General features: G+C 31.2%; 103 protein-coding genes and 6 tRNA genes (1 of these 109 running past the window's edge). 92 read left to right on the forward strand and 17 right to left on the reverse strand.

The features are described from left to right. The first annotated feature begins 161 nt into the window (after positions 1-161). From ACX6CF_RS02605 to ACX6CF_RS02670, 14 genes are all read left to right on the forward strand, one after another. Positions 162-243 (forward strand) — tRNA-Tyr (locus ACX6CF_RS02605). Positions 244-320: 77 nt separating this feature from the next. Then, positions 321-406: transfer RNA gene (locus ACX6CF_RS02610), tRNA-Leu, on the forward strand. Between the two features lie 61 nt (positions 407-467). Further along, positions 468-540, forward strand: a tRNA-Phe gene (locus ACX6CF_RS02615). Positions 541-571: 31 nt separating this feature from the next. Further along, positions 572-642: transfer RNA gene (locus ACX6CF_RS02620), tRNA-Gly, on the forward strand. Between the two features lie 5 nt (positions 643-647). Continuing rightward, positions 648-719, forward strand: a tRNA-Gly gene (locus tag ACX6CF_RS02625). A gap of 24 nt (positions 720-743) precedes the next feature. Then, positions 744-815 (forward strand) — tRNA-Gln (locus ACX6CF_RS02630). Between the two features lie 177 nt (positions 816-992). Continuing rightward, a complete protein-coding gene (locus tag ACX6CF_RS02635; protein ID WP_458783740.1) occupies positions 993-1,589 on the forward strand; it encodes a superoxide dismutase in 597 nt (198 codons plus the stop codon). Positions 1,590-1,703: 114 nt separating this feature from the next. After that, the gene (locus tag ACX6CF_RS02640) at positions 1,704-2,216 is read left to right on the forward strand and encodes a L,D-transpeptidase (RefSeq protein WP_458783741.1); all 513 of its coding nucleotides are present in this window, start codon (positions 1,704-1,706) and stop codon (positions 2,214-2,216) included. 189 nt (positions 2,217-2,405) lie between these two features. Beyond that, a complete protein-coding gene (locus ACX6CF_RS02645; RefSeq protein WP_458783742.1) occupies positions 2,406-5,009 on the forward strand; it encodes a DUF5050 domain-containing protein in 2,604 nt (867 codons plus the stop codon). 80 nt (positions 5,010-5,089) lie between these two features. Then, positions 5,090-6,835, forward strand: a complete 1,746-nt coding sequence (locus ACX6CF_RS02650; RefSeq protein ID WP_458783743.1) for a B12-binding domain-containing radical SAM protein — start codon at positions 5,090-5,092, stop codon at positions 6,833-6,835. Positions 6,836-6,900: 65 nt separating this feature from the next. Beyond that, positions 6,901-7,557: an endonuclease III gene (nth, locus tag ACX6CF_RS02655; protein ID WP_458783744.1), complete on the forward strand. Its 657-nt coding sequence runs from the start codon at positions 6,901-6,903 to the stop codon at positions 7,555-7,557. A gap of 178 nt (positions 7,558-7,735) precedes the next feature. After that, a complete protein-coding gene (udk, locus tag ACX6CF_RS02660) occupies positions 7,736-8,353 on the forward strand; it encodes a uridine kinase (protein ID WP_458783745.1) in 618 nt (205 codons plus the stop codon). Positions 8,354-8,383: 30 nt separating this feature from the next. Continuing rightward, positions 8,384-8,746: an Hpt domain-containing protein gene (locus ACX6CF_RS02665; protein ID WP_458783746.1), complete on the forward strand. Its 363-nt coding sequence runs from the start codon at positions 8,384-8,386 to the stop codon at positions 8,744-8,746. Between the two features lie 44 nt (positions 8,747-8,790). Next, positions 8,791-9,498, forward strand: coding sequence for a 3'-5' exonuclease (locus ACX6CF_RS02670; RefSeq protein ID WP_458783747.1), 708 nt, complete (start codon positions 8,791-8,793; stop codon positions 9,496-9,498). Positions 9,499-9,515: 17 nt separating this feature from the next. On the opposite strand, the gene ACX6CF_RS02675 is transcribed toward ACX6CF_RS02670, so the two are convergent. Continuing rightward, complete coding sequence (locus ACX6CF_RS02675; RefSeq protein ID WP_458783748.1) at positions 9,516-10,124, reverse strand: hypothetical protein; 609 nt, start codon at positions 10,122-10,124, stop codon at positions 9,516-9,518. Between the two features lie 368 nt (positions 10,125-10,492). Further along, a complete protein-coding gene (gene pheA, locus ACX6CF_RS02680; protein ID WP_458783749.1) occupies positions 10,493-11,314 on the reverse strand; it encodes a prephenate dehydratase in 822 nt (273 codons plus the stop codon). A gap of 212 nt (positions 11,315-11,526) precedes the next feature. On the opposite strand from pheA, the gene ACX6CF_RS02685 reads away from it, so the two are divergent. The 13 genes from ACX6CF_RS02685 (at position 11,527) to ACX6CF_RS02745 (ending at position 30,038) form a co-directional block, all read left to right on the forward strand. Further along, on the forward strand, positions 11,527-13,335 hold the full coding sequence (locus tag ACX6CF_RS02685; protein WP_458783750.1) for a sensor histidine kinase: 1,809 nt from the start codon (positions 11,527-11,529) through the stop codon (positions 13,333-13,335). 13 nt (positions 13,336-13,348) lie between these two features. Further along, positions 13,349-14,938: a response regulator gene (locus ACX6CF_RS02690; RefSeq protein ID WP_458783751.1), complete on the forward strand. Its 1,590-nt coding sequence runs from the start codon at positions 13,349-13,351 to the stop codon at positions 14,936-14,938. A 144-nt stretch (positions 14,939-15,082) separates the two neighbouring features. Further along, complete coding sequence (locus ACX6CF_RS02695; protein ID WP_458783752.1) at positions 15,083-18,046, forward strand: endo-beta-N-acetylglucosaminidase; 2,964 nt, start codon at positions 15,083-15,085, stop codon at positions 18,044-18,046. A gap of 87 nt (positions 18,047-18,133) precedes the next feature. Beyond that, entirely contained in the window at positions 18,134-19,090 is a 957-nt protein-coding gene (locus ACX6CF_RS02700; RefSeq protein ID WP_458783753.1) for an ABC transporter permease, read from the forward strand. 32 nt (positions 19,091-19,122) lie between these two features. Beyond that, positions 19,123-20,013, forward strand: a complete 891-nt coding sequence (locus tag ACX6CF_RS02705) for a carbohydrate ABC transporter permease (protein ID WP_458783754.1) — start codon at positions 19,123-19,125, stop codon at positions 20,011-20,013. A 117-nt stretch (positions 20,014-20,130) separates the two neighbouring features. After that, positions 20,131-21,834 (forward strand): extracellular solute-binding protein, encoded by a 1,704-nt coding sequence (locus ACX6CF_RS02710; RefSeq protein WP_458783755.1) that lies wholly within the window; start codon positions 20,131-20,133, stop codon positions 21,832-21,834. A 1,003-nt stretch (positions 21,835-22,837) separates the two neighbouring features. Further along, positions 22,838-23,827, forward strand: coding sequence for a 3-deoxy-7-phosphoheptulonate synthase (gene aroF / locus ACX6CF_RS02715; RefSeq protein WP_458783756.1), 990 nt, complete (start codon positions 22,838-22,840; stop codon positions 23,825-23,827). A 210-nt stretch (positions 23,828-24,037) separates the two neighbouring features. Next, on the forward strand, positions 24,038-24,604 hold the full coding sequence (locus tag ACX6CF_RS02720) for an S-layer homology domain-containing protein (protein ID WP_458783757.1): 567 nt from the start codon (positions 24,038-24,040) through the stop codon (positions 24,602-24,604). Between the two features lie 352 nt (positions 24,605-24,956). Further along, the gene (locus ACX6CF_RS02725; protein ID WP_458783758.1) at positions 24,957-25,460 is read left to right on the forward strand and encodes a flavodoxin domain-containing protein; all 504 of its coding nucleotides are present in this window, start codon (positions 24,957-24,959) and stop codon (positions 25,458-25,460) included. A 214-nt stretch (positions 25,461-25,674) separates the two neighbouring features. Further along, a complete protein-coding gene (locus ACX6CF_RS02730; RefSeq protein WP_458783759.1) occupies positions 25,675-27,399 on the forward strand; it encodes a VanW family protein in 1,725 nt (574 codons plus the stop codon). Then, positions 27,365-28,351 (forward strand): AIR synthase family protein, encoded by a 987-nt coding sequence (locus ACX6CF_RS02735; RefSeq protein WP_458783760.1) that lies wholly within the window; start codon positions 27,365-27,367, stop codon positions 28,349-28,351. The genes ACX6CF_RS02730 and ACX6CF_RS02735 overlap by 35 nt, the downstream gene beginning before the upstream one ends. Before the next feature lie 38 nt (positions 28,352-28,389). Further along, complete coding sequence (locus ACX6CF_RS02740; protein ID WP_458783761.1) at positions 28,390-28,872, forward strand: Lrp/AsnC family transcriptional regulator; 483 nt, start codon at positions 28,390-28,392, stop codon at positions 28,870-28,872. Then, complete coding sequence (locus ACX6CF_RS02745; RefSeq protein ID WP_458783762.1) at positions 28,872-30,038, forward strand: aminotransferase class I/II-fold pyridoxal phosphate-dependent enzyme; 1,167 nt, start codon at positions 28,872-28,874, stop codon at positions 30,036-30,038. Before ACX6CF_RS02740 ends, ACX6CF_RS02745 begins: the two co-directional genes overlap by 1 nt. 48 nt (positions 30,039-30,086) lie before the next feature. Here ACX6CF_RS02745 and perR read toward each other — a convergent pair whose 3' ends face one another. The 3 genes from perR to ACX6CF_RS02760 all read right to left on the reverse strand — a co-directional run bounded on the left by perR (position 30,087) and on the right by ACX6CF_RS02760 (position 32,672). Beyond that, on the reverse strand, positions 30,087-30,506 hold the full coding sequence (gene perR, locus ACX6CF_RS02750; protein ID WP_458783763.1) for a transcriptional regulator PerR: 420 nt from the start codon (positions 30,504-30,506) through the stop codon (positions 30,087-30,089). 100 nt (positions 30,507-30,606) lie between these two features. Next, a complete protein-coding gene (locus tag ACX6CF_RS02755) occupies positions 30,607-31,542 on the reverse strand; it encodes a helix-turn-helix domain-containing protein (RefSeq protein ID WP_458783764.1) in 936 nt (311 codons plus the stop codon). Positions 31,543-31,661: 119 nt separating this feature from the next. Further along, positions 31,662-32,672 carry a uroporphyrinogen decarboxylase family protein gene (locus ACX6CF_RS02760; RefSeq protein WP_458783765.1) on the reverse strand — a complete coding sequence of 337 codons (1,011 nt, stop codon included), beginning with the start codon at positions 32,670-32,672 and terminating at the stop codon, positions 31,662-31,664. A gap of 329 nt (positions 32,673-33,001) precedes the next feature. Here ACX6CF_RS02760 and ACX6CF_RS02765 point away from each other — a divergent pair, with 329 nt between their 5' ends. Beyond that, positions 33,002-33,478, forward strand: a complete 477-nt coding sequence (locus ACX6CF_RS02765; protein ID WP_458783766.1) for a chemotaxis protein CheX — start codon at positions 33,002-33,004, stop codon at positions 33,476-33,478. A 16-nt stretch (positions 33,479-33,494) separates the two neighbouring features. Continuing rightward, positions 33,495-33,983 (forward strand): tRNA (cytidine(34)-2'-O)-methyltransferase, encoded by a 489-nt coding sequence (locus tag ACX6CF_RS02770; protein ID WP_458783767.1) that lies wholly within the window; start codon positions 33,495-33,497, stop codon positions 33,981-33,983. 76 nt (positions 33,984-34,059) lie between these two features. On the opposite strand, the gene gdhA is transcribed toward ACX6CF_RS02770, so the two are convergent. From gdhA to ACX6CF_RS02785, 3 genes are all read right to left on the reverse strand, one after another. Next, positions 34,060-35,394 (reverse strand): NADP-specific glutamate dehydrogenase, encoded by a 1,335-nt coding sequence (gene gdhA, locus ACX6CF_RS02775; RefSeq protein WP_458783768.1) that lies wholly within the window; start codon positions 35,392-35,394, stop codon positions 34,060-34,062. 434 nt (positions 35,395-35,828) lie between these two features. After that, positions 35,829-36,863 carry a Gfo/Idh/MocA family protein gene (locus ACX6CF_RS02780; RefSeq protein ID WP_458783769.1) on the reverse strand — a complete coding sequence of 345 codons (1,035 nt, stop codon included), beginning with the start codon at positions 36,861-36,863 and terminating at the stop codon, positions 35,829-35,831. A 13-nt stretch (positions 36,864-36,876) separates the two neighbouring features. After that, the gene (locus ACX6CF_RS02785; protein ID WP_458783770.1) at positions 36,877-37,776 is read right to left on the reverse strand and encodes a sugar phosphate isomerase/epimerase family protein; all 900 of its coding nucleotides are present in this window, start codon (positions 37,774-37,776) and stop codon (positions 36,877-36,879) included. A 187-nt stretch (positions 37,777-37,963) separates the two neighbouring features. Between ACX6CF_RS02785 and ACX6CF_RS02790 the strand changes: the two genes are divergently transcribed. Continuing rightward, positions 37,964-38,839 carry an AraC family transcriptional regulator gene (locus ACX6CF_RS02790; RefSeq protein ID WP_458783771.1) on the forward strand — a complete coding sequence of 292 codons (876 nt, stop codon included), beginning with the start codon at positions 37,964-37,966 and terminating at the stop codon, positions 38,837-38,839. Here the strand turns inward: ACX6CF_RS02790 and ACX6CF_RS02795 are convergent. Continuing rightward, positions 38,836-40,569 (reverse strand): glycoside hydrolase family 2 protein, encoded by a 1,734-nt coding sequence (locus ACX6CF_RS02795; protein WP_458783772.1) that lies wholly within the window; start codon positions 40,567-40,569, stop codon positions 38,836-38,838. The genes ACX6CF_RS02790 and ACX6CF_RS02795 overlap by 4 nt on opposite strands. A 128-nt stretch (positions 40,570-40,697) precedes the next feature. Here ACX6CF_RS02795 and ACX6CF_RS02800 point away from each other — a divergent pair, with 128 nt between their 5' ends. Then, the gene (locus ACX6CF_RS02800; protein WP_458783773.1) at positions 40,698-41,480 is read left to right on the forward strand and encodes a helix-turn-helix domain-containing protein; all 783 of its coding nucleotides are present in this window, start codon (positions 40,698-40,700) and stop codon (positions 41,478-41,480) included. 114 nt (positions 41,481-41,594) lie between these two features. Here ACX6CF_RS02800 and ACX6CF_RS02805 read toward each other — a convergent pair whose 3' ends face one another. From ACX6CF_RS02805 to ACX6CF_RS02830, 6 genes are all read right to left on the reverse strand, one after another. Continuing rightward, positions 41,595-41,993 carry a hypothetical protein gene (locus tag ACX6CF_RS02805; RefSeq protein WP_458783774.1) on the reverse strand — a complete coding sequence of 133 codons (399 nt, stop codon included), beginning with the start codon at positions 41,991-41,993 and terminating at the stop codon, positions 41,595-41,597. A gap of 89 nt (positions 41,994-42,082) precedes the next feature. Continuing rightward, on the reverse strand, positions 42,083-42,526 hold the full coding sequence (locus tag ACX6CF_RS02810; protein ID WP_458783775.1) for a cell wall hydrolase: 444 nt from the start codon (positions 42,524-42,526) through the stop codon (positions 42,083-42,085). Between the two features lie 196 nt (positions 42,527-42,722). Next, entirely contained in the window at positions 42,723-44,147 is a 1,425-nt protein-coding gene (locus ACX6CF_RS02815; protein ID WP_458783776.1) for a HAMP domain-containing sensor histidine kinase, read from the reverse strand. After that, a complete protein-coding gene (locus tag ACX6CF_RS02820; RefSeq protein WP_458783777.1) occupies positions 44,147-44,830 on the reverse strand; it encodes a response regulator in 684 nt (227 codons plus the stop codon). Before ACX6CF_RS02820 ends, ACX6CF_RS02815 begins: the two co-directional genes overlap by 1 nt. A gap of 13 nt (positions 44,831-44,843) precedes the next feature. Further along, on the reverse strand, positions 44,844-47,228 hold the full coding sequence (locus ACX6CF_RS02825) for an endonuclease MutS2 (protein ID WP_458783778.1): 2,385 nt from the start codon (positions 47,226-47,228) through the stop codon (positions 44,844-44,846). 86 nt (positions 47,229-47,314) lie between these two features. After that, the gene (locus ACX6CF_RS02830) at positions 47,315-48,124 is read right to left on the reverse strand and encodes a helix-turn-helix transcriptional regulator (RefSeq protein WP_458783779.1); all 810 of its coding nucleotides are present in this window, start codon (positions 48,122-48,124) and stop codon (positions 47,315-47,317) included. A 143-nt stretch (positions 48,125-48,267) separates the two neighbouring features. Between ACX6CF_RS02830 and ACX6CF_RS02835 the strand changes: the two genes are divergently transcribed. The 19 genes from ACX6CF_RS02835 to ACX6CF_RS02925 all read left to right on the forward strand — a co-directional run bounded on the left by ACX6CF_RS02835 (position 48,268) and on the right by ACX6CF_RS02925 (position 70,123). Continuing rightward, a complete protein-coding gene (locus ACX6CF_RS02835; protein ID WP_458783780.1) occupies positions 48,268-49,740 on the forward strand; it encodes an alpha-N-arabinofuranosidase in 1,473 nt (490 codons plus the stop codon). A 6-nt stretch (positions 49,741-49,746) separates the two neighbouring features. Beyond that, positions 49,747-50,001 (forward strand): DUF6171 family protein, encoded by a 255-nt coding sequence (locus ACX6CF_RS02840; protein WP_458783781.1) that lies wholly within the window; start codon positions 49,747-49,749, stop codon positions 49,999-50,001. 166 nt (positions 50,002-50,167) lie between these two features. Further along, the gene (locus ACX6CF_RS02845; protein ID WP_458783782.1) at positions 50,168-51,283 is read left to right on the forward strand and encodes a peptidoglycan DD-metalloendopeptidase family protein; all 1,116 of its coding nucleotides are present in this window, start codon (positions 50,168-50,170) and stop codon (positions 51,281-51,283) included. A gap of 67 nt (positions 51,284-51,350) precedes the next feature. After that, the gene (locus ACX6CF_RS02850; RefSeq protein ID WP_458783783.1) at positions 51,351-51,767 is read left to right on the forward strand and encodes a bactofilin family protein; all 417 of its coding nucleotides are present in this window, start codon (positions 51,351-51,353) and stop codon (positions 51,765-51,767) included. A 259-nt stretch (positions 51,768-52,026) separates the two neighbouring features. Continuing rightward, positions 52,027-53,475: a S1C family serine protease gene (locus tag ACX6CF_RS02855; RefSeq protein WP_458783784.1), complete on the forward strand. Its 1,449-nt coding sequence runs from the start codon at positions 52,027-52,029 to the stop codon at positions 53,473-53,475. Between the two features lie 529 nt (positions 53,476-54,004). Beyond that, positions 54,005-54,859 (forward strand): class II fructose-bisphosphate aldolase, encoded by an 855-nt coding sequence (locus tag ACX6CF_RS02860; protein WP_458783785.1) that lies wholly within the window; start codon positions 54,005-54,007, stop codon positions 54,857-54,859. 170 nt (positions 54,860-55,029) lie between these two features. Then, entirely contained in the window at positions 55,030-56,526 is a 1,497-nt protein-coding gene (locus tag ACX6CF_RS02865; RefSeq protein WP_458783786.1) for a rhamnulokinase, read from the forward strand. Continuing rightward, the gene (locus ACX6CF_RS02870; RefSeq protein WP_458783787.1) at positions 56,523-57,188 is read left to right on the forward strand and encodes a class II aldolase/adducin family protein; all 666 of its coding nucleotides are present in this window, start codon (positions 56,523-56,525) and stop codon (positions 57,186-57,188) included. Before ACX6CF_RS02865 ends, ACX6CF_RS02870 begins: the two co-directional genes overlap by 4 nt. A 63-nt stretch (positions 57,189-57,251) precedes the next feature. Then, on the forward strand, positions 57,252-58,607 hold the full coding sequence (locus tag ACX6CF_RS02875; RefSeq protein ID WP_458783788.1) for an ABC transporter substrate-binding protein: 1,356 nt from the start codon (positions 57,252-57,254) through the stop codon (positions 58,605-58,607). Positions 58,608-58,741: 134 nt separating this feature from the next. Continuing rightward, positions 58,742-59,668, forward strand: a complete 927-nt coding sequence (locus tag ACX6CF_RS02880) for a carbohydrate ABC transporter permease (RefSeq protein WP_458783789.1) — start codon at positions 58,742-58,744, stop codon at positions 59,666-59,668. Then, a complete protein-coding gene (locus tag ACX6CF_RS02885) occupies positions 59,665-60,489 on the forward strand; it encodes a carbohydrate ABC transporter permease (RefSeq protein ID WP_458783790.1) in 825 nt (274 codons plus the stop codon). Before ACX6CF_RS02880 ends, ACX6CF_RS02885 begins: the two co-directional genes overlap by 4 nt. 14 nt (positions 60,490-60,503) lie before the next feature. After that, entirely contained in the window at positions 60,504-61,997 is a 1,494-nt protein-coding gene (locus ACX6CF_RS02890; RefSeq protein WP_458783791.1) for an FGGY-family carbohydrate kinase, read from the forward strand. A 19-nt stretch (positions 61,998-62,016) separates the two neighbouring features. Continuing rightward, on the forward strand, positions 62,017-63,237 hold the full coding sequence (locus tag ACX6CF_RS02895) for an ROK family transcriptional regulator (protein ID WP_458783792.1): 1,221 nt from the start codon (positions 62,017-62,019) through the stop codon (positions 63,235-63,237). Positions 63,238-63,320: 83 nt separating this feature from the next. Next, entirely contained in the window at positions 63,321-64,913 is a 1,593-nt protein-coding gene (locus ACX6CF_RS02900; RefSeq protein ID WP_458783793.1) for a xylulokinase, read from the forward strand. 457 nt (positions 64,914-65,370) lie between these two features. After that, positions 65,371-66,312: a 3'-5' exoribonuclease YhaM family protein gene (locus ACX6CF_RS02905; RefSeq protein ID WP_458783794.1), complete on the forward strand. Its 942-nt coding sequence runs from the start codon at positions 65,371-65,373 to the stop codon at positions 66,310-66,312. Between the two features lie 119 nt (positions 66,313-66,431). Continuing rightward, the gene (rlmD, locus tag ACX6CF_RS02910; protein WP_458783795.1) at positions 66,432-67,817 is read left to right on the forward strand and encodes a 23S rRNA (uracil(1939)-C(5))-methyltransferase RlmD; all 1,386 of its coding nucleotides are present in this window, start codon (positions 66,432-66,434) and stop codon (positions 67,815-67,817) included. A gap of 244 nt (positions 67,818-68,061) precedes the next feature. Beyond that, positions 68,062-68,244, forward strand: coding sequence for a TnpV protein (locus tag ACX6CF_RS02915; protein ID WP_458783796.1), 183 nt, complete (start codon positions 68,062-68,064; stop codon positions 68,242-68,244). A gap of 203 nt (positions 68,245-68,447) precedes the next feature. Next, positions 68,448-69,305: a SatD family protein gene (locus ACX6CF_RS02920; protein ID WP_458783797.1), complete on the forward strand. Its 858-nt coding sequence runs from the start codon at positions 68,448-68,450 to the stop codon at positions 69,303-69,305. Further along, complete coding sequence (locus tag ACX6CF_RS02925; RefSeq protein WP_458783798.1) at positions 69,305-70,123, forward strand: DUF3307 domain-containing protein; 819 nt, start codon at positions 69,305-69,307, stop codon at positions 70,121-70,123. The genes ACX6CF_RS02920 and ACX6CF_RS02925 overlap by 1 nt, the downstream gene beginning before the upstream one ends. A 37-nt stretch (positions 70,124-70,160) precedes the next feature. On the opposite strand, the gene ACX6CF_RS02930 is transcribed toward ACX6CF_RS02925, so the two are convergent. After that, complete coding sequence (locus ACX6CF_RS02930; protein WP_458783799.1) at positions 70,161-70,550, reverse strand: SatD family protein; 390 nt, start codon at positions 70,548-70,550, stop codon at positions 70,161-70,163. A gap of 140 nt (positions 70,551-70,690) precedes the next feature. On the opposite strand from ACX6CF_RS02930, the gene ACX6CF_RS02935 reads away from it, so the two are divergent. The 3 genes from ACX6CF_RS02935 to ACX6CF_RS02945 all read left to right on the forward strand — a co-directional run bounded on the left by ACX6CF_RS02935 (position 70,691) and on the right by ACX6CF_RS02945 (position 72,777). Continuing rightward, on the forward strand, positions 70,691-70,822 hold the full coding sequence (locus ACX6CF_RS02935) for a hypothetical protein (protein WP_458783800.1): 132 nt from the start codon (positions 70,691-70,693) through the stop codon (positions 70,820-70,822). 539 nt (positions 70,823-71,361) lie between these two features. Beyond that, positions 71,362-71,709 carry a TIGR04076 family protein gene (locus tag ACX6CF_RS02940; protein WP_458783801.1) on the forward strand — a complete coding sequence of 116 codons (348 nt, stop codon included), beginning with the start codon at positions 71,362-71,364 and terminating at the stop codon, positions 71,707-71,709. A 324-nt stretch (positions 71,710-72,033) separates the two neighbouring features. After that, entirely contained in the window at positions 72,034-72,777 is a 744-nt protein-coding gene (locus tag ACX6CF_RS02945) for a GNAT family N-acetyltransferase (protein WP_458783802.1), read from the forward strand. 776 nt (positions 72,778-73,553) lie between these two features. Here ACX6CF_RS02945 and ACX6CF_RS02950 read toward each other — a convergent pair. After that, a complete protein-coding gene (locus ACX6CF_RS02950; protein ID WP_458783803.1) occupies positions 73,554-73,919 on the reverse strand; it encodes a helix-turn-helix domain-containing protein in 366 nt (121 codons plus the stop codon). Between the two features lie 371 nt (positions 73,920-74,290). Between ACX6CF_RS02950 and loaP the strand changes: the two genes are divergently transcribed. From loaP to ACX6CF_RS03145, 39 genes are all read left to right on the forward strand, one after another. Next, a complete protein-coding gene (loaP, locus tag ACX6CF_RS02955) occupies positions 74,291-74,857 on the forward strand; it encodes an antiterminator LoaP (protein WP_458783804.1) in 567 nt (188 codons plus the stop codon). A gap of 150 nt (positions 74,858-75,007) precedes the next feature. Further along, positions 75,008-75,181 carry a hypothetical protein gene (locus ACX6CF_RS02960; protein ID WP_458783805.1) on the forward strand — a complete coding sequence of 58 codons (174 nt, stop codon included), beginning with the start codon at positions 75,008-75,010 and terminating at the stop codon, positions 75,179-75,181. A 50-nt stretch (positions 75,182-75,231) separates the two neighbouring features. Next, positions 75,232-76,203 carry a hypothetical protein gene (locus ACX6CF_RS02965; protein ID WP_458783806.1) on the forward strand — a complete coding sequence of 324 codons (972 nt, stop codon included), beginning with the start codon at positions 75,232-75,234 and terminating at the stop codon, positions 76,201-76,203. 12 nt (positions 76,204-76,215) lie between these two features. After that, positions 76,216-76,995 (forward strand): electron transfer flavoprotein subunit beta/FixA family protein, encoded by a 780-nt coding sequence (locus ACX6CF_RS02970; protein ID WP_458783807.1) that lies wholly within the window; start codon positions 76,216-76,218, stop codon positions 76,993-76,995. Further along, entirely contained in the window at positions 76,992-77,984 is a 993-nt protein-coding gene (locus ACX6CF_RS02975) for an electron transfer flavoprotein subunit alpha/FixB family protein (protein ID WP_458783808.1), read from the forward strand. Before ACX6CF_RS02970 ends, ACX6CF_RS02975 begins: the two co-directional genes overlap by 4 nt. After that, positions 77,975-78,667, forward strand: coding sequence for a hypothetical protein (locus tag ACX6CF_RS02980; RefSeq protein ID WP_458783809.1), 693 nt, complete (start codon positions 77,975-77,977; stop codon positions 78,665-78,667). The genes ACX6CF_RS02975 and ACX6CF_RS02980 overlap by 10 nt, the downstream gene beginning before the upstream one ends. Before the next feature lie 11 nt (positions 78,668-78,678). Further along, a complete protein-coding gene (locus tag ACX6CF_RS02985; protein ID WP_458783810.1) occupies positions 78,679-79,308 on the forward strand; it encodes a hypothetical protein in 630 nt (209 codons plus the stop codon). Between the two features lie 58 nt (positions 79,309-79,366). Continuing rightward, complete coding sequence (locus ACX6CF_RS02990; protein ID WP_458783811.1) at positions 79,367-80,782, forward strand: class I adenylate-forming enzyme family protein; 1,416 nt, start codon at positions 79,367-79,369, stop codon at positions 80,780-80,782. A gap of 15 nt (positions 80,783-80,797) precedes the next feature. Then, positions 80,798-81,673: an NAD-dependent epimerase/dehydratase family protein gene (locus ACX6CF_RS02995; protein WP_458783812.1), complete on the forward strand. Its 876-nt coding sequence runs from the start codon at positions 80,798-80,800 to the stop codon at positions 81,671-81,673. A 12-nt stretch (positions 81,674-81,685) separates the two neighbouring features. Further along, on the forward strand, positions 81,686-82,156 hold the full coding sequence (locus tag ACX6CF_RS03000; RefSeq protein WP_458783813.1) for an acyl carrier protein: 471 nt from the start codon (positions 81,686-81,688) through the stop codon (positions 82,154-82,156). Further along, positions 82,153-83,829 carry a hypothetical protein gene (locus ACX6CF_RS03005; RefSeq protein WP_458783814.1) on the forward strand — a complete coding sequence of 559 codons (1,677 nt, stop codon included), beginning with the start codon at positions 82,153-82,155 and terminating at the stop codon, positions 83,827-83,829. The genes ACX6CF_RS03000 and ACX6CF_RS03005 overlap by 4 nt, the downstream gene beginning before the upstream one ends. Positions 83,830-83,873: 44 nt before the next feature. Beyond that, complete coding sequence (locus ACX6CF_RS03010) at positions 83,874-84,131, forward strand: phosphopantetheine-binding protein (RefSeq protein WP_458783815.1); 258 nt, start codon at positions 83,874-83,876, stop codon at positions 84,129-84,131. After that, entirely contained in the window at positions 84,128-85,054 is a 927-nt protein-coding gene (locus ACX6CF_RS03015; RefSeq protein ID WP_458783816.1) for a hypothetical protein, read from the forward strand. The genes ACX6CF_RS03010 and ACX6CF_RS03015 overlap by 4 nt, the downstream gene beginning before the upstream one ends. A gap of 30 nt (positions 85,055-85,084) precedes the next feature. Next, complete coding sequence (locus ACX6CF_RS03020; protein WP_458783817.1) at positions 85,085-86,242, forward strand: NAD(P)/FAD-dependent oxidoreductase; 1,158 nt, start codon at positions 85,085-85,087, stop codon at positions 86,240-86,242. A gap of 15 nt (positions 86,243-86,257) precedes the next feature. Beyond that, complete coding sequence (locus ACX6CF_RS03025) at positions 86,258-86,944, forward strand: hypothetical protein (RefSeq protein ID WP_458783818.1); 687 nt, start codon at positions 86,258-86,260, stop codon at positions 86,942-86,944. 10 nt (positions 86,945-86,954) lie between these two features. Further along, positions 86,955-87,218 (forward strand): phosphopantetheine-binding protein, encoded by a 264-nt coding sequence (locus tag ACX6CF_RS03030; protein WP_458783819.1) that lies wholly within the window; start codon positions 86,955-86,957, stop codon positions 87,216-87,218. Then, a complete protein-coding gene (locus ACX6CF_RS03035; RefSeq protein WP_458783820.1) occupies positions 87,208-88,221 on the forward strand; it encodes a hypothetical protein in 1,014 nt (337 codons plus the stop codon). Before ACX6CF_RS03030 ends, ACX6CF_RS03035 begins: the two co-directional genes overlap by 11 nt. Before the next feature lie 26 nt (positions 88,222-88,247). Further along, the gene (locus ACX6CF_RS03040) at positions 88,248-89,858 is read left to right on the forward strand and encodes an amino acid adenylation domain-containing protein (RefSeq protein ID WP_458783821.1); all 1,611 of its coding nucleotides are present in this window, start codon (positions 88,248-88,250) and stop codon (positions 89,856-89,858) included. Between the two features lie 135 nt (positions 89,859-89,993). Continuing rightward, on the forward strand, positions 89,994-91,748 hold the full coding sequence (locus ACX6CF_RS03045) for a non-ribosomal peptide synthetase (RefSeq protein ID WP_458783822.1): 1,755 nt from the start codon (positions 89,994-89,996) through the stop codon (positions 91,746-91,748). Between the two features lie 35 nt (positions 91,749-91,783). Next, positions 91,784-92,806: a class I SAM-dependent methyltransferase gene (locus ACX6CF_RS03050; protein WP_458783823.1), complete on the forward strand. Its 1,023-nt coding sequence runs from the start codon at positions 91,784-91,786 to the stop codon at positions 92,804-92,806. 27 nt (positions 92,807-92,833) lie between these two features. Next, positions 92,834-93,640: a class I SAM-dependent methyltransferase gene (locus tag ACX6CF_RS03055; protein WP_458783824.1), complete on the forward strand. Its 807-nt coding sequence runs from the start codon at positions 92,834-92,836 to the stop codon at positions 93,638-93,640. A 39-nt stretch (positions 93,641-93,679) separates the two neighbouring features. Beyond that, complete coding sequence (locus ACX6CF_RS03060) at positions 93,680-93,946, forward strand: acyl carrier protein (protein ID WP_458783825.1); 267 nt, start codon at positions 93,680-93,682, stop codon at positions 93,944-93,946. A 4-nt stretch (positions 93,947-93,950) separates the two neighbouring features. After that, entirely contained in the window at positions 93,951-95,624 is a 1,674-nt protein-coding gene (locus tag ACX6CF_RS03065; RefSeq protein ID WP_458783826.1) for a B12-binding domain-containing radical SAM protein, read from the forward strand. 88 nt (positions 95,625-95,712) lie between these two features. Continuing rightward, a complete protein-coding gene (locus tag ACX6CF_RS03070) occupies positions 95,713-96,960 on the forward strand; it encodes a coproporphyrinogen-III oxidase family protein (RefSeq protein WP_458783827.1) in 1,248 nt (415 codons plus the stop codon). A gap of 42 nt (positions 96,961-97,002) precedes the next feature. After that, a complete protein-coding gene (locus ACX6CF_RS03075; protein ID WP_458783828.1) occupies positions 97,003-97,932 on the forward strand; it encodes a C39 family peptidase in 930 nt (309 codons plus the stop codon). A gap of 39 nt (positions 97,933-97,971) precedes the next feature. Beyond that, the gene (locus ACX6CF_RS03080; protein ID WP_458783829.1) at positions 97,972-99,852 is read left to right on the forward strand and encodes an ABC transporter ATP-binding protein; all 1,881 of its coding nucleotides are present in this window, start codon (positions 97,972-97,974) and stop codon (positions 99,850-99,852) included. Further along, on the forward strand, positions 99,845-101,713 hold the full coding sequence (locus ACX6CF_RS03085) for an ABC transporter ATP-binding protein (protein WP_458783830.1): 1,869 nt from the start codon (positions 99,845-99,847) through the stop codon (positions 101,711-101,713). Before ACX6CF_RS03080 ends, ACX6CF_RS03085 begins: the two co-directional genes overlap by 8 nt. Before the next feature lie 202 nt (positions 101,714-101,915). After that, a complete protein-coding gene (locus tag ACX6CF_RS03090) occupies positions 101,916-102,902 on the forward strand; it encodes a U32 family peptidase (RefSeq protein ID WP_458783831.1) in 987 nt (328 codons plus the stop codon). Positions 102,903-102,967: 65 nt separating this feature from the next. After that, positions 102,968-104,137 carry a hypothetical protein gene (locus ACX6CF_RS03095; protein ID WP_458783832.1) on the forward strand — a complete coding sequence of 390 codons (1,170 nt, stop codon included), beginning with the start codon at positions 102,968-102,970 and terminating at the stop codon, positions 104,135-104,137. A gap of 3 nt (positions 104,138-104,140) precedes the next feature. After that, on the forward strand, positions 104,141-105,103 hold the full coding sequence (gene sbnA, locus ACX6CF_RS03100; RefSeq protein ID WP_458783833.1) for a 2,3-diaminopropionate biosynthesis protein SbnA: 963 nt from the start codon (positions 104,141-104,143) through the stop codon (positions 105,101-105,103). Then, positions 105,100-105,807 carry a thioesterase II family protein gene (locus tag ACX6CF_RS03105; protein ID WP_458783834.1) on the forward strand — a complete coding sequence of 236 codons (708 nt, stop codon included), beginning with the start codon at positions 105,100-105,102 and terminating at the stop codon, positions 105,805-105,807. Before sbnA ends, ACX6CF_RS03105 begins: the two co-directional genes overlap by 4 nt. Positions 105,808-105,810: 3 nt before the next feature. Then, positions 105,811-106,776, forward strand: a complete 966-nt coding sequence (locus ACX6CF_RS03110; RefSeq protein WP_458783835.1) for a hypothetical protein — start codon at positions 105,811-105,813, stop codon at positions 106,774-106,776. 63 nt (positions 106,777-106,839) lie between these two features. Next, on the forward strand, positions 106,840-108,003 hold the full coding sequence (gene metK, locus ACX6CF_RS03115; RefSeq protein ID WP_458783836.1) for a methionine adenosyltransferase: 1,164 nt from the start codon (positions 106,840-106,842) through the stop codon (positions 108,001-108,003). A 710-nt stretch (positions 108,004-108,713) separates the two neighbouring features. Beyond that, positions 108,714-110,036: a DEAD/DEAH box helicase gene (locus ACX6CF_RS03120; protein WP_458783837.1), complete on the forward strand. Its 1,323-nt coding sequence runs from the start codon at positions 108,714-108,716 to the stop codon at positions 110,034-110,036. 25 nt (positions 110,037-110,061) lie between these two features. Further along, on the forward strand, positions 110,062-110,244 hold the full coding sequence (locus ACX6CF_RS03125; protein WP_458783838.1) for a DUF6472 family protein: 183 nt from the start codon (positions 110,062-110,064) through the stop codon (positions 110,242-110,244). A gap of 35 nt (positions 110,245-110,279) precedes the next feature. Beyond that, positions 110,280-111,809: a GTP pyrophosphokinase gene (locus tag ACX6CF_RS03130; protein ID WP_458783839.1), complete on the forward strand. Its 1,530-nt coding sequence runs from the start codon at positions 110,280-110,282 to the stop codon at positions 111,807-111,809. 93 nt (positions 111,810-111,902) lie between these two features. Next, a complete protein-coding gene (gene rsmH, locus ACX6CF_RS03135; RefSeq protein ID WP_458783840.1) occupies positions 111,903-112,952 on the forward strand; it encodes a 16S rRNA (cytosine(1402)-N(4))-methyltransferase RsmH in 1,050 nt (349 codons plus the stop codon). Positions 112,953-113,249: 297 nt separating this feature from the next. Continuing rightward, positions 113,250-113,861 (forward strand): TetR/AcrR family transcriptional regulator, encoded by a 612-nt coding sequence (locus ACX6CF_RS03140; RefSeq protein ID WP_458783841.1) that lies wholly within the window; start codon positions 113,250-113,252, stop codon positions 113,859-113,861. 34 nt (positions 113,862-113,895) lie between these two features. Continuing rightward, on the forward strand, positions 113,896-115,343 hold the 5' portion of the coding sequence (locus tag ACX6CF_RS03145) for a PEP/pyruvate-binding domain-containing protein (RefSeq protein WP_458783843.1). 1,117 nt of this gene lie beyond the right edge of the window; only the first 1,448 of its 2,565 coding nucleotides appear in the window; it begins with the start codon at positions 113,896-113,898; its stop codon lies beyond the right edge, outside the window.

A 115,343-nucleotide genomic window follows, 5' to 3' on the forward strand; every position in this document is an offset into this window, starting at 1 on the left:
CTCCTTTCTAAGGAAAATAAAGTGAAACTGAGGTTTCTACTTTATAAATATTTAAGGAATCTTGAGAATTTGTATAATATACTATTATTTTAAACTGCTGAAAAAATGTTGATAACTATTAACATTTAATAGAAATATGATATTATATATCATATTCTTTTGGAGGGGTTCCCGAGTGGCCAAAGGGGGCAGACTGTAAATCTGTTGGCTCCGCCTTCGAAGGTTCGAATCCTTCTCCCTCCATTTAAGAATTGTTTTTACTTAGCAGATGGATTTTTATAATTTGAATATTTATTGGCATAAGGAAATTGTTCTTTTATGCCGGAGTGGCGGAATTGGCAGACGCACAGGACTTAAAATCCTGCGGTCCTTAAAGACCGTACCGGTTCGATTCCGGTCTCCGGCATTTAATTAAAAAAGTATTTGACAAATGTATTAATAACTGGTAAAATTGTTTTGCTGATTCAGCCCAGATAGCTCAGTCGGTAGAGCAGAGGACTGAAAATCCTCGTGTCGGTGGTTCGATTCCGCCTCTGGGCATTAGTTGAACACCAATAATAAAATATAATATGCGGGTGTAGTTCAATGGTAGAACACCAGCCTTCCAAGCTGGATACGTGGGTTCGATTCCCATCACCCGCTTTCATGCGTGAGTGGCTCAGTGGTAGAGCATCGCCTTGCCAAGGCGAGGGTCGCGGGTTCGAATCCCGTCTCGCGCTTTTGTTTTATAAAATAATATATGATGGGTAGTCGCCAAGCGGTAAGGCACTAGACTTTGACTCTAGTATGCGTAGGTTCGAATCCTGCCTACCCAGTTAAAAGAGATACGATGGTATCTTTTTTTTTGAGGATGTTTATTAACACATATTTGATAATTGATACAATTATTACCTAATATTACAAATAGACATAGGTATTCATCTATTTTTTGGACTTACAATATTATTTCTATCTAGCATATAATAATTGTAATAAATTATTAGGGTGATATAATGTACCAACCTCAAAATTTTAATTTCAATACTGTCGATGGCATTACAAAAAAACAATTAGAAGAGCACTATGCTCTATATGTAGGATATATTAATAAATTTGGAGAGATTAATGACCTGTTAAAACAAAAAGACAGTTATGAAAATCCTAACTCCACATACAGTACATTAAGGAGTTTGAAAAAGGGCGAATCATACTCGTTGAATGGGATTATACTGCATCAACTATATTTTGGTAATATAACTGGTCGTAAGTCTAAAATAGATGGTAAAATACTAGATATGATAAATAGGGACTTCGGATCATATGATAATTTTGTAGAGATGTTCACTAATACAGGGCTGAGTATGAGGGGATGGGTAGTATTAATCCAAGGAGAGTACAATGGAAAACTTCGTATAATAGGTCAAGATAGTCATGATAATGGAACTGTATATAATGGTAAACCAATACTGGTTTTGGATGTATATGAACATGCTTATATGATTGATTTTGGTATTGATAGAAAAGAGTATATCAAGGTGTTTTTCGAAAATATCAATTGGGATGTTGTTAATAAAAGATTAGAGATGACCAATATAGTTGCGTATAGATAGATTTCTTGAAGTAACAAGCACTGATGGTTTATCCATTGGGTGTATAAGTTTTTGCATTCTATTATTAATATGCATGAATATAATTAGGTAACTATATATTTAGAGGTTGTATTTATGTTGAGAAAAGTTTTTTTAATCGTTGTCTTAACCATATTTGTATGTATAATAGGAGGATGTAAAAAAGAGGTAACACAAGAAGTAGAAGCTAATTTTGTAATTAATGACGAAGTCATAGAAGATATAGTAGAGGGGTTATGGGTAGAAGTATCTCTAAAAGATGAAGAACATAAAGTTATTGTTAGAGAAGATAATGAAATCATAAAAGAAATGATATGTTCTGGTGGAACCAAAGAAGAGCCTACTTTACTTGGAACCTTTAATTTAGAAAATAGAGGATTATGGTTTTACTCCGAGAGATTCAAAGAAGGAGCAAAATATTGGGTTAGAATTACAGAACAATATTTATTTCATGGTATCCCTAGAGATAAAGATTGGAATATTATAGAGGAAGAACAAGAAAAGCTAGGTAAACCAGCAAGTCATGGATGTATAAGACTTGGGGAAGATGAAGCTCAGTGGTTCTATGAAAATGTGCCAGATGGAACTACAGTAATTATTCACGAATAGATTTAAAAATTCCATGAAATATGTTAGTATTAATTAAAGTTATAGTTTAAGATTAGATAAAATTGATAAAGATTAAAATAATAATATAAAATTAACATTATTGTAAAATCTATATGATACAATAAAATAATATAAAAATAGTGCAAATGAACTAGTTGAAAGAACCTAATTATTTAGGGGGAAATAAAATTGAGAATAAAAAAATATATATTTATCCTAATGGTTTTTGTCTGCCTTATTCTAACAAGTTGTAACAATGACAAAAAATTAAAAGTAACCGTTGTGGATAATGAAACAACAAATACCAAATCTGCTGATTTAGAAAGTACAATTTCAGATATTAATTTTAATGAATGGTTATACTTTGGTAATCCTGATGACAATTACAAAATATATAGGATGAAAACAGATGGTACTGGGCTGACTAAAATAGCTGATGCTAGATTTGATGGAATAAGTAATCTAGAAAACTGGATTTATTTTATTGATACTAATGAAAAATATACTCCAGCAAAATTAGCACGTATTAATTGGGATGGTACAGGCAAAGAAATGCTTTCTGAAGAAGATGTAAATGCTTTTTGCACAAGTGAAGACAACATATTCTATATATTTGAAAATAACATTTACAGGATACAAAAAGATGGTTCACTAAAAACCAAAATAGTATCTACAGAAACTCCGATTTATTCTTTGAAATATTATGACGATACTGTTTTTTATAGTACTGAGCAAGGATTGTTCAGTATTGATAGTAATGGAAAAAATTCCAACTCAGTATTAGAAGGTAATTATTCAGACTTCAGTATCAACAATGATAGGATATATTATTATGATAATAAAATGTATAGTTGTGGGCTAGATGGTAGTGATGAAAGACAATTATTTGATTTAAATGTAAGGGATGTTTTTGTTGATAATGATGTAGTTTATTATAGCCAAGATGAATATCTCTATAAAATTAATAGTTACGATGGTAAAACTAACAGTATATTTTTAGAAGAATCCCTTAATAACTTTTACGAAAAAGATTGTTACTTATATTTTTATGGGCAAAACAGAATATGGAAAGTTAAATCTGATCTATCAGAGAAAAAGATTTTTATTGGAACAGGTGGAGAACAACACCATAAGATGTATATAAAAGTTGATAACAGGATATTCTCCAAAAACTATGAAAATATAGATAGTGCTAATGAATTATCATCTTACAAACTTTTCGAAGTAGTAGGTGATGAAGTGGGTAAAAAGATATCAGATATAGCTATCAACATGTTTGATACCAACAATGGGAAAGTTTATTATACTGATGCAGTAGATAAAAAATTATACTGTCTGGATATTAATTCCAATGATAAAAAATTAATAATAGATAAGATGGTAGGTTCATTCATCATATATAATAATTCCATTTATTACACGGATATGAGTGATAATTATAAATTATATTCTTTTAATATAATAAACAGTAAAATCACTAATATTACCAATATACCTGTAAGTAATATTAAGCGTTCAGGAAATACTATTTATTTCTTGGATAACAAAAAAAGAATCGGCATATATAATGCAGCTACAGGTAATGATAGCAGATATATTAATGTATTTACTACTATCTACGATATCGTAGGAAATATAATATATTATAAAAATGAAGATGATGATGGTAAACTATATAAAATAAAGACCGATGGAAGCGAAAATATCAAGATTACGGAAAACACAATAAAAGATATATATGCTAATGATGAAAATATTTATTATGTAGAAAAAAATGGAGCTAATCTATTATATAGAATCTCTAACGAACAAGCGGAAGGCGAATTCTTAGATATGATAAGTATGGCATATACAGATATGGAAATAATAGATGGTAAATTCTACATGAGTGTTGCATCCGAGGGCGGAAACTACTATACTGTAGAAAAATACCTACAAGACCTAAAATTCAACGTATCATTTGATATGGAAAAACAAATTGATGTAAAATGGAAATACTTTGTTTATAAAGTTGACGGTTATATGGGGTACCTCTATAAGTATAATGTTGATACTAATGAAATTAAGCTTATTGTTGATAAATGGGTTTCTGATTTTCAGATAGAAGGAAAATATATATATTACACTGGATTAGATGGAATAAATATCAATTTTTCTACTTATATAGATAGAATCAATCTAGATACAGATGAGATAGATAATATTATTACATTTAGTGATCCAAGGATATATAATATCTCTTTCAAAGTAATAAAAGATAATATTTACTATTCTCTAGATGATTCTACAGATGGTTTTATATGGAAAAAGAACCTAATAAATAATGAACAATCAGTAATAGTAGATGATAGTAGTAATTTAGAGGAAATAGTAGATGGGTGGATGTATTATCAAAACAATAATAAAAGGCTTGTACGGGTTAAATTAGATGGCTTAGAGAAACAGATTCTCACTAATACCTATAGTGAGTTCATATACGCTAATAAGAATGAGCTATACTATCTAAGTATAAGCGGGGAAGACAGCTTCAAAGGAATAATCATAAAAAGGAATATTGATAACAATTCTAAAGAAGTTGTTGTAAACAAGGAAATAGCCATAAGTGATTTGATTGTTGTAAACGATAAGTTATATTATAACTTTGATGGTATAAATAGGTATGACTTAAGAACAGGTAATACCACTAAGGTTTATGATAAAGAAGTTGACTATTTTTCCTTGGTGGGTGACGTATTGTATATATCCATACACGATGGAGAAAATTATAAAACAATAAAAATGCCTTTACAATAAATATTTGGGGCTGTCTCATAAAAGACAGCCCTATTACATTATGAATAAGATTAGAAATCAGTTTGGAAAGGACTTATTTTATGAACGTACTTTTAGTTGGAATAAATGCTAAGTTTATTCATTCTAACTTAGCAATAAGATACTTGGAGAAATATTGCAGTGACTATAAAGATAATATTGAAACAGCAGAATATACGATCAATAATCAATATGATTTTATTCTACAAGAAATATATAAGAAAAAACCTGATATATTAGCCATTTCTTGTTATATCTGGAATATAGAAATCGTTAAATCATTAGTAAAAGATTATAAGAAAATATCTCCTGAGACTACGATTATTCTTGGAGGTCCAGAAGTATCATATGATACAATCGAATTAATGGAAGAATATAAGGAAATAGATGTAGTATTAGTTGGAGAAGGTGAAGAAACCTTTAACGAACTTATGAAACACTATATTGATGGTAATAGTGCGATTAACATGGTAGATGGCATTATATATAGAGATGGTAATAAAATATATAGAAACACGCAACGAACACCTCTAGGATTAGATGATATACCTTTTGTCTATGACGAAGGATTTCAACAGTTCGAAAATAAGATCATCTATTATGAATCATCTAGAGGTTGCCCTTTTAATTGTCAGTACTGTTTATCCTCTATTGAAAAAGGGGTAAGGCTTAGAAGTCTACCGATAGTATTAAAAGAGCTACAATGCTTTCTTGATGCTAGAGTAGTACAAGTTAAATTTGTTGATAGAACATTTAATTGTAATAAAAAACATGCTCTAGGAATTTGGAAATATCTACATGAACATGATAATGGGTTCACTAATTTCCATTTTGAAATATCAGGAGATCTATTAGATGATGAAACTATAGATTTCTTGTCTGGAGTTAGACCAGGATTATTTCAACTTGAGGTTGGAGTACAATCAACTAATGAAGTGACCATAAGCAACATTAAAAGAAAAACTAATTTTGAAAGATTATCAAGTGTAGTCAGTAAAATCAATAAAGGAAATAATATACATCAACATCTAGATTTAATAGCAGGGCTCCCTGGGGAAGATTATGATTCCTTTGGGAGGTCATTCAATGATGTCTATAATTTGCAGCCCCAGCAGTTACAATTAGGGTTCCTGAAGATATTAAAAGGTTCAGGATTAAAGCAGGATGCAGAAAAATATGAGATTCTATATAAAGATAAAGCACCTTACGAGGTACTTAGAACTAAGGAATTGACGTATGATGATATTCTGAAGTTAAAGATGATTGAAGAAATGGTGGAAATATATTATAATAGCGGAAATTTCTATTTTGCTATAAAATATATAGAGAGGAGTTTTGAAACTCCATTTAGCCTATTTGAATCTTTGGCAGGTTATTGGCTGAAGAAGAATTATCATGAAGTTAATCACAATAAGATTAAGCTATACACAATTTTGTTAGAGTTCTATAATGATATTATAGAAAAAGACGATGATAACATTAAGCACATTCTTAGGTTTGATATGTACTTACAGGAAAAAGTTAAGAAGTTTCCATATTGGTTAGAACGTAATGATAGTCATAAAGGATCTATAATCGATTTCTATAAGAGTGAAGAAAACATTAGTAGGTTCCTTCCAAATTATAACGGTTATACATCAAAGCAGATAAGTAGAATGGCTCATTTAGAAATATTTCCTATTAATATCATAAAATGGGCGAATGACTTTAGGGAATCTATTGAACATAATGAAATAGCAGTATTATTTGATTATCATAATAGAGATATATTCAGAAATAATGCTAAATATGTTCAGGTAATAATTTAATTTACAATATTTCCCAGGAAATGGTAATATTTCCCAGGAAATGGAAAAGAAAGGAAGTGTTTTTTATGGCAAATAATAAGACGATAAAAAAAGTTCTTAACTTATTAGATGAGAATTATCCAAAAGACATAAAATGTTATTTAGACCATGAAAACCCTTGGCAACTGCTTATTGCTACTATATTAAGTGCTCAATGTACTGACGATAGAGTTAATATTGTAACGAAAGATTTATTCAGGAAATATACATCTGTTAAAGATTTTGCAGAAGCAGATATAGAAGAATTACAACAAGATATTCGCTCAACTGGTTTTTATAGAAATAAAGCTAAGAATATTAATGGGTGCTGTAGAGCATTATTGGAACAATATGATGGACAAGTACCAAAGGATATAGAGAAACTAGTTAAGCTCCAAGGAGTCGGAAGGAAAACAGCAAATGTCATTAGAGGGAATATATATAATATCCCAAGTATAGTTGTTGATACTCATGTTAAGCGAATATCAAAGAAATTAGGCTTCACTGAGAATACAGATCCTGTTAAGATAGAATTTGATTTAATGGAAATATTACCTAAGGAACATTGGATCAGATATAATACTCAAGTAATCGCACATGGACGAGCTATATGTACTGCGAGAAGCCCAAAATGTGAAAGATGCTTTTTACTACCTTATTGTAAAACAGGACTTGGAAATATGATTGATGTGATTGACCAATAAGTCAGACTATATACCCTAAGATATTGTAAAAAGATTCAAATCATGATACTATAATGTAGGTTATAAAAAGAATAATTAGCTAACTTAATATATGCATTTAATTTATGATGATATAGTATTTTAGCGTTATGACAAATAAAATAATTCATGCTAAAGTTTTAAGATAGGGAGGATGAACATGGAAAAACCAATAATAATTGGCATTGCTGGAGGTACTGGTTCAGGTAAGACAACTCTAGTAAATAAACTAAAAGATGTATTAGGTAATGAAGTAGTTGCTTTGACACATGATTATTATTACAAAGCGAATGCTCACCTTGAAATTGATAAGCGAAAGTTACTTAATTATGATCACCCTAATGCATTTGATACGGACATTTTAATAAGTGATTTGATTAAATTGAAGAACGGTGCATCTATACAACGTCCGATATATAGTTTTGTGAAACATACTAGAGAAAAAGAAACGGTAACAGTAGAGCCAAAAAAAGTAATTATTATTGAAGGCATCTTATTATTTGAAAACAAAGACGTAAGGGATTTGTTGGATATTAAGGTGTATGTGGATACAGATGCTGATGTACGTATTATCAGAAGAGTTCTTAGAGATGTAAAAGAAAGAGGAAGAAGCCTTGATTCTGTCATAAGCCAATATCTTAATACTGTAAAGATAATGCATGAGGAATTTGTGGAACCTAGTAAAAAACATGCGGATATCATTATACCAGAAGGTGGTTATAATGAAGTTGCATGTTCAATGCTCATTGATAAGATTAGAGCACTGCTCAATGAGTAAAACCTAATAAAAAGAGAGGTATTTTAAAAAGTGTGTATCATTAATGTAAACGCTGAAAATATTGATTATACAAGTGCTCTGGGTAAATTGGGGAATTCAATAAAATTATACAAAATAATTTTAGTAGGATTTAAAAATAAATATGCTGATGCATATGATGACCTAGTAACTTTAGGCAGAGAAAATAATTATACGGAAGCGAGAATATTATCACATAGCTTAAAGGGGGTTTGTGGTAATCTTGGAGCTAATAATCTAGAAATTATATCTAGGAAACTTGAATATTCCTATCTAGATAAGGATGATGAACATTTACAATTCCTTGATGATTTTAGACAAGAGATGGATTTGGTTTTAAAGGATATAAATATTATTTTAGATTGCATTAATTAAGTAATCGGTCTAAATAAATTTTCACCATGAACTGAGGTGTCATTATGAAAAACTTTGTAGCGTTTGATATAGAAACGACAGGTATAAGTCCAATGGATAGTAAGATTACTGAGATTGGAGCAGTTAAAATAGTTGATGGTATTGTAGTAGATAAATTTAATCAACTCATTAATCCAGAAATATCAATTCCGGATAATATAGTATCTCTTACTGGTATCACCGATGAACTAGTAAAAGATGAACCTACAGTTAATTTTGTTTTACCGGATTTTATAGATTTTTGTAGAGGATTTGATATACTTGGACATAATATTAAATTCGATTTCAGCTTTATAAAAACTAATGCACTGCAATTGAATATGACCTTTGAGAAAAATGCACTTGATACATTATTGATATCAAGAATGGTTCTAAAAGATTTACCAAGCAGGAGATTAGGATGTTTATGTGATTATTATAAAATAGACTATCTGAATGGTCATCGTGCATTTAATGATGCATATGCAACGTATCAGTTATATAATCAGCTTAGAGATGATTATTATGAGGAAAACAAGGAGTTATTTATTCCTAGACCTATCTTATGGAAACCGAAAAAAACTTCTGTTATTACATATAAACAAAAAGCATATCTTGCAGCATTAATAAAAAAGCATGATGTAGTGCTTGATAAACATATTGACGAATTATCGAAAAGTGAAGCAAGTAAAACAATAGATAATATCATTAATACATATGGAAGAGCAAAATAAATAACTGATGGTATAAATTATAAAGAGCTTAGAGCATTTAATATTTTATCTTTAAACATAAATTGAGTATCATTAATTTGTGAATATAAAGAATTAAAGCTCTTAGTATCTTTTTTTATTTTATATAATTTTCCTAGTAATATATAATGACCACTGATATCAGTTTTGATATTAACTCCTATTTCTAAAACTTTGATGGCTTCATCAATATTATTATTTTCATGTAGCAACTTTCCCCACTTGTACAGATGTTTTATAAGCAAGGTATAATGCTCCTCATATAGTATAAGAGTATCCAAATTGGCAGTGCCGTACTCTATTTTCAGATCCGTATTTGTTTTGCCATGAAAATCAATCATTTTAAGTTTGATCAAGTCCATAATCTTATTTTGAATATGTAGTATTTCATCAGGATATTCCTTATTTTTTGATATTGGTAACTCATTTTCATCAATATGTATATAGTCAAGATCATCAATGGATTTTTTTCTTGCAAACATTGCTTTCTCTTCTCTAGCCCAAAATGTTTTAGAAGTGTTCTTGACTTCTCTATCAGCCTTGGTCATTTTTAATTTGATAACAATAATTAATATAATAAATGATAATAAAAAAATTGGTATTGGCATCATATCACCTCATTTTTGTCAAAAATAACTTCTTTTATATTTTGACTAATAGTGTTATTATAATATATAATTAGTAGTAACTCAACGTTTATGAATATAAAAGACTAGTATACAAATAAAAAAGGGTATAAATTATTTATTCATGGAGGGAAGAAGATGAACATATTCAGAAGTAGAAAAATGATGAAAAGAATAGCTATAGTAATAACTGCTATAATGATAGGTAGTGCTGTTGCGATAGCATTAGTTCCATTCATAGCATAATAAATCTAAGATGATATTTTTATATAGACTCTGTTTATGATAGTGTGCTATGTCTTATTGGTTTAGCTTACTGTTTGAACAGAGTCTATTTATTAGTAAGGTCTTTAGTTGAATTGTTTATAATTACCTAGAATCTTGAAATGATGACAATCCTTAGACATTTTTTGAAGAGCTTGATTAATAATATTATTATTCATGTTTCCTTCAAAATCAATATAAAAATTATATTCCCAAGGAGTATTGCCCCTAGGTCTGGATTCTATTTTTAACATATTGATATTATTTTCTGCAAAATGTTTTAGAACATGATATAAAGCACCTGCTTTATGTTCTGTAGATAGGACTACACTTATTTTATTACACTCTTCACTGACTATTAATTTTTTACATAATATTATAAAACGTGTTGTATTAGTATTATTAGAATTGATATTTGAGGTTAATATATCTAGATTGTAGAGCTGAGCTGCTTTTTTACTACCTATTGCAGCTATTTTTTTATTGCCTTTTTTCATGATGTATTCAGCACTCTTAGCGGTGTTATAATAGGGTACAAGTTTCCATTTGTAATTACTTAAGTAATCTTTACTTTGTTCAAATGCTTGTGGGTGGGAATAGACTTCTTTGATATCTTCTATTTTACATCCTTCTATTCCCATAAGATTATGATTTACTTTAACGTGGGTCTCTCCGACTATATGACATTCATACTTATTAATTAAATCATAAACATCAGAAATTGCTCCTGTTGAAGAATTTTCAATAGGGAGTACACCATACAAAATGGAGCCTTCTTCTAATGAAATACATATATCTTCAAAATTCTTGACTGCTACTGTATCAACTTCTTCTCCAAAATAATTATATAATGCTTCTTCGCTGAATGCTCCTTTCACACCTTGAAATCCTACTCGTAATAATGACATGAAATCACTCACTCCATTCTAGTTTTGGCATTTATGGTATTAATTAATAAATATACATAAATATTAGTCTAAAGTCAAATGTTTATATATTTAGTATTAATTAAAATATTATATATTATTAGTATAATATAATTTGATGAATGATTAAAATAGTAGCTTATTGAAAAATGTAATATAATATTTTATAATTATAGGGAGTGAAAATTTATAATATGGTGATTATGATGCTTAGAGGAATATATAGAACAATTAGCCAACGTATAAGAAATATAAAGATTTTTTATAAATTAATGTGGTATATTATTTTTATTGGTATGATACCAATTATTACATTTAGTATATCATCTTATAATAATACTCATAAACAAGTAGAGCATCAATTATTTCAGAGTAGTGAACAATTATTCAATAAATACATAGATGGTATTCAATTCAAATTGAGTGTGTATGAAAACCTTACATGGGGAATTATTGTCAATGATTCAGTCCAGAAGATTCTATCTGAAGTTGATAGATGGCAGCAGAAAGATGTAAACGAAGTACATGAAAAAATATCCAAAAATATAGATATCATGTATAAAAGCAAGAGAGTAAATGGTATTTATAATATAATGCTGTATTCCCTTGATCCTAATTTCCCTAGAGATGGTCATAGTGTTTCCAACATAAGTAGGATATCTCAAGAACCATGGGGAGAAGAGATAAATATTGATAGTAAAGAGACTATTAGTTTCTTTTATGATGTACCAACGTTAGATGATAATATAGTTTCAATCGTAAGACCTATCATTGATATTACCAGTGAAAATTGGAATATTATAGGTTTATTGAAAATAGATATATTGGATAGGGAATTATTTGGACTTAATACGAAAGTTAATAATGACTATAAAAATAGTCTGTATATATTAGATGATAAAAATGAATTAGTATATTACGAAGGAGATTTACAATATAAAGAAGATGGATTACAGACAATTAACTCTATGCACACAGAGAACAATACACTTACATACAGAGAGGTATTAGATAATAAGGATGTAGTTTTCTATAAAAAAGTAGATCGGTATAATTGGAGAGTTTTCTTTGTAACTCATTATTCCTCAATCTATGAAGTGATTGAAAATGAAACAAATGGTATAGTCATATATGGTATCATAGTAACATTGTTAGTCATTCTAATAACCATAGTATTTTCTAAAAAGTTTTCAAGTAGAATACAAATCTTATATAAAAAGATGTTGAAAGTGCAAAAAGGTGATTTGGAAATAACTGATAATGTTATTGGAGAAGATGAAATAGGAGAACTGAATAATTATTTTAATGGGTCCATAGAAAAAATTAAATCACTGATTAGAGAAAACTATATAGAAAAAATAGAGAAGAGAGAAGCGGAATTAGTAGCATTACAATTTCAGATAAATCCTCATTTCCTTTATAATACGTTGGAATCCATTAACTACATTGCAGAAATTTACGATTGTAATGAAATATCCATAATGAGCCAAAAGCTAGGAGAAATGTTTAGATATAGTCTTAATAAGGATTCAGAAGAATTTGTTATGTTGTATCAAGAAGAGAACCATATAAGGAACTATATTGATATTCAGAATATTAGATTTGATGATAAGTATGATATCATCTCTAATGTGAGTGAAGAGATCAATAAATATAAGATATTAAAATTCATATTGCAGCCTATAGTTGAGAATTCTATAAAGTACGGTTTTAGGAATAAGGAAAAAGGAGTAATAAAAATAGAAGCCTCGGTTATTAATAATTATCTGATAATGACAGTCACTGATGATGGTCTTGGAATTGATGGTGAAATGTTATTAGAGATAAATGAGTTCATTAATGATATGTCATTTAATCTAGACCAAAGCCATGGGAAAAGCATAGGTTTAAGAAATGTAAATTTACGAATAAAAATGACCTGCGGAGAAGCATATGGGATAAAAATAAAGAGTGTTATAGGTGAGGGTACAAAGGTTATTTATAAATTGCCTATAAATATATAATGGGAGGTAGGATATGTATTCTTTATTAGTTGTAGAGGATGAAAAATGGATTCGTAAAGGTATTGTACATAAGCTTAAAAAGGTCGGATTATCCTTTGATGAAATCTATGATGCGAAAAATGGTATTGAAGCATTAGAAATAATTAAGGATAATAATATTGATATAATAATAACAGATATTTGTATGCCTGATATGGATGGTATAGAGCTGATAAAAAAGGTGAAAGAATTCAATAAACATATAGAATTCATTATTATAAGCGGATATTCAGAGTTCCGATATGCTGAGGCAGCTATAAATATGGGTGTCAAGAGCTATCTATTGAAGCCTACAACAGATGATGATCTAATGTCAGCTCTTAATAAAGTGATTTATCATATTGAAGAAAAAAGACAATATAGTAATTTATCAAAAGAAAATATTAATATAAAGATATGCAATGAAAAATTGACTTATGAAAATGAATTAAACTATTTATTGAAATCAAAGCACAACAATAGCGAATTTTTACAAGAGAATTACCCTCTAATGTATAAGAGTAACCAATATCAATTAATGATACTAAATATCAATTATGATGCAAAAGACGAATGTAAAAATAAGTACTATGATATTGAAGAGATGAAAACTAAAATATTCGATTATCTAGTTACTAATATTCACTTTGACAATTACTATGCGTTCAATAATATGGATATATTGAATCAGATTCTGATTTTAATATGGGGTAATGAAGATAGATTAGGATTAACTTGTGACAAGATCAGTAAAAAATTATTCTACGATTGTTTACATGAAGAGCAGATTTCCAAAACCATAGGTATCAGTACTATATTTAATAATATTAATGATGAGCTTTATAAATCTGCTAAGAAAGCTCTCGACTTAAGATTGATCTATGGATTGAATAAGATTTTTATAAGAGAACACATTGATATATCCAATGAATTCATATTCCCTAAAAATGAATTGAAATTATTAAAAAAGAATATAGAAAGAAGTTATATCAAGAATATTAAAGTACTGTTAGCAGAGATATTTTCAAAAGAAAGGTTCAAAGAATCAAGCGCAAGTAACCTATACTTTTTATATTCTGAAGTAGTAAACACCATATATGAAACATTATATTCAACAAATGTTGATATTGAGAAAGTTACTCAATATGATTTATCACAATATGATATTATGAACTATGCTAACAGGCTAGAAGATATTTCTCTATACTTATTTAAACTAATTGAGAATAGATTGACAATGAACAAGAATACATCTATAAATTGTAGAGAACTTGTTGAAGAGATTACTAAATATATTGATATGCATTATGAAGAAAAGATTAATGTGAAGAGTTTAGCTGCTAGGTATGGGATTAACCCTAATTATTTTTCAACAATATTCAAAGAACAATTAGGTGTTACTTGCACTAAATATATTACAATGAAAAGGCTGGATTATGCTTGTAGAATGCTCAAGGAGACAAACATAAATGTGGAAGAAATAGCTAAGAGCGTAGGATATAATGACCTTCAATATTTTTATAGAGTATTTAAAAAAGAGTTTAATTATACCCCTATGGAGTATAGAAAAGGAGCTGTCTCATAATACACTTTTATGTATTACGAGAACAGCTCATTTATATTTTTTAGAGATTTGTCCAATAATTTTTGAAGAAAAATCCATTAGATTATTAATCTTTTATTTATATAATCTAATTACACATTAAATAATAAAAGGAAGGATATGGGGATGAAGAGATTAAGAGTTTTTTTAAGTCTAGTTTTTCTTATGACATTTTTTATGTTGACACAAAACGTCAATGCACAGCAGCCCTATGCATCGTACTGGTATCCAAATGATTTCCTAGCGTGGACTCCAGATAATGACCAGGATTCAGAATTCAATAGAGGAATGATTCTTCTGGAAAACCGGTTTACTGGTGATGGGGTCAACAGTAATGCTATGGCAGAGCCAAAGATACAGATACTAGCCACTATGAATCCAAGTACAAGTGATAATCCATCACAAGGATCAGATGTATTTGATAGATATACATTTAATTATTGGCAGTATATCGATTCATTAGTTATGTGGGGTGGTTCAGCTTCAGAAGGAATAATAGTAACTCCAAGTGCAGATGTCATAGATGCTGCTCATAAAAATGGAGTTAAAGTGTTGGGGTGTGTTAATTTCCAACCTGATTATTATGGTGGAAAATTACAATGGGTAAGAGAAATGATACAAGAAAATCCTGCTGGAGTATTCCCAGGTGCAGATAAACTCATTGAGGTTGCAGAGTATTATGGATTCGATGGATGGTTCATGCATGAGGAAACTCAAGGAGCCACTACAGCGGATGCATATCAGATGCAGGCTTTTATGAAATATTTCCAAGAGAATAAACCAGAGGGTATGGAACTGCATTGGTATGATTCTATGAGCAGTAATGGAAATATCCAATATGAAAATGCACTTACTAGCAATAATGAAATGTTTTTCCAAGATGGAAATCATGTAGTTACTAATGGATTTTTTACAAATTATTGGTGGAATGATATGTCTTCATCACGTGATAAGGCAATCAGTTTAGGTAGAAGTCAATATGATGTATATGCAGGGGTTTATACTGAAGCTAATGGTTATAATGAACCAAGCGGTCAATTCCATGTTGAATGGGATGGAGTTTTTCCAGAAGGTCAGGAAGCTAAGACTTCTATAGGAATCTATAGACCAGATTGGACATTCAGAAGTTCTTCAGATGGAGATGATTTCTATGCTAGAGCAAATCGTTTCTGGGTAGGAAAATACAGGGATCCAAGAAATACTAGTACATCAGATTATTGGAAAGGTATAGCTCATTACATAATAGCAAAATCACCAATTGATAGTCTTCCTTTTACAACTAATTTCAATACTGGTAATGGACATATCTATGCAGTAGATGGGGAAGTAAAACGTGATAGAGATTGGAATAACAGAAGTTTGCAAGATGTTTTACCTACATGGAGATGGATTAGTGATTGTACTGGTACTCCTTTGTATCCAAGCATTGACTGGACAACTGCATATTATGGCGGAAGTTCATTAAAAGTAAGTGGTGTGTTAAGTCATGATAATGCAACAAATCTTAAGCTTTATAAGACTAAGTTGGCTATTGAAGCCAATACAGAATTATCTATTACTTATAAAACACCAATGAGTGAATCACATATGCAGGTAGGTATATCTTTTAATGATAATATAGGCCAGTTTACTTATCTTAACGTGGGAACATCTACACCAAATGAGTGGACAACAAAAACAATATCATTAAATGGATATGTTGGTAAAACCATAGAGAAGTTATCATTGAATTTTGATAGTGACACTACCATAACAGACTACATAATAAATGTAGGGCAGATAGCTATTAGAAATGCAGATTCAAGTGTACTTCAACCAGTTTCTGGTTTAATGATTATGGATAATGATATTATTGAAGGCTTATATTCAGATGCAAGATTAAAATGGAATAAGCTTAATGGGGATGTAGAGGTATATGAAGTATATAGAGTGAAATCGGATGGTACTAAAGAATTTATTGGGGCTACACCTAATAATGCATATTACGTTTCTAAAATGAGACGTGATGGATATGAAGCTGAAACAACTCTAGAGGTAATAGCTCTTGATAAGAATTATAATCATGGTCAAGTGGCTAATGTATCTTTTGAGTGGCCTCCATATCCAACTCCTGTAGCAGATTTTACAGTAGACAAGACTTTAATCAAGCCTAATGAAACAGTTACCTTCCATAACAAATCTTCAGAAGCAACACAATCAATAAGTTGGAATTTTGAAGGAGGTTCACCAAGCAGCAGCAGTGAAGAAAATCCACAAGTAACGTACAGTACTGAAGGTGTATATACTGTAACTTTGACAGCTAGTAATGAAATAGGTGAAGACATTGAGACTAAGGAAGAATTGATTGTAGTTTCTAATGACATATCAGTAAGTAATATAGCTGTTATGAAAAATGCTACAGCAGATACCTTCGTTTCAGGAGAAGAACCATCAGGAGCTGTAGATGATGCAGTAAATACTAAATGGTGTGCTACAGGTGCAGAACCTCATTGGTTAGTTGTAGAACTTGGTTCAGAATATGTGCTTAGTGAATTTGTTGTTAAACATGCTGAAGCAGGAGGAGAAGGTTCAGGTTATAATACAAGTGATTATAAAATCCAAGTAAGCAATGATGGAACTAATTGGACAGATGTAGTCAATACTATAGGAAACACATTAGGAATCAGTAACCATGCAATAGCGCTTACATCTGCAAGTTATGTAAGATTATACATTACAGATGCAGGAGGAGATTCGGCAGCACGTATTTATGAGTTCCAGATTATGGGATATAAAGATAATACTTCACCAACATTACCAGGGAATTTTGATCTATTATCTCCTGCTAATGATTTAAGCTGGATATCACGAACAAATACTTCTTTTGATTGGGGAGATTCAATTAACGCTTCTGGCTATCAAATCGTAGTTGATGATAATAGTGATTTTTCCAGCCCTGAAATAAACGTTTCAGATATTAATGATAGTAATTATACTTCAAATATAACATTAAACAGATTAACAAAGTATTATTGGAAAGTTATTGGAATCAATAGTAATGGTTCTACTCAGTGTAACAGTATATCATCTTTTAAAACAAGTTTCTTCTAACAAACAATTAATTTATGAAAGAGGCTGGTTTTTACACTGATAAGCAGTCTCTTTTATAATCGAACCTGAAGATTTAGGGGGAAGATAATGAAAACATTGACAGCAAAGGCACCAAAAAATAAAATAGTTAAAAATAATAAGAAATCAGTATGGAAAAGAATATGCAAATACAAGATATTATATCTATTTTTATTACCTGCAATAGTATTTTATTTTGTTTTTGGTTACATACCAATGTATGGTGTAACTCTGGCATTCAAAGATTTTAGGTTTGATACAGGAATTTTAATGAGTCCTTGGGTAGGATTAAAATACGTGAAGAAATTTTTTACTTATTTCCAATTCGAATTATTGATAAGGAACTCATTTTTCATAAGTTTTTTGAAATTATTATTAGGTTTTCCAGCTCCAATCATTTTAGCATTAATGCTTAATGAAGTCAGAATCAATAAATTCAAACGGGTAATACAGACAGTAACATATCTACCTTATTTTGTATCATGGGTAGTTGTTGCTACCATATTCAGTAAATTCTTATCTCCTCATCAAGGACTTTTTAATGATATAAGGATGGCTATGGGTAAAGAACCAATATTCTTTTTAGGGTTTGCAAAGTGGTTTTATATTGTAATTGTATCTTCTGATATATGGAAAAATATAGGATTCAATTCAATTATATATCTGGCAGCTCTTAGTAGCATAGATACCATGTTGTATGAGGCTGCAGCAATAGATGGAGCTAGCAAATGGAAACGACTAATTCATATCACTCTACCGGGTATAATGCCTACCGTAGGGATACTATTCATATTAAGCATGAGCGGGTTATTAAAAGCGGGATACGAGCAGATTATTCTATTCCAGCAGCCGCCGACAATTCCAGTATCTGAGGTTTTGGAGACATATTCAGTTAAGGTAGGATTACAACAAGGTCAATATAGTTATGCAACTGTAGTTGGGTTGTTTCAGTCTATTGTATCTTTGATATTGATTGTTGTCACCAATCGTATAGCAAAAAAAGTTTCAAATACATCTCTTTGGTAGGTTTTATATGACAATGATTGGAGTGATTTTACATGGTTGAGAAACAGTCTACAGAAGGAAAAATATTTAAAGTACTTAATTATACGCTTCTTGCATCGTTGGGTTTCATAACATTCTATCCTTTTTTTTACATATTGATTTTATCATTCAACGATGGTTATGATGCGTTAAAGGGTGGATTATATTTTTGGCCTAGGGTTTTTACATTTGATAATTATATAAAGGCTTTTCAAGATCCATTGATACTTAATGCATTCGGAGTTTCAGTTTTTCGTACAGTCATTGGAACATTCTTATGTGTGTTTTTGACAGCTTTAGCAGGATATGCACTATCTAGAAAAGATCTGCCAGGAAAAGGAATAATAACATTTTTCTTTTTCTTTACGACAATTTTTACTGGTGGATTGATACCATTTTTTATATTGCTCAGAAGCCTGCGTTTGACAAGTAGCATATGGATATATATACTACCGTATTTATATCAGTTTTTTAACATTATCATTATGCGTACATATTTTCAGACCATACCGGATGAATTAAGGGAATCTGCCACTATTGATGGTTGTGGGGAGTTAAAGATATTTCTTAAGATATATTTACCATTATCTCTTCCTATGATTGCTACAATAACATTGTTCTACGGAGTTGGTCATTGGAATGATTGGTTTGTGGGTGCATTCTTTGTTTCTGATAAAAAACTGAAACCTGCAGCTACTATTTTGCAGAAAATCCTTAGTGAAACCAATTTTGAGCAAGCTACTGATACAAAGAACATGAATTATAATATAAGTCGTTCCAAGACAACTCCAGAAGCGCTAAGAATGGCATTCTTAATGATAATTACATTACCTATTGTATGCGTTTATCCATTCTTACAAAAATATTTTGTTAAAGGTATCATGATAGGTTCAATAAAGGGTTAGATATATATTTTTCTCGATGTTATAAGTTGAATATAACCCAATAATTGCTGGCTTTATAGCAATTATGTAATTCAACTTATGTATATATATATAAAATAATTTAGGGAGGTTTTTCACATGAAAAGAAATATTAGAAGATTTTTTTGTACAGTTATGGTAGTTATGTTGACTTTTTCCGTTTTTACAGGTTGTAGTAAAGATAAGAAAACCAATATAACCAATACTGATAAGGGTAGTGAAAATGAAGCGGAGAATAAGGAACCAATAGTCGTTAAGGTATTCTCTTGCTGGAATGGTTCAAGTGGTAATGCACCTAGAGATCATTATGATAATGTAGTAGCAAAAAAATTATTAGAAGAAACTGGCGTGATTCTTGATATAGAATATGCCACTTCCTCAGAATCAGAGAATCTTAATATGATGTTTTCATCAGGTGATGTTCCTTATGATTTAGTTACTGCACCTTATTGGGGTGGTAATGGAGGAGAAACTGCAATAATAAAAAGAGCAAGTAATCAAGGTATGGTAATGCCTCTTGAAGATTTACTTGATGAATATGGTCAAAATATCAAAGAATTCGAAAAAGGCTGTGCAAAAGATTTTCTGGAGAATGATATTTATTGTAGAGAATTTGATGGGCATACATATGTAATACCATATCAATTACCTGCTACACCAGAAGATAATAAAAACTGGGGATATTGCGTATACGTACGTAAAGATATCATGGAAGACTTAGGTTGGAAGGCAGAAGACTTTGACCACTCAGAGAAAATATATGAATTTCTGAAAGAAGTTAAAGAGGGTGATTTTGAAGATGCTAATGGAAATCCTATAATACCAGCAGGTAACTGGCATAACGGTTGGGATTATAATCAACTAACACGTTCATATCATACAGGTTATATGTGCGGATTCTGGGTTGACCCTGATACTGATAAAGCCATAGTTGATAGAAGAGGACCATTAGTAATTGATGAGATATTATTCATGAGAAAATTAGTATCTGAAGGCTTATTTGACCCTGAAGCTTTTAGACAAAATGACACTATCGCAAAAGAAAAACATGCTGTAGGTAAATATGCTCTACATGGAGTTCACTATTTCCATCAAAAAGATTTTTATAAGAATACTTTGTATAAAGAGCATCCTGAAATGGAATACATACCAGTAGGACCTATTAAAAATAGCAGAGGACAAACTGGCGGTAATGCATTAAAAGGTAGAGCAGGATCACCTGCATGGTTTATACCAGAAGATACTGATGAAGAAATTGCAAAAGCAGCAATAAGAGCAGTTGATTATCTAAATAGCGAAGAAGGAAAGCTATTGGTTTTTTATGGACTTGAAGGTGTACATTATGACATGGTTGATGGAAAACCAAAGATGAAAAAAGAATTTATTGAAAAGAATAAAGAAGGAAGTCTTAAGACCGAAACAGGAATTCAAGGAGAATATAGAGAGTTCATTTCACTATATCCATATATAAGTGAATGGGGTGAATTTACTCCAGGTGAATCAGAAATACCTGATGCAACATACGAACATATTATCAAAGATATCGTTCCAGATACAATTGTTGAAGGATACAGAGCCAGCAATTTCATAAACAATTATGAGAAGAAAGACGAGATTAATGAACTGCTTAACGGAGATTTATGGCGTGATTATCGGGAGAGAGCATATTTTGCATCATCAGAGGAAGAAGCTAAGAAGATCGTTGCTGAATATTGTAAATATTTGATTGATGGTGGAATCCTAGAATACGAAGAATTCATTAACAAAGAAGCAGAAAAAAGAGATGACAAAGTTCTATTCTAAGGAGTTTATTCTAGAGCATTAAACATATCAAAAAGTTAAGTTGTCAAGATAAACCAAGAAATTAATAATTAGTTCTTGGTTTCAGACTAAAACAGACAACGGTCGTATATTGAAATCATATATAGTGATAATACACTCTCGTTACGTTTGTTGCTTCTATCTGTTTTTAAGGTATGGCAACAAGCCGTAAAAATCGTTATTATCACTATATATGATTTTCTCTGTATTTACCACTCTTAAGCCAGTTAAAAGATGTGACTTTAGCCTATAAAATCTATACTGCTCGTTATCAATTAGAGTAATAATTAAATAAATCCTTTCCAGAAAGTTAAATAATAGATTTTGTCTACAATCTGAAACCAAGAATTAATAAGTAGTTCTTGGTTTAACTTTTTTAACATGTATTAATGAGACTTTTTAAAATATGATTGAAAGATCGAGCGTAAATAGTATAGGGGAATATGGAGCAGTGAGCCATGGACGGCGAACTCAGCAATTTAAACATGGACGTTTAATTTGCTGACGGAATATTCCCCTATACTATTGGAGCGACAGTTAGCTACAACATTATCTATTTAGCAATTATTAGGAATTCACAGAAATAATAAAAAAAGACCTTGACATTTAGCTTTTTATTCTATATAGTTAAGAACTAATAAAACAATTTTATGAACTTAACTACGAAATTATTAAATATAAATAAAGGATAAGAAGTGATATTATGATAGATTTAATGAAAAACCTAAACTCAAATTCATATTATTTTTACTTTTTTAGCTGGGGCTTTTACTTTTTTAGCGCTAGTTATTTTGCATTAAAAAAATTGAATGAGTTTAAAAGAATATATCATAAGAAGCTAATAACGAATTTTTAAAACGTTGAAATTTAGAGAAGCTCTTAGGAGCTTCTTTTTTTTATATATTGAATAATAATACTATGCGCAGAGTATTTATTTGAATTAATTACAATCATGTTTTATAAAATAGAAATGGAGGAAAAATAAATGGTAATAGTTATGAAAGCAAAAACACCAAGAGTAAAGATTGATAGATTGATTAAGAAATTAGAAGATTTAGGAATGGGTGTTCATGAAACAATTGGACAGAATTACAGTATCTTAGGATTGATAGGTGATACAAGTAAATTAAATAAAGAGCAAATAGAAGTGTATGAAGAAGTTGAAAAAGTAATGAGGGTACAACATCCTTTCAAATTAGCAAGTAGATTATTCCATCCAGAAGATTCAGTTATTACGGTTGGGAATACAAAAGTAGGTGGAGATAATCTAACTATAATAGCAGGTCCTTGCTCAGTTGAAACTAAAGAACAAATGATAGAGGTTGCTAGAGATGTTAAAAGAGCAGGAGCTACTTTACTTCGTGGAGGGGCATACAAACCTAGAAGTTCACCATATAGTTTCCAAGGTCTTGGAGAAGAAGGATTAAAATTATTACAACAAGCAAAAGAAGAAACAGGTCTACCTATTGTAACAGAAGCAATTTGTTTAGATACAATAGATGTAGTTGCCAAATATGCCGATTTGATTCAAATAGGAGCAAGAAATATGCAGAATTTCGCACTTCTTAAAAAAGCAGGTAAAATAGGAAAACCTGTATTATTAAAAAGAGGTTTGAGTGCTACTATTGAAGAATGGTTAATGGCTGCTGAATATATCATGTCAGAAGGAAATGAAGATATAATTTTATGTGAAAGAGGTATACGTACTTTTGAAACATATACTAGAAATACTCTTGACCTAAGTGCTATACCTGTTATAAAAGAAATAAGTCATTTACCTATTATCGTTGATCCAAGTCATGCAACTGGTAAGTGGAAAATGGTAAGTCCTTTATCAAAAGGGGCTGTAGCAGTTGGAGCAGATGGTCTTATGATAGAAGTACACAATAATCCAGAGTGTGCCTTATGTGATGGAGCGCAATCATTAAAACCTTCTAAATTCAAGGAACTCATGGATGAATTAAAATTAAAGTAAGTACTACATTTTTAATTCAGCTGAGACAAAAATGTTATGATTTGGTAATCTATTAATTGGAAAAGTATGCTATAATTATGTTACCTTTATAAATTGAACTTATTGAAATTGTGTTTAGATATTTAAGTTCAATATATAAATGGATATGATACTAAATTAGAGGCGGAAAATAATTATTACGCATGATAAAAGACATTAAGGGGGATAATAGTGAAAAAGAAAATAGTAATAATGTTAGTAAGTATTCTGGTAACATTGAATATGATAGCTATTCCTGCAGTAGCAGCTACTGATAGTCAAAACTATGCAGGTGACCAGTTACATACACTTGGACTTTTGAAAGGTTATACCGATGGAACACTTGGATTAGACAATAATATTAAAAGATCAGAGGTTACAGCTCTTTTGGTAAGAGCATTAGGTTATAGTGACAAAGAAGTTTCAGGTGAAGGTAAAAAATTTAGTGATGTTGAATCTGATTATTGGGCAGTTCCTGATATACAAAAGGCTTATAAATTAAAGTTGATTGTAGGAGATACTGGAGGAACATTCAGACCACTTGATAATATAAGTTATGCAGAAGTGGTAACCATATTAGTTAATGCATTGGGCAAGAATGCTGATCTTGAGGGAGAATGGCCAACCAATTATATTGATAGAGCAAAAGAAATAGGTATCATCTCTGGTGAGAACAATGGAGATATAAGAAGAAAAGTCACTAGAGGAGAAGTAAGTGTTTTAATATGGGATACCATATTGGTTAATCTTAATAGATAAAGAAATAAAATAGACTCTGTTAAGCTTACTGACGTCATTTTGACATCAGTAACAAATGTAAAGAGTCTATTTTTTTATATTAGAAATTATACCATTAAAGTGATTGTCAGGTTTCATGTTAAGCTCTTATTTCATTATAAAACATATTATTCAATTGTTTTTTTGTATATTCTTTTAATTGTTACAAAAAATAGTTTGAATTTAATGACATATTTTTCCAATAATTTTTTTATATTAATGTTAAAATACTTAAGAGGGATAAGTGTATATTAGATTTTATATTGGACAAAATAAATAAAAGCAATATAAAAAGTATAATCACTAATATAATTGAATAAGGAGTTGTTTTAGTATGCGTAATGTTACATCTGATGTACTTGTTGCATATGCTTCCAAACATGGAAGTACTGAAAAAATAGCACACTGGATTGGAAAAGAGATTAGAGGAAATGTAGATGTACTGAATGTAAATAACGTCAATAGTCTTAATTATGATTATATTATATTAGGAACACCTATATATGAGCATGAACCTCTTCCAGAAATGAGTAATTTTATCAATAGAAATAAAGAACAATTAGAGAGCAAGAAAAAATCTGTCTTTGTAGTTTCTTCTGATAATGAAGTCAGGTCCAAAAGGGAAATGAATATTGAAGCGTTCACAAATATTATTCCCGGTGATATTAATCAAACTGCAGTATTTGCAGGAGAAATTGATAATAGTGAGTTGAGTTCTAATGAGTTAGAGAGCGTAAACAGTTATATGAATTCTATTTCTAAGCCCACTGGTAGTTATAGTAAATTAAATGAGAAAAAATGTAGAGAATATGGTAAATCACTTAATAGGTTTATTTAGCGTATAGCTTAATTATTATTTGAATTTGTAAGCCTATATGTACATAGTAATCTATGTATGTATAGACTTATTTACCTTATATGTATTTTTTAATGGTCAATAGATAAAAAGTACAACTAATACATTCTAAATATTTACTAATATATCATTTTTGTACAAAAGAAAAAATAAATTATAATAAGGGCTAGAATTTGTATAGAGGGAGGATGCTCTAATGGAAGAACTTAAGAGTAATAAGAAAAAAAGAAAATGGTTAATAGTAACGGTAATTGTCATAATAGTAGTTATTGTTGCTTTAGCATGCTATTTTTTTATAAGATATAAAAATATGGAAAAAGTTGTAGAAAGAGATGTCATCTACGAAGGAATCAGTATAGAGGGAATAGATATTGGGGGACTTACCAAAGGGGAAGCATTAGTTAAAATGAAAGAGATTATTGATGAAAAAATATTTGATAAAGAAATAAAGATATCTTATGAAGATAAAATATATACTAAACCATATAATTATTTTGAGTTCAAATCCAATTATCAACAAATAGTAGATAAAGCTTATGATTTATTTAAAACAGGTAAATTAAAAGAAAGATATAACAAGATTATTAAATTAAATGAAGATAAAATTGATTATAGTGTAGAAAACGTATATAATGAAGAGAAAATAAAAGAATTTATCAGTTCTATCAAAAATGACTTTAATGTAGAGCCAAAAAATGCTATAATACATAGAAAAAATAGTAAATTTATTATAGATGAAGAAATTAATGGCTTAAAATTGAATGTTGATACCAATGTAGCTAATCTAAAAAATACAATTGATAATTTTAAACAAGAATTGGATCTTGTTGTTGAAGAAACAAAGCCGAAATACACCAAAGAATATTATAGCAACATAAAAGATGTAATAGGTGAATATAGTACTTCACACAATAATAATGAAGCAAGGACTCAAAATCTGAGAATAGCATGTAATAAGATAAATGGAACTATTTTGTATCCTGGTCAAGATTTTGCTACCCACGTAGCAATAAGTCCTATAAGCTCAAAGAATGGGTATAAAGAAGCCCCAATAATTATTTCTGGTCAAGTTAAAGATGGACTTGGTGGAGGTATTTGCCAAGTTGCTACTACTCTGTATAATGCTGTTTTAATGGCTGAACTAAAAGTAATTGAAAGACAGAATCATTCAATGCCAGTATCCTATATAGAAAAAGGTAAAGATGCCACTATGTCAGGTAGTCATGTGGATTTTGTTTTCGAGAATAGTAGTAATTATCCAATCTTTATTGAGAGTTATGTTCAGGGCGGTAAACTCTGTATGAGATTATTTGGAAAAGATGAGAGAAATAATAGTAGAAAAATCAAATTTCAAGCAGAAATCATTCAAAAATTATCTCCTCCAAAAACTACTTATATAACTGATAGTTCTTTGGCGTCTGGTAAAAAGGTTACAAAAAGAAAAGCAATAAATGGTTATAAAGTTAAATTATATAAGCTCATTTATGTAAATGACAAATTAACTGATAAACAATTAGTAAATACCAGCTATTATAGACCTGTTGGTGCTATAATAAGAGTAGGAAAGAAAGATGTAGCCGAGGCAAGTGAATCTGTTGATACTATGGAAGCTACGAATACATTAGAGGAAGAAGAAACAGTAGAGACGATAAATACTATAGATAATACTGAAGAAATTTCTGAAGAACTTACTGAAGAAATTAAAAAAGACACCATGGAGGAAACTCCTGACAGTATTATAGATGATGACATAGATGATGATGAATTACAGGAAAACCTAGAAGATGACATAGATGCTAATGAGACTGTTCCTATTCAAGAAGATTCAGAAAACCTAGAAGATATGGAAAAAAATGAAGAAGATACAGATGAAGGAGTCGATAAAGATGAAGCTGGGAAAAGTACCGGAGACAGTACTTAAGAGATCTATATTTAAACAACTTAGTACACGCAGAGATGAAGTTATTGTTAGACCTAATGTTGGTGAAGATTGCTCAGCAATAAAATTTGGCAAAGATGAAGTATGTGTTGTATCTACTGATCCTATAACTGGTGCAGTTAAAGATATTGGATCATTGGCTGTTAATATAACAGCTAATGATTTAGCTTCTAGTGGTGCTGAGCCTGTAGGTATCCTACTTACATTACTTCTTCCAGAAGGTTTTATGGAAGAAGAATTGAAAAAGATTATGAAAGATGTAAATAAACAGTGTAAACTATTAAATATTGAGGTAATGGGTGGTCATACAGAAGTAACTAATGCAGTAAATAAGCCTATTATCTCAGTAACTGGAATTGGTAAAGCACTAGAAAATAAACTGGTTCTAACAGGAAAAGCAGAAGTTGGACAAGATGTTATCATTACAAAATGGGCAGGGCTTGAAGGTACTGCCATTATTACTAAAGATAATGAAGAAAAGTTAAGAGAACATTTTAATTCTGACCTTATTGATAATGCAATGAAGCTAGGTGATTACATATCTGTTGTAGACGAGGCTAAAATAGCAGTAGATCATGGAGCCACCTCCATGCATGATGTGACAGAGGGTGGTGTCTTTGGAGCTTTATGGGAAGTCGCCGCTTGTTCTAAGGTAGGTCTTGAAGTTAAACTTGAAGATATTCCTATTAAACAAGAAACGATTGAAATATGCGAATATTATAACATTAATCCATATAAATTAATTTCTAGTGGATGTATGATTATTACTACATATAATGGTGAAGTGCTGGTAGAAAAATTAGAAAAGGCAGGAATTGCTGGTTCGGTAATAGGTAAAATAGTAAAAGGAAAAGATAAAATAGTTATTCAATCTGATACAAGAAGAGCGTTAACGCCACCAAAAGCTGATGAATTATATAAAGTTATTAATTAACTTATTTATAAATATAAAATTAACTGGAGGGACTATATATGAGACAAGAGATTTTAGGTATATTAGAACAGAATTGTAAGGTAACAGTTGATGATCTGGCCACAATATTAGATAATCCCAAAGATGATATTGCGAGAGAGTTGACTGAATTAGAAAAAGAACAGATTATATGTGGTTACCATACTATTATTAACTGGGATAAAACAAATATTCATAAGGTAACAGCATTAATTGAAGTTAAAGTAACACCTCAAAGAGGACAGGGATTTGATAAGATAGCTGAAAGGATATATAGATTCAAAGAAGTGACAGCTGTCTATCTTATGTCAGGCGGTTTTGATTTAACAGTAATAATCGAAGGAAAAACAATGAAAGAAGTAGCGTTATTTGTTGGACAAAAATTAGCACCTCTTGAAGCAGTTCTAAGTACAGGGACTCATTTTGTGCTTAAGAAGTACAAAGATCATGGTATTATATTAGAAGAAAATAAAAAAGATGAAAGAATGGCGGTGACACCATAATGTTAGAGGATAAACTATCAAAAAGAGTAAAAGTTATTCCACCATCTGGTATTAGAAAATTTTTCGATGTAGTATCTGAAATGGAAGGTGCTATTTCATTAGGTGTAGGGGAACCTGATTTTGACACTCCTTGGAATATTAGAGAAGAAGGAATTTATTCTTTAGAAAAAGGAAAAACATTTTATACATCTAATTCAGGTATGTTAGAACTTAGAGATGAAATATGTAAATATCTAAAGAGAAGATTTAGCCTAGATTATAATTATAAGACAGAGACTTTGGTTACAGTTGGAGGTAGTGAAGGAATAGACCTTGCATTTCGGGCATTGATTAACCCTGGTGATGAAGTATTAATACCAGAACCTTGCTTCGTATCATATAAGCCATGTGCTTATCTAGCAGGGGCAACTCCTGTTACTATACCTTTGAAAGAGGAAAATGAGTTTAGATTGACACCAGAAGAAGTTGAAGAATATGTAACAGATAAGACTAAGATATTGGTTCTATCATTTCCTAATAATCCAACAGGTGCTATTATGGATAAGGAAGATCTTCAAAAAATAGCTGAAGTAGCTATAAAGCATGATTTAATTGTTTTATCAGATGAAATCTATGCAGAACTTACATATGGTGAAAAACATGTTTCCATAGCATCTCTTGAGGGTATGAAAGAAAGAACAATAGTTATTAATGGCTTTTCAAAAGCATACTCTATGACGGGCTGGAGAATGGGGTATGCGGTTGGTCCTGAGGAAGTAATAGGCTCTATGACCAAAATACATCAATATGGAATTATGTGTGCACCTACTACTAGTCAATATGCAGCTATTGAAGCTGTAAAGAATAGTGATTCGGATGTAGAAGAAATGCGAAAAGCATATAATGGAAGAAGAAAAGTTATGATTGAAGGATTCAGAAGTATGGGGCTTGATTGTTTTGAACCATTAGGAGCTTTTTATCTTTTCCCTTCTATTAAAAGAACAGGTTTGACATCAGAGGAATTCGCGAATAAGTTACTTAAGGAAGAAAAGGTTGCTGTAGTACCAGGCACAGCATTTGGCGACAGTGGTGAAGGATTCATTAGATGTTCTTATGCTTATAGCATTAATGATCTAAAATTAGCTATTAGTAGAATTGGAAAATTCGTAGATAGGTTAATTAAGTAAAATTATAAAAAGAAGGGATTGTTTCACATAAATCCCTTCTTTTTAATATTATTCGTTATCTTTTTTGCAATCTACACAAACTCCATAAAAAAATACTTTTTCATACATAATTTCAAAATCTGTATCTTCTTCAACATATTTTTTTAGGTTTTCTAATTTTTCAGTATCTAGGTCAAAAACTTTATGACATTTTAGGCATATCATGTGAGGATGAGCTTTGATATTAGCATCATATCTAAAACTGTCTTCTCCTACATTAAATTCTTGAACTAATTCTGATTTTTTTAGAGTGTCTAGCGTTTTGTATACAGTAGCTAAACTCATTGTTGGATGTGTTTCTTGTAAGCATTTATAAATATGTTCTGCACTAGGGTGCTCCTTGCTGTCATATAATATTTTGAATATAGCGATTCGTTGAGGAGTAACTTTTAACTTGTGTGCCTTTAATAGCTCAGCTATATGTTGCATACCACAATCTCCTTTCAATAATAATTATCATCTAGTAACTATTATACTATACTTAAAAAGTTTGTCAAGTTTAACAAAGATATTCAAATAGTTACAATACTTATTCTGATAGGCTAGAGTTGCTTTTTCTATAATTTCCAGGAGACATACCTATATTTTTCTTGAAATCGTTACAAAAATAATATTCACTATTAAAACCAACTTCTTTGGCTATGGTTGACATATCTTTATCAGTACATTTTAATAGATATGCAGCTTTTTTAAGTCTAACCTTCTTAATATATTGATTTACTGTTTCACTAACTGAATTTTTGAATAGTCTAGAAAGATGGCTATAGCTTACATGGACAGAATTAGCTACATCATTAACGTTGATATCTTGATAATAGTTATCTTCAATAAATTGAATGGTATTGATAACAATATTATTATCAATTGAATTATCAACTTCTATACTGGATTTTAAATTAGAAAAATCTCTGTCATGTAATTTCATCAACTTAAGAATGATTTGAAAAAAAGATAGTTGTAGTTCTAATTCGGTACAACCTTCTTTCCCTAGTTTTAACAGATTAAGTACGCTATTCAATATAGTACCATCATCTATTAATGGTTCTGAATTAGTGTAATATATGGATTCAATTATTTTTTTGGATTTTATTAGATTCAATTGTTCGTTATTGAAGGCATTGTTGGTCATAATTTCCCAGCGCATAGAAAATCCAGTATGTCCAATTCCATCTTCTTGACAATGAGAATGTAATACTCCAGGTGCTAAGGTATAGAACTGACCTGGAGTTATTTTACGTTTTATTCCGTTAGAAGTAGTAAAAACATAATTATCTGTTATATAATGAAATTCAAAGAAAGAATGTCTATGTTTGCTCACATTCCAATCAGGATCAGTATCCATATAATGAATACCTAGTATTTTAAGTAAAATGTTGTTGACTAATATATCCTTATAACATATCTTATTTAATAGCATGAAATCATCTTCATAATCGGATAAATTAATTTTTATATTTTCTCTCATAAAGTTATAGCCTTTCTATTAAATATTTATTATATGTTACCTTTACAGTATACCAAATATAAATATTCAATTCAAATAAACTATAACTTGAGGTATTCCACTTTTATATAAATTTACTATTATCTAAATATCTGATTCCATGTTTCAAATACTTGTTTCACATTATCTGGTTTAGCTCCAGGTCCGAATTCGCATTGAGCTATACATCCGCCATTATCCCATAATTTGTTTTTAACTAATATGACTGCGTCTTTAATTTCTTCTAAACTTCCATAGGGCAATAGATTTTGTCTATCGATTTCACCCCAGAAAGTTATTTTACCTTTGAACTTAACTAGTTCTTCCATTGGCATACAGAATAATTGTGAATTAATAGCATCAAGACCTAATTCGATTAAATGTGGATAAATATCTATTATATAGCCATCTGAGTGCATAAATATTTTTTTGCCATGACTATGGGCTATATCTATATAGTCTTTATACATTGGTTTGAAAAATTCTTCCCATAGACTAGGATTTATTAAAAGACTTTTTTGTGAGCCCCAATCATCCATGAAAGATAGTCCATCAACATCAGTTTTAGCCCATTCATTTAATAATTCGCAGTAGAACTCGTGCATTTCTTTCATGAAATCAAGTAGTCCTTGTGGTCTTAACATCAAGTCAATGAAAAGATTCTCAGTACCTCTAATAAACTGTAGTTGTTCAAAGGGTCTAGGACAACAGCTGGCAAAAACGAATTTATCACTTTTTTTACAATATTCATTAATTTTATTTTTATCTATGGTTAACCATTCTCTTGGAATATGAATATTGTTGACATCTTTCCATTCTTCATCTTGTATTAATGGCTCTTTAACTTCACCTATAATGCCTTTTTGATAATTTAAGAATTTACATCCCCATGCATCGGTGGATTCTCCCACATCTGTTGGATCACCTTTTGAGATATCTTTTTCTGAATAATAACCTGGTGCTCCGTCAAAATCATCAGGATAATCCTTATTTAATTTAGCTAATTCATCAGGGTAATGGTTGTTAGCCCAAGGTAATACCCATTTTTGTCTAGGTGCTCTATCTGGATTATTGAAACTAAGTGTTTTGTATACTAATTCTCTTGAATTCATAGATTAATCCTCCCTATTGGTTTGAGTTGAATTAAGTATATCAATATAGATACTAGCTTATTTAAGAAATCATATTATTTTTTTATAAAAAAATGCTTTATTTATATTTAACTTTTATATATTCAATTAAATTATGTACTATTATATATTTTAATGGGTAATAATAAATATTGATAAATACAAGTCTACAATTAAAGAGTAAGAGTATATAAGGTTGAACAAATATACGTAATATGGTACAATATTTTCTATTGGAATATTTATTCAGATTTAGTATTTTTGATATTTCTAACAGATGTATGGACTAGAATTGAAAGGATGAATAGCATATGTCAGTAATAAATGTAGAATATATTAATCCATTTATCGGAGCAGCCCAAAAGATTTTACGAGATGTATGTCAATTAGAAACTAAATTACAAAAGCCCTACTTGAAAGATGCAAAATATGAAGGCGATTTGTTAGCTGTAATCATAGGTGTGACAGGTAAGATAAAAGGACAAGTCATACTAACTCTTAATATTGATACTGCATGTAATATAGCTTCTAAAATGATGATGGGAATGCCGGTTGAAGAATTGAATAATATGGCAAAAAGTGCTATTAGTGAATTAGCAAATATGATACTAGGTAATGCAGCTACAGCGTTATCTCAAAAAGGATTAACGGTTGATATTACTCCACCATCAATATGTTTAGGCAAAGATATGAATATTATGGTCAATCATTCTAAGAATATATGTGTACCATTAAAGTTTTATGATGATAGTCTTTTCGAAGTAAATATATCAATAGTGGAAGAATAGAATAAGGTGAATTTAAATGAACATATTATTACATGAACCAGAAATACCATATAACACTGGTAACATTGGAAGAACTTGTGTTGCTTCAGGTACTGCTTTACACTTAATTAAACCCTTAGGTTTTTTTATTGATGAAAAATCAGTTAAAAGAGCAGGGTTGGATTATTGGGATAAATTAGAGTTGTATCTATACGAAGATTTTGATGATTTCATTAGAAAGAATCCCAATGCAACTATTTATATGGCAACGACTAAAGCAAAAAAAACATATGCAGAAGTTACATATGAAAAAGACAGTTTTATTATGTTCGGTAAAGAAAGTGCAGGAATACCAGAAGACATTCTAGTTAAGTATCCAGATACAAGTATTAGAATACCAATGGAACCTGATATTAGATCTTTGAATTTATCAAATGCAGTTGCTATAGTATTATATGAATCTTTACGTCAACAGAATTTTGCACATATGCAAATAGAAGGTCAATTAAGAAACTATGAATGGTGAAAAAATCTCCTTCCTGAATTAACAGGTAGGAGATTTTTTTATGTGTTGCTATTATATTATTGTTAATGTAATGTTCTTAAACAGATCCTTGAGCATGCATTGCTTGAGCTACTTTTAAGAAACCAGCTATGTTAGAACCTACTACGTAGTTTCCATCACTGCCATACTCTTTTGCAGCACTGCTAATACGAACAAAGATATTTTTCATGATATCTTTTAATTTCTCATCTACTTCTTCAAATGTCCATGATAAACGCATACTGTTTTGAGACATTTCAAGTGCTGAAACAGCTACACCACCAGCGTTAGCGGCTTTTGCTGGAGCAAACATAACGTTGTTATCAATATATACATCAATTGCTTCTGGAGTTGATGGCATATTAGCACCTTCTCCAACAGCTTTACAACCATTTGCTACTAAGAATTTAGCGGATTCTTCATCTATTTCATTTTGAGTTGCACATGGTAATGCAATATCACATTTGATAGTCCAGATACCTTTGCAACCTTCATAGTATTTTGCTTCTGGATGGTCTTTAATATATTCTTTAATACGTTTTCTTTCAACTTCCTTGAGCTTTTTAACAGCATCTAAATCAATTCCGTTAGGATCATGGATATATCCGTTTGAATCACTGAGAGCAACAACTTTTGCTCCTAATTCTATAGCTTTTTCAGTAGCATAGATAGCTACATTACCTGATCCAGAAATAACAACTGTTTTATCTTTCATTGAATCAGTATTGTGTTTTAGGATTTCTTCCATAAGATAGATTAATCCATATCCAGTTGCTTCTTTTCGTGTTAAACTACCACCATAAGGTAAGCCTTTTCCAGTTAGAACACCTTCATTAAGACCTTTAATTCTTTTGTATTGTCCATATAGATATCCAATTTCGCGTGCTCCAACACCAATATCTCCAGCTGGTACATCTGTATATGCTCCTATGTATTTTGAAAGCTCTGTCATAAAACTTTGACAAAATCTTAGGATTTCATTGTTTGATTTTCCCTTAGGGTCGAAGTCACTTCCACCTTTACCACCACCAATTGGTAGTCCAGTCAATGAATTTTTAAATATTTGTTCAAAACCTAGGAATTTAATAATACTAGCATTTACACTTGGATGGAATCTAAGACCACCTTTGTAAGGTCCGATTGCACTATTAAATTGTACTCTGAATCCACGATTGACTTGAGTATTACCTTTATCATCAATCCATGGGACTCTAAAAATGATGAATCTTTCAGGTTCGATAATACTGTTTACTACACTTTCGTATTCAGGGTATTTACCTAACACTGGATCGATAGAAGAAAGAACCTCTTCAACTGCTTGCAAAAATTCTGGTTCGTTTTGATTTCTTTTTTTTACTGTTTCAAAAATGTGTTCAGTGTTCTTTAATTTCATGATATCACTCCTTAATGTATAAATATGCAATAAAATATGAATGTGGAATATATAAAAATTGCATAGTTTTTATATTCAATAAAAAAATTATATCATAAAATTCACTAGTTTAATAGGGGTTTGTGTAACTTTAGTAAAATTTTTATATTATATTTAATTGGTTAATTAGGTAATATGATGCAAGTTAGTAATAATATTGCATCATTAATAATTATTTTGCATAGATGTATAAATATTACACAAAAGTACCTGGGTAGATTATTATTTTTGTATATTATATACTAAATACATATGTACATATAGGAAGGAATAAAATTAATAAATTAGAATATATTTTTTGAAATAAATAAGATATAGTTATGATTGTATTGATACACAAACATAACCATATCTTCATAGATAGGTGTAATGCATATAAAATGAAAAGTGGATTTTTATATATTTATTATTTCATCAATAAATACTTTTCTTTTTTCTCTAGAACTTTTTATGGCAGCCATGACCATAGCAAGACTTTTAATATTGTCTTTGCAATCTGTTTGAGATGGAAGGCCTTTTTTAAGTGAATCAATCATATCATTAATACATCCAGCATGACCTTCTTGTGAGTTAGCATTATTACTAATAATATTTCTTTCATATTCTGATGGAAACATGTTTTGCCTATCTGATTGTTTTTCATGCCAGGGAGCACTTTTGCCATCCCATCTAGCTGCACCAGCGCTTCCCATAGCACGCCAATCACATTCCCAGCTTGTAAGATTTCCCTTAGAACACCAGGAACCATTATAAGAGAAAACAACATTATCAGTCATTTCAAAAATACAAACCGCACTTGCATTACCTTTATACCAAGAGCCTGAAGGATTGAATTCATGGCAATATACAGAAATTGGGTCACAGCCTGAGATGAATCTAGCCTGATCAAAAGTATGTATTGCCATATCTAATATGAGAGGGCTATCCATGATGTCTCTAAAACCTCCGAAATGTGCTTCTATATAAAAGGAAGCTCCTAAAAAACCTAATTCACCTATCATTTGTTTTTCTATAATAGATTGAAAGTTGCGGATATCTTTTAGAAATCTCCTGTTCTGCATAACAGAATAGGATTTGTTTAATGTATCAGCTGTTTTAATCATATCTATAGCATTTTCCATAGTATCTGCCAATGGTTTTTCGCCAAAAACATTACATCCTGATTTTAGTGAGGTAGTAACTATTTTATGGTGAATCTCAGGTATTGTATTATCAATTACAACATCAGGTGTTGTATCAGCTATAGCTTTTTCAAAATCAGTATAAGTATCACAGGTTAGATGGAAATCATTTTTTTTATTAATCGCATTATTTTTATCTAAATCAACTAAACCTACTATTTCAATATCATCTCTAGCTGATAAGGTGGTAAGCCAATTGTTACTTATTCCACCACAACCAACTTGAAGGACTCTTAGCTTAGTATTCATTTTTTGCCTCCTATTATCTGTTTTTCCAACCAATTGGATTTTCGATATAATTTCCACCACGGCATTGTTTTAAGTAGTTTAGTGAATGAACCTGACCAGTTAATTCAAGTTTACCACTATATACTGGATCATGATAACCTTCTATATCAATACTTCCAGTATAGTTATTCATTCTTAAGATAGAAATTATATCTGTCCAATTGCTGTTACCAAAGCCTGGAGTTCTATGCCATGCAAATTGTTTGTATCCACCAATACCATATTTTTTAATGATGTTCCAATCTATGGTTGCATCTTTTCCATGGACATTGAATATCTTACCTACCCATTTCTTTAACTGAGGTATAGGGTCTATAAGTTGGACCATTTGATGACATGGTTCCCACTGCAAGCCAAGATTATCCTCTGGAAGAGCATTGAACATTAGTTCCCATGCAGCTGGATTATGGGCTATATTCCAATTGCCTTTTTCCCAGTTTCCACCCATAGTACAATTTTCAAAAGCGATTTTTACTCCGTTTGATGCGGCTCTTTTAGAGAGTTCGCCAAAGACTTGCTGGAATTTTTTGATTGAATCATCAATACTTTTATCAATTATTCTCCCAGTGAAGCCAGTTACTAGATTTGTACCAAAAAGTGAAGCATTATCAATAAGTGTTTCCCAAGATTTCACTGCATCTGAGAATTCTGTGCTGTCAGAAAGGGGATTAGTGAATATGGATAAACTTGAAATTGTAATTCCCTTTGGAGCTAGATAATCTGTTAATCTCTTAGCTAATTCTTTAATATCAGTTTTACCAATAGTTTTCCAAAATGTTATAGAAAATGTTTCGAAACCATAGTCGGCTATATCAGGTATAATTGATATGGCTTCATCAGCGCTTATTAATGTACCTATTTTAATTTGTTCCATATTTTATCACTCCTATAATTGAGATTTTAACAATATTTATTGAGCTAGTATTAATACTATGATAATATTATATTATATTGAAAAGAAACCAACTAGCCATATTATTGACTAATAGTAATACTATATTGACATTACTAATTATAAAGTAGTGGAGCAAAATAATTTTATGTGGAGGTGAATACAAATAATGAGAGAAAAAGGTTATCTACAAACAGAATATGTTAGAGAATCTAACTTCCCTCTGTCATTATATAATTGTGCTGTTAATCATTCCAGCAGCCTTCGTTCTCATTATCATGACAATTTTGAAATTATATATATAAAGGAAGGTAAAATCAATATAAGAATAGGTAATGAAACTTATTATTCTGAAGGTGAAAATATTTTTTTCTCAAATATGTTTCAGGTTCATTCTGCCCGATCCGCTGATGGATTAGAGAGTAAGTTCTATGCAATATTATTTGATAAACAGATGCTTGATACTATTAACGTTAATGATTATTTTATGAATTATATTAGACCCTTTTTAGTAGGAGAAAAAAGATTTCCGGCAAGGATATCATCAGATAGTGATTTGTATAAAAAATTAACAGAATCCTTGAACTTGATTATTAATGAATATAATACTAAAGAAAGAGCATACGAGGTTTTTATTAAGACTGAGATAGAAAGAATCTTCGCTTCAATGGTAAGATATTGTGATTTTTTAGATTCAGGTAGTAGGGATGGGTTCTCGGTAATGCATAAGAAAATTATGGATGATATGTGGGTATATGTACAAAGTAATTATCAAAGGGATATATCTTTGGATGAAATATCCAAGTTTCTTAATATTAATAAACATTATTTTTGTAGGTTGATAAAGAAACTGACAGGTAAACCATTTACTCAACTACTTAATATGCATAGAATCTATCAAGCAGAAAAGATGTTAAAAGAAACGGATATACCTGTCAGTGAAATATTAGAGATAACTGGATTCTCTAATCAAAGTTATTTTAATAGGATTTACATGAAGTATATTGGAAACACTCCTACTGCAACTAGAAAAAGGTTATATTAATCTTCTATAGCTGCTTTTTGTTCCATAGCTGCTTTTAACTTAGCCATTACTTCATCATCAAATTTACGTGTTCTATCATAGAAATATAGACCATTTTGTTCTTGTTCTACATCATACAGCTGTGTATAACATAGGGCACATATAGAAGGATTCTTGATAAGTACCTCTGTCAAGCCAACATACCTGTTTACAAATTCATCTATACTCTTGGGTCTGTCACCATAACCCCATCCGCTTTCATCATTGGAATTCCACCAGATACCACCATATTCACTTATGAAATAAGGTTGACCATCATATTGTTGGCGATCAGAAAAGCTCTCAAATACTTCTCCACCATTTGCCATAGGTTCAAAATCTTTTGCGAATAACTCCACATCTTGTTTATAATTATGTAAATCATATATATCTGTGACAACATGGAAATTACCACTTGTATCGATGACAGGTCTTGTTGAATCAACTTTCTTAGTCACATGGTAGATATTCCTTAATAAGTCATCATATTGCTGGTGACCATGTAAATCCCAAGTTTCATTGAATGGACACCATCCTATTAATGCAGGACTGTTATAATCTCTTTCTACTGCTTCAATCCATTCAGGAAGATAAGTATGCAGGGAAGAGGCTTTTGTATGGTCAATACCCCAGTTGCCGTATTCTCCCCATACCAGATAGCCCATTTTATCTGCCCAGTATAGAAAACGTCTTTCAAAAACTTTTTCATGGAGTCTAGCTCCATTGAACCCTAATGCTATTGATAGTTCAATATCTTTTTTGAGAGCTTCATCTGAAGGGGCTGTATAGATTCCATCAGGGTAAAATCCTTGATCAAGTACTAGACGCTGGAATATTTTTTCCCCATTGATCAAAATGGCTTTATCTCCAAGTTCTACTTTTCTCATACCAAAATAGCTATTAACTGTATCTAGTTGATTATCCGATTCAAGTTGTAATTCTAGATCATATAGTTTTGCGTCTAAAGGCTGCCATAAGTGTAACTCTGATAAATCTATGGATAACTTAGCATTTGAGCCTGTAACTTTTATTGAAGCATCTCCAACAATTGTATTATCATAGCTTGCTGTAACATTAAGTTTTTTACAGAAACATTTACCATGTAATGAAAGATCAAGATGTACCTTGCAATTATCAATATCTGGCACGATTTTGAACGATTCAATATAATTATTAGGAACATATTCTAGCCATACCGTTTGCCATATTCCTGTGACACGAGTATAAAAACAACCAGTGGAGTTATATTCAGAACTTTGTTTCCCACTTGGCTGAATACCTGTACGAGTATCATCTTCGGCATAAACAGTTAATGTATTCTCTCCATCTGATACAAAAGATGTGATATCAAAAGAGAAGGGGGTATAACCACCTTTATGAGAGCCGATGTATTCACCATTGACCCAGACTTCACAATAATAATCAACTGCTTCAAAATTAACAAGAAGACAACCATTCTTCCAATTAGATGGAATAGTAAATGTTTTACGATACCATACAGCATTCAGGAAATCTTTGTTGTTGATTCCTGATAATTCACTCTCAGGACAAAAGGGTACTTGAATTTTGTGAGGGAAATTAGGTTCCTTTTGAAGATTTCTTTCTTTTCCTGATTTAGAGAAATCATATTCAAAATCCCAAGTACCATTGAGATTCTGCCATTGTTTCCTTACCATTTGTGGACGAGGATATTCTTGATGTAAAGGATTCATATTTATCTACCACCTTAATTGTTATTTTGTTTTATATTATATATGGAATAATAAAGTATTCAATGATAATTTGGTGTTTTATATTGACTTATTGTTTTGTTTTTGTGTAGAATAAAAAGGGTGATATTATGAAATATAGAATTGAAAGTTTAAAATATGATGGTAAAGAGAAAAAGGGTTTTATAATAGATCGTTCACAAGGAACTGACGATTATTTATTTTTGCATTTCAAGACACCTGTCAATATATATCAACAAAATGAAATTATAAAAATAAAGCCGGGTGCCTGTATTCTATTCACTCCAGGTACAAAACATTATTTTGAATCTAATGAATGTGATTTAGTACATAATTGGATTCATTTCGAACCAGAAAAAGGTTCAAGATTTGATGAATTTGGTTTTGACTATAATAGAGTATTTTATCCATCAAGAACTAATTACATTACTCCAATTATAAGTGAAATAGAGCTGGATTTTATTAATAAGCCATTTCTATGGGAGGAAAATGCGTCAGCTCTGCTAACCAATCTTTTTATTAAACTATCACGGGAAGAACGTAGCAAAACAAGAGATTTATCTAATGGTATGATTGAAATTAGAGAAGAATTCAATATTTTTCGTCTACACCTCTATAGTAACTGTAGCCAAGAATGGAATGTAGAAAAAATGGCTAAGAAATTAAGACTTAGCAGGTCAAGGTTTTCAGTATTATATAAAACTATTTTTGGAGTTTCACCTAATGAAGATTTAATAACAGCTCGTATTAATAGAGGAAAATATCTTTTAGAAAACAGTTCTCTAACTATTTATGAAGTTGCTGAGATGTCTGGTTATAATAATGTGTTTCATTTTATAAGACAGTTCAAGAAATACACTGGAACAACTCCAGGTATGTTTAGAGGATTTTGAGCAAAAACATGAATAAAGAAAAGCTCCTATCTGAATTATAAAAAGACAGATTGGAGTATTCTCAATTTGAGTAATATAAAATTTTATGGGGGAATATAAAATAATTATATAAACTTAGTCTGGAATTTCAACGAATTTAATTGAATATAGATCGGCAACTACATCTTCTCCTGTTTTAATATCTCTTAAAACTATATGATCTACTCCCACTTCTTTTAGAATTCCGTCTTTATCAATAAATGTACCTGTACCTAGCAAGAAATTTACTTTCATGAATTTACCTATTTGTGTTCTTAAATATCCTTGAAGATATGAAGGATTAGTTATGACTGGAGGTAATGTTCTTGGAGGAGCAGCTTTATCATTACCGTTATTATTATTTTTTTCAGTTGTGAAGTTAGTATTCATAGCTGTTTGTCCGGATGGTGTTTGTTTAGGATATGGATATCCTCTTTTTTGTCTTAGAGATGAACCATAGGTTGTAGGCATATATTGCTCATTATTTCTATTCATAAATAACTCCTTTTATAGTTAATTATTTTAGATGATACTGATAATAATATTAATTGTCTTTGGTTTCTAAAGCTTTTATAATTAATGGATTAAGTGTCTTTATATAAATCGGTGGGATCAAAGAAGCAGTGTTTTCTTATTCTTGAATTATAAATTCCGGATTCATTATATGGGAAATAAGGAGGACATTGTGGATCAAAAGGATTCATGTACCATAAGGTAGTACCTATATTATACAGTTTATTACCTGCTAAAGCCCAATCTGCTATATCATAATGAATCTGCTCAGGAGGACTGGCCCATATAGTTTGAGGATTTGCTATACCACCTAATACTGACCTTACACAATCGAATTGACCTGGTTGGAATATAACTTTACGTAGATCTCCTTGATTAACTCTTTGATATTCTCCTTCAGCTGAATGAACCCGATTCATTACTACAGTTGCAACTGCTTTCATTCCTGTTTCGCCTTCTCCTCCAGCTTCACATTTGATTATTCTTGCAAGTAATTCTCTAGCTGAATAAGCCATCTTTCCATACCTTTTTGTTATACTTACTATCATTATATTAATGTTTCATAAAAGGTGATACATAATTTTTGCTTTACATAAAAATAAAATGCCAGTATGTACAAGGCATTTCATTTATTGAATAATATTAATGACCATCATCATTACATAAAATATCCAGTTAATAAATAATCCAGCAGGATGAGTGGTCATTATTTTACTTGCTTTTAATTATAGTTAATGTAAAGACAAATTCAGTTCCCACATTGATTTTACTATTAACATTTATGGTTTCACTATGAGCAGTAATTATTTCCTTTACAATAGATAAACCAAGTCCAGTACCTTTTTTATCTTCACCACGTGAACGGTCAGCTTTGTGAAACCTATTGAAAATATATTTGATTTCATTTTCATTGATACCTGGACCATTATCTTTTATTGAAATATTTACCTTGCCTTTGAATTTAGTTGTTTCTATGGTTATTCTATCACCTTTATTACAGAATTTTACTGCATTATCAATGAGGTTATAAATAACTCTTTCGATTTTATCCTTATCAGCAGATACTATAATTTGTTTTTCATCAATCAATAAGGTTATATGCATTTTTTTCTCTCTTATTTTGCCTTCAAATTTTATTAGAACTTCTCTTATAATCAGATGTATATCAAATTCTGTATAATTAAGCTGGATACCATTATTCTCCAGATTAGTAAGTAATAGAATTTCATTGGTTAAATTAGTTAATCTATTAGTTTCATCTAAAACTATATTAAGATATCTATCTTGATTTTCTGGTGGTATAGTTCCATCTAATATTGCTTGTACAAAACCTTTTATGGATGTCAATGGTGAGCGGAAATCGTGAGAAATGTTGGCTATGAAACTTCTACGCATTTCTTCTAATTTTCCTAATTCAGCAGCCATAAAGTTAAGATTTGTAGCAAGTTCTCCTATATCATCATTAGTATTAATCATGATTCTGCTTTCAAAATTCCCATTGGCTATAGATCTTGCTGTTTTATTCATCTGTTGGAATGTTTTAGTTATCCTTCTAGAGAATAAGTACATCAACATAATGGAAAATACTAATGAAAATAGTAAACAGATAATAGTGAGATTAAAGAAATAATTAGCTGTTTTTTTGACAACTGGGTAAGGTGAGTGCATTACTATTATCCCTTTGATATCATCGTTCATCTTTATGGGAACAATTACAGTTATAAGAGGAGTGGTGGATAAACCATAAAAATCTCCTTTTAACGTAACAATATCACCTTTCTTAGCCTTCTCAATACTAGGGTTATCTAAAATTATTTTTTCAAATGAATTAACACCTTTTTCCGAATCTATTTGTACCGTACCATCATTGGATAATATCCAAATCCTAGAACCAATATTATTACTCATAACCACAATTTGATATTCAAAATTAAGAGCTGCCATTTTGGTCTGATCATAGTATGCTGTCAGATATCCTTCACTTATAGCTTCGCCAACATTAATCATATTATTTTTTTGGTCATTGATGAAAAAAGATTCAATAATGTTAGTTAATAATGTTGTTAATATCATAAATATGAAGAGTGTCAATATTGCATAAACGAAGAAGAATTTATTAACAAATGATTTAAACATTATTTCACCTCAAATTTATATCCTATACCCCAAACGGTTTTGATACCCCAATATTCTGTTTCTTTTACTTTTTCCCTTATCCTTTTTACATGCACATCAACAGTTCTTGTGTCACCAATATATTCATAACCCCATATTCTATCTAATAGTTGTTCTCTAGTGAATACTTGGTTAGAATTAGAAGCTAGAAAATATAGAAGCTCTAATTCTTTTGGTGGCATTTCAATTTTATTATCAAAACAGATTACAGTATAATTTGATAAATTTATTGTAAGATTAGGTACTACTACTTGTTTGTTCTTATCATCCCATGGTTGATATCTACGAAGAACCGCTTTTACTCTAGCAGTCAGTTCTTTTGTATCAAAAGGTTTTACCATGTAATCATCTGCGCCCAACTCTAGACCTAATATTTTATCAAAGGTTTCTCCTTTTGCAGTTAACATGATTATAGGAATATTACTTATTTTTCTTATTTCTTTACATATATCATAACCATCCATTCCTGGAAGCATTAAATCTAATATTACTAAATTGGGTGCAAAAGTTTGAAAAGCTTTTACTGCATTGTTACCGTTATGAACGAATTTAGTTAAATAACCTTCTTTATTAAGGTATAGAGATATCAACTCAGTTATGTTTGGATCATCATCCACTATAAGTATTTTTTGTTTGGATTCCATATATTTTACCTCCTTATTTAAATTCAACTATTGTTACACCAGATTCGCCTTCACCATAAATACCAATTCTAAATGATTTTACATATTTAACTTTTCTAAGGAATGTATGAATAGCGGCTCTAAGAGTACCTGTTCCTTTTCCATGTATAATAGTTATTTGTGGAAGGTGAGATAAATATGCATCATCAAGAAATTTGTCCAGTTCTCCTAAGGCCTCTTCAACACTTCTGCCACGTACATCATATTCAGTAGAGATTGAGATGGATTTGGATGAAATGTTATTTTTACTTTTTGGTACCTTGGTATTATAGTTTACATCAGCACCCTTGACATAACTTAGATTTTTGATGTTAACTTTTGTTTTCATGATACCTAATTGAACTTGTACATCTCCCTTGTTATTAGGAGGCTCTAGAACAGTTCCTTTTTGGTTGAATGTTGATACAAAAACTGTATCTCCTGCTTTTAAGTCTTTTGGAGATTTGTTAGTTGCTTTTTTAGTTCTTATTCCTGTTGATAAACCCTTTTCTAATGTGGAAATAGATGAACGAAGTTTACTTCTCTGAATTTCCATTTCTTTAGAGTTATCAGTATCAGTACGAAGTTTATTCATACTTTTGATGATGTTATCTGCATCATCCTTTGCGTTATTAAGTATTTTATATGCTTCTTCTCTTGCTTCTGTCAGGATTGTATCTTTTTGTTTTTGAATCTTTTCACGTTGTATAGTAACCTTGTTTTTTAATTCTTCAGCTTCTTTACTATATTTCAGGGCTTTTTCTTTTTCCATGATTGTAGTTTTTTTACTTATCTCAAGTTCTGTAATAAGGTCTTCAAATCTTATTTCTTTATGTTCTAATAGTTGTTTTGCTTCCTCTATTATATTATCGGTCAAACCTAATCTTTTAGATATGGCAAAAGCATTACTTTTACCAGGGACACCTATGAGTAATTTGTAAGTAGGTCTAAGTGTCTTGACATCAAATTCACAACAAGCATTTTCAACACCTTTTGTAGAAAGAGCGTATACTTTTAACTCGCTGTAATGTGTAGTAGCTATGGTAAGTACATTTTTCGTATGGAGATTCTCTAGAATTGCCATAGCTAAAGCGGCTCCTTCTGTAGGGTCTGTACCTGCACCTAATTCATCAAAAAGTACTAATGAATTAGCAGTAGCATTTTGCAGAATGTCAATTATATTGGTCATATGGGATGAAAAAGTACTAAGTGATTGCTCAATGCTCTGTTCATCTCCGATATCAGCGAATAAATTATCAAAGATTGCTAGTTCGGATTTATCAAAAGCAGGAATGTGTAGACCTGCCTGTCCCATTAAGGTTAAAAGTCCTACTGTCTTCAATGTTACAGTTTTACCCCCTGTATTAGGACCTGTAATCATGAGCGTAGTGAAATCTCTACCTAGATGTATGTCTATAGGAACAACTGTGGCTCTATCAAGTAATGGGTGACGTCCTTTTTTAATATTTATATATTTATCATTGTTAAAGATCGGTTCTGTACCACCTAGTGATATTGATAGCTCACCTTTTGCAAAGATGAAATCTATTTCTGTCAATATTTTCATGTTACTAGCTAATTCTTCTTTATGTTCAAAACATATTGAACTAAGGATAGCTAATATTTTCTCTATCTCTTGTTTTTCTTTTGTAAAGAGTTCTTTTATTTTATTATTCAATTCCACAACAGACATAGGTTCTATGAATAATGTAGAACCTGAAGATGATTGGTCATGTATCATACCTTTAAAACTACCACGATATTCTTGTTTGACAGGAACACAATACCTATCATTACGTATAGTGATTATTGGATCTTGGAGCATGTTTTTATAAGTATTCGATGTAATGATTTTATTAAGGTGTTCTTTGATCTTACCATTGGATATCTTCATTTGTCGTCTAATATTATATAATTCACGGCTTGCGTCATCGGATATTTCTTCTTCGGAAATAATACATCTAGTTATTTCCTTATATAGTGGATTAAGTACTTCTATAGCATCAAATAAACCATATATAGTATCTAGATTATTAGCCGTATTAGAATCTTTTGCTGATTTTGCATAAGATTTTACATGTCTAGATACTCTTAAAATTTCCCCGATATTTAATAGTTCTACTAGTGAAAGGTCACCACCTATAGCTAATCGTTTGATGGATGAACGAATATCCTTTAGTCCACCTAATGCTAATGAACCTCTTCTTAATATCATTGTAGCTGCTTCAGAAGTTTCTTTTTGTTTACTTCTAATAGTATCAAGGTCACAGTAAGGGATTAAAGAAGACGAGAGTTCTTTTCCCATTTTGGATGAAGTTTTACTTAGCAACTGTTCTATTATTTTATTATATTCTAATGTTTTTAAAACTTTATTATTCATTTTAACCACCTTATTATTATTATTTAGGTATCTTGCATATGATAGGATTCATTTATATTTTACATCAATATGGTGGATTTTAAAAGTTAAAACTGATTATTTCCCTTGTGTAATGCGGCATATCGTCCTGGGGCATGTCCTGTCATACGTTTAAATTGCTTATTGAAGTGATACATATTATCATATCCTACTTTTTGTGATACATCTTTTACTTGACTATTAGAGCTTGCTAACAGATATTTAGCTTTATCAATACGTGCTTTGATAAGTTCTTCTTTTGGGCTTATATTGAAAAAATTTTTATACAAAATTGAAAACCTTGAACGACTTAAAGCAACAAGAGAAGCCATTTCTTCAATTGTCCATGGGGTCTGAAGATTTGTTAAGATTTCTTCACGGGCTATCTTGAAATTCTCTAACAAAGAAGTATTATGAGGATCTTCTATATAGTTGTTTTCATAGCTGTTTTCTCTGGCCAATTCAATGAAATAGTTCTCCAAAAGAACATTTATGTTTTCTTTCCAAAAGATATCTTTTCTTATGAACTCTCTCTCAAGCTTCTTAATAAAGCATCTTATAAAAGTAAAATCAGTTATAGAAAAAATAGTATTAGTTGGTAATTCCAATCTATCTAAGAAAGATTCTACATCATTAGCTGTAAAGTGAAACCAATCATTAATAAACCCATTTTTATTATTATAGTATTGCTGAGGATATGAAGGAGTATAGATAATACATGAATTTGGTTTATTATTTATTTTTTTGCCATCAAAGTCTATAGTTATTTCTGTATTGAAAAAGAGAAATAAGTAATCACCTGATCCATATGGTCTTTCTATTCTAAACTTATTATTGTGTCTGTAATCATATCCTACTGTATTTAATGTAAATTCCAAAATTAATCACCTCTACAAAACAAAATGACAAACAAAAACAAAATATTAGTTCATTTACTAATATATATTACTTAAATATAATTATACTATGTTTTCTATTATTAAAGCAATATAATAAAATATTACCAGAGAAGGAGTCAAATATGAATAAATACGTTATTGATACCAGTAAAAAGAAATCACAAATCAGTAAGCATATCTATGGGCATTTTTCTGAACACTTAGGTCGTTGTATTTATGGAGGGATCTGGGTTGGGAAGGAATCAGATATTCCTAATACACAAGGTTATAGAAATGATGTTCTTGAAGCATTGAAAAAAATTAATATTCCTGTACTCAGATGGCCGGGAGGTTGTTTTGCGGATGAATATCACTGGAAGGATGGGATTGGAGAAAAAAATAAAAGGAAGAGAATGATTAATACTAACTGGGGTGGTGTTGTTGAAGATAACAGTTTCGGTACTCATGAGTTTCTGGAATTCTGTGAGTTAATTGGTGCTGAGCCATATATATGTGGAAATCTAGGGAGTGGCACAGTACAAGAAATGTCAGAATGGGTTGAATATATGACTTCTGATAGTATTTCACCAATGGCTGATCTTAGAAAATCTAATGGAAGAGAGAAACCATGGAAAGTTAAATATTTTGGAGTTGGTAATGAAAATTGGGGATGTGGAGGTAACATGAGACCTGAGTATTATGCAGATGAATATAGACGTTATGCCAGTTATGTCAAAGATTATTCATCCAATAAGATTTTTAAAATTGCTTGTGGACCTTCAAAAGATGATTATAACTGGACAGAAGTTCTAATGGAAAGAGCTTGTAAATATATGCAAGGGTTAGCCCTTCATTACTATACTATAATAGGACCTTGGGAAAATAAAGGTTCTGCTACTGATTTTAGTGAAAGAGATTACTATAGAACTATAGATAAAACACTATATATGGAAGAGTTATTAGAAAAACATAGTGCAATCATGGATAAATATGATCCTAATAAAAACGTAGATTTATTTGTTGATGAATGGGGGAGTTGGTATGATGTTGAACCAGGGACTAATCCAGGATTTTTATATCAACAAAATACAATGAGGGATGCAATGATTGCAGGTATTAATCTAAACTTGTTCAACCAACATTCAGATCGTGTGCATATGGCGAATATTGCTCAAATAGTTAATGTATTACAAGCAGTTATTTTGACTGAGGGTAGAAAGATGATTCTAACACCTACTTATCATGTTTTTGATATGTATAAAGTCCACCAAGAAAATATATTAGTGGAGAGTTATATAACTACATCTAAAATTACCTCAGAAGAGTATAAAGTTAAAGATTTGATTGAATCAGCTTCAATTGACCAAAATAATAAATTGTATATTACTATATGTAATACAGATCTTGTTAAATCAAAATTGATAAATTGTGAACTTATTGATTTTATACCTAGAAAATATGATGCTAAGATTATTGCAGAAGCAATGAATGCACATAACACTTTTGATAATCCTCATGCAGTTTCAATGAAAGAATTTAATGATGTAATACTTAAGGGGAATGGTTTTACGACGACATTACCACCTTGTAGTATTGCTAGGATAATTCTAGAGTAATGTATTATGGAATATATATGTAAAAAATGCATGTTATTTGATGTGGATGAAAAGAATCTTCTAACAAAGATTCAGGGTTATATAGATTCCTTGGATAGTAGTATCAAAGTAGAAGAAATAATTTACTATAAGCGTTTGCAACATTGCGAAAATTGTTATGATTTAATAAATGGCATTTGTAAACATTGTGGATGTTTTGTATTGGTTAGAGCTATAAAAAGAAAACAACATTGTCCTCACCCTACCTTGTCTAAGTGGTAAAAGAGCAGTATTTTTTATTTTAATATAATTTAATATAATACTAAATTTTTAAATTTATATTACAAATATATTAAGAAATATGTTATAATAAATTTGACTAAAATATAAAATAAACTAATTATATACAAAAAACAACAAATAACTGTGTAAAGGTGGGGATAGAAAAATGAATTGGGGGACAAGGCATAGCGTTAAAGAACATAAAATCAAGAGTCGCAAATATATAACTTTTGTAATAATTCCTGATCCTACCAAAAGTCCTAAGACCATTAGAATTCCAAAATGGATTAGGTTCCCTCTACTTACTTGTGTTATTGCTGTAATAATATGGGTACTATTTACAATGACTAATGTAGCTGATGTACAAAGCAAAATGGCAACGGCTAATCTCAATCTTCAAACCAATACATACGAGAATAGTGATAAAGATGCAAAAATCGAGGAATATGAAACAGAAGAGGCTGAAAAGTTTTCCAAGTTAGATGATTTGCAAGAACTATATACGCAGATTCAAAGCAAGCTTCAAGAATTAGAAGATCAGAAGCAGGATATTGATTCTAAGCTTAATGGTACTAAGAAAACTACTGAAAGCAAGCCTATAGGTTCCATAGAAAGAAAAGCTTCAGCTGAACCTTTGGTAGCTGAATTTTCAGCATCAAGAAGTACTAATATTACTGCATCTTTAGATTTATTACCCATGAATAGCCAAGAAGATGAGTCTGATATAATAAAGCAGGATATATCGGTAGAGGAAGATTTTCAAGCTAAAGCAGAAGAGTTAATAAATAAACTTCAAGATACAATGAAATTGATTGACAGTGAGACTAATACATATAATAAACTTAATGATAAAGTTGATGAGATAATTCCTTATTGGCAAGCTTATCCTTCGATGTTACCTGTTAAAAATACATGGGTGACAAGTCCGTATGGATGGAGGAGAAATCCTTTTGGGCGTAGAACGCAAGAGTTTCATAGAGGTGTAGATCTAAAGGCAAATTATGGAACAAGCGTCTATGCAACTGGTAAAGGTACAGTTATTTTTGCAGGGTATGACTCTATTTATGGAAGGCTGGTAGTTGTTGATCATGGATATGGTATTACTACTAAATATGCACATAACTCAAGATTACTGGTTTCTCAAGGAGATAAGGTCAAGCGTGGAGATAAAATAGCTAAATCAGGAAGTACTGGTAGAAGTAGTGGACCTCACGTTCATTATGGCGTGCTTATAAATGGTGAAACACAAAATCCAATGGATTATATATATAAAGGAAAATGAAATTATATGTAATTGATGAAATTTTATTAATAAAATTTGTTCTAATTTTGTACAAAGGAGAATTAAAATGATGAAGCAAAAGAAAAAGGCAACGTATGATAAACCATCCACTATAATAGGAAAAGATACGACATTAGAATCGTCCGTTCTAAAATCAAAAGAATCAGTAAAGATTCATGGTAATTTTTATGGAGATATGGAAGTTGAGGATAGTGTAGTAATCGGAGAAACTGGTTATATTAAAGGTAATATAGTATCTGATTTTTTGTTGGTAGCAGGTAAGATTGATGGAAATGTGAAGATTGCAGGTCAACTTCATTTGACTAAAACAGCAAAAATAACAGGAGATATCAATACGGTCAGTATTATAATTGATGAAGGTGCTCATATAGAAGGTAATTGTAGTATGTCAACTGTACAAAATAATGTAAAACAAATTGAGAATAATAAAGTTAAATCAATTGAAAATAATAAAGATAAATAATTAATTATGTTAATCAAAAATCAAATATGAATTTTTTTATGAGGATTATCTTAGTAGTTGCTTGGATGGTTCTTTTTTATTAGTATTTAATAATAATATTAAATTATTCAAAATTATTAACAAGGAGTTCATATTTTATTCAAATAAAATGAGTATAATCTATATATAGAATACGTGATTAACCAATTGGGGAAATTTACTGATAATAGTAAATACTATGATTATGGTTAATCTAATAATAAAATTTGGAGGAAAATATATGGACGAATTCAAAGGGTATAATGAGAACGGAAATGAAAATGAAATAACAGGTAGTTCGGATAACAGCAATAATGTAGAAGATAATAATTTTGGTGAGGTTGTAGAAACGACTATTATTAAAAGTCATACAAATAATGAAGATATTAATAATGACTTGTCTGTTGGTGAACATGATCAAACTTTTTCAAATCAATGCTTTCAAGAAAAAATCAAGAATGAGAAAAATAGTAGTGTAAAGAAAAGAGTTTTTACTTGGAAAAAAATGATTGCATGTGTTTTGGTAGCCGTTCTTCTTGGCGGGGCATTCCAATTAGGAATGGAAGTTACAAAACCTTTCTTTGACAAACATATTAGTCCAATGATATCTAAAAACGATGACCCGAATTTTATTTTTGAAGATACAAGCAACACAACGGTATTAAATGATGATAGTCTGAAGGAAGTAAGTAGTGATTATACTTCAATAATCAATGAAAAGTACGAATCACCAGTTGTGGCAATAGCAGAGAATATGAAACCTTCAATTGTTACAATAACTAGTGTTGTTCCAGCCAGAGATTGGTTTAACAATCAATATGAACAAGAAGGTACTGGTTCAGGTATAATATTTGGAGAGAATGAAGACGTCATATATATTGTGACTAATCAACATGTTATAGAGGGCGCTAAAAATGTTGTTATAACTTTCTTTAATTCTGAAAATATTAATGCAAAAGTTGTAGGCTACGATAGAGAGTATGATTTAGCGGTATTATCTGTATCTAAAAAAGATATTAATAAAGAATTAATGGACAGTATAAAAATAGCTAAACTTGGAGATTCAGATGAGATAAAAGTGGGAGGGCTAGCAGTTGCTATAGGAAATCCTCTTGGAAAACAATATAGTAATACTGTAACAGTAGGATATATTAGTGCTATTAATAGAACTCTAGAATCTACTGACAAGAGTTTACCACTTATTCAGACTGATGCAGCAATTAATCCAGGTAATAGTGGTGGAGCATTAGTTAATGCCCAGAGTGAGGTAATTGGTATTAATAGTTATAAACTAGCCTCTACAGATATAGAAGGTATGGGATTTGCTATACCAGTCAACGAAGCGAAACCTATCATTGAAGATATTGTCAATCAAAAAGATAGACCGGCATTAGGTATTAGAGGTAAAGATGTTACAGAAGAAGTTGCAGATTTCTATGGATTACCTATAGGAATTCTAGTAGGAGAAGTAACAGAAGGCAGTGGTGCAGAAAAAGCTGGACTTAGACCACAAGACATAATTTTTGAATTCGGTGGTGTGAAAATCTTTAATTTTGAAGATCTACAAAATGAAATTGAAAAATATGAAGTGGGAGATACTGTATCAGTGAAGGTGGCTAGAAAATCTAATGATGGTTTTGATAAAGTCGAATTGAATGTTAAATTAACTGATAGACAAAGTATTATGTAATTCATATTAGGACTGAAAAAATAAAAAACACAATAATGAAAAAGAGAGTGGAATTCAAAACTTCACTCTCTTTTTCGTATACAAATTTATAAAATCTAATTATAATTTCAAACAATTAACTTTAAACATATTTTCTGCTTATTATATGCAAAGAAAGTGTCCGCTAGAAAGTATTATTTTCTTTTGCGATCATAAAAATTGATACTATTTACGAAAACGATAATATACAATAAAAAAATGTTAAAATTTTACAAATTATTTATGTCTATTTATAAAACTAGTGTTAAATTTAAATTGAAAGATAACGCTATAAATGGCTAAAATAAAGCTTTTATGCAATTAAAAAATTTAAATGTATAATAATATTAAAAAAATGCAAAATTTATATAAATGAAGTAATATATAAATAATATTGACGAAAACGATAAAACGTGATATATTGTAAATGTATTAAAAAACTGCAATATGAAATTGATTATAAAAATATGATTGTATCTACAAAAATAAAATATTTGAGGAGGTATTAGGAATGTCACTTGAAAGAGTTAGCAATATTTTAAGGATGGCTGATGAAGTGAATACGGCAGTTATTTCATTAATATGTATAGATTATAATACAGTGTATTCAGCTATTACCGTTGCGGAAGAACTCCAGAAACCGATTATTATTATGTTGCTTCCTGAACATAATGAAAAAAATAATGTTTCAGGTGTTGCTGGATTTGTGGCTATGGTTAAAGAACTTGCAGAAAAAGTAAAAATACCAATTGGCCTGCATTTGGATCATTCCAGTGATTATGAATATATACTAAAAGCAATTAAATATGGATTTACTTCTGTTATGATTGATGGATCAATGTATCCACTGGAAAAGAATATTTCAATCTCTAAGAAAGTTGCGGAAACAGCGCATATTCTGGGGGCTGATGTAGAAGCTGAACTTGGACATGTAGGACTTGCACATGAAGGTGATGGCAATAGAGGAGACTTATATACAGACCCCAAAATAGCTGATAGATTTTGTAATGAAACAGGTGTTGATTACCTGACAGTCGCAATTGGAAGCGCTCATGGTGTTTATCTTGAAACTCCAAAGCTAGATATAAAGAGACTGGAAGAGATTAATGTATTAACGGATAAACCACTCGTACTTCATGGTGGTAGTGGAATTCCTCATGAGCAGTTGGAAGTAGCATTTACAAAGGGAATTAATAAATTTAATGTAGGAACAGAATATTTGGAGTGTTATTATGAAGCAATAAATAAATATGTGGATCATATGAAAGGTAATGACAAAGATCTTAAGATTTTAGATATGCCTAATTATATACAAGAGGAACTAATGGAATACCTCAGGAGAAAGATGGAACTATCAAAATTTTGATGCATTAGTAATAAATGGGGAAAAAAAATATTGAAGGAAAAAAGAAGTGGTGTAATTAGTAATGTGCAAATAAAGATGAGATAACATGCTAATAATAACTATTATCAACAATAAATACAAAGATACCCATATTAATATATAATTGAGATTTGCAAAGAGAGGTAAGTTTAGTGAATAAAATAGTATCTGTTGCAATAGATTTGGGAGCAAGCGGTGGAAAAACAGCAAAAGGATTTTTTGACGGCGAAAAAGTTATTATTTCAGATATTTACAATTTTGTTAATAAACCAATTGAAGTTCCTAATGCTCTGTACTGGGATGTATTTGGTCTATATAAAAATATACTGAAAGGTATTAAAACCTATGTGGCTAAAGGAAATGAAATTGAATCTGTAGCAGTTGATACTTGGGGAGCCAGTTATGGGCTTTTGGATAAAAGAGATTGCTTACTTGAACCTATTTATCATTACAGAGACAGAAGAACACAAAATTCACTGAAAGAAATATATAAAATTATCGATAAAAAAAGTATCTATGAGATGACAGGATGTCTATGTAATAGGACTTATACATTACCCCAGCTGTTCTCTTATCGTGAGCATGGATTAAAAGTTCTTGAATCTGCATCAAAAATGTTATTTCTACCAGATTTATTGGGCTATTTTCTTACTGGAGAGATTTCCACAGAAATGACTATTGCAGGAACATCAGCACTAATGAATACAAATCAGGAAGAATGGTGCTACGATATATTTGAAAAGCTATCTTTACCAAAAAACATTTTAACAAATATAGTTGATGCAGGAACGGTAAAAGGTACTTTGCGTAGAAATGTTACAGAAAGTACTGGAGCAGGAAGAGCAAAGCTTGTTGCAACGGTGGGTCATGATAGTGCATCAGGAGTAGTAGCTATTCCTGGATTTGGGAAAAATAAACTATATATAAGTATTGGTACGAATATCAGTATGGGAATAGAGAATGAAGGAAGTATTGTTACAAATGCGGCTTTTGAATGTGGATTTAAAAACACAGGTGGTATCGACAGAAGAAAAATTATTTACCGTGATTTTGCTGGTTTTTGGCTGGTTAATGAATTGAGAAGAGTATGGATAATGGAAGGGAAAGATTATTCTTTTGAGGATTTAATAAAAATGGGTGAAAATTCAAGATCTCAAAGAGTATATATTGATGTAGAAGAGCCGGAATTTAATAATGCTGATGGTGATATCAGAATTAAAATTAATAATTACCTGAAGAAAACAGGACAGAAATTTATTGAATTGGATGGGGAATTTGTGTTGTGTATACTTGAAAGTATTACTATGAAAATTAAGTATTATGCTGATTTATTGATAACGAAGCTACATATTCCTTATTTAGAAGTGTACGTCATTAATGGAGGTTCGAGAAATAGGTTACTGATGCAGATGATTAGTAATGCGTTAGAAACGGAAATTAGAGCAGGTATGCCATATGCAACACTTGCTGGGAATATACTTACACAGTTATATTCTTTGGGGAAAGTTAAGTCGGTAGATGAAATGAGGGAATTATCAAAGAAGTCATTTGCACTAGAATCCTTTGAACCGGATACATCTTTATGTTGGAAGGAGGAAATGCAAAAATTCCAAACAAATAAAAAATTAATGGAGGCAGAAAAGGGATGAATAAAATAAAAGAATTAGACTTTGAAGCAATCAGAGAAGTAATGGCTGTTAGTAAAAGATTAGATGAAAAAGGTATGGTGAATGCTTATGAAGGTAATATTTCAACAAAATCATCTAAAGATGGGTTGATTTATATTACACCAACTGGAAAAAATAAAGCTCTATATACAGAAGATATGATAGCTGTTGTAGATGAAAACAGCGAGTGGATAGGGGGTTCATGCAAGCCTACTTCAGAATTACCAATGCATTTTAATACATATAAAATGAGAGGTGGAAATAGTATTGGTGGTGTAGTTCATGCGCATCCTACCTTTTTAACAGCATACTCTTTATGCTTAAAAGAGGTGGAGACCAGAGCTTATCCCGAAATGATGGGCAACTTCAAAAAATTCCAGGTAGCTCCTTATGGAAGACCAGGTGAACCTGATATTTATGAAGCTGCAAAGCCTTATTTTGAAGCAGGACAAGACATTGTAATATTAGGAAATCACGGAGTATTGGTGGTTGGGGATACAGTAGAAGACGCTATGAATAAGCTAGAGGCAGCAGAATCAATTGCGATGACTCTTTACTATGCAAATCAAATTGGAAAACAACAGAATCTGAATCCAGCAGAATGTGAAATGTTCTTTAATAAGAATAATATCAAGCTTATTTAAAATGTAAGTAGTCAATACTACTTAACATATAAAATTATATAAGATTTTGAGGAGGATGAAGGTATGAAAATGAAAGTTAAGAAATTGGTTAGTGCTCTTATGGTAATGGTAATGGTATTTGGGTTTGCAGCGTGTGGTAGTTCTAAATCTAGCCAGGATTCAAAGGACAGTGCAACTTCAAAGACTTCTGAAGATTCAAAAAGTAGTGAAGCTAAGAAAGTTGTATCTATTTGGTCGTGGTCTCCATTGACAAGAACAATGGATAAAATGATTACTGCATTTGAAAAAGCACATCCGGATATCAAGATTGATTTTTCTTATTATAATTATGATCCAGAATATTTGTCAGCTTTGTCAGCGGCAGCAGCTTCAAATAGTTTACCTGATATTATTGCAACACAGCCTGGTTCTTTAACACAGCAGTATGCAGATTATCTAATTGATCTGACAGACAAGGCAAAAGACACATGGGGAGATGACTGGTCGTCAAATTTTGCTGATGTAGTATTGAATCAATTATATTTAGGAAATGCAGATGGAGATACCAAATTAAATCTCTTACCTATTGAAGCTCAGGTAATCAGTATTGAATATAACAAGACATTATTTGATTCTTTTGGACTTAGTGTACCTACAACATATGATGAATTAAAGAACATATGCGAAACATTATCTAAGGAAGGAATTGCTCCATTATTTCAAGGTGCTGCAAGTGACTGGCAGAACTTGAATATGTATTTAATGTTAGTATCTCAATATGGTACGGAACATTTTGATAAAGCACAGAACGGTGAAATAGCTTGGACGGATGAGGTATTCATATCAGCTATGGATACGTGGAAAAAGATGTTTGATGATGGAATTTTTCAGACTGGAGCTCTTTCGGCTTCTTGTTATTCAGATGGTACAACAGCCTTTACTGCAGGACAGGCTGGTATGATTGCCCTTGGTTCATGGTGGACACAGGAATTTACTGGCAAAGATGTAGCTAAAACTGTAGCGGATTGGGATTTCGATTATTTCTATTTGCCTGCTATGGTAGATGGATTAACAGCAAGTACACCAATTGGGGGTGTTGATTTTGGTATGGGTATTACAAAGAATTGTAAAAATGTAGATGCAGCATGGACAGTTTTACAATCTATGATAGCAGAAGATGGAATTCAGGCATGTGCAAATGATCTTAACAATCTTCCTGCATTTAAAGGAATTAATCCACAAGCGGCTAATCTACCTGATGACGTAGTAAGCCAGTTTAATAAATCATCAGAAGATTTGACTAAAGCTATGAATCAACGTGTAGCTAATCCAACTGTTGACCAAGCGCTGAAAGCAGCATTACAAGCAGTGGCAAGTGGAGAATCGAATTCAAATACAGCAATGCAGAATGTTCAGAAAGCTCAAGATGCATTAAAATAATGTAGTAACTATAATAATGTATAATACTAATGTGGGAGAATTAATAAAACTAATTCTCCCATATTAATAAAACAGGATATAATTCCATCATGATATGGCAGATTAACGGTCTAAAAGTATAGGAGGAGAGGGTAATGACTGGAATGAAGGAAAACATTAATAAAGTAAGGGTAAAAAGAAAATATAACATAGCTGGATATTTGTTTATTGCACCTGCTATAATATTCTTTATAGTATACATTCTTTATCCAATTCTATTTGTGGGATGGGGAAGTACATTTTCTTGGACGAATTTAAGAAATATGAATTTTGTGGGTTTGGATAATTTTATAGAAATAGTAAAAGATAGAAATATGTTTAAGATTATGCGTAATTCTTTTTTATGGATATTGATTACTGTACCGGTACAGGCCACAATAGGTTTCTTTTTAGCGTATATTATTGAAGAGCGATTGAATAAAGGAAAAGGATTTTACAGAACAATATTTTTTCTTCCGGTGGCCACATCTGTTGCGGTGGTAGCGATTATATGGGGGAAAATGTATCAACCTTATAACGGTTTATTTCAAACTTTTTTAGATAGTCTTGGGCTTCATATTACGGTAAATGTTTTAGGAAGCATTAAGGGGTCTATCTATGGTATTATTTTATCAAATATCTGGGAATGGACAGGATGGTCAATGATTATGTATGTTGCTGGAATTTCACAGATACCAGAAGACATGAAAGAAGCTGCCAAAATAGATGGAGCTACAAAATGGAAGGAAATAAAATATATATATCTGCCATCTCTTTCTTCTACACACAAGTCATTATTAATGCTTGGTATAATAGGTTCGCTTCAGACATTTGCATTGGTGTATACAATGACTAATGGTGGGCCAAATTATGCATCAGAAATGCCAGGGACATATATATTTAAAATGGGATTTACAACCCAGCAGATGGGATATGCTTCGGCACTTTCGATATTTTTCTTGTTGTTTGCATTAGCCTTAACTGTTTTTCAGATTAAGTTTTTAGGTTCAGGAGAGTTTATGAAGAGAGGGGAATCTCAATGAAGAAAAATATTGGTAAACTAGGATGGATAATAATATTGATAGTGATTATGTTAATCTTTATGATACCTCTTCTCTATATGATAAGTATGTCTTTCAGGACAGCTGATAATATGTATACAGCATCAATCTTTGTAAAGGGAATGACTGTGAATAATTATGTTAAGGTAATAGAGGAAAATCCCAGATTGGTCTATAATTTTTTTTCAAGTGTCTTTATTACAATATCAACAGTTGGATTAGTAACTGTATGCTCTGCAATGGCAGTTTTCGGTTTTTCAAGAAAGAATGTCCACGGGAAGGTTATCATTTACAATATGTTGTTGTGTACATTAATGGTGCCTATAAGTGGTCTTGTTATTCCTTTGACTCAGATTAATAGTAAATTAGGTTTGATTGATAATTATTTTGGATTGATACTGCCTTATGTTGCTTTGGGTATACCGTTTGCTATTACAATTCTTCAAGGATTTATGGTTGCAATTCCTAAGGAATTGGAGGAAGCTGCAACTGTGGATGGTTGTGGAATTATCCGATTGTTTATTCAGATAATATGTCCAATGTTAAAGCCAGGTATCGTGGTTATAGTTATTTGGCAGTTTTTAACGTCTTGGAATGAATTCTTCTTAGCGCTATGTACAATGACTGATAAAATGAAGCAGACACTTCCGTTGGTTGCACAGCAATATAATGGGGCATATTTTAGTCAACCAGGTGCATTATTTGCAGCTTTGACTATTGTTACAATACCTACATTAATATTCTATATTATAGTACAAAAGCAATTTGTAAAAGGATTGACCACCGGAGCAGTGAAAGGTTAAAGGAGAGTATTGGAATGGTCCTGTTGATGGGGATAGATATTGGAACCACAGCGTGTAAAGTAGCAGTATATGATGAAAATGCTAATGTAATAAGTATGTCACGAAAAGAATACAAGCTAAGTTACCCTAGGAGTGGCTGGGCTGAAATTGATCCAAATGAAATGTGGGAAGCGGTTAAGTTTTGTATTGGTGTGGTTGTGAAGCAGTGTAAAGAAAAAATTACTGCAATTTCAGTTTCAAGTCATGGAGAAGGGGTAATACCTCTTGACAGGATGGGCAATCCAGTTGGAGCTGAAATTGTTTCTTTTGATACAAGATCTATGAATGAAACGTATGAGTTAGAAAATAAATTTGGTAAAAAATATTTTTTTGATAAAGGTGGTCAGATTCTTGCTTCAACGGGGACAATTACTAAAATAATTTGGATTAAAAAACATTATGACCTTTTAAAAAAAACACCATATGCATATGTTTGTGCAGGTGATTATATTATAATGAGATTATCAGGACAGAGGATAATTGATTATTCTCTGGCGGCAAGAACAATGATGCTGGATATTCATAAAAAAGAGTGGAATCAAGAATTAATGGAGTATGTGGGATTGAAAGAAGAACAGTTATCTATCCCACTGCAAAGCGGTACTGTTGTCGGTACTGTAAGAAAAAAGATTGCTTTTGAAATTGGTTTAAATGCAGATGCGCTTATTGTAACGGGTGGACATGATCAGCCATGTGGGATGATTGGAGCAGGAGCCATACAAGAAGGAGAAGCAGCTTATTCATTAGGAACAACAGAAACATTAGTGTGTAGTATGAAAAATTTTGTTGGAAAACTTTATGAATATGGGTTGCCTTGTTATCCACATGTTTTAAAAAATCAGTATATAACGATTCCGGGAAATTTTACTGGCGGAAATCTCTTACAATGGTATAAGAATTTATTTGCATTTGAAGAGCAGGAGATTGCCAAGAAAGAAAATAAAAATGTTTACGATATTCTCATGGAGGAAATGACTAATCAGCCATCTGAAGTAATTGTATTACCGCATTTTACAACAACTGGGTCTCCATGGAATGACTCTATGAGCCGTGGGATGATAGTAGGACTTCAGTTAAGTACTACTAAAGGTGAGTATCTCAGAGCATTACAGGAAGGTGTTACATTAGAAATATTATTGAATCTTCAATTGCTTAAAAAGGCTGAAATCAAGGTAAAATGGCTTATCGCAGTAGGAGGAAGTACAAAATCAAAGAAACTAATGCAGTTAAAAACAGATGTACTGGGTGTTCCTATTCATATTCCTACAAATGTTGAAGCAGCCTGTAAAGGAGCAGCTTTCATGGCTGGATATGGAATTGGGATATTTAACAAGAGCTATAATAACTGGAGTAGAACTGGAGAAACAGATATTTGGTTGACACCATGCAGTGAAAAGCATAAACTATATTTAAATAAATTTAAGAAATATAAAAGGATGTATTCAATACAGAAAGAAATACTAAGGTAATGAGATAAGGAGGTAGTTTATGTCTTTTGACTCTATTGTGCAAAATCGTAAATATAACCAAAGAAACAAAATGTTAAGTATTATTAGGTTTCATGAGAATGTTTCCAGATATGATATCAAAAAATATACATCTTATAGTATGACAACAGTTCTAGGAATGATTGATGAATTAATCAATAAAGGATATATTTATGAGGAAGAATGTGAGGAAGCAAGAGTTGGAAGAAGACCGGTATGGCTTCGCATCAATCCAAAAGGTGGATATTTTATTGGAGTTGAATTTAATGGACGAAAACTTCACTGTGATATGCTGGATTTCTCTGGAAATGTAATTTATAAAGCAACAACAATTATGAATAGAGAAGATGATAATGACATTATTATTGATAAGATTGTTGACAACATTAACCGTGCACGAGAACAATTGGATGATGAACAAGACAAAGTATTAGGTGTTGGAATTGGAGTCCCCGGTTATGTAGATAAAAGGGAAGGTATAGCGAAAGGATATACGTATTTTAAAGATTGGGAAAATATTCCTATTAAAACAATAATGGAAAAACGTATTGGGCTACCCTGTTATATTGATAATAATGTTAACGTTATGGCATTTGCCTATAAGTGGTTATATTTTAACGGCGATTGTGAAGATTTTTTGTTCCTTTCTATTAGAACTGGTGTAAGAATGGTTCCGGTCATGAATAGCCACTTGATTTTTAGTACTTATGGATTTTCGGGGGAAATTGGACATATAAAGGTTGTTCCAAGCCATGAGATATGTACTTGTGGAGGTTTTGGTTGCCTGAATACAGAGGTTTCAGATTTTGCTGTTGCATCTAAAATACGGGAAGGAATACGGATTAGACGCTTTCAGGAAATACCTAATATGATTGATAACAATCTGGACAATATTACAGTTAGTACATTTGTAGACTCAGTAAGACAAGGTCATGAAGACTCTATTGCATTGATGAAAGAGGTAGCGATGTATCTTGGTATAGCACTAGGATTTACGGTAAATATATTGGCACCAAAAACAATTATTATATATGGAGAACTAGCTAAAATAGGGAAACCTTTCATTGATGAAGTAAGAAAAAATATAGAGGCAAATGTAATTAAACAGAATTTTGAAGGTTTTAGTATTCAGGCATCAAAGCAGGGAGAAGACCTTGGAGCAGTAGGAGCAGCAGCTTTAGTTATGCAGGAGCAATTTAATTTTATAAATCAAACCATCTGATTTGAGCTTATGAATGATTTGTTATAGGATATAAATGAAATTTTCGAGATTTTAGTCTATAGGATATTTTATGGAGGTTGATCATGGGAATAAGAGAGGTTATTGAAAATGGTAGGACGGCTCTTGGAATTGAACTTGGTTCAACAAGAATAAAGTCTGTATTGATTGATGAAGATAATATACCAATAGCATCGGGTAGCCACCAATGGGAAAATCAATTTATTGATGGTATTTGGACATACAGTTTGGATGATATCTGGGCGGGTATTCAGAATAGTTATCAAAAATTAGCAGAAGATGTAAAAAAACAATATAAAGTTACATTAACTACCGTTGGTTCTATCGGTTTTAGCGGAATGATGCATGGATATATGGTGTTTGACAAGGAAGGAAGACTTATGGTTCCGTTTCGAACTTGGAGAAATACTATTACGAGTGAAGCATCAAGAAAATTAACAAATATTTTTGATTATAATGTTCCCCAGAGATGGAGTATAGCTCATCTATATCAGGCTATATTAAACCTAGAGGAACATGTGCCAGAGATTGATTTCTTTACTACTTTGGCAGGATATGTACACTGGAAACTTACTGGTAGGAAAGTTCTTGGTGTTGGTGAAGCTTCGGGGATGTTTCCAATTAATATATTTACTAAAAATTATGATGAACATAAAATTAGTATGTTTAATAATCTTGTAGTTTCTCAAAAATATTCGTGGAAACTGGAAGATATACTTCCTGAAGTGCTGGTAGCAGGTGAAAATGCAGGAATGTTGACTTCTGATGGTGCAAAACTATTGGATGTTAGTGGGAAACTTAAGGCGGGAATACCCCTTTGTCCTCCTGAAGGAGATGCTGGTACTGGTATGGTGGCTACAAACAGTGTAGCCAAACGAACAGGTAATATATCTGCAGGAACATCCGTATTTGCAATGATTATACTGGAAAAAGAATTATCAAAAGTTCATTCTGAAATTGATCTGGTCACAACGCCATCAGGTAATTTGGCAGCAATGGTACATTGTAATAATTGTACTTCGGATATAAATGCATGGATGCGTTTATTCAAGGAATTGACACATACTCTTGGGATGAAAATAGATATGGACCAGCTTTTTTCTATTTTATACAATAAGGCTCTTGAAGGTGATGCCGATTGTAGCGGTATGCTTGCCTATAATTATTTTTCTGGAGAGCATATTACTAGTTTTGAGAAGGGATGTCCATTGTTTGTTCGTACGGTGGACAGTAAATTCAATCTTGCAAATTTCATGCGTGTTCATTTGTTTACGTCCCTGGGTGCTTTGAAAATGGGACTGGATATTCTTTTGAAACAAGAAAATGTTAAGGTAAATACTATTCTAGCTCATGGTGGGTTGTTTAAAACTAAGGATGTAGGTCAGAAAATAATGGCTGCAGCTATAAATGCCCCTATTTCTATTATGGAAACAGCTGGAGAGGGAGGAGCCTGGGGTATTGCAGTGCTTGCTTCTTTCGTATGTAATAAAAAAGAAGATGAATCGTTGGAGGATTATTTAGAAAATAAAGTATTCGCTGGAAAGAAAAAATTCACGATAAATCCAGATATTAAAGATGTAATGGGATTTAATCAGTTCATAGCACGTTATCGTAAAGGTCTTGCAATTGAAAGAGTAGCTGTAGATTCTCTTGATTAATGTTTCTTATAATTATACTGCATTTTTACCATTATTATTAAAGGCAAAATTTATAAATAAGTTCCATATATGACTATTTATTAAGGTTAGTTCTAAGGATAACATGTTGAGACCGTTAGTTGATTTCAATTTGGGTTACCATGAACTATTTAATAAATAGTTTCTTTTTTTTTTACAGGAAATAGGGTATAATATAAGATGAATATATGGAATTAATATTATATAAAGTATAAAATCTATTGATATATTTATTATTGCTATATATATTGAATTTAATCATCTGTATGCACATTTCAATAAGTTCAATATATTTTCTTCGATTTTATAAGTTGAATAGAACTAAATAATTACTGGTTCTATAGCAATTATTTAATTCAAATTATATATATTAGATAGTGGAATAATATATAAATTATGCTATAAATTGATCGTGGTTAATTTCTGAAAGGAGTAATATATGCGTTACATAGTAGATATGAATGAAGGAGAACAAATTCAAGATCATTACTTGTGTGTTAATAAACAAGTGTTGAAAACAAGAGCTGGCAAGACCTATTATTCTTTAAAATTACAAGATAAAACAGGTGTAGTAGATGCTAAAATATGGGATTTAAATGATGGAATTAATGATTTCAATGAACATGAGTATATTAAAATCGATGCTTTGGTCATAACATTCCAAAATTCTATTCAGCTGAATATAAGAAGATTAAGAAAAAGTAGTGAGGGTGAGTATGATCCAAGGGAATATGTTCCAGTATCTAGCAGGGATATCAATGAGATGTATACAGAATTACTCACATTTGTTGACGATATAGATAACAAATATCTAAGCGTATTAGTTAAGAAATTTTTTGTTGAAGATAGAGAGTTCATTAAAACATTCAAAGAACATACGGCAGCAAAAACCATGCATCATAGTTATTTAGGCGGATTACTAGAACATACTCTCTGTGTACTCAATATGTGTAAATTCTTTGCAAATAATTATGAAGTGATTAATAAAGATATATTATATACTTCTGCACTATTTCATGATATAGGAAAAATACAAGAGTTATCTAAATTCCCTATTATCGAATATACTGACCCAGGTCAATTATTAGGTCATATAATGATATCTACAGAGTGGGTTTCAGATAAAATAAAAGAGATTCCAGGCTTTCCTGAAGATTTAGCCTATATGATTAAACATTGTATATTAGCTCATCATGGAGAATTGGAATATGGATCACCTAAGAAGCCTCAAACAATAGAGGCACTTGCTCTTCATTTTGCAGATAATTGCGATGCAAAACTAAGAACATTTACAGACCTATTACAATCAGGCGATATTGAAGATAACTGGTTAGGTTGGCAGAGAATCTTTGATTCCAATGTTAGAAGAACAAGGTATTAATTAATAAATAGATTTATGTGGGGGCTTTCTCATAATACATTTCTTTAACTTTTAGGGATTAGCGTATTATTGTATTATGAGAATGCCCTTTTTATATTAATATATAGAGGATGAAGAATATGAAGTCAAAAAATATTGAGTTACCAGTAGTTAAGAATGAATATTATGAAATGACAATAGATGATCTAGGTGTAAATGGTGAAGGTATAGGAAAGATTGATGGATATACTCTATTTGTTGATGGAGCGTTGCCACAAGAGAAAATTAAAGTGAAAGTCATTAAGACTAAAAAGAATTTTGGGTTTGGAAAATTAATTGATATATTAGAACCTTCAGTTCATCGAATTGATCCTATATGTGACATAGCCAAACGATGTGGTGGATGTCAGTTACAGCACTTGTCTTATGAAGGTCAATTGAACTATAAACAGAAAAAAGTACAAGATATTATTGAGAGAATTGGTGGTACAACTGATATAAAAGTTAACAAAGTGATAGGTATGGAAAAGCCTTATTTCTATAGAAATAAGGTGCAATTTCCAGTAGGTAGCATGGGAGATGGAGCTATTAATATTGGATTCTATGCTATGAGAAGTCATAATATAATAACTACAGATAAATGCTATATTCAACAGCCAGTGAATAAAGATATTATTGATGTTGTAAAAAATTATATGTTGAATAATAATATAAAACCTTATAATGAGGTAAGCCATAAAGGTATTGTTAGACATGTTGTAACTAGAGTTAGTCTTCATACGAAAGAGATTATGGTAGGGGTTGTAATTAATGGTAACAAATTACCTAATAGTGACGAACTAATTAATAATCTTAGAGAAATAGAAAATGTGGCTAGTATATTTATTAGTGTTAATAAAGAAAAAACTAATGTTATCATGGGAAATAAGATAAAGATATTATGGGGTAAACCATATATAACTGATGCTATTGGAAAAGTATCATATAATATTTCACCTCTATCTTTTTATCAAGTAAATCCGGTGCAGACTGAAAAATTATACAATAAGGTACTTGAGTTTGCAGATTTAACTGGGGATGAAACAATCTGGGATGCTTATTGTGGTATTGGTACTATATCATTATTCTTAGCTGATGAGTGTAAAAAAGTTATGGGAGTAGAGATTCTTCCAGAAGCGATAGAGGATGCTAAAGAGAATGCGGTACTTAATAACATTGATAATACGGAATTTTTTGTAGGTAAAGCAGAAATGGTAATTGCAGAAAAATTTGACGATGGAATTAGGGCAGATGTAATAGTTGTGGATCCACCTAGAAAAGGGTGTGATAGAGAGCTGCTGGAGACTATCGTAAAGATGAAACCGGATAAAGTTATATATGTATCTTGTGATCCTGCTACTATGGCTAGGGATATTAAGATACTTGGTGAAGGTGGTTATGAGGTTGAGGAAATTCAGCCTGTGGATATGTTTCCTCAAACCGTGCACGTCGAGACAGTGACAGTACTCTATCGTCAAGACTCCTAGTAATCAAGGAATTTACACACTTCTGCGATTATTGTACATTTAGTACTGACATAGCGAATTTCAGAAATAAGAACTTTAATAGAGAAATTACAGTGCGTATTGCTATCAAAATAGGTACTGACTAGATATGTTCAGTCAGTACTGAACTAAGGTAGGGCGTGAGTGGATATAAGGATGTTTTACCAAGAAGTAAAGAGTTTAGACTTTAAAATTGGTGCTAGGATAATGATGGAGGTGCTTTCAGATGAGCAAGTTTAAGCCTGTAGAATTGGAGTATGAAGAGGTTGATAGGATATTATATCCTAAGAGTCAGATTTCAAATGATGTGAAGGATGATGAAAGACCGCTTGGGAAATATGGGCGAATGAGACTTAAGTATCTTAAAGAGCATAAGCCTAATATGTATAGAGAATTGATTTATATCTAAAGATAAATAATAAAATGAGTAGTCAATTTAAAATTGACTACTCATTTTTAGAATTAGTATAATAATTTAAATAATTGGCGACTTGAAAAAACCTTGGTCCGGGTTAGGACCCGGAAAAACCTTGGTCCGGGTTAGGACCCGGAAAAACCTTGTAAAAAATAAGAGATTATGTTACTATACTCTTAGAAAGGATGTGAGAAATATTGAGCGATATTAAGAATGTGCATATTGACGAACTTAAAAAAAAGTTTGAGTCATATGATACTATTAGTGTTGATGATTTTAATGATTTCTATAAAGATGTCTATGGAGAAATAAAGAGAAATACTGTGAGTTGGCTCATATATAAATTAAAAAATAGCAAAGTCATTAGAAATGTATCTAGAGGACAATATGTTTTAGAAGATTCTGAAAAAACTCTTGCGACAGAATATGTTGTTATAACAATGGATATTATAAAATCTTCAGAAATGAGTTATAACAAATTTAATATAGAGCTAAATAAGAAAGTAAAAGATTTGAATTTGGCGATTAAGCATAGTTATAACTATGAAAGAGAATTTTTTATCTCACAAGGTGATGAAATTCAAATCATATGTCGGTTTAACAATGAAATAATTTATATATTGATGAGTGCATTGTGTTATTTACGTCCAATGAAAGTGCGATATGGAGTAAGCTTTGGTATGATTGAAGGTGAATTAAAAAGGAACTCGTGGGAAATGAACGGACCAATTTTTTGGAATGCAAGAGATTGTCTGACTAAATTAAAAAATAGTAAAGACTATGATGGATTAATTGTAAGTGAACATAATTATCCCGATAAACTTTGCAATAACATATTATCTTTAACTAATAAAGTCATAAGAAGAATCACGGATAAACAATGGGATGCAATTAAATTTGAAATATCAAAAAAAACTTTCGATATTGCTATAGAAGAATTAAATATTAGCAAAACCAGTTATTATGATAGGTTATATGTATCGAATATAGAAGAAATAATGAAATCTCTTGAAGCAATAGTTGAGATCATGAAGAAGAGGAGATTAATTATATAATGTTTACAATATTAATGTTAATTTCACATACCATATCTGATTTTGTTATTCAAACAAATGATGTTGTTAAGCTTAAGTCTCAAATGAAGTTAAAAGGATATTTATACCATGGTGTTGGATTTCTTGTTACTTCAATGTTAATGATAATATGTGTAAAATTGAACAACATTCCCAAATTAATTGGATTAATCTTAGCAATTACAATGATTCACCTATGTATAGATTGTTTAAAAGAATTTATTCAAAATTATATAAAGAATAAGAATAATGATGAGTTAAATGCCAAAGTAGAAATAGTACTATTTTTATCTGATCAATTATTTCATATTATAACTATTTTATTAATCACTAATAATGTAACATTGCATTTTAATATACTAAATGAAATATTATTGAAAGCTATAAATAATCATAGTCCTTTTACTCAATCTGATTTTAAAATAATATTTATAATAGCATATATAGCATTTTCAGGAGTATATTTAATACCTTTAATATTTAATTTGATATATGTTAAAGTTAATAATTATAGTGATATTTTGAATACAAAGCTAAAGGTAGGTCTTGCAAAAGGTGAGGATAAGTTTATTGATGAAGTGAAAACAGGTAAATGGATTGGAATTTTAGAAAGAATACTTATAACCGTTTTTATATACAATAATCAATTATCAGCAATAGGATTTATTATTGCTGTAAAGTCATTAGCAAGATTTAAAATGTTGGACAATAAAATATTTTCTGAATATTATCTTTTGGGAACATTATTCAGTGTAGCTTATACATTTTCTACTTACTATATACTATATAAAATAATTTAGGCTTATATTATATATATTATTTGAGGAATGTTGATAATTAAATCCAATCTTTTAATATGATGAGAGATAAGTTTCTTTGTTTAGCATTTATTATAGCTTCTCTAGCTAGATAAAATGCTGTACCATCTAACTGATTAACAGTTAATTCAAAATCATGAATGCTAATGCTACCTATCCCTATCCCACAATAAATATCAAGACAGTTTAACTTTTTGTTAAAAAAATCAATGATTTTTTGGTAATGGAAGGGGTACTTCAATAATCCTTGCCATTCATCACCAATAGTTATAATGAAATTACTAACAATGATATCACGGTACTCTTCATTTACTTCTTTTATAGCAGCAATTAGCTTATGTTGTATGTATTCTCTATTAGCTAATAGTCTGGAATTTTTTATATCAAATATCATGACTTGATATATCATTATAAACACCGCCTAATACTAGTAAATTTAAATATAATATAGTTAGAGTATATACAAAAATATTGATATTTAAACAGTAGCATAAGATAATGGTTTAAAAAAGTAAAGAATATGATATTTATGAAGCAACGGTAAAAAGAATGATTGATTCTTTAAATATGCAAGATAATAAAAAACTACAACAACTAGAAGCAAAGATTAAAAAGCTAGTAGACTTACATATAAATGGAGCAATAGACAGAGACATCTACAATGAAAAGCAAGTACTATAAAGAGATAAAGAATAAGCTATAACAGAAAGAATCAAGGCATTCAGAAAGCTATTTAAAGGAAAGAATCCTCATCTATTAACCTTTGTATTTAAGACAGGCATATCACAGGATATAGATGGTTCAAAAAAAAGCAATAAAGGGTAAGAAAAACAAAGAACAAAAAATTATTGTCCTCACAATCAAGATGTCTTACCAAGAGGAGAAGGATTCGTACAGTGGAGGAATTAGATACCCAACTTGAATTAGCGGAGCTTATGTCTTTTTCCATCCATCTTCTTTTTAATAAAGCTCTGTTATAAATGAATGTAGAGTTGTGTTACTTTTATTAAAATGGGTTATAATGTAAATATAATCAATTTTAGGAGAAGTATTTATGAATAAGAAAATCCTTATTTGTGTAAATTTAATTTTATTTACATAATGACTGGATTTGTAATCCATGAATTATGTATAATAAGATAAAGGATTGAACAATCGTATTATTATCAGGGTGAGTTGTTTATTAAGCTACTAGCTAAATTGAAATTTGGAGATTAATTATGAAAAAATGGTATGATGAGGAGTACGAATTTGAAATTGAGGTAACTGGTTTTCTTCGTAGTGACCATACAGAGAGGTACTGCCGAAACGGCGAGGAAGTGGGGGATAAGTATACCTGCACCTATGGCTGTCCAGTAAATTCGGATGGGCAGGGTATCTGTTCCAAGGTTATGATGATTATGTTCCCAATCATGGAGTCGGTCAGAAGTGGCGGAGATCTAGAGAACATTGGAGGTAATGGTAAATATAGCAAGGACATTGTATGCCCAGATGGTTGTGTCATATTCAGGGTGACAGCGAAGAAACTAGGCAATGAGAATTTTTATAAGGGGAAGTTTTTTGATTAATTATCAGTACTGATTAAAATAGAGCCTTTAATAAAAATAGTAATAAATAAAAAGAACCTATGTTAAATAATATGGCTGAATGTAGTCAATTATATGACATAGGTTCTTTATCTTAGCATAAAACAGATACTTGACATTGGACCCAAATAAGTTATAATAAAAGATAATTTAGAATAACTTGAATTATATTTGACAAAATTAAATCAAAAACATAATAAGTCTTTTTTAGATCGAACAACATTAGAACAACCGCGAAAAACGTTTATGTTAAAGATTATAAAAGCATAATCAATAAATAGATGTTAATGTAAAGGGAGGGTGAATATGACTACTGATTTTGTGAACCTAACAACAGAAAACCTTGGTAATGAGCATTTATGCTGCATTATTCGCAGTAGAAAGCCCCATCAAGGTATTGAAACAAAGCGACAATGGCTTTCAGACCGACTAAAGGAAGGTCATGTCTTTAGAAAGTTAAATGTAAAGGCACCAGTTTTTATTGAATATGCTCCTCTTGAAACAGCTTGGGTTCCCATAACTGGTGACAATTATTACTATTTGTATTGTTTATGGAGTAGTCAAAAAGGAAAAGGGTATGGAAAATCACTGATGGAGTATTGCATAGATGATGCCAAAGAAAAGGGTAAATCTGGTATTTCTATGATTGGATCAAAAAGGCAAAAAGCTTGGCTTTCTAACCAATTATTTGCGAAGAAGTTCGGCTTTGAGGTTGTTGATTGGACCGATAATGGATATGAATTGCTTGCTCTTTCTTTTGACGGAACAAGGCCAAAGTTTGCAGAAAATGCTAAAAAAGAAGAAATTAAAAGTAAAGAGCTAACAATTTATTATGATATGCAATGCCCCTTTGTCTATGAAAGGATTGAGTTGATAAAACAGTATTGTGAAATTAATGACGTTCCTTTATCTTTAATCCAAGTGGATACGCTAGAAAAAGCAAAGGAATTACCTTGTGTTTTCAATAACTGGGGTGTGTTTTATAAAGGAAAATTTGAGACAGTGAATTTGTTAGATGTTGCCTCCTTAAGGAGAATACTTAAAAAGTGAGGGGCTGTAACAAAAGTTTGATTTTTTGTCAAGTTAGTTTATTTTAACTTAATATTTGAGGCAGAGTAGGTCGGATTTACACCGACCATACATCTGTTTTTTTAAGTGTGTGAAGAAAAGTCTGTAAATACTAATCTTCTATGATAATAACTGGACTGAGAGCATAGTAAAAAGCTTTCAATCCCTGTTTTATATATAGCAGCAAATACTGATGTATCTTTTCCAAATGTAGTGAGTTGGAAAATATGCTTTAGCAGAATTCACATAAAAAGTCATTTTGAAAGTGCCACAGTTAGCATGCAAAATTAATAAAACAGTATAAGAATCGACTATTCGGATATTAGTATTAACAAAGAAGTAATTCGACATTATAAAAGGTTGGTTGACAGAAAAAAATTACATATTTAATTCAATTCAAGGAATCGAAGCTAACACATTTTCAGACATAGAAAAAAATTATGGTCTAGAACAAGCTCTGCAACATCATCTAAATGATACTTCGTGATACAAAGCCTTTACGGACATTACTCCAGTAGAATCCAGTGAACCCTATGTTCTCTATCATACAGAGTCTAATAAGATCACATAGAGTTATTTCTATCCACGTTCAAATAATGGTTTGTTTTTTTTGTATCAACTTTTGACATTTCTTAGTTGGACTTGTGGCTCGGCAACCCTTTTATAAATTATAGCTTATCCTATGTAAAAAATAAAATTATAAGCAAACAGTACATGGAATGAATTTTATTTTCTTATACGGTTTTTATTAAAAAAATTTAATCATCAATTACAATTGCTCTAACTATTTTTTCAATTAATACCAAATCTGTTTTCTCACTAATCTGTAAAAAATTTATTATTGTTTCAAAATCTTTTGGTATAAAGATATTGTTATCTTGTTCACTGGAAACAAGAAAATCCATAGTAACACCAAGAGAAGCAGAAATGTTGTATAGAAAAGAAGAGGATATTCCTTTTGTACCCCTTTCAATTTCACCGAGGTAGCCATCGCTCATACCTGCAAGTTCAGCAAGCTTTTCTCTTGAATAACCAAGTTTTTCTCTCTGATTACGTATACGATTACCAACATTAACATTAAAATTATTTAATTTCATTAAATTTTTGCTGATTAGACTCAGCACTCCTTTCCAATTATTTACATGCTAACATTTTTGAAATGCTAGAATTAACAAAACTGTAAAATTTGGCACTTATCAATATTAGAATAGCAACTTTATCAAAAGTTTAAAATAAGCTATAGCTTCTTTTTTAATAGCTATAATATACCATATACTTTTTAATAGCTATAACAAACATAATTTTCATACTTTAGCATATTCAAATAAAAGTGTAAATATTGTAACATTAGTATTGAAATTGAGAATAAATGTGAAAGTACTATCTCAACTTAATCGGTGCCTGGCGCGTTGAGGAAAGGATAGGATCATAGGGTAAATTAATGGTAGCGTGATTTCAGTAAAATGAAAAAGTGTGAAAGGGCGAAGCTATATCAGTGAATAAATCTGAAGAAAAAAAAGAAAATGTTGAAAAGTATTGGTATGTTCTTTTTGTAAAGGTAGGATACGAAAATAGAGTATTAAATCAACTTAAAACGTATTTTGACAAAGAACAGGTCGTGCCATTCATACCAAAGATAGAAATATTCCATAAGTATGCGAACAAATGCATTCAAAAGGAAAATAAGATTATGTTCCCAGGATATATTTTTATTGAGAGCAATTATGGTAGTGTGGTACTTGTTGGAATGATAAATAAATTTATTAATAATCATGAGGCTCCATTAAAGCTATTAAAATACGGAGACTCTTGTGATTACGCTATGAGGAAATGTGAAAAATCTTTATTATCAAGTTTTTATAATAAAGAAAGTTGTATTGAAGCTTCAACAGGTTTGATACAGGGGGATAAGACTACGGTAATACAAGGTCCTTTAAAAGGAAAAGAAAATATAATTAAGAAAATTAACCGCTCCAGACGAAAAGCTATAATTGAGGTGGATTTTATGGGAAGGTGTGTTCCAATTACTGTTGGGCTTGATATTCTTAAAAAACTGCCATAATCAAAAATATTTAATGCAAACCCAGATGTATGCTTATCCTCGAAAATATGGAATATTAATACCGAAGAATGTAATAGGGGGGGAATAATTATAAAAGAAGACAAGATCCTTTACGAAAGAATATTAGCTATTATAAGTAATTATATTGACGTGGATAGTGGTCAAGACTTCAATTTAACAGAGTCAATTGTTTTTGTTAAAATGATTCTTGAATTAGAAGAAAGATTTGATTTTCAATTTGATAATAATAAGCTATCTGCTTACAAATTTCCAACAACATCTTCATTTGTTGAATATATAATAGATAAAATTAGTAATAAATAAAATTAAATACAGTTGAAACAACTAAGATAATAATTGGGTAGGTGATTGATTTGGTTGATATTAAACCCAGGTTTTATGGAAAATTTGACTGTTATCAGAACAATATAGTAGGCCCAGTAAGTGAATATTGGTATGTAGATTACCTGCCTATATTTTGGACAGAATTCAATTTTATTAGTGAAAGAAATCATCCAGACACTTTTGAAAAGATATGCTTTAGTGTAGGTAACAGATTTGACAGGGGTAAAATATGGCATGATTTTTGTGGTGTGTCATTAAATCTATGCCAATTTAATGATATAAAGATATTCAAAAAAACCATAATTGAAGAACTGGAGAAGAAAAATCCAATAGTAGTAACAATAGATTCAAATTATGTTCCATGGAATAAATATTCTCAAATACGCCCTCATTGCTTTTTAATTTGTGATATAGATGAAGATAATAACGAATTATTATGTAGTGATGGTACTTTTCATGTAGAGGATATTTGTAGAATTGATATACAGTATTTATTTGATAAATACTATAAGCTTATATTGCTCAGTCAAGATAAAGTGGTGGAGAGAGATTTAGAAAACGCTCTTATCTACTTTTTGGATGTTTTTCAGGACAATAATCCTAACAAATCAGATGATATAAACCTGATTGGAGATTATATGCTACACTGCTGGAATACTGATAATATCAGTACTATATCAATGAATATATCAAAATCATACTTTTTATTGTATGTTACAGAAGTGTGTAATAGTAGACATAATTTTATAAGAGGCTTAGAATATTTTAATCAAAAGTATAAAACAGATGTATTTTCTTCAATTATATTGGAGCTGATTGATGTAAGAAGTAGTTGGGATTCATTTAAGGGATTATATGTTAAAAGTATTCTTTCTAGAAAAAAAGAGCGTATAGAAAATACTGTGAATTTATTACGCAGTATAAATATAAAAGAAGAAAAAATAAGGCGAAAAATAGTATCTTGCTGTAAAGATAAATTAGAAGAGTTGAAATCTGTTTGAAAGAGAGGAAAAATGTATATTATTGTATGTGTGAAACAAGTAAAAAATTACAATCTGGAAAAAAGAATGACATCAGCCTACAGTGGAGCAAATGATATGTTTCATAATCCTTCAGATCTAGCGGCGTTGTCATGGGCGATTAAGTTAAAGAAATTATATGGGTTTAAAGTTATCACCATATCTATGGGTCCATCCCGTGTTACATCATTGGTTAGACAATTATATGCTTATGGGGTGGACAAGGCCTTTTTATTGACAAGTCCAAACCTATCGGGATCGGATACTTATGCCACATCCTATGCGTTGGGAAATATGATAAAAAAGCTTTTGCCAGACTATCGTTTAATTATCTGTGGCGATAAATCCTTAGATAGCGAAACGGGTCAGGTTCCTCATTCCTTAGCTATGGCATTGGGGATTAATTCATATACAAGTATAGTAAACGTTTCACATAAGGATAAATATTTTGAGATAACTTGTGAAATGGATTCAGCATGGATTAGAAAAATAGTAGAGGAAAGATTACTGATCACTGTAACGCAAGGTCCTGATAATTATGTTAATTCACCTGTGATAAAGAATATTATAGATTCTGAGTCAAAGGATGTTGAGATAATAACCTGGGGAGATCTAGAGTTATCGGATGAAAATGTGGGACATAAAGGATCATTCACAAAAGTGGTTTCTCTCTATAATAAGCCTTCAGTTACCAAAAGAAATTTTGAGAGTATAGTTTTTGAAGAAAAAAAGATGAAGGTGCTAATGAAAACTTTGTTTGGTGAGAGATTATGAAAAAAGTATGTATATTTATTGAACATAAAGATGGAATACTCACATCAAATTCCCGAAAAATATTATATATGGCTCAAATACTAAAAAAGCAATACGGATATAGGATTATTGCCATTATACTTAATCAAAATGATGAAAAATTTTTTGGCTATTTGAAAACGATAGAAATAGATGTTATTTATTATGTAACACTTCATGCAAGAAACAAATTTTTATTCAGTAAAGATGAGATAAATAACCTAGCGAATTTTATTAAAAAAATCAATCCGGATATCGCTTGGGCAACGAATAGTTCGGGCTATAAAATACTATTTCCTCAAGTTGCTTATATTCTGAATACCGGGTTATGTGCTGCTTGTACAAATTTTAAATTTGATGAAGTTTCTGGGCGTATCAATATGATTAGAATGGTTTATTCAAATAATATTTATGCACAAATTGCTGTCCACAGATCCAAACCACTAATGGCAACTATATTAGATGATGAAGAAGCATACAGTTTAGAAGGTAATCTCACTTGTCCTGAAATTCATAATATAACTACCCAAATAATCTTATCTGAGAACAATAACATTAAAATAGAGATGATGAAAAAAGTTGAAACCATAGGCTCTAATAAGTCGAAGATTGTTATTGGACTAGGTAATGGAATAAATGATAAATCAGATTTAGCCTTATTTAAAAAATTAGCAACAATGTTAGATCATGCTGCAATTGGTGGGACTCGGGAACTTGTAAATAGGCAAATTATTCCTCAAAGTTATCAAATTGGATCAACAGGTATGCAAATTTATGCGGATATGTATATTGCTTTTGGAATTTCGGGTTCCCCACAACATATTCTGGGGGTTGAACACGTGAAACAGATAATTGCTGTCAATAATGATCCATATGCAGCTATATTCCAATATTCAGATTATGGTATTATTGGCGATTTGTTTGAAGTAGCACATTACATGATTAATTATTTAGGAGGTAAATGTACTTGATAATAGATGAAAAAAAAGGAATTAACTTAGTTATGCAGTTAATAAAAGATGGTATTGTTGTAAAAAGTGATTTATTACATACTTTACAAAATGACGAAACACTAACTAAGCCTGAAAAAGTAAGGGATGAAATGGAAACATGGTATAAAAACATGGGCATTGAAACACTGACAGGTGTACCTTTTCATCTGAATCTTCCTTATTTCACCGAAGATGAGATAAAAGAAGTTGAAAATAGTGGTCAGATGTTGTTATGTTTACCTGGTGGTATTGATGCAGCTACACTTGGGAAGTTGTTCCATTTAGATTGCTGGGTATTTCACGATCCTCTGGTGACATTAAAAACAGAACATGAGGATTTTTGGTTTTCCACAAAGAAAAGCTTTGAACCAGAATTTACTGATCAAATATCACGTCAAATAGCAAAACGGTTTAAAGACGACGACAAGCTAAATATGAGCATAGAAAGATATATGGTTTTCCTGGCCAGAATGAAATATGTGACTGGAGAGTATCCTGATAATTCATATAAGACATGGTTACCGAATACCAGATATGAAGGAAAGGGTGTATTGATTGCAGGAATAGATTCTAATTTTCAATTTTGTGCCCATGCCTGGATGCCGAATTTTCATTCACCGAAAGTTGGTGGAAGATACATATATATCGTAGATCATCATTAGAGGGAATTGAGATGCGTATGAAAAAAATAATTAATAGTAAGCAATTAAACAATCTCATGACATTAGCAACTGACCTAAATTATAACTTTTTTAATGATACAATTCTTTATAAAGGATTGAATTGTTTGTTTTCTGTTGCTGTGGTTAAGGAAGAAATCCCATTCTTGAATTTAAGGAAAGAGCAAATAGTGGTTACCTCTCCCATCATAAACAACCAAGAAAATAATGACAGTTATACAATATATACAACAATTGACATGGATATTGAGAGCGGATTATTGATACCTATCATCAGTTGGGCTCTTGAATTCACAAAACAAATCTTGATGTTGGACATGTCTGTTTATATGGAAAAAATTCATGGAATAGTAGAAAGGATACTATTACAGGTGTGGGAATATGAAGAGGTCAATCAATCAGAAGAGGGATTAAATATTGATTTGCTCAACCCTGTGTCATGGGAATCAATAATTGAAGGAAGAATACGCCTGGATAATTATGACTCTCTTGTTCAGGCTGAAACTCTGCTTAAAAATGGTGTGATAGGAGTAGAAGAGATTTTATTACCCCATGTCCATCAAGAAAATATTGATTATTTTCGTAGAGCAGGTGTAAGTGGGGAAGTGATATTTGATTGGTAGTATAAAGGAATATTGTTATGTGAAAAAAAGTGTGTTTCGCATTTAAGGAGAATGAAATATGAGATTACTACAAGCTTTATACAGGCATATAAATGAAAAACCTGATCATGAAATCCTTACAGTAAATGAGAGGACATATTCATATATTGACATAAAAAAAAATATAGATAGGTGGAAATTGGTATTGCAATGTTGCGGGATTTCCCCAAGATACAAAATTATTGTTTGTTTGAAAAAAACAATAGATTTCGTGGGGCTTTATTTTGCCTTATGTGAATTAGATTGTATTATGATACCCATGGATGTTTCTACTAATCAGGATATCATTCCAAAAGTAATTCATAGCAGTAAAGCCCATGCAGTTATTTCTTCACAAGCACTCTATTCAGATGAATTTCAAAAAACTATACCCCTGTCACTCAGATATACATTTTATCGGACAACTTATGAAGAAGAATATATTCAAGATAGTATTATGCAAATGCTTTATACCTCAGGTACAACGGGGCTACCAAAATGTGTTATGTTCAGTAAAGAAAATATGGCAAACAATATTATTGTCCTTGCTGATACTTTGAAATTATCTGAAAATGATGTTATATATACTCCTATTTCATTAATGTTACCAGCAGCACTTAATACAGTGCTGTTGCCGGCATTATTAACTGGAACCAGAATTGTTGTTTCAGATTCCACAGTACCGAGTAGCGTGCTAAGGCATATTATTGAGCAAGGGGTTACCGTCTTTTTTGCCGTACCATTTTACTATAAGCTTATAACTGCCAGTGGATTGTGTACAGAAGACACTTGGAAAAATGTGAGACTTTGTCTTACCAGTTCAGCTTATTTAAGTGAAGAAAATTTCTTGAATTTTTATAAGAAATCAAAGAAAGGTTTGCACTCAATATACTGTTCATCTGAAGCTGGAACGATAGCATATAATGATTCAAACGATATAGCCAGTTTAAGAAAATTTGTGGGCAAACCACTTAACGGCTGTGAGGTATCACTGATTGATATTAATGAGGAAGGCTTAGGAGAAATCATTGTAAAAGGAGATATGGTATCTTCAAGATATTATTTAAATGAAGCATTAAATAATGAAGTTTTCTGTAATGAATGGATTAAAACGGGAGATATTGGACTTATTCATGAAAATGGATATTTGGAAATAAAGGGACGTATCTCGGAAACTATAAACATTGCTGGACATCTGGTCAACCCTTTGGAGATAGAACAGGTAATTATGAGACATGAAGCAGTTAAGGATGTTGTAGCATATAAGTACCGCAATAGAGCAGACAATGATATGTTAGGGGTCAAAGTTCTAACGAAGGAAAGGGGTTCCTTAAGTGAAAGAGATATTATCAGTTGTTGCCAGGTGGCGCTGCCAAGCTATAAAGTACCCAAAAAAGTTCTGTTTGTAGATAATATTGATGTAGGAAGATATGGAAAGAAAAGAAGGCGTATTTAGAAGAGGGGCGTAGAAATGATTCTTATAACAGGTTGTACAGGATATATTGGAAGTAGATTGTGCAGACATTTGTTGATGAATGGCTATAAAGTCAGTGGACTTATCAGACCGTCAGAAAGAGAAAGAGCAGATTGTTTAATTGATTTAGGTCTGATACCTTATTATGGCGATTTGGCTGATCCGTCTAGTCTACATGAGATGCCAGATGATATAGATTTCGTGTATCATCTGGCAGGAATTCATTCCACCTATAGAAATACATATAACTTATATGTGCAGGGAACAATTAATCTTCTTGGATTCTTATCCCATAACCCAAGGGCTGCTATGGTTTTGGCCAGCAACAGTGCAGTTTATACAGATACATTTAAGGCTAATTTAGAGGATACTACATTACTGACGAACAATCCTTTTGGGAAAATCACCATCGAAATGGAAAAAGCAGTCATGAAATCATGTAAGAACTATGCAATATTTCGCATAGGAGAAGTATATGGAGACAGTGAAGCGAATCCTTTTAATGTTTGTTCAAAGGGAATTACCTTATTAGGAGATGGCATGAATTATACATCAAAATTACATATTAAAGATTTAATCCATATATTGACTAACTGTATTCATAACTTCCCTCAAGGAATTTTTAATATATGTGATGATTTGCCAATACGTCAAATTGAATACTATCAATATGTTGAAGAATTAAGTAAAACAAAATGTATTCATTTGAAACCAGTTATGGAGTTTAACGAACGGATAATGCTAAGCATTCATGGACTTAGGATGTTAAATATCGCTATGGATAATCGTTTAATTAAAAATAATTTAAAATATGAGTTCTTTTTTCCTACATATAGAGATGGATTAAAATATTTATATGAAAATCAATGTTAGGAGGCAAGGAATATGTTTAAAAGTGTTGCTATTAAATTATTGAATATTTATAAGCATGTTTTGGATATTCGAATCAACGAACATGACTTTTTCAATAAAAACTTAATAAAGAATTTTAATATTGATTCTCTGACAGCATTGCAGCTAATTGTTGAAATTGAAAAAAACTTTGATCTCATTATTGAAGACGATGAGTTAGCTATAATAATAATAGATTCACCGTTCTCTTTCTTTAATTATTATCAACGTTATGCATTAAAAAATATTTATGAAAATGTACTGAACATACACATTAATGAAAGTGAAATTGTTAAAGAGCATTTGATTGAAAAAATGAATATTGATCATCAAAATATATCTATCATTATTGCTGAAATTGAAAAGTGTTTTAAGATCAATATTAACCATGATATTAATGCGGCTGATATCGTTAATTTACCTTTATCCTTTCTCAACACCTTCCAAGAGGTTAGTATAGTATGATGAATTGTGATTTTCATGAAGTGAAAGATAGGCTAAAAAACTGCATCATATCTGCAGATAAACATGCATGGCAGCAATTAATAATGATAGAAGATGATGTTGCACGACAGTCGATAAATAAATGGTTTGAGGATTATTTCATGATACATGAAGTGAAAAAATGTGAAATTATTCTTGATGATACATATGATATGAGTCATTCTGAATGTAAGTGCAGGGTAAAAGCTCAATATCAGGGATATGAGGACTACTCAGCTGATTTGCTAATAAAAGTAAAAGCAGACAATGAAAATAAAGTATTCAAAATTGTGGGTATTGAACACTATCACTTATTAACTGAAAGAAATGATTTGTGCTGGCATGTGGATTCCCAAAAAAATGAAGCATGGTGGAAAAATTCATTATTAGGAGAGGAGATTATTAAAACTGTTGATTTGCCGCATCGTCAATTGGCACGTGTCATAACCCGCAACGTTCGATTCAGGGAAGCCCATATACAGTTAGAATGTGCAAGTATAATGACGTGTATGATGTCTGGCGTAATACCAAACATATGCCGTCAGTTAAATCTTCCCCATGAAAATTCGGAGCAGAAATTAAGAAGCATTTATAATCTTCTCAGGGATAAATTCCGTTTACAAATAACACGACCTGATCGTGACAATACATGGGCGAGTAAATATTTAGCACCTTGGTATGGATTAGAGGAAATTATGACAGGTAAAGATGAGGGAAAGAGAATTGCAGTAAGTTGTAACTTTTTTATGTCGACACTATATTCACTACTGCGCTGGTGTGGGTTTGAAGTGTCTCAATTGGTTCAATTCCGTATTATCAATCAGGATTATCTAATTGTCCAAAGTGATGAGCAAAAACTATTTTTTATCAGTCATGATAATTTAACACTTTGTAGGAAAAGAACAATTTATCCCTCTGGAAAAATAAACAGGGTTTTTGGAGCAGAATGGTTTATTGATTTTAAAAGAAATTTTGCTGAGATAAGCACTGAACTCATTAAGACATATAACTATATTGCAGAAAATACTTTCTTACCTTTATATAGTTTGACAGGTAGGGAAAGCGAAATGATGCCAGTGGTCCCAGAGCTTTCTACTGATGACTTTAGGGGGAGTGTTTTTCGTGTTGGCAATGGGATTAATAGCAGTATATATCCGTGGGTAAAATATGCGAATCAAACACTGTATGTTTCAAAGCCAGAAACATATGTCTACTGGAGCGTACAAAGTGATTGGGGTAATATCTTTTTCAAAAGAGAGGAGGAGGTATATGGCTACATAAATCAAATGGGAAATAAGTCTATTTTTCCTGAGGCTGATAGAATTATGACTTCAGATCAATGTATCCGTCACCAAACAGGTGGGGAAAAAGATCTTGCAGTATTTATATTTGCAGCGTTCAAAAAATTTTTGAATGGACAGGGATGTGTTGTCTTTACTAAGAAATATGAATATGTTGTTTACCGTTTCAATAAATACCATGAATGGGTGATATATAATGTCTGCCTTCAAAAGAAAACCAAATTAATAGAAGGAGAAATCATTCTCTCTTTTAATAATATGAATAGTTATTATCCAAACCGAAACAAAAATCGTGATAATCAAGCATGGTTCAAGGAAATTATTGGAGAAATAACAAAACAGGAAATCTTATAGTATTAGTCATTCGTAATTATATTAAAGATAATAGGAGGAAATATATGGATAATAATTATTTGACAAAGTACATAAACATTTTCAAACATTACACCACACAAGAATTTACTGAGGAACAATTGGATGTTGCCATGGTGGATCTAGGTATAAATTCATTTATGGTTATTGAAATAATGATACTTATAGAAGAGGAATTTAATGTTGACTTTCCGGTTAGTCTTATCAAGCCTGATTTATTTTTTTCTCCTAAGACACTTTTTGAAGGATTAATGACGCTAATAAATGAGAGTAATGATAGATGAAAGCAGAAATAAGAAGAAGTGTTGAACCATTCAATGATATCTATACTCACGACTGTTTTATGAATTCACTTTTATGTGCGGCAAGACATTATAAGCTTAATTATCCTATGTTGACGTTGCATAGGATTTTTTTCTACGCATTAGAGGGTGAACAGCTTGAGGGGCGAAGTATAATAATGTTTCCTATAGATGAATTGGCTCTAGCGCTTGGCATGGAAGTATATAAGGAAAAAGACGATATACGAAACTGGAAAGAAGAGCATGATAGAGTGTTAAAACGTGGTAATATCATTGTTGCACTACTTGACGATTATTATAATCCCCTTAGATTAGATATTTACAATAAAGAACATTTACCACATTATACACTAATTTATAACATGGATAACAGGAATGAATTACTTTCGGTGGTTGAATCAAGATATCGTACAACTGTATCCTATAAAAATATGAAAATGCGATATGTAGATTATGAAAAATCCCACTTTCAAACGGAAACTCTACATAAATATATACTAAAAAAAAGTAAATGCAACTTAGAAATTCCTTACAAAGATATATACATACATATGAGTGTACAATTAGCAGAGCAATCTATAGCAAATCTACATAATTATATCTGCTATCTATCCCAAAATGAGGTTACGGAGAAAAAGGAATGGTTAAAAAATCTAAATGATATATGCAACCAAGTTAAGGTTGAAAGATACATATATGATAAGGTTTTTTGTAATAAGCATTTATCCTCCATTTCAGCAGACATATTTATGACCTGGTATTTAGTGAGGACATATGTTGTAAAACTCTCAATGATAAAACAATCTGATACCATAGGATTAAGAATAATAGCCAGTCTTAAAAAAATAGAAAAGTTGGAGAGAAAAAAATTAAGTATACTTTACGCATATACGATAGGTACATAAGTTTTGTAGAAGAGAAAAAGGAGTTTGTCAATGGAAAATAAGATAATTGATGATGTTGATGCTGTCATCATTGGCGCAGGAATCATGGGGTTAAGTACAGCTTATTATCTGTCAAAGCTAGGATTGAAAATTTGCATAATCGAACGTGAAAGCTATATTGGTGGCTATACAACAATGCGCTGTGCCGGCGGAATAAGGCAGCAATTTTCATCTAATATTAATACTTTACTATCTATGCTTAATAGAAAAATGATTAATGAATTAGAAAAGGAAAGCAAGTGCAGTATTTCATTTAATCCTTGTGGATATGCATTTGCTTTTACAAAGGAAGATTCTGTAAAGCAAGCAGAACAAGCTGTGAAGATGCAACGGGAAGTGGCAGTCAATGCAGAGATTCTTTCTTCCAAAGATACGGCATCTATGTTTGGCAATATATGTGTTGATGATGTTTTGCTGACTACTTATTGCCGTGATGATGGTTTGTTAAATGTGGCAATGTTGTTGGGGTTATTAAAAAGAGAGCTTCATAAACGGGATGTAAAGATTTTGTGTAATAAAACGGTCTGTAACATAGAAGCAAAAAACGGAAAAATTAGTAAGGTTATATTGGATGAAGGGGAAATAAATACTTCAATTGTCGTTAATGCGGCAGGTCCATGGGCTAAGCAAATTGGAGATATGATTGGTATAACTATTCCAATAGAACCGTCACTTCAGCAAATATGGGTAACTGAGCCGGTATCTTGGGTAAAGAAGGATATGCCAGTTATTATATTCGGGGATGAAGGTATAGGGTTTCATTGGGAATCAGGTGGTCTGTTGTCTGGCTATAATAGACCTTATCAAAAAATGAATACATCATTTCCCGAAGTTGATCTGGACTGGGAAATCCTACATTGTAAAAAGGCTGTAGAAAGAGTACCAGACCTTTATGATAAACATCTTATTTCTAGGTGGGCTGGTTTCTATGAAACAACAATTGATGATCTCCCCATAGTTGGTCCATATGGTCCTTCGGGAATGTATTGTATAGCTGGTTTTAACGGACACGGTGTTATGCAAGGATTAGCATGTGGCTATTTACTCAGTAATATGATAACAGGAAAGTTCATAGATGTTGATTTTTCAAGCCTGTCATTAAATAGATTTAATAATGCCGTAGCTGTTAAGACAAGATATAAAGTATAAAATGGAGGAGAAGAAATGAATAAAATTTATACACAATTAATTAAACAGCTTATTGACCAAAACAAAGTTGACAGAAAGCAGATATGGTCATTTGTTAATGAACATCAGGTAGACGTCAATGACCCTGTTCTACTAAAAAAGGAAATGGAAAATTGGTATATTGGGATGGGAATGAATGATATTACGGGGGAAGTACTTTCTCTTGACGACTGTCCATTTACAAGGGAAGAGATTGACGCAGCAAACAAGAACGGTGAAATGATTCTTTGTGTTCCCAAAAATGTAACAAAAAAGCAGTTGGGAAAATTATTTAGAATAGAAAGTTGGGCTCTTGATGATGTTTTGGCTGAAGAAAGCACCGAAAAGAATGATTTATGGTTTAAAACCAAGGCAAGTGCTTCTCCTGATTTTATTCGTGAATGCGGCGTTGATATAGCCAGACGATTCCGTGAGGGAAAAAAGGTATTGTTTAGTCTGGAAATATACTTAGTATTCATTGCCCGATATAGGTACATTTTCAATAAAATGCCTGATTCCCAGTATTGGATCTGGATAAGCAAGGGGAGATATGATCGATCTGGAATGCTAATTGCTGGATTTGATAGAAATAAAAAGTTTAATGTACATGGCTGGATGCCTCATTTTTCTGCTGGTTTTCTTGGGGCAAGGTACGGCGAATTGCCAGAAAATCTTAAGATATAGGGAGGATATTATGTTAAACAATAATTCAATTAGAGAAAAAATAGATACCATAATTAAAGACAATGTTGATAAACGTGAGCATATAAATTTAGAAGGTACTTTTGAAGATATCGGCGTTAGTTCACTGTGCTTTGTTAGAATTATGGTTGAGATTGAAATTCAGTTTGAAGTTGAAATAGATGATAAATACTATACAGCTGAGTTTAAGAATATAGGGGAGTTTATGGATAAAATAATAGATTATTTATCAGGTGGGGATTCTCATGGCAATTGATATACAACCATACCATAAAAAAGGGTATTTATGTATTGATGATATTATTGTAAGTGTAGCTGACTACTTTGAAAAAAGGCATATTTTTATGCATACTAAAGGTTTGAATTTTACTTATTCTCCAAAGATAGTAAAGGGAGAAGGGGTTTTGAAACGGATACGAACCAGCTGTAATTATCCTACAAATATTAAGGATTTTTTGACTGAATTAAATTACTTACAAGATTTTGTTGGATTACACATAGATTTTATATCAAGTTTACCCAAATTGGAGTTAATAAATTATATAGAAGATAGTATAGAAAAAAATCATCCTGTCGCTATAATTTCAAATACATATTATGTACCTTGGCATGATCAATACTATAAAAAGGTCAATAAGTTACATGCATTTTTAGTTATAGATATTGATATTAATCAAAAATATCTATTATGTATAGATGGATATTTATCTGATAAACCAGTTAAATTGCCTTTTGAAGATTTACTATTATATACAGACATATTGATATTTAAATCAATAAATTCCAAAAAAAATTTGAGTTTACCTAATATTCTATCTCAGATTACGAATGGCTTAACAGATAATCATAAATTGGATAATTGCGATTGTATACGGTTGTTTGCAGAAGATGTGACAAATATAACCTTTTTAGAAACAGAAAAACAACGTTATCGTGATTTGGACCATTCAGATTTTATGATTGGATTAAAATCAATTGAATTTGGTAGAAAGAACTTAGGGGATCTGTTTTATTATCTATCGGATATATTTATTGAGTACAGAGATATTATGTTATTAATACAATCAAAAATAGAGTCAATTACGGAACAATGGAGACTGGTCATTGTTTTTTTTGTTAAGGGATTTTATTCTGATCAAACCACTTATTATATGAAAAAGGCAGCTGAACAATTATTAGATATTGCAAATAATGAAGAGGATGTTACGAGATGTATACTATCTTTAGTACATAAAAGTAGTTATAAGATAGAAAAGTAGATGTAAGAAAGTAGAGGAAGTCTTATATGAGCAAAGAATATAAAAATTCTCCCCCAAATGCTATTTTGCGGGGGGTACAAAAGAATAGGGAAAGTGAACAAACGGTAATTGACTTGTTTGAAAATCAAGTGCTAGAAAAACCGGAGGGTATTGCGATTAAACATAATGAGAGAGAGTTGTCATATAAACAACTCTCTTTATCTATTAATAAAATTTCAAATTTTATTGAAGGCGTACCCAAAACTAGAAATCGTGTTGGGATTTTTGTTGAAAATTCCATTGAGGTAATTGCCTCTGTCATGGCAGTATTAAAAGCAAAATCAGCATATGTGCCATTAGATGTAAGGGGTGGTGCTTTTAGAAATATGAACATTTTATTAGATAGCAATCCAGATCTAATATTAATAAGTCAAAGATACTTAGATAATATAAATCTTGATCCTGAGTGGAAAGAGGTATCGGATTTACTTACACATAAATATAGATTTGTCGTGATTGATGATCTTCTTGCAGCTGAACAAGACTATATGAATACTTCTGTACGAAGGGTCAGTATGTCAGACTTAGCCTATATTATGTATACATCAGGATCAACGGGTAAACCTAAAGGGGTTGTGGTATCCCATTATAATTTGATAAATTTTTTATTATGGGCAAAAGATCAATACATATCGGATATAGAATACAATGAGCCTCTAATGTTTGCGTTATATGCCTCTTTAGCCTTTGATATGACTGCTATATCATTATTTGTACCCTTGATAACGGGTAATGGGATTGTCATATACGATTCATCAAACAGTGGATATGCACTTGGTAAAATTATTCATGAAAACCTTGTTGATATTCTCATACTTACGCCATCCCTCTTGTTAATTATGGAGGATTATAATTTTAAGGAAAGTAAATTAAAGGTATTGGTTGCAGGAGGAGAAATATTAAAGACGAGTTTGGCAAGAAAGATCAGTCACTTATTTTCAGATAAGATAACAATTTATAATTTATATGGTCCTACTGAGACAACTATTGGCTGTATGTCGTATAAGTATAATCCCGTTAGGGATTTGAAAAATGCGGTTCCCATTGGAGGTCCTATTGACAATACAGATATTTATATACTGAAAGAAGATATGACGCCTGCTACAGTAAATGAAATTGGTGAGATTTATATATCGGGTATTAATGTTACTGATGGGTATATCAATCAAAGTGAACTAACGAATAAAAGTTTTCTGATGGATTTATATAGTAATAATTCTCGTATGATGTATAAATCAAATGATCTGGCAATTTTGCAAGACGATGGAACGGTAATGTTTGCTGGTAGAAGTGATTATCAAATTAAGTTGAATGGATACAGAATAGAGCTTGAGGAGATTGAAACCTTCATTGTCAATTATGAAGGTATAAAAGATGCTGCAGTTGTTTTAATAAATGAGTCTGAATTGGATTATATATGCGCTTATATCGTATGTGAAAAAGATTGCAGTCCCGATACGATCAAAAAATATCTGAGCACAAAGCTGCCATTATATATGTTACCCAAAAAGTATGTCTTTTTGCCCACTCTTCCGTATACGGTAAACGGCAAGATAAACAGAAAAAAACTAAGCAGTACTAATGCAGATATTAATTAACAAGCAAAAAAATCAAGGAAGAAGGGAGGTGATTTTACCTAAAAAAACAACTTGTTTCGCAAGACGCGACGTAGCCTCTTTTGTTTTAATGAAAAAATGTGCCACGAGTACAGAGAAAGGATAAGATAAGAATATATGAAAATTAATAATGTAGTTCAAAGTATAAGCGAGAATGTAAAACTGTATAAAGATAAGGTAGCAATAGTAGATGATAGAATACAATTGACATATCACGATATTGATGTCATGAGTAATAAAGTTTGTAAATATTTAACGGATAAGTTAATCGGAAAAGAAAATATGGTTGCTGTCTATATGGATAGATCATATTTTGCTGTGATTTCAGTATTGGGCATATTAAAAGCAGGAGCTGCATTTTTGCCTATTGACATTAAGACGCCTGTTAAAAGAGCAAATTTTATGGCAGAAATTTCAGAAGCAAAATGTGTGATTAAAGATACTAGTTCAGCAATGGATGAACTTTCAATTTTAAGTGTTGATATTCATGATTTATTAAACGGTAATGATGTAGCTGATGATTATCCTATACAAAATGTAATAGATGATCATTTATTAGCATACGTCCTTTTTACATCAGGATCAACGGGTTTACCAAAAGGAGCCATGGTAGAACATGGTGGTATGAACAATCATTTATCAGAAAAAATACGTATACTTAATTTGTCAGATAAGAGTATAGTTGCAAATAATGCATCAATTAGTTTTGACGTTTCAGTTTGGCAAATGTTGGCGCCACTATGTGTAGGTGCAACTAGTAGTATATTTCCTGAAAGTGCACTTATAAATCTAAAAAGTTTCAGAAATATTTTATATGATAATCATATACAAGTATTAGAAGTTGTTCCTACTTATTTAAGTCTTCTTATTCATGAAATTAAAAATTACTCCAAGGAGTTTACCGACTTAAAGTACTTGGTTTCCACTGGTGAGACATTGACAAAAAATCTTGTTGATCAATGCTTTGATGCTTTGCCAGATGTTGTGCTTGTTAATGCATATGGTCCAACTGAAGCTTCAGATGATATTATGCACTTCGTAATGGATAAAAACACTAACTATGATAAGGTACCAATAGGTAAGCCGATCAACAATGCCAAAATGTCTATTGTTAAGCCAAATGGAAGTTTGTGTGTAATTAATGAACCTGGTGAGCTTATGGTTAGTGGTATTTGTGTAGGAAGAGGATATGTTGGTAACGAAAAAGAGACAGAATTATGTTTCCGTATTAATCCTGATACCCATGAGATAATGTATAGAACAGGCGATTTGGTTTCCCTTAATGACGATGGAAATTATTATTTTCATGGAAGGATGGATACACAGATTGCTTTTTATGGAAAAAGAGTTGAAGTGAAAGAGATTGAAAATACAATGCTAAAATATTCAGGCGTTGATGCAAGTGCTGTTGTTTTTGATTCTGAAAATAAGCAGATAAATGCATGTTATAAAAGTAAAAGTAATATTGATATTTCCGATTTAAAAGAATTCTTGAAAAAATCAATGCCATCACATATGATTCCAGTTCATATTATAAGGATAGATGAACTTCCAACAACAATTAGTGGGAAAACAGATTATAATGCTTTGAATGAGATGTTTAAATCATCAGAGGAGGAAGGTGTTTATGAAGGTTATAATCCAGATGAAATAAAATTTCTAAAGAAAATACTAAAAATAATCGGGCTTAGTCAATTGCCAGTTGATGATAGTTGGAAAAATGATTTGAGAATAATTGGCTATGATTCAATTAATGTAATCAAACTTATTATAGAAATTGAGGATGTCTATGGTGTAGAAATAGATGATGAAAAATTAATACCGGAAATAATATATAACTACAATGAATTGAAGAAAATTGTACTAAAATAAGCTCTAAATAGCTTAGAACTGTAGGGGGTATTCATTTGATTGAACAGATTGTAAAAGAAAATGATGTCATTATTTTGGGTAATTTTAATGATTATTCTCACAAAATTATTCAAAAAAAAATTTCGGATTTAAATTGTAAAATTATAGGTGGATGGAACTACAAGACACAGGATAAAAATAACATAAGAACAGATGATTTTCTATTAGCAGAATCTGTTAATGATATGAAAAGTATATTGACATATGAAAAACCGGATACGGCATTGATGTTTATAGAATCAGACATATTAGATGATATTAGTGACATGAAGAAGCTTGAGGCCACTGAACAAATTATAAAAGATATTTGTCACTTAGAGAAGATTGAGACGATTAGAAAGATAGTTTTTATTTCCTTTAATATAGATATTTTAACTGTAAAAAGGATATATAAGACACTTCATCAGTCTACCATAACACCATATTTTATTACTAGTTTTCATGCGGCTTATCTAGGGGCTAATCCTGAAGTAATTATGTGGAATCAATTAGAAATTGATCCGGACTTAGATGAAGAATTGAGAAATGAACACATTAACACTGGGAAATTTCTTGATGTGGGGACTGGTTCTGGCAGACAGGCAATTTGGTTACATAGAAAAGGTTTTGATGTAACTGGAATAGATATAGTACCCTATGCCTTTTCAAAAGTACAATTAACTGAGCCAAAGATACATTTTATGGAAGACAATATTCTACATACTAAATTAGAGGATACATATGATTATATATTTGATAGAGGATGTTATCACAGTATTGATCCATCTGAAAGAATGAATTACTTTGAACAAATTTATAAACTACTTAAAAAAAATGGTTTATTGTTTATGAAATGCCGAAGTAATGATATTTCTACAGATCCGTCAGGTTATCATAATGCAATGCCTCATTGTATATCAGACGATATGTATATACCTGAAAAATATTTTCGCATAAAGAAAGTAAAGCCAGCAGAGTACCTAAGTTCAACTAACGAGTCACTATTTAATGCATTATTCTTTGTCATTGAAAAAATTTAAAAAGTAAGATAGGAGGAAATAAAATTTATGAATAATAAAAAAGTAATAGAACCAAAGATTTACTATGAGTATAATCTAGCTAATTTATATGATTATCTACCAACTTTTGGTGTGTGGAAACGTAAAAATTTAGAACTCATCAATAAACCATTTATGGATGGAGCAAAATTAACAGATGGACGTGTTTTGGAATTTGCAACGGCAACTGGTATGTTGACAATACCTTTAGCACGTAAAGGTTATAAAGTTACTAGCTTAGATATTTCACCATATATGCATGATATTGTGCAAGACAAATTAAAAAGTGAAGAGAAATATGTATCAGATAACATTAACCTCATCAAACAAGATTGTACTCAGTATGTTTCAGATGAACCTTTTGATATGATTGCTATTCCTGATGGTATGTTTATTGCATTGGAAAACCAACAAATGCAAATGGAATGTTTAAAGAGTTGTAATAGAAATCTTAGAAAGGGGGGAAGACTATATTTCGATATTGCGAAACCTGTAAGTATAGCTATGTCCCATCCAGAGTGTTTGTACAAGCCAGACAGTTATGTCACCTACAAAAGATTTAGAGATAAAAATGAAATTCCATTTGTTATTACTTTAAGCACCACAATCGAGCCATGGGAACAACGTTGTCATCTAAAATATGAATTTAATGAGTATCAGGGAAGCGAAGTTTATCCAGACATAAATATAGATTATCGATATGTACATTATGGAGAACTTGTTTTAATGCTTGAGCAATCTGGATTTAATGTTATCAGTATTGATACAGATTTCTTTTATGGAAGATACTTTTTTGTTACCGCAGAGAAAAAATAGCTACTCTGATATGCCTACAATAAATGAGAGGATAGAATATTGAATAGTATTGAGGTGAGTACAGTGGAGATAGAAATAAAAGGTATTAAGGAGGTTCTTGCGGAAATCTTTCCAGACAAATTAGTAGAGATTGACGATGAAGATAGTTTTATAGAAAAACTTGGAATGGATTCAATTACATTTGTCAGTTATGTTATTGGCATAGAAAGTAAATTTGATATTGATGTGCCTGACGATTATAGTTTGCTTTCAAAATTTGATACTATAAAGAAAACTTATGATGTACTACAAAAAGAAAGAAGGTAATGATATGCAAAAGGATAGAACAATGCAGATCAGGTTGTCTATGATGCCCTTCTGGAGTCCGCTCACGCCTCCATTGGGTATAGCATGTCTGAAATCCTATCTTGAACAATATGGATATAAGGTTCATACAAAGGATTACAATGCACTATCGCCGTTATTTGAGTATGGCAGTCGTTATATTTCATTAATAAAATCATTTACTCCTTCAGATAAGATGGGTAATATTGCAATGGTTGGATATGATGTATTGACCTCACACTTGATTGCTTATAATAATAGAGATAATATGGATGATTATCATGAAGTTATTAGGCAGCTGATTCTTAATAATTTTTTTTATAAGGCATGTGATGACGCAGTTAAGAGCTTATGTGAGTTGGTTGAACAATTTTACACAATATTTGCCCAATATCTCATGAAAGATCTAGAGGAAAATGAATTTGATGTTTACGGGATATCCTGTTATAGCTTAACACTTGGACCTAGTATTTTTGCTTTCAAGTTAGTTAAAAAATATTTTCCTAACATTAAAACAGTAATGGGTGGTGGAATTTTTGCGGATCAGTTTAGTCCGGGTTCTGAGGAATTTGAAAATTTTGCTGATAAGACACCATATATTGATCATTTTTTAATCGGCGAAGGAGAAATTATTTTCTTGAACTTACTTCGTTCTAATTTCCAAGATGCACCTAGAGTAATGGTAAATGATAGTTCTGTTGAGAAGGTATGTTTGGATAATGTTCCTTTACCGGATTTTTCGGACTTTGATATGAATGCGTACCCTCAATTAGTTGCATACTCTTCAAGAAGCTGTCCATTTCAATGTGCATTTTGTAGCGAAACGGTTCAATGGGGTAAGTATCGTCGTAAAAAAGAGGAGAAAGTTGTTTCCGAGCTGCGTAGCATTAGCAAGAAGTACGGAAAAAATATTATTGTGCTTGCTGATTCCTTGTTAAATCCCAATATTGACTTACTTGCGGATGCTTTACTTCAGATACCGCTATATGAACGTTTTTATTGGGATACATATCTTCGAGTATGTGATATGAACGATAATATGGATAAGGTCAATAAATGGCGAAAAGCAGGTCTTTACCGGGTAAGGCTGGGGATAGAGAGCGGTTCACAAAATGTACTGAATCTGATGGATAAGCGGATAACTGTAGAAAAAATAAAATCTAATATTAAAAACTTAGCGGTAGCGGGAGTTAAAATTTCTACATTTTGGGTAATCGGATTTCCAGGAGAAACGGACGATGATTTTAAGCAAACTTTGGAGCTTATCAAAGAGTTAAAAGATGATCTTTATGAGGTTGATCCTCATCCATTTTATTTTTACCCAAAAGGACAAGTTGATTCAGAGAGCTGGGAAGAGAAATATGGTTACCAAAGTATTTATCCAGAAGAATACAATGATATATTGATGTGTTCTTATTATAAATTAAACAGGGAGCCGTATCGTGAAGATATATACAAACGTTTACAATTATTTAAAGAATGCTGCGATGAATATAATATACCTAACCCGTATTCTTTAATGGATATATATCATGCAGACAAAAGATGGAAAAAGCTCCATCCTGCATCTGTACCAATTATGCATGAGCTTATCCATAAGGGTACGGATGTTGTGGATGTGTATAGAGACAATATTACTGTAAATCAAAATAATGAATAAAAATGAAGGTACACAATATTTTTCATATCTTATTTGTGCCTTTAGAAAAACGAAAGGGAATGATAAATATGAAATCAGGTAGATTACTATGAAAGATAAAGTTAATGATAATACAGTTTATTTTCAACCCAAAATTGATCTAGATGTTTCTAACGGTTTTAACATGGTATCATTTGATTCTGACATTTCGATTTACATACATATACCTTTTTGCGAAAAAAAATGTTATTTCTGTTCAATAAAAACCTGTCAATCCTACACACCAGAATTAATTGACAGGTACGTAGACTCTCTTGTAAGTGAAATAGAAAACCACATGGATTTACTGCAGAAAATGAATGTCAAATGTATTCATTTTGGTGGTGGTACTCCTTCTATAATCAGTAAACATCATTTGAAAAAAATATTATGTGTATTAAAAAAATGTGTACCTAATTTAAAAGAAAAAGAGATTGTATTTGAAGCTAGTCCCATGTCAATAAAGATGGAATTGGTGGAACTGATTACCGAATATTCAAAATTATCCTTAAACATAGGTATACAAACATTTGATAGCAAAATACTACAAGATATAAATCGAAACACAAATATTGAACAGATAAAATTATTTTTTAAAGACATCAAAAAGTTGAATTTACATACAGTAGGCATTGATCTCATCTGTAATTTGCCACTATCAGATCAAAAAACAACAATCAAGGATATTAATATGGCACTGGAATTGGGTGTCAATTATTTTGCCTTATATTCGCTTCGTATGGAAGCGAAAACCGTGTTATACAATAATTACAATACTATTCACGGTAAAATGCCATCTTTAGCAAATCAGATGAAAGCTTTTGAAGGTGCTACAAACCTATTGATATCTAAAGGATTTGAACGGTACTCTCTCTACCATTTTAATGGGACAGGGCATATCAACCATCTTTATAGCAGACTGCAAATAGACGGTGGCGAATGGATTGGTTTTGGTGCGGGTGCCAATAGTTATTTTCAGAAACAGATTTTTGCCAATACATCCAATATAAATGAATATATTCAAAATCAAAAAGCAGGTATAAGCTGTGTAGAGGCTAATAAAACACTAAATATGACGGATATGATTGCACGTGAGATAGTCTATTCTTTAAGAAGTGGGAAAATAAGTAAAAGTTATTATATTAATCGCTATGGTCAACATATATATAATTCTTTCTACGTAATATTTCATTTTCTTAAGAAAAATGGGTATATTCAGGAAAATGAGCAGGAAATTTTATTGACAACACACGGAAATTTTAATTTGTCAGTAATTGAGAAAATGATTTTTGATCAGATGAAGACTAATTGTGTGTGAATAAACCAAATATATTTACTTTTTAAAAAAGGGTGTGATATAATGGATAGAAATAGTGGAATTTATTCACATATGGACTGTTTTTTAATGACGATGGAATTAGTATACACTTCAATGAATATGGACTTTTCAACTATGTTTGTAAACGCTTGGCGTTTTGATTATAATCCTATCAATAAAGATTTGGCGGTTTACTCTTTTAACGAATATATGAAAAAGATAAATTCTAAGTATTTAGAAGTAAGTCGCAAGAAAATAGCTAAAGAAGATGTGAATTTACAAACATTAAAGGAGTATATTGATACATACAAAACTGTGGTAATGACCATAGATTGTATTGATTGTCCTTGGCATAGAGGATACTTACAGGCTTCAATATGGCATGCCTGTGCACTTACAGGTTATAGTGACGAGGGAATTTGGTGTACGGATCCTTTTATAAAAGGGTATGAACAGTTTTTAATACCTGAGTCTGTATTTGAGTATGGTGAGTTTTATTATTATGCAGAAACCAAGATTGTGAAGAACATAGATATAGATAATCTGCTCGGGAATATAGCATCTAATGAGGTTGTTATCCATGAAGGAATTAAAATGATTGACATTTTTAAAAATGATATCTGTATGACTGAAACAGCTATGGAATTATATGACATCCCTCAAGATATATATTTATGTACGATAACCAATGGTTTAAAAGCTATTGCTGATTACAGATTCCAACTAGCTTATTTATTGGAGGACTTATATAAAAAACAGGCGTGTGAAGATGAAAGGATTAACCAAATATACATGATGTTATACGATGTCAGCGATGTATGGCTGAAAGTTCAGCATATGGTGGTAAGACTTTTTTATGAACCAAGGCGTCTGGAAAAAACAAAAGTAAAAATTCAAACATATATTTCCGATATTATTGAAATTGAAAAAAAGATACTTTCAGAAATTAAAGATTATGTGATAGAAAATTAAAATAAGAAAATCAAAAGACTAATAAGAAAGGAAATCAATATGGATAATGTCACAAATTTAAAATGTCAAAATAATTCGGTGAAACCCAAGTATAATGTGTTCAAAAACATTATTTTCATGGTCAGATTGGCATGGACAGAACGTAAATGGGTGTTAATACTCTGTGTGTTAACCGCCTCCTTATCAGTGGGGCTTAGCCTACTTAAACTTCTGATTACACCAGTCATTCTATCAGAGGTGGAAGCAGTTGTTCCTCTTGGACAACTCATCAAAACTATTTTGCTATTTGCAGGAGCGCTGCTGTTAGTAGATACAGTTCATTCTTTTTTTGCTACGATAATTCCCTTTGAACATAATTCGTTCAGAATAATAATAGCTTCGCATATAACGCAAAAAATAGTCAAGGCATCGTATCCTCTTACAGAGGATCAGGATGTGCTTCGAAAACTGGATAGAGCAAATATGTACAATATTGGAAATGACTCCACAACACTGGCTTTTTGGGTCAAATTATCAAATTTATTTAAAAATATTGCGGGTTTTATTATTTATTTGGTTATGTTTTCTTACATTGAATTATGGATTATTATTGTCATATTGGTTACCACTGTCACTGGTTTTTTTGTGAATAAACGTATATACAAATGGAGTTATGAACACCGGGACGAGGAAGCAGAGTATTCACAACGAATGAATTACATATCCAATAAAGCTAGAAAAGGCAGTATTGCCAAAGATATCCGTTTGTTTAACATGGGTCGTTGGTTGGAGGACATATACAGTAGTACGCTTAAGGTATATCAATCATTCCTCGCCAGGGAGAATCGGGTTTATATTTGGGGGAATGTGGTCGATGTTGTACTGTCCTTTGCTCGTAATGGTGTAGCGTATATCTATCTCATTGGATTAGTATTGTATGATGGATTATCTGCTTCCCAATTTTTGCTCCTATTTACTGCTGTGGGAGGAATTACCATATGGGTGAGTGGAATCCTCTCATGTGTGATAGATCTGAATAAAGATAGCCTTGAGATCTCTACTTTGCGGGAATTTCTTGAATACGATGAACCGTTTGTTTTTGAGGGTGGTGAGTCGTTGGAGCCGGACCCATTTGTAACTTATCAAATTAAGTTAAAGAATGTATCATTTAGATATAAAGGAGCAAAACAGGACACCTTAAAGAACATTAATCTCACCATAAAACCCGGAGAAAAATTGGCTGTTGTGGGACTAAACGGTGCGGGTAAGTCAACACTTGTTAAGCTAATCTGTGGTTTCTACGATCCTACAGAAGGTGAGGTATTATTAAATGGAGTAAACATAAAAAAGTACAACCGACGTGATTATTACCGACATTTTTCTGCAGTTTTTCAAGAGACTTCTCTTCTTCCAATATCAATAGCTGAAAATATTTCTCAAGCCAATAATTCTTTTGATATGGAAAAGATTCGTGACTGTGTAGAAAAAGCAGGATTGACCCAAAATATTGAGAAGCTACCCCAAAAATATAAAACAAATTTGAGTAAAGATATTTTTGATGACGGGATTGAATTGTCAGGAGGGGAAACTCAACGTTTATTGTTAGCCCGTGCGTTGTATAAGAGTGCACCGATAATTATCCTTGACGAACCTACCGCTGCTCTTGACCCAATTGCAGAAAGTGAGATATACAATAAATATCATGAAATCACTGGCAATCGGACCTCAGTGTATATCTCTCACCGTCTAGCTTCAACACGTTTTTGCGATCGAATAATTTTAATTGGTGACAAAACTATTCTAGAGGAAGGTACTCACGACAATCTCATCCGACAGGGTGGGAAATATTTCGAGCTATTCGAGGTTCAAAGTCGTTATTATCGGGAAAATGAGGACCAAGTCATGGAGACCACTGACAAGGAGGTGCTTAATTGTGACTAAGAAACAAAAAAAAGATAAAATACCTTTTAAAAAAGTCATGCATCTGAGTTTACGAGGATACCACTTGTGGTGGAAAAAGTACCCTATGATGTTATGTTCCTCTGCACTTTGTTCAATATCGGTAGCATTGACGCCTTATGTAGCAATAATTCTTACAGCAAGAATTATTAACGAAATCGCTGGTGAACGAGATGCCTTCACGTTAAAGTGGCTGACAGTATTATCGTTAATTTCTGCATCAGTATTAGCGCTTTTAAATGCGGGTTTATCTAGATGGAAAAACTATGAACGTAAAGCACTGTGGTATAAGCGTGATAAATTATATACGGATAAATTATTGTCTATGAACTTTAGTGATGTGGGTACTTCGAGAACTCATGATCTGATGGATAAAATACAACAAAATGATAGTTGGCCGGCTTGGGGGCTGGGTGGATTGATGGGTGACTTCGATTTATTGGTAGAATCATTGCTCACAATCATTGGAGCGGTTGCGTTGAGTAGTTCACTTTTTATGTTTAAAGTCCCTGAGAGTGCAGGAACATTGACTGTTTTAAATAATCCGTTTTTTATCATTATTATCATTGCGGTTATGTTGGCTGTCACGTTCGCTGTACCTATGTTAATCAATAAAGGAAATGCATACTGGGCTAATTATTATGGTGATATAACAATGTTTGAAAAATATAGAATATTCATTGTGAAATCATCACAGGAGCGTCAACGGGCACTTGATACAAGAATATATCGTCAGGATATTATGGGACAAAAATATTTAGATGAGGCAATGAGTTATGGAGACCGAGCAACAACGGTTCTTCGCCCGATGAGACTGTTTCACACCTCATCTACAGCAGTGAGTCATGTCTTTACCATTATCATATACATTTTTGTATGTCTCAAAGCATGGGGTGGGGCATATGGGGTGGGTTTTGTCACTCAGTACATTGGAGCTACCACTGCACTATCTGGTGGCGTATCAGGGTTACTTCGCTTCTTCGGTAATCTGCGTAATAATGCACCGTTTTTGCAAACAGTTTTTGATTTCCTTGCTACACCGAATGACATGTGTCAGGGGAGCTTAAGCACAGGAAAAAGATCCAATAGTATGTATGAGATTGAATTTCGCAATGTCAGTTTCAAGTATCCGTCTTCAGAAGAGTATGTTATGAAAAACCTGTCACTAAAATTTAATATAGGACAACGCCTTGCTGTTGTAGGGCAAAATGGTTCCGGCAAAACTACATTTATCAAACTCCTTTGTCGTTTATACGACCCTACAGAGGGAGAAATTTACTTAAATGGAATAGACATTCGCCAATATGATTACCGGGAGTACATGGATATATTCAGTGTTGTGTTCCAAGATTTTAAGCTTTTATCCTTTAGTCTGGGACAAAATGTAGCTGCTGAGGCTGATTATGATGCTGTTTGGGCTAACGAATGTCTTAATAAAACTGGTTTTGGCGAACGATTACAAACTCTACCAAAGGGTTTGGATACCTGTATGTACAAAGATTTTGAGAAGGAAGGTGTGGACATATCCGAGGGAGAAGCACAAAAAATCGCTTTAGCCCGAGCGTTGTATAAAGATGCACCTTTTGTTATCATGGATGAACCAACTGCTTCTCTAGACCCCATTGCTGAGTCTGAGGTCTATGAGAAGATGAATGAGATTGTAGGAGATAAGACGGCTGTCTTTATTTCCCATCGTCTCTCTTCTTGTCGTTTTTGTAATGACATAGTGGTATTCCACGAGGGGCGACTTATCCAGCACGGTAGTCATGATAATTTAGTCGCAGATAAAGAAGGAAAATATTATGAACTCTGGAACGCACAAGCACAATATTACACGACATAAGTTGCGTCTATATAAATTCAATAAAACCGATATAGGTAGTTTAATGTAATAACTGGATAATGTGTTCATAGAACATATAGAAGAGATAGACAAGATAATTAAAAGGGTTTACTGTCCATTTGGATGGTAAACTCTTTTAAAATTATGTGTTTTGATTAAAGAAACAACAACAAATATAAAATATAGTAAAGGATAAAAAAATATGAAACCTGTTTTTAATATAGGATTTAGTGGAAATAAACAAGATTTGGAACGATTATTAGGAGTAGGGAATCAAATTGATTCCGTTTATACAGGTGGTTTGAAAAATATGATAGCTGGTGGCCGTCCCCAATATTGTAGCAGTCTTAATGAAATTGAAGATTTGGTGAATATAGCATCTAAAAAAAAGGTAACCTTTGAGATTGCACTTAACTCACCTTGTGGAATTGAGAATACTACAAATCATATATATTGGAAAAAGATAAGAGATTATCTTAAAGATCTGGAAAAAATTGGGGTGAGTGGTATTATTGCAAGTCATCCATTTATCATGAGTGAGGTAAAAGCTAATACTAATATGCAGCTTACTGCATCTACAATTTGTGAAATCCAATCATGCCGCTCTGCCATTTATTATGAGAATCTTGGAGCAGATGTACTGGTTCCATCAATGAATTGTAACTATAATATTGATTTACTAATAGATATAAAAAAAGCTTTGAAGAGAGCAAAAATACGATTGATGGTTAATGAACATTGCTTGGGAGATTGCCCGTGGAGAAGATTTCATCATAATCATTATGCGCATTCATCAAATGCGTTTGATTACCATCTTAAATGTAAAAAAGTATATTGGAACAACCCACACTTGTTACTTACCAATTCCGTTATACGACCTGAAGATTTGCATCACTATGAGCAGATTACAAATGATTTTAAAATAGTCGGACGTCAAGTACCTATTGAGGCATTAGCTAATGTGGTCTGTGCTTATGAGGCAGAACAGTATGATGGAAACTATATTGAGCTTTTTGACATTACGATGGCTAAGAAATATTTTATTGATAATAAATGTTTGGATCAATTATTTTACAATAAATCCAAGTGCACATGTAAGTGTCATAACTGTAAAAAATGTAAGGAAATGTATAGTATGGCACGATTGAAAAATCTAAATACTGATACAAAAGCAAATGGGAATGGTTAACCTATTATAATAGGTACTGATAATGATTAATCCGTCAAATGGTTTAGAATGAAAGGAGAAATGAGATGAATAAAAATATGCCGTTTCCGCCTAAAGCTTATATTCCATATAATGATTTGTACATATCATGTATATTGGCAGGAGGAAAGAATTATCAATTTGCATTAGCGGAAAATTTCATTAGATGTTATATAGAAGAAAAAATTGAAGCAGATTGGGTAGATTATTTTGAATCACAAAAATATAAAAACTATGGTGTATTCAAAGGATTTGAATTTACAAGCGATAATTTTAAGTATAAATCTACAGAAATAAGTGATGTGATAACACATTATTTAGATATGGGGTACGTAATTATACATAATGTTGAAACCTATTACATTAGGAATTATGTTACCTTCAATCAATATCATTCTATTCATTCATTAATGATTTATGACTATGACGATCATGACAATTTTGTGTGCCGTGATTATTTCGATTATAGCAATTACTCGGAAAAATTAGTTCCTAAAAGTGAAATAACCACATCATATAGAGAGACTTATGAGAAAAATAATAATTATAATACTTTTTTGATGTTAGGGGTTAAACTGGATAATGATATATCATGCACTGGAATTAACAATCTTCAGCCATTCTATAATCAAAGAAAACCAGATATAAATCTTTTGAAGGCATTAGGGGTTCAAATGCATTGTGATATATCAAATAATAGGGTTTGCAATCTTCAGCTACCCTATGATCAAAGTAAACCCAAAATAAATCTGGAAAAGATATTATTTCTTTTAAAAGAATTTGTCAATGGTGATAACTATGTAGAAAATAATGTTAGTCATGCCTTATATTCTGAAAGTAAATATAAGATGGGTATTGATGTTTTTGATTGCATAATAAGCAAATTACTGTTTTACTTTACGGAAAGACTTGATCTGGTAAATATGCGATTAATTAAATTTATTGAACATCATATTTATATGATGAAGGAACGGATACGCATCATGAAATATGAATATGGTATATCATTATCAAAGGAATTACTTGAAAGTGCTTCACAGTTAGTAAAAAAATCGGAACAATTTACGTTTATGATTATGAAATTATTAGTAAAAAGAGATGAAGCCGAAATGTTGAGAACGGTGGCTTTTCTTAATAAACTGAAAATAAATTACATAATATTAATAAACCAGCTAATTAAAGAAATTGAATATGAAATCGCTAAGGAAAAGGGTTGAGAGATGAAGAAATATTTAGAACAAGTAGGGAATACTCCTGTCATTAATTTATCAGATAAAATGTTTCATGACTTAAATATATATATCAAATTGGAGTTTTTTAATCCTACAGGTTCAGTAAAGGATCGGGCTGCAAGTTTTATTTTAAATAAGTTAATCTCAAATGGAGAAATAGATAAGGATACAATAATTATAGAGTCTTCTTCTGGAAATTTTGGAATTGCTCTAGCTTCTTATTGCAAGATGCTAGGGCTAAAATTTTATTGTGTTATAGATCCCAATATAACATATATAAACGAGATGTTAATTAGAAAACTAAGTACAGAAGTATTTATAGTAAAAGAGCATGATGAGAATGGTGGTTACTTAATTGAAAGGATAAAAAAAGTAAAACGGTTACAAGCACAGCATGAGAATACATATTGGATCAATCAATATGGTAATCCCTATAATGCTGAAGCTTATTATATGACACTCGGTAATGAACTATGTAATGAAATTAATCCTATAGATTATATTTTCATAGGAGTAAGTTCTTGTGGCACAATAACTGGTGTTTCACAAAGAATCAAGGGAAAATTTCCCAAAGCAAGAGTTATCGCTGTTGATATTGTTGGTTCTGTAATATTTGGAGGCAAATCAAAAAAAAGGTACATCCCTGGAATCGGTTCAAGTATGCAACCGGAAAACTTGAGAAAAGCAAGAATTGATGATGTTATACAAGTAACAGAGGAAGAGACTATAGATATGTGCAATTATTTATTGGAAAATCATCAAATATTCGCAGGAGGTTCATCTGGATCTGTTATGGTCGCTATACATAATTATTTCAGAGATAGAAAATTAACAAACGTAAATGTTGTTGCTATTTTTGCTGATAGAGGAGATAGATATGGTACTACTGTCTATAATAAAGAATGGTGTATGGAGAAGTTTCCTAAGATGATTAAAGGAGAAAGAGTATGAAGCTATTTTATTTACCACATGCTGGAGGTACTGCAAACTCAATGTATAAATGGTCAGGTGGATTAAAAAGGTTTATAGAACCAATATCACTTGAATTATCTGGACGAGGTTCACGCTATAATGAAGAACTATACTCTGGTTTTATAGATGCAGTCAATGATATTTTTGGAATTTTTAAAAAAAATGTTCGCGATGATGATTATGTTCTAGTGGGTCACAGTATGGGAGCAACTATAATTTATGAGCTTTACTATAAAATATTAAGCAGTGGTTTAAAACTTCCAATTCATATGTTTTTTTCAGGTAGCAAACCACCCCATACGAGGCAAGAAAACGAAAAAATTTGTATGCTTGAAGATGATTTGTTTTTAAACGAGATAAAAAAATTTGGTGGACTTTCAGATGAAATGCTTAATATTGATAAATTCAAGAAAATATTCACGCCATTATTAAAAGAAGATTATAGAATACTAGAAGATTATAAAATTTCAAACAAGGATTCTAAGATCAAATGTAATATATCTGTTATGTATGGTAATGAAGATTTATCTTATGAAGAGCTGCGAGGATGGAAAAGGCTGGCAAATGTGTGTTTTTATGAAGCGTTTAATGGTGGACATTTTTATATTGATTCTAATGCGATAAAATTTGCTTCCTATATCAACAGACGAATTATGGAAGAATATGAAACAAGAGGTGAATAAATAATGTTGTATTTGGACAATGAAAATATGAAAGAAATGGGGATAGATTGGGATAGAACTATTTCAGTAATTGAGGAAACTGTAAAATGTCTGTATTGGAATGAAACAGTACAACCTATAAAGCCGTATTTAAGATATAAGGAACTTCAAAACAGAATTATTGCTATGCCTGCATATGTCGGAGGTAAAATTGATAGAGCAGGTATAAAATGGATTGCAAGCTTTCCGGATAATATCCATAAGGGTATTCCAAGAGCTCATAGTGTCACAATACTTAATGAGGCAGATTCAGGGGTCCCCATCAGTATCATTAATACTGCAATGCTTAGCATTATAAGGACTGCAAGCGTAAGTGGATTAATAATCAAATATTATAAGAAATATAGAGAGCTAAAAAATATTACAATAGGAATCATTGGCTGGGGACCAATTGGACAACATCATCTGGATATGTGTATGAATTTGTTGGGAGATTCCATATCAAAGATATACATATATGATTTAAAAGGAGTAGATAACATAAATCTACCGGCCAAAGATATGAAAAAAATTGTGGTTGCTGATAACTGGCAAGAAGTTTACTTGAATTCAAACATATTCATTACTTGTACGGCATCCAAGGATAGGTATATTGATATTAAACCGAGAGAAGGTAGTTTACTTCTGAATGTATCCTTAAGAGATTATAAAAAAGAAATATTCCCATTTATCAAAGAATCTATTATAGTTGATGACTGGGAAGAAGTTTGCCGAGAAAATACAGATATAGAAATGTTTCATAAAGAGTGTGGACTAAATCAAGACTCTTCTATATCTATCAAGGAAATTGTATGTGAAGAGGGAATGAAAAACTTTTCTCAGGATATTCCAATTTTATTTAATCCAATGGGAATGGCTGTCTTTGATATTGCTATCGCATCATATTATTATGATTTTGCAATAGAAAATAATATAGGAAAGATTTTATAAGAGAGTAAAATGCATGAACGTAGTAGTCTTATTGACTACAATATAATACTAGGAGGTAGAAACATGAGACAAAGAACATTATTTACATCAGAATCTGTCACAGAGGGGCATCCAGATAAAGTATGTGATCAAATTTCAGATGCAATTCTTGATGAATGTTTACGTCAAGATAAGTTTAGTCGTATAGCTTGTGAAACAGCAATAAATACTGGATTTGTTTTAGTGATGGGAGAAATTACGACGAATGCAAAAATAGATTTTGAATATATAGTTCGAAAGACGCTAAGAGAAATTGGGTATACGGATGAGTCTAAAGGATTTGATGCAGAGAATTGTGAGATAAAAATCATATTAGACAAGCAATCCGGTGATATTGCTATGGGAGTAGATCAAAAAAATGATAAATATAGTCTAGGAGCAGGTGACCAAGGGATGATGTTTGGTTATGCATGTAACGAAACTGAGAATTTAATGCCTTTTGCTATTGAAATGTCTCACAGATTATCCAAGAAACTAGCAGAACTAAGAAAGAATAATATTTTAAATTATCTAAGACCGGATGGTAAGACACAAGTAACGGTTGAGTATGATACTAATGGGTTAGTTAAACGAATCGACTCCATTGTAGTATCTGTTCAACATGATGATTTTATTAATATTGCTAGGGTTAGGGAAGATATAAAGAAATATTTGATTTTACCAAATGTTAATCAAGACTTAATAGATTCAGATACCACATTTTATATCAATCCTACAGGTCGCTTTGCCATTGGAGGACCAAAAGCTGATAGTGGTCTGACTGGAAGGAAAATAATTGTAGATACATATGGTGGATATGGAAGACATGGAGGCGGAGCTTTTTCAGGAAAAGATTATACAAAGGTTGATAGATCAGCAGCATATGCAGCGCGATATGTTGCGAAAAATATTGTTGCAGCAGGATTAGCTGATATATGTGAGGTACAATTATCTTATGCAATTGGAATAGCAGAACCTGTATCAATAGGAGTAGAGACTTTTGGAACTGGAAAAGTGTTGGATGAAAGACTAATAAATGCAATTTATAGTAATTTTGATTTGCGTCCGTATGCTATAATTGAGTCATTGGGGTTAAGAAAAGCAGTATATTTACAAACTGCGTGTTATGGACATTTTGGTGAAAATACCAAAGAACTTAGTTGGGAACAAACTGATAAAGTACCAATTCTAAAAGAGTATTTCAAATAAATTAATCATACTATTTATACCATAAAAAACTATTTACAATATAAGATATCAAGAGTGTTGCAGATATTTACTAAAACAAAAGATTCGGTAGTGTCAGATATAGTGTGTAAAAATTTCCATCCTAGCTATGAAGCTGGGGTGGTTTTTTTATGATGCGCCCAGCATGGGCACAATCTAATGGGTGAAAGTCTAATTCTTTCTTTATTAATATCAATTCCTTCAATTTCCTCAATTCTATTTAATTTTAATATCTATAGTTTTTTTTATCCTTCAAAAATAGTATGCATACATGTTCTATTTCATTTCTTAATAAATAACACTGAATCAATGCATGATTCATCTTTTTTTCCGTAACATCCTTGTATAAAAATTAATGAAGATATATGTAAGTTGGAAAATAAATTAAGTAGCTTGTAGAATTAAAGATACATGGTATAATTAATAGATAAACTTATGAAGAGAAATATAACGAAGCAACATCACAAATCAAGAAACTAAAAGAGGAACAAGAGCAATTAGGAAATACTTATTAAGTAATTTTTATTTTAATACAGGTTTACAATTAGAGGAAAGATGTAGTGTGCAAAAGCTTAATGGAATACATGGTATTAAAGATGATATTGTGTAATTCCTATAACGGTAACGATACACTATGAAACTAAAATTAAAAATTATTTAATCTAATTAATTAATATAAAAGGGGACAGCAAATGTTATTTCAAGAGTTTAACTTAAATGTATCTATTATAAAAGCTATAGAGGAACAAAAATATAAAAAACCAACACCAATACAAGAAAAAGCTATTCCATCAATATTAAGAGGAAAAGATTTACTGGGGTGTGCTGAAACAGGAACTGGTAAAACAGCTGCATTTGCAATTCCTATATTACAAAAGCTTTCAGAAGATAGTATCAATCATGAAAAGTATAATCAAATTAAAGCTTTGATATTAGCACCTACTAGGGAATTAGCTATTCAGATTGGTGAAAGTTTTAAGATTTATGGACAGAATCTAGATATTCAAACAGGTGTGATTTTTGGGGGAGTAACTCCAAAACGCCATATCAAGGAATTGAAAAGAGAGCCCAATATATTGGTCGCAACACCTGGACGACTTCTTGACCTGATTGGACAAGGATATATTGATTTAAGTAATGTTGAAATGTTTGTACTTGATGAAGTGGATAGAATACTAGATATAGGAATGAAACAGGATGTTAAAAAAATAATATCCTTTTTGCCAAAAGTGAGACAAAATTTATTATTTTCGGCGACAATACCAAATGAGGTATCAAAACTTGTTAATTCAATTTTAAGAAATCCAGTTAAAATAGAAGTTAAAAGCAAGTCTTCAAATACAAAAAAGATTAAGCAGCAAGTATATTTTGTTGATGAGCCGGATAAAACATCACTACTAGTACATTTGCTGAAGGATAAATCATTTGAATCTGTATTGGTTTTTGCTAGAACCAAAAGGAAAGCAGATAAAATTAGTAAAGCCATTAACATACAAAATATAAGGTCTAAAGCTATTCATGGTGATAAAAGTCAATCTGCAAGACAAAAAGCTTTGGAGAGTTTTAAAAATAAAGAAATAAGAGTTTTAGTCGCTACAGATGTAGCTGCAAGAGGTATTGATATAGAAAAATTGTCACATGTAGTGAATATGAATATTCCAAATGTTCCCGAAACATATGTTCATAGAATTGGACGTACAGGAAGAGCAGGAATGGGTGGAACGGCAATATCATTTTGTAGCAATCAGGAGACAGCTTTTTTGAAAGATATTGAAAAACTCCAAAATAGAACTATAGAGGTTGTAAAAAGTCATCCATATGTATTAATTAATATTGCGATACAGCAAAATAGAGAGAAATATAGAGAAAAACCTCAATTAAATACAAATAATAATAAAAAAAGAAGCAGTAAAAAACCGAATTATAATAAAAAGAATTCTAGAAAAACTAATGAACAAAACAAAAACAATAATTTTAATAAACGAAAGAAAAGAGTCGTGAGTAAAAAGAAATGATAAAAGGTACTGAGAGGATATTAAGATGGAAAAGAATCAATGTGACTATTGCCTATATTTAGCATGTGATGAGGAAACTAATGAATATTATTGTACATTGAACCTAGATCAGGACGATATTGCAAGATTAAGATATAGCCAATATGCTAGTTGTCCATATTTTCGTATGGGTGATGACTATACTATTGTTCGAAAACAAGGATATTAGATAGATATTATACTTTTTGATACATAGGAGGAATTATGGAATTAAAGCTATTTGGATTCATCAATGAGGTTACAGATTATATAGAAGACATAACAGATGATTTAGAAATTGCATCTAATGAAATAAAAGTTTTTTTAAAAGAATTGATAGAATTAAGTAATGATGGTTATTTGAACATTAATAGAAGAGTAAAATCAATTCCTAGTCTAAAAGAAAAAATACTTAGAAATAATTCCTATAAGAAATATGATTCCTCACAAGAATTTATTTCTAATCTATCAGACTTGATTGGTATAAGAATAGAGTGCAGGTTTATTGAAGATGAACATAAAATATATGAAGTATTAAAACGATGTTTCAGTATGTGTTATACAGATGGATATTACTATAATTCTCTTAATAAGAACATTAGACTTGAATTAGATGTTTTACAACCTCAAAAACAAAAGAATGGTTTTGAAATATATAGAATAGATGGAGTTTACGAATATAATGATTTATTGTTGAATTTTGAACTACAGATCAAATCTCTTGTTAATGTGTTCTGGGGAGAAATTGAACATAAAATAATATATAAAAATAATAACTATAACATTTGGGATAATTTTTTGAAAGATATCATGGGGTCGATTAATGAAAATCTATCTATGATAGATAAACAATTGCATATTATTGATGATCAATTTAAGCAATTAAATAATATTAGCCCAGCAGTTAGAAAAAGCCAAATTGAAAGAACTTTGGCAAAAATGATATATGATATTTTTTCAATTAAAATTAAGAACAGTATTGGTTTCGTTGTGGATTTTAGAAAGTCATGTAATACTATTATGAAATATATTTTCAGATCAAATCATGCAGAAAACTTAGAGGATTATAATAAGACTTTGGTAAAAACACTTTCCAGGCTAAATGATATAAGTGAGAATGAAGTTGATTTTACCCATGAGATAGTTTTTGAACGTGAAATAAAATTAGAAGATGAGTTCTCGAAAGTTATGGGAGAAACAATAATAGCTTCTATTAATAGAGACTTCCAATGGAATATCTTTTTTACAATACTATTTGAAATAGAGCTTGGGAATAATGTTGAGGATTTTGAAACATTTATCCAGTTCATAAAGGGAAGATTCAGTAAAAATCGAAGTTTATCGAAGTTATATGTGTTATTTAAGGAAGATGAAGCTGAGGAAATGATAGAAAAATTACTTAAAAGTATTGTATATACTTTTAAGAAGATTGATTCTATAAACTTTATTTATGATACAAGCATGGAGAAAATAAACAGTGCACTTAATTATATAGTTGGATTGATATGTAAAAATATTCAAACATACAAAGAGTGGTTAGAGTATAAAGAAATATATATCGAGTATTTTCAGGTTAAAATCTTATCTATATTTGATTATAAAATAGAAATAGCTAAAGTTAAAAAATTCTTAGAAAAAGCAAAACAATCATCAAGTATAGTAGAAATTAGTGAAGATATCTTAGGGTATGCCCAGGAATTAGAGTCGCATTCTGAGATAGAAGCAGATCAAGCGTTGAAGCTGTTTAAGTTATAAAGCTCAAATTATATTATTTTTTTATAATTTCTATAGATGGGAAATATTACGATTCACTAATTAAATTAATGAAAGAAAAAGAGAGGTTATACAATGGATAAGCAGGAGCAAAAACATAAGCGACGTGTTAGATATAAAGGGACTCATCCTAGATCTTATAAAGAAAAATATAAGGAACTTCAACCAGAAAAATATGGGGATACAGTAGAAAGAGTTATTCAAAAAGGGAGTACACCTGCGGGTATGCATATTTCGATTTGTGTAAAAGAAATATTGGATTTCTTACAAATTACTCCTGGGCAAATTGGATTAGATGCAACGCTGGGTTATGGTGGTCATACTTTAGAAATGATTAAATGTCTAGAATCAAAGGGACATTTGTATGCACTGGATGTTGACCCTATTGAATTAGCACGTACTAGGGAGCGTTTAGAGAATTTAGGATATGATGATAAAATTCTAACTATAAAGCAGATGAACTTTTCCGACATAGATAAAATAACAGCCGGGTCAGGACCACTTAATTTTGTATTAGCGGATTTAGGAGTATCTTCAATGCAAATAGATAATCCTGAAAGAGGTTTTTCATATAAGAAAGAAGGACCTCTAGATTTGAGATTGAATCCTGATAAAGGTATATCTGCTGCTGAACGATTGAAAGAAGTTTCACAAGATGAATTACAAGGTATGTTGATAGAAAATGCAGATGAACCTTATGCAGAAGAAATTTCTCGTGCTGTTATCTCCGAAATAAAAAAGGGAAAAGATATTTCAACAACAACACAGCTCCAAAACTTAATTGAAAATGCTCTACAATTCATTCCAAAAGATAAAAGAAAAGAAGAAATTAAGAAATCCTGTCAACGATCATTTCAAGCGTTGAGAATAGATGTTAATACTGAATTTGAAGTATTATATAATTTTTTGGAAAAACTTCCTACTGTTCTTGCTGAGGGGGGACGTGTTGCCATACTCTCTTTTCATTCAGGAGAAGATCGACTTGTTAAAAAATCATTTAAACGATTTTTACGTGAAGGCGTCTACCGAGAAATTGCTCCTGATATTGTTCGACCATCAGCAAAAGAATGTCATATTAATAGTCGTGCTCGTTCTACTAAAATGCGGTGGGCTATAAAAGCGTAATATTTATACTGGAATTAATCAATTGAAATACTAAAAAGTTGTTATTAGTGAGTTGAATTAATCATATAATTGTTATACAGAAATATCTAAATTTATAAATCATAATCAAAAACTTGGATTTCATTAGTGAAATTCAGGTTTTTTTATTTTCGTGTCATATGAACTTATTAGTACATTGACAACTTGTGTCGGTAAGTATGTAGTTGAGATAGACAGAAGGTTTCAACTGTTTTTATTAAAACATTCAGCCGGATTAAAGAAGTGTAGAGATATTAAGTATAGGAGTGAGTGAACACAGTGATAGACAAATTTAAACACATTGACTTGACTAATGAAAAAGTTCAAAGAATTGTAAACTATGGATTTGAAGAGTTTAGTAAACAGTCTTACGAAAAGGCGTCAACAAATCAGATTGTTAAAGATGCTAAAGTTTCGAGAGGTTTACTTTATCACTATTTCAAAGATAAAGAGGATTTATATGATTTTCTAATTTACTATTCAATAAAAATAGGAGTTGAAGAATTAGAGGATAAAATTCACTGGAATGAAACAGATTTCTTGAATAGGGTTAGAGACACAATTAGACTTAAGTTGGAATGGATTGATAGATACCCGTATCTATTTGAATTCTATGACAAGATAGATAGAAAGAAAGTTCTTGAATATACACAACAAAGTGAAGGACCAAAATTTAAAGAAAAATTCTATAATCATAACCTGGATTTCAGTAATATCAAACAAGGTGTAGATGTGCAAAAATTCATTAACTTAACAGGATATGCTGTTAAGCAGATTACTAAAGAGCATATGGATAGGTATTTTATAGAAGAAAAAGTTATGGATAAGGAAGCATTAATAGAAGAGATTGATATTTATCTGGATTTTATTAGAACAAATTTTTATAAATAGAAAACTAATAAATAGAAGATAGGGAGGTTAATATATGATTTATTCATTTAGTGTTAAGCAAGTACCATCATTATCTCAGGTAGGGGGTAAAGGAAAAGCATTAATAGAGACATATGGTGCAGGATTACCTGTACCTGAAGGACTTGTATTATCTGTTGATTTTTTGTCACCATGGCTTAGAGAAATCAAAGCTTCAGCTGAGTGGAGAAAGCTTATAGTGGATGTAAATGTAGATAGTTGTAATGCTATCAAGGCAAAAGCGATGGGGCTGAAACTAACTCTTTCAATGGCATCAGAACTAGAAAAACAAATAACTAAACTAGGAGTAGTAAATATATTTGCTGTACGTTCTTCATCACCTGAAGAGGATTTAGAAGGCACAAGTTTTGCTGGAATGTATGAAACATATTTGGGTATCACTAAAAAAACATTAGAATCTCATATAGCTAAGGCTTTTTCTTCTTGTTTTGATTTTAGAGTTATGGAGTACAAAAAGCGGAATGATATAAATCTAAAAGGTACTTGTATAGCTATTGTTGTACAGAAACAGATTGCATCAGAGGTAAGTGGTGTAGGTTTTTCCATTAATCCAAATAATAATTGTTATGATGAAGTAATGATCAATGCAGCTTTTGGACTTGGTGAAACTATTGTGTCTGGTACGGTGACACCAGATACTTATGTTGTAGATAGTGTAAAAAATGAAATAATTGAAAAAAAGATTAACAATAAAAAAATAGCTCTCTGGTTACTAGAAAATGGTGGAACTATAGAGAAACCAAATAAGAACCCAAAAGATAGTGCTTTGAGTGATAGTCAAATAATAGAACTCACTAAGCTGATTAAAAAGTGTGAGACTTATTATGGTATTCCAATGGATACAGAATGGGCATATGAGAAAGGGAGATTATATCTATTGCAGTCAAGACCCATTACAACGTATTTTCCGCTCTATGAGGGATATAGAACCAAACCGGGTGAGACAAAACATTTATATATAGATTTAATAAAAATGACTCAGGGATTTGAATATTCATTATCAGAACTTGGAAATGAAGTATTCGCTAAGATGATTGAAAATGCTAAACAAGGAATTATGCCAGAAGGTAAAGAAGGTATATTGTATGCAGTTGCAGGACGACAATATATGGATTTAACTAACTCTGAGAAAGCTTTTGGCTTAAAGATGGTAAGTAAATCTATAGGTAACTATGATGTACCTACTAGAGAAGTTCTAAAGTCATTTGATTTTAATAAAGGATACCATCTAGATAAGAAACCAAAAGGTGTCAAAAGTTTGGTTTTAATAATTATTAAGATGAGTTTTCTTGCCATACCCGCTATAATCAAAGCGAAAAAAGATCCTAATAGTGTTATGGATTCATATTTCCAAATGGCTGAAATTGCTTTTAAAGATATTGACAGTATTACCTCATCAGATAAGTATTTAGATGAAATAGTATCTGAAGTAATGGTTATTTT

This window comes from Vallitalea sediminicola, assembly GCF_054408565.1.

Excerpts from the sequence above, each read along its gene's own strand:
- ACX6CF_RS02725 (WP_458783758.1), top strand. The coding sequence starts at position 24,957 with ATGCGTAATGTTACATCTGATGTACTTGTTGCATATGCTTCCAAACAT.
- ACX6CF_RS03095 (WP_458783832.1), top strand. The coding sequence starts at position 102,968 with ATGAATAAAAATATGCCGTTTCCGCCTAAAGCTTATATTCCATATAAT.
- ACX6CF_RS02735 (WP_458783760.1), top strand. The coding sequence starts at position 27,365 with ATGAAGCTGGGAAAAGTACCGGAGACAGTACTTAAGAGATCTATATTT.
- sbnA (WP_458783833.1), top strand. The coding sequence starts at position 104,141 with ATGAAGAAATATTTAGAACAAGTAGGGAATACTCCTGTCATTAATTTA.
- aroF (WP_458783756.1), top strand. The coding sequence starts at position 22,838 with ATGGTAATAGTTATGAAAGCAAAAACACCAAGAGTAAAGATTGATAGA.
- ACX6CF_RS03005 (WP_458783814.1), top strand. The coding sequence starts at position 82,153 with ATGATGAATTGTGATTTTCATGAAGTGAAAGATAGGCTAAAAAACTGC.
- ACX6CF_RS02835 (WP_458783780.1), top strand. The coding sequence starts at position 48,268 with ATGAATAAATACGTTATTGATACCAGTAAAAAGAAATCACAAATCAGT.
- ACX6CF_RS02780 (WP_458783769.1), bottom strand. The coding sequence starts at position 36,863 with ATGAATACTAAGCTAAGAGTCCTTCAAGTTGGTTGTGGTGGAATAAGT.
- ACX6CF_RS03110 (WP_458783835.1), top strand. The coding sequence starts at position 105,811 with ATGTTGTATTTGGACAATGAAAATATGAAAGAAATGGGGATAGATTGG.
- ACX6CF_RS03015 (WP_458783816.1), top strand. The coding sequence starts at position 84,128 with ATGAAAGCAGAAATAAGAAGAAGTGTTGAACCATTCAATGATATCTAT.
- ACX6CF_RS02875 (WP_458783788.1), top strand. The coding sequence starts at position 57,252 with ATGAAAATGAAAGTTAAGAAATTGGTTAGTGCTCTTATGGTAATGGTA.
- ACX6CF_RS02975 (WP_458783808.1), top strand. The coding sequence starts at position 76,992 with ATGAAAAAAGTATGTATATTTATTGAACATAAAGATGGAATACTCACA.
- ACX6CF_RS02825 (WP_458783778.1), bottom strand. The coding sequence starts at position 47,228 with ATGAATAATAAAGTTTTAAAAACATTAGAATATAATAAAATAATAGAA.
- ACX6CF_RS02760 (WP_458783765.1), bottom strand. The coding sequence starts at position 32,672 with ATGAATTCAAGAGAATTAGTATACAAAACACTTAGTTTCAATAATCCA.
- ACX6CF_RS03040 (WP_458783821.1), top strand. The coding sequence starts at position 88,248 with ATGAGCAAAGAATATAAAAATTCTCCCCCAAATGCTATTTTGCGGGGG.
- ACX6CF_RS02905 (WP_458783794.1), top strand. The coding sequence starts at position 65,371 with ATGCGTTACATAGTAGATATGAATGAAGGAGAACAAATTCAAGATCAT.
- ACX6CF_RS03070 (WP_458783827.1), top strand. The coding sequence starts at position 95,713 with ATGAAAGATAAAGTTAATGATAATACAGTTTATTTTCAACCCAAAATT.
- ACX6CF_RS02840 (WP_458783781.1), top strand. The coding sequence starts at position 49,747 with ATGGAATATATATGTAAAAAATGCATGTTATTTGATGTGGATGAAAAG.
- ACX6CF_RS02940 (WP_458783801.1), top strand. The coding sequence starts at position 71,362 with ATGAAAAAATGGTATGATGAGGAGTACGAATTTGAAATTGAGGTAACT.
- ACX6CF_RS02980 (WP_458783809.1), top strand. The coding sequence starts at position 77,975 with ATGTACTTGATAATAGATGAAAAAAAAGGAATTAACTTAGTTATGCAG.
- ACX6CF_RS02745 (WP_458783762.1), top strand. The coding sequence starts at position 28,872 with ATGTTAGAGGATAAACTATCAAAAAGAGTAAAAGTTATTCCACCATCT.
- ACX6CF_RS02635 (WP_458783740.1), top strand. The coding sequence starts at position 993 with ATGTACCAACCTCAAAATTTTAATTTCAATACTGTCGATGGCATTACA.
- ACX6CF_RS03020 (WP_458783817.1), top strand. The coding sequence starts at position 85,085 with ATGGAAAATAAGATAATTGATGATGTTGATGCTGTCATCATTGGCGCA.
- ACX6CF_RS02850 (WP_458783783.1), top strand. The coding sequence starts at position 51,351 with ATGATGAAGCAAAAGAAAAAGGCAACGTATGATAAACCATCCACTATA.
- ACX6CF_RS03045 (WP_458783822.1), top strand. The coding sequence starts at position 89,994 with ATGAAAATTAATAATGTAGTTCAAAGTATAAGCGAGAATGTAAAACTG.
- ACX6CF_RS02695 (WP_458783752.1), top strand. The coding sequence starts at position 15,083 with ATGAAGAGATTAAGAGTTTTTTTAAGTCTAGTTTTTCTTATGACATTT.
- ACX6CF_RS02970 (WP_458783807.1), top strand. The coding sequence starts at position 76,216 with ATGTATATTATTGTATGTGTGAAACAAGTAAAAAATTACAATCTGGAA.
- ACX6CF_RS02945 (WP_458783802.1), top strand. The coding sequence starts at position 72,034 with ATGACTACTGATTTTGTGAACCTAACAACAGAAAACCTTGGTAATGAG.
- ACX6CF_RS03025 (WP_458783818.1), top strand. The coding sequence starts at position 86,258 with ATGAATAAAATTTATACACAATTAATTAAACAGCTTATTGACCAAAAC.
- ACX6CF_RS02810 (WP_458783775.1), bottom strand. The coding sequence starts at position 42,526 with ATGGCTTATTCAGCTAGAGAATTACTTGCAAGAATAATCAAATGTGAA.
- nth (WP_458783744.1), top strand. The coding sequence starts at position 6,901 with ATGGCAAATAATAAGACGATAAAAAAAGTTCTTAACTTATTAGATGAG.
- ACX6CF_RS03055 (WP_458783824.1), top strand. The coding sequence starts at position 92,834 with ATGAATAATAAAAAAGTAATAGAACCAAAGATTTACTATGAGTATAAT.
- ACX6CF_RS02845 (WP_458783782.1), top strand. The coding sequence starts at position 50,168 with ATGAATTGGGGGACAAGGCATAGCGTTAAAGAACATAAAATCAAGAGT.
- ACX6CF_RS02870 (WP_458783787.1), top strand. The coding sequence starts at position 56,523 with ATGAATAAAATAAAAGAATTAGACTTTGAAGCAATCAGAGAAGTAATG.
- ACX6CF_RS03105 (WP_458783834.1), top strand. The coding sequence starts at position 105,100 with ATGAAGCTATTTTATTTACCACATGCTGGAGGTACTGCAAACTCAATG.
- ACX6CF_RS02770 (WP_458783767.1), top strand. The coding sequence starts at position 33,495 with ATGAACATATTATTACATGAACCAGAAATACCATATAACACTGGTAAC.
- ACX6CF_RS03090 (WP_458783831.1), top strand. The coding sequence starts at position 101,916 with ATGAAACCTGTTTTTAATATAGGATTTAGTGGAAATAAACAAGATTTG.
- ACX6CF_RS02705 (WP_458783754.1), top strand. The coding sequence starts at position 19,123 with ATGGTTGAGAAACAGTCTACAGAAGGAAAAATATTTAAAGTACTTAAT.
- ACX6CF_RS02925 (WP_458783798.1), top strand. The coding sequence starts at position 69,305 with ATGTTTACAATATTAATGTTAATTTCACATACCATATCTGATTTTGTT.
- ACX6CF_RS02815 (WP_458783776.1), bottom strand. The coding sequence starts at position 44,147 with ATGTTTAAATCATTTGTTAATAAATTCTTCTTCGTTTATGCAATATTG.
- gdhA (WP_458783768.1), bottom strand. The coding sequence starts at position 35,394 with ATGAAATTAAAGAACACTGAACACATTTTTGAAACAGTAAAAAAAAGA.
- ACX6CF_RS02895 (WP_458783792.1), top strand. The coding sequence starts at position 62,017 with ATGTCTTTTGACTCTATTGTGCAAAATCGTAAATATAACCAAAGAAAC.
- ACX6CF_RS02685 (WP_458783750.1), top strand. The coding sequence starts at position 11,527 with ATGGTGATTATGATGCTTAGAGGAATATATAGAACAATTAGCCAACGT.
- ACX6CF_RS02805 (WP_458783774.1), bottom strand. The coding sequence starts at position 41,993 with ATGAATAGAAATAATGAGCAATATATGCCTACAACCTATGGTTCATCT.
- ACX6CF_RS02675 (WP_458783748.1), bottom strand. The coding sequence starts at position 10,124 with ATGCCAATACCAATTTTTTTATTATCATTTATTATATTAATTATTGTT.
- rsmH (WP_458783840.1), top strand. The coding sequence starts at position 111,903 with ATGGATAAGCAGGAGCAAAAACATAAGCGACGTGTTAGATATAAAGGG.
- perR (WP_458783763.1), bottom strand. The coding sequence starts at position 30,506 with ATGCAACATATAGCTGAGCTATTAAAGGCACACAAGTTAAAAGTTACT.
- pheA (WP_458783749.1), bottom strand. The coding sequence starts at position 11,314 with ATGTCATTATTACGAGTAGGATTTCAAGGTGTGAAAGGAGCATTCAGC.
- ACX6CF_RS02820 (WP_458783777.1), bottom strand. The coding sequence starts at position 44,830 with ATGGAATCCAAACAAAAAATACTTATAGTGGATGATGATCCAAACATA.
- ACX6CF_RS02790 (WP_458783771.1), top strand. The coding sequence starts at position 37,964 with ATGAGAGAAAAAGGTTATCTACAAACAGAATATGTTAGAGAATCTAAC.
- ACX6CF_RS02670 (WP_458783747.1), top strand. The coding sequence starts at position 8,791 with ATGAAAAACTTTGTAGCGTTTGATATAGAAACGACAGGTATAAGTCCA.
- ACX6CF_RS03000 (WP_458783813.1), top strand. The coding sequence starts at position 81,686 with ATGTTTAAAAGTGTTGCTATTAAATTATTGAATATTTATAAGCATGTT.
- ACX6CF_RS02785 (WP_458783770.1), bottom strand. The coding sequence starts at position 37,776 with ATGGAACAAATTAAAATAGGTACATTAATAAGCGCTGATGAAGCCATA.
- ACX6CF_RS02710 (WP_458783755.1), top strand. The coding sequence starts at position 20,131 with ATGAAAAGAAATATTAGAAGATTTTTTTGTACAGTTATGGTAGTTATG.
- ACX6CF_RS02880 (WP_458783789.1), top strand. The coding sequence starts at position 58,742 with ATGACTGGAATGAAGGAAAACATTAATAAAGTAAGGGTAAAAAGAAAA.
- ACX6CF_RS02650 (WP_458783743.1), top strand. The coding sequence starts at position 5,090 with ATGAACGTACTTTTAGTTGGAATAAATGCTAAGTTTATTCATTCTAAC.
- udk (WP_458783745.1), top strand. The coding sequence starts at position 7,736 with ATGGAAAAACCAATAATAATTGGCATTGCTGGAGGTACTGGTTCAGGT.
- ACX6CF_RS02755 (WP_458783764.1), bottom strand. The coding sequence starts at position 31,542 with ATGAGAGAAAATATAAAAATTAATTTATCCGATTATGAAGATGATTTC.
- ACX6CF_RS02995 (WP_458783812.1), top strand. The coding sequence starts at position 80,798 with ATGATTCTTATAACAGGTTGTACAGGATATATTGGAAGTAGATTGTGC.
- ACX6CF_RS02915 (WP_458783796.1), top strand. The coding sequence starts at position 68,062 with ATGAGCAAGTTTAAGCCTGTAGAATTGGAGTATGAAGAGGTTGATAGG.
- ACX6CF_RS02935 (WP_458783800.1), top strand. The coding sequence starts at position 70,691 with ATGATTGATTCTTTAAATATGCAAGATAATAAAAAACTACAACAACTA.
- ACX6CF_RS02890 (WP_458783791.1), top strand. The coding sequence starts at position 60,504 with ATGGTCCTGTTGATGGGGATAGATATTGGAACCACAGCGTGTAAAGTA.
- ACX6CF_RS02690 (WP_458783751.1), top strand. The coding sequence starts at position 13,349 with ATGTATTCTTTATTAGTTGTAGAGGATGAAAAATGGATTCGTAAAGGT.
- ACX6CF_RS02700 (WP_458783753.1), top strand. The coding sequence starts at position 18,134 with ATGAAAACATTGACAGCAAAGGCACCAAAAAATAAAATAGTTAAAAAT.
- ACX6CF_RS03130 (WP_458783839.1), top strand. The coding sequence starts at position 110,280 with ATGGAATTAAAGCTATTTGGATTCATCAATGAGGTTACAGATTATATA.
- ACX6CF_RS03075 (WP_458783828.1), top strand. The coding sequence starts at position 97,003 with ATGGATAGAAATAGTGGAATTTATTCACATATGGACTGTTTTTTAATG.
- ACX6CF_RS02990 (WP_458783811.1), top strand. The coding sequence starts at position 79,367 with ATGAGATTACTACAAGCTTTATACAGGCATATAAATGAAAAACCTGAT.
- ACX6CF_RS03065 (WP_458783826.1), top strand. The coding sequence starts at position 93,951 with ATGCAAAAGGATAGAACAATGCAGATCAGGTTGTCTATGATGCCCTTC.
- ACX6CF_RS02800 (WP_458783773.1), top strand. The coding sequence starts at position 40,698 with ATGAAATATAGAATTGAAAGTTTAAAATATGATGGTAAAGAGAAAAAG.
- ACX6CF_RS03080 (WP_458783829.1), top strand. The coding sequence starts at position 97,972 with ATGGATAATGTCACAAATTTAAAATGTCAAAATAATTCGGTGAAACCC.
- ACX6CF_RS03120 (WP_458783837.1), top strand. The coding sequence starts at position 108,714 with ATGTTATTTCAAGAGTTTAACTTAAATGTATCTATTATAAAAGCTATA.
- ACX6CF_RS02860 (WP_458783785.1), top strand. The coding sequence starts at position 54,005 with ATGTCACTTGAAAGAGTTAGCAATATTTTAAGGATGGCTGATGAAGTG.
- ACX6CF_RS02900 (WP_458783793.1), top strand. The coding sequence starts at position 63,321 with ATGGGAATAAGAGAGGTTATTGAAAATGGTAGGACGGCTCTTGGAATT.
- ACX6CF_RS02795 (WP_458783772.1), bottom strand. The coding sequence starts at position 40,569 with ATGAATCCTTTACATCAAGAATATCCTCGTCCACAAATGGTAAGGAAA.
- metK (WP_458783836.1), top strand. The coding sequence starts at position 106,840 with ATGAGACAAAGAACATTATTTACATCAGAATCTGTCACAGAGGGGCAT.
- ACX6CF_RS03035 (WP_458783820.1), top strand. The coding sequence starts at position 87,208 with ATGGCAATTGATATACAACCATACCATAAAAAAGGGTATTTATGTATT.
- ACX6CF_RS03125 (WP_458783838.1), top strand. The coding sequence starts at position 110,062 with ATGGAAAAGAATCAATGTGACTATTGCCTATATTTAGCATGTGATGAG.
- ACX6CF_RS02855 (WP_458783784.1), top strand. The coding sequence starts at position 52,027 with ATGGACGAATTCAAAGGGTATAATGAGAACGGAAATGAAAATGAAATA.
- ACX6CF_RS02640 (WP_458783741.1), top strand. The coding sequence starts at position 1,704 with ATGTTGAGAAAAGTTTTTTTAATCGTTGTCTTAACCATATTTGTATGT.
- ACX6CF_RS02930 (WP_458783799.1), bottom strand. The coding sequence starts at position 70,550 with ATGATATATCAAGTCATGATATTTGATATAAAAAATTCCAGACTATTA.
- ACX6CF_RS03030 (WP_458783819.1), top strand. The coding sequence starts at position 86,955 with ATGTTAAACAATAATTCAATTAGAGAAAAAATAGATACCATAATTAAA.
- ACX6CF_RS03010 (WP_458783815.1), top strand. The coding sequence starts at position 83,874 with ATGGATAATAATTATTTGACAAAGTACATAAACATTTTCAAACATTAC.
- ACX6CF_RS02885 (WP_458783790.1), top strand. The coding sequence starts at position 59,665 with ATGAAGAAAAATATTGGTAAACTAGGATGGATAATAATATTGATAGTG.
- ACX6CF_RS02985 (WP_458783810.1), top strand. The coding sequence starts at position 78,679 with ATGCGTATGAAAAAAATAATTAATAGTAAGCAATTAAACAATCTCATG.
- ACX6CF_RS02740 (WP_458783761.1), top strand. The coding sequence starts at position 28,390 with ATGAGACAAGAGATTTTAGGTATATTAGAACAGAATTGTAAGGTAACA.
- rlmD (WP_458783795.1), top strand. The coding sequence starts at position 66,432 with ATGAAGTCAAAAAATATTGAGTTACCAGTAGTTAAGAATGAATATTAT.
- ACX6CF_RS02765 (WP_458783766.1), top strand. The coding sequence starts at position 33,002 with ATGTCAGTAATAAATGTAGAATATATTAATCCATTTATCGGAGCAGCC.
- ACX6CF_RS02730 (WP_458783759.1), top strand. The coding sequence starts at position 25,675 with ATGGAAGAACTTAAGAGTAATAAGAAAAAAAGAAAATGGTTAATAGTA.